At 59.2% G+C, this 113,900-nt stretch carries 108 protein-coding genes and 1 tRNA gene (2 of these 109 only partly in view); 39 read left to right on the forward strand and 70 right to left on the reverse strand.

All coding sequences use genetic code 11. From position 1 onward, the window contains the following. Positions 1 to 252, reverse strand: partial view of a homoprotocatechuate degradation operon regulator HpaR gene (gene hpaR / locus AC1965_RS10675; protein ID WP_483883852.1) — the 5' portion only. 189 nt of this gene lie to the left of the window's left edge; the window shows 252 of its 441 coding nt (coding positions 1-252); it begins with the start codon at positions 250 to 252; the stop codon falls past the left edge of the window. A 55-nt stretch (positions 253 to 307) separates the two neighbouring features. Between hpaR and AC1965_RS10680 the strand changes: the two genes are divergently transcribed. The 6 genes from AC1965_RS10680 to hpaH are packed head-to-tail and all read left to right on the forward strand — an operon-like array spanning position 308 to position 6,245. Beyond that, positions 308 to 700, forward strand: a complete 393-nt coding sequence (locus tag AC1965_RS10680) for a 5-carboxymethyl-2-hydroxymuconate Delta-isomerase (RefSeq protein WP_483883853.1) — start codon at positions 308 to 310, stop codon at positions 698 to 700. Further along, positions 697 to 2,214 (forward strand): 5-carboxymethyl-2-hydroxymuconate semialdehyde dehydrogenase, encoded by a 1,518-nt coding sequence (gene hpaE / locus AC1965_RS10685; protein WP_483883854.1) that lies wholly within the window; start codon positions 697 to 699, stop codon positions 2,212 to 2,214. Before AC1965_RS10680 ends, hpaE begins: the two co-directional genes overlap by 4 nt. Positions 2,215 to 2,216: 2 nt before the next feature. Next, positions 2,217 to 3,197, forward strand: coding sequence for a 3,4-dihydroxyphenylacetate 2,3-dioxygenase (hpaD, locus tag AC1965_RS10690; RefSeq protein WP_483883855.1), 981 nt, complete (start codon positions 2,217 to 2,219; stop codon positions 3,195 to 3,197). After that, positions 3,194 to 4,597 (forward strand): pyridoxal phosphate-dependent decarboxylase family protein, encoded by a 1,404-nt coding sequence (locus AC1965_RS10695; protein WP_483883856.1) that lies wholly within the window; start codon positions 3,194 to 3,196, stop codon positions 4,595 to 4,597. The genes hpaD and AC1965_RS10695 overlap by 4 nt, the downstream gene beginning before the upstream one ends. After that, positions 4,594 to 5,442, forward strand: a complete 849-nt coding sequence (locus AC1965_RS10700; RefSeq protein WP_483883857.1) for a fumarylacetoacetate hydrolase family protein — start codon at positions 4,594 to 4,596, stop codon at positions 5,440 to 5,442. The genes AC1965_RS10695 and AC1965_RS10700 overlap by 4 nt, the downstream gene beginning before the upstream one ends. Continuing rightward, on the forward strand, positions 5,439 to 6,245 hold the full coding sequence (hpaH, locus tag AC1965_RS10705; protein ID WP_483883858.1) for a 2-oxo-hept-4-ene-1,7-dioate hydratase: 807 nt from the start codon (positions 5,439 to 5,441) through the stop codon (positions 6,243 to 6,245). The genes AC1965_RS10700 and hpaH overlap by 4 nt, the downstream gene beginning before the upstream one ends. A gap of 15 nt (positions 6,246 to 6,260) precedes the next feature. Here the strand turns inward: hpaH and AC1965_RS10710 are convergent, their stop codons facing one another. Next, on the reverse strand, positions 6,261 to 7,136 hold the full coding sequence (locus tag AC1965_RS10710; protein ID WP_483883859.1) for a hypothetical protein: 876 nt from the start codon (positions 7,134 to 7,136) through the stop codon (positions 6,261 to 6,263). 127 nt (positions 7,137 to 7,263) lie between these two features. Here AC1965_RS10710 and AC1965_RS10715 point away from each other — a divergent pair. Continuing rightward, a tRNA-Thr gene (locus AC1965_RS10715) sits at positions 7,264 to 7,339 on the forward strand. Between the two features lie 105 nt (positions 7,340 to 7,444). On the opposite strand, the gene choV is transcribed toward AC1965_RS10715, so the two are convergent. The 3 genes from choV to AC1965_RS10730 form a co-directional block, all read right to left on the reverse strand. Next, a complete protein-coding gene (choV, locus tag AC1965_RS10720) occupies positions 7,445 to 8,482 on the reverse strand; it encodes a choline ABC transporter ATP-binding protein (RefSeq protein ID WP_483883860.1) in 1,038 nt (345 codons plus the stop codon). Further along, a complete protein-coding gene (gene choW / locus AC1965_RS10725) occupies positions 8,479 to 9,312 on the reverse strand; it encodes a choline ABC transporter permease subunit (protein WP_483883861.1) in 834 nt (277 codons plus the stop codon). The genes choV and choW overlap by 4 nt, the downstream gene beginning before the upstream one ends. Positions 9,313 to 9,397: 85 nt before the next feature. Then, the gene (locus AC1965_RS10730) at positions 9,398 to 10,318 is read right to left on the reverse strand and encodes a choline ABC transporter substrate-binding protein (RefSeq protein WP_483883862.1); all 921 of its coding nucleotides are present in this window, start codon (positions 10,316 to 10,318) and stop codon (positions 9,398 to 9,400) included. A gap of 146 nt (positions 10,319 to 10,464) precedes the next feature. Between AC1965_RS10730 and AC1965_RS10735 the strand changes: the two genes are divergently transcribed. Further along, positions 10,465 to 11,274 carry a hypothetical protein gene (locus AC1965_RS10735; RefSeq protein WP_483883863.1) on the forward strand — a complete coding sequence of 270 codons (810 nt, stop codon included), beginning with the start codon at positions 10,465 to 10,467 and terminating at the stop codon, positions 11,272 to 11,274. On the opposite strand, the gene AC1965_RS10740 is transcribed toward AC1965_RS10735, so the two are convergent. The 3 genes from AC1965_RS10740 to AC1965_RS10750 are packed head-to-tail and all read right to left on the reverse strand — an operon-like array spanning position 11,271 to position 14,699. Next, positions 11,271 to 12,323 carry a class I SAM-dependent methyltransferase gene (locus AC1965_RS10740; protein WP_483883864.1) on the reverse strand — a complete coding sequence of 351 codons (1,053 nt, stop codon included), beginning with the start codon at positions 12,321 to 12,323 and terminating at the stop codon, positions 11,271 to 11,273. The two genes, AC1965_RS10735 and AC1965_RS10740, sit on opposite strands and share 4 nt — an antisense overlap. Further along, positions 12,320 to 13,810 (reverse strand): caspase family protein, encoded by a 1,491-nt coding sequence (locus AC1965_RS10745; protein ID WP_483883865.1) that lies wholly within the window; start codon positions 13,808 to 13,810, stop codon positions 12,320 to 12,322. Before AC1965_RS10745 ends, AC1965_RS10740 begins: the two co-directional genes overlap by 4 nt. A gap of 34 nt (positions 13,811 to 13,844) precedes the next feature. Then, on the reverse strand, positions 13,845 to 14,699 hold the full coding sequence (locus AC1965_RS10750) for a M15 family metallopeptidase (protein ID WP_483883866.1): 855 nt from the start codon (positions 14,697 to 14,699) through the stop codon (positions 13,845 to 13,847). Positions 14,700 to 14,875: 176 nt separating this feature from the next. Here AC1965_RS10750 and AC1965_RS10755 point away from each other — a divergent pair, with 176 nt between their 5' ends. From AC1965_RS10755 to AC1965_RS10765, 3 genes are read left to right on the forward strand one after another with little or no spacing between them, the layout of a single operon-like run. Continuing rightward, positions 14,876 to 15,466 (forward strand): OmpA family protein, encoded by a 591-nt coding sequence (locus AC1965_RS10755; RefSeq protein WP_483883867.1) that lies wholly within the window; start codon positions 14,876 to 14,878, stop codon positions 15,464 to 15,466. A gap of 34 nt (positions 15,467 to 15,500) precedes the next feature. Next, positions 15,501 to 17,678: a serine/threonine-protein kinase gene (locus AC1965_RS10760; protein WP_483883868.1), complete on the forward strand. Its 2,178-nt coding sequence runs from the start codon at positions 15,501 to 15,503 to the stop codon at positions 17,676 to 17,678. A 48-nt stretch (positions 17,679 to 17,726) separates the two neighbouring features. Then, positions 17,727 to 18,188: a PABP-interacting PAM2 motif-containing protein gene (locus AC1965_RS10765; protein ID WP_483883869.1), complete on the forward strand. Its 462-nt coding sequence runs from the start codon at positions 17,727 to 17,729 to the stop codon at positions 18,186 to 18,188. Between the two features lie 8 nt (positions 18,189 to 18,196). Here AC1965_RS10765 and AC1965_RS10770 read toward each other — a convergent pair whose 3' ends face one another. The 18 genes from AC1965_RS10770 to tssA all read right to left on the reverse strand — a co-directional run bounded on the left by AC1965_RS10770 (position 18,197) and on the right by tssA (position 41,004). After that, positions 18,197 to 18,910: a PP2C family protein-serine/threonine phosphatase gene (locus tag AC1965_RS10770; RefSeq protein WP_483883870.1), complete on the reverse strand. Its 714-nt coding sequence runs from the start codon at positions 18,908 to 18,910 to the stop codon at positions 18,197 to 18,199. After that, positions 18,907 to 19,485, reverse strand: coding sequence for a type VI secretion system-associated protein TagF (gene tagF / locus AC1965_RS10775; RefSeq protein ID WP_483883871.1), 579 nt, complete (start codon positions 19,483 to 19,485; stop codon positions 18,907 to 18,909). The genes AC1965_RS10770 and tagF overlap by 4 nt, the downstream gene beginning before the upstream one ends. Before the next feature lie 37 nt (positions 19,486 to 19,522). Next, positions 19,523 to 23,092 carry a type VI secretion system membrane subunit TssM gene (gene tssM / locus AC1965_RS10780; protein WP_483883872.1) on the reverse strand — a complete coding sequence of 1,190 codons (3,570 nt, stop codon included), beginning with the start codon at positions 23,090 to 23,092 and terminating at the stop codon, positions 19,523 to 19,525. Continuing rightward, a complete protein-coding gene (gene icmH, locus AC1965_RS10785; protein WP_483883873.1) occupies positions 23,089 to 24,462 on the reverse strand; it encodes a type IVB secretion system protein IcmH/DotU in 1,374 nt (457 codons plus the stop codon). The genes tssM and icmH overlap by 4 nt, the downstream gene beginning before the upstream one ends. Positions 24,463 to 24,474: 12 nt before the next feature. After that, on the reverse strand, positions 24,475 to 25,815 hold the full coding sequence (tssK, locus tag AC1965_RS10790) for a type VI secretion system baseplate subunit TssK (RefSeq protein ID WP_483883874.1): 1,341 nt from the start codon (positions 25,813 to 25,815) through the stop codon (positions 24,475 to 24,477). A gap of 21 nt (positions 25,816 to 25,836) precedes the next feature. Next, a complete protein-coding gene (tagH, locus tag AC1965_RS10795; protein WP_483883875.1) occupies positions 25,837 to 27,234 on the reverse strand; it encodes a type VI secretion system-associated FHA domain protein TagH in 1,398 nt (465 codons plus the stop codon). Between the two features lie 8 nt (positions 27,235 to 27,242). Beyond that, entirely contained in the window at positions 27,243 to 27,542 is a 300-nt protein-coding gene (locus tag AC1965_RS10800; RefSeq protein WP_483883876.1) for a PAAR domain-containing protein, read from the reverse strand. Continuing rightward, the gene (locus AC1965_RS10805; RefSeq protein WP_483883877.1) at positions 27,539 to 28,153 is read right to left on the reverse strand and encodes a DUF6931 family protein; all 615 of its coding nucleotides are present in this window, start codon (positions 28,151 to 28,153) and stop codon (positions 27,539 to 27,541) included. Before AC1965_RS10805 ends, AC1965_RS10800 begins: the two co-directional genes overlap by 4 nt. A gap of 5 nt (positions 28,154 to 28,158) precedes the next feature. Then, positions 28,159 to 30,261, reverse strand: coding sequence for a type VI secretion system Vgr family protein (locus AC1965_RS10810; RefSeq protein WP_483883878.1), 2,103 nt, complete (start codon positions 30,259 to 30,261; stop codon positions 28,159 to 28,161). A 42-nt stretch (positions 30,262 to 30,303) separates the two neighbouring features. Then, positions 30,304 to 33,015, reverse strand: coding sequence for a type VI secretion system ATPase TssH (gene tssH / locus AC1965_RS10815; RefSeq protein WP_483883879.1), 2,712 nt, complete (start codon positions 33,013 to 33,015; stop codon positions 30,304 to 30,306). A 37-nt stretch (positions 33,016 to 33,052) separates the two neighbouring features. Next, positions 33,053 to 34,078 carry a type VI secretion system baseplate subunit TssG gene (gene tssG, locus AC1965_RS10820; protein ID WP_483883880.1) on the reverse strand — a complete coding sequence of 342 codons (1,026 nt, stop codon included), beginning with the start codon at positions 34,076 to 34,078 and terminating at the stop codon, positions 33,053 to 33,055. Next, positions 34,042 to 35,919 carry a type VI secretion system baseplate subunit TssF gene (gene tssF, locus AC1965_RS10825; RefSeq protein ID WP_483883881.1) on the reverse strand — a complete coding sequence of 626 codons (1,878 nt, stop codon included), beginning with the start codon at positions 35,917 to 35,919 and terminating at the stop codon, positions 34,042 to 34,044. Before tssF ends, tssG begins: the two co-directional genes overlap by 37 nt. 2 nt (positions 35,920 to 35,921) lie before the next feature. Beyond that, complete coding sequence (tssE, locus tag AC1965_RS10830; RefSeq protein ID WP_483883882.1) at positions 35,922 to 36,419, reverse strand: type VI secretion system baseplate subunit TssE; 498 nt, start codon at positions 36,417 to 36,419, stop codon at positions 35,922 to 35,924. Then, entirely contained in the window at positions 36,412 to 37,257 is an 846-nt protein-coding gene (locus tag AC1965_RS10835) for a type VI secretion system accessory protein TagJ (RefSeq protein ID WP_483883883.1), read from the reverse strand. The genes tssE and AC1965_RS10835 overlap by 8 nt, the downstream gene beginning before the upstream one ends. 68 nt (positions 37,258 to 37,325) lie before the next feature. Beyond that, positions 37,326 to 37,811, reverse strand: coding sequence for an Hcp family type VI secretion system effector (locus tag AC1965_RS10840; protein ID WP_483883884.1), 486 nt, complete (start codon positions 37,809 to 37,811; stop codon positions 37,326 to 37,328). Positions 37,812 to 37,899: 88 nt separating this feature from the next. Then, the gene (gene tssC, locus AC1965_RS10845) at positions 37,900 to 39,387 is read right to left on the reverse strand and encodes a type VI secretion system contractile sheath large subunit (RefSeq protein WP_483883885.1); all 1,488 of its coding nucleotides are present in this window, start codon (positions 39,385 to 39,387) and stop codon (positions 37,900 to 37,902) included. 3 nt (positions 39,388 to 39,390) lie between these two features. Then, positions 39,391 to 39,900, reverse strand: a complete 510-nt coding sequence (tssB, locus tag AC1965_RS10850; protein ID WP_483883886.1) for a type VI secretion system contractile sheath small subunit — start codon at positions 39,898 to 39,900, stop codon at positions 39,391 to 39,393. A gap of 96 nt (positions 39,901 to 39,996) precedes the next feature. Then, complete coding sequence (gene tssA, locus AC1965_RS10855) at positions 39,997 to 41,004, reverse strand: type VI secretion system protein TssA (RefSeq protein WP_483883887.1); 1,008 nt, start codon at positions 41,002 to 41,004, stop codon at positions 39,997 to 39,999. A 351-nt stretch (positions 41,005 to 41,355) separates the two neighbouring features. Between tssA and AC1965_RS10860 the strand changes: the two genes are divergently transcribed. Genes AC1965_RS10860 through AC1965_RS10880 form a run of 5 tightly spaced genes read left to right on the forward strand, consistent with a single transcriptional unit; the run spans position 41,356 to position 44,645 of the window. After that, the gene (locus tag AC1965_RS10860; protein ID WP_483883888.1) at positions 41,356 to 41,784 is read left to right on the forward strand and encodes a hypothetical protein; all 429 of its coding nucleotides are present in this window, start codon (positions 41,356 to 41,358) and stop codon (positions 41,782 to 41,784) included. Position 41,785: 1 nt separating this feature from the next. Next, positions 41,786 to 42,406 (forward strand): MotA/TolQ/ExbB proton channel family protein, encoded by a 621-nt coding sequence (locus tag AC1965_RS10865; protein WP_483883889.1) that lies wholly within the window; start codon positions 41,786 to 41,788, stop codon positions 42,404 to 42,406. Positions 42,407 to 42,409: 3 nt separating this feature from the next. Further along, the gene (locus tag AC1965_RS10870) at positions 42,410 to 42,811 is read left to right on the forward strand and encodes an ExbD/TolR family protein (protein ID WP_483883890.1); all 402 of its coding nucleotides are present in this window, start codon (positions 42,410 to 42,412) and stop codon (positions 42,809 to 42,811) included. After that, entirely contained in the window at positions 42,808 to 43,212 is a 405-nt protein-coding gene (locus AC1965_RS10875; RefSeq protein ID WP_483883891.1) for an ExbD/TolR family protein, read from the forward strand. The genes AC1965_RS10870 and AC1965_RS10875 overlap by 4 nt, the downstream gene beginning before the upstream one ends. Then, entirely contained in the window at positions 43,209 to 44,645 is a 1,437-nt protein-coding gene (locus AC1965_RS10880) for a hypothetical protein (protein WP_483883892.1), read from the forward strand. The genes AC1965_RS10875 and AC1965_RS10880 overlap by 4 nt, the downstream gene beginning before the upstream one ends. A gap of 10 nt (positions 44,646 to 44,655) precedes the next feature. Here AC1965_RS10880 and AC1965_RS10885 read toward each other — a convergent pair whose 3' ends face one another. The 23 genes from AC1965_RS10885 to AC1965_RS10995 form a co-directional block, all read right to left on the reverse strand. After that, on the reverse strand, positions 44,656 to 46,158 hold the full coding sequence (locus AC1965_RS10885; RefSeq protein ID WP_483883893.1) for a caspase family protein: 1,503 nt from the start codon (positions 46,156 to 46,158) through the stop codon (positions 44,656 to 44,658). Further along, positions 46,159 to 47,235, reverse strand: coding sequence for an OmpA family protein (locus AC1965_RS10890; RefSeq protein ID WP_483883894.1), 1,077 nt, complete (start codon positions 47,233 to 47,235; stop codon positions 46,159 to 46,161). 35 nt (positions 47,236 to 47,270) lie between these two features. Further along, positions 47,271 to 47,942, reverse strand: coding sequence for a hypothetical protein (locus tag AC1965_RS10895; protein WP_483883895.1), 672 nt, complete (start codon positions 47,940 to 47,942; stop codon positions 47,271 to 47,273). Between the two features lie 280 nt (positions 47,943 to 48,222). Continuing rightward, positions 48,223 to 49,401, reverse strand: a complete 1,179-nt coding sequence (locus AC1965_RS10900) for an ABC transporter permease (RefSeq protein WP_483883896.1) — start codon at positions 49,399 to 49,401, stop codon at positions 48,223 to 48,225. A 4-nt stretch (positions 49,402 to 49,405) separates the two neighbouring features. Further along, a complete protein-coding gene (locus AC1965_RS10905; RefSeq protein WP_483883897.1) occupies positions 49,406 to 51,151 on the reverse strand; it encodes an ABC transporter permease in 1,746 nt (581 codons plus the stop codon). Positions 51,152 to 51,308: 157 nt separating this feature from the next. After that, the gene (locus AC1965_RS10910; protein ID WP_483883898.1) at positions 51,309 to 52,430 is read right to left on the reverse strand and encodes an extracellular solute-binding protein; all 1,122 of its coding nucleotides are present in this window, start codon (positions 52,428 to 52,430) and stop codon (positions 51,309 to 51,311) included. A 113-nt stretch (positions 52,431 to 52,543) separates the two neighbouring features. After that, positions 52,544 to 53,602 carry an ABC transporter ATP-binding protein gene (locus AC1965_RS10915; RefSeq protein WP_483887031.1) on the reverse strand — a complete coding sequence of 353 codons (1,059 nt, stop codon included), beginning with the start codon at positions 53,600 to 53,602 and terminating at the stop codon, positions 52,544 to 52,546. A gap of 356 nt (positions 53,603 to 53,958) precedes the next feature. Beyond that, positions 53,959 to 54,813 carry an ABC transporter permease gene (locus AC1965_RS10920; RefSeq protein WP_483883899.1) on the reverse strand — a complete coding sequence of 285 codons (855 nt, stop codon included), beginning with the start codon at positions 54,811 to 54,813 and terminating at the stop codon, positions 53,959 to 53,961. Next, positions 54,810 to 55,676 carry an ABC transporter permease gene (locus tag AC1965_RS10925; RefSeq protein ID WP_483887032.1) on the reverse strand — a complete coding sequence of 289 codons (867 nt, stop codon included), beginning with the start codon at positions 55,674 to 55,676 and terminating at the stop codon, positions 54,810 to 54,812. Before AC1965_RS10925 ends, AC1965_RS10920 begins: the two co-directional genes overlap by 4 nt. Next, the gene (locus AC1965_RS10930) at positions 55,666 to 56,784 is read right to left on the reverse strand and encodes an ABC transporter ATP-binding protein (RefSeq protein WP_483883900.1); all 1,119 of its coding nucleotides are present in this window, start codon (positions 56,782 to 56,784) and stop codon (positions 55,666 to 55,668) included. Before AC1965_RS10930 ends, AC1965_RS10925 begins: the two co-directional genes overlap by 11 nt. A 68-nt stretch (positions 56,785 to 56,852) precedes the next feature. Further along, positions 56,853 to 57,914, reverse strand: a complete 1,062-nt coding sequence (locus AC1965_RS10935; protein WP_483887033.1) for an extracellular solute-binding protein — start codon at positions 57,912 to 57,914, stop codon at positions 56,853 to 56,855. A gap of 172 nt (positions 57,915 to 58,086) precedes the next feature. Further along, positions 58,087 to 58,860: an SDR family oxidoreductase gene (locus AC1965_RS10940; protein ID WP_483883901.1), complete on the reverse strand. Its 774-nt coding sequence runs from the start codon at positions 58,858 to 58,860 to the stop codon at positions 58,087 to 58,089. Next, positions 58,860 to 59,783 (reverse strand): dihydrodipicolinate synthase family protein, encoded by a 924-nt coding sequence (locus AC1965_RS10945; protein ID WP_483883902.1) that lies wholly within the window; start codon positions 59,781 to 59,783, stop codon positions 58,860 to 58,862. The genes AC1965_RS10940 and AC1965_RS10945 overlap by 1 nt, the downstream gene beginning before the upstream one ends. A gap of 8 nt (positions 59,784 to 59,791) precedes the next feature. Further along, positions 59,792 to 60,451: an aspartate/glutamate racemase family protein gene (locus tag AC1965_RS10950; protein ID WP_483883903.1), complete on the reverse strand. Its 660-nt coding sequence runs from the start codon at positions 60,449 to 60,451 to the stop codon at positions 59,792 to 59,794. Then, the gene (locus tag AC1965_RS10955; protein WP_483883904.1) at positions 60,448 to 61,893 is read right to left on the reverse strand and encodes an amidohydrolase family protein; all 1,446 of its coding nucleotides are present in this window, start codon (positions 61,891 to 61,893) and stop codon (positions 60,448 to 60,450) included. The genes AC1965_RS10950 and AC1965_RS10955 overlap by 4 nt, the downstream gene beginning before the upstream one ends. Position 61,894: 1 nt before the next feature. After that, positions 61,895 to 63,325 (reverse strand): ABC transporter substrate-binding protein, encoded by a 1,431-nt coding sequence (locus AC1965_RS10960; protein WP_483883905.1) that lies wholly within the window; start codon positions 63,323 to 63,325, stop codon positions 61,895 to 61,897. After that, on the reverse strand, positions 63,322 to 64,353 hold the full coding sequence (locus AC1965_RS10965) for an ABC transporter ATP-binding protein (protein ID WP_483883906.1): 1,032 nt from the start codon (positions 64,351 to 64,353) through the stop codon (positions 63,322 to 63,324). The genes AC1965_RS10960 and AC1965_RS10965 overlap by 4 nt, the downstream gene beginning before the upstream one ends. Beyond that, a complete protein-coding gene (locus tag AC1965_RS10970; protein ID WP_483883907.1) occupies positions 64,350 to 65,348 on the reverse strand; it encodes an ABC transporter ATP-binding protein in 999 nt (332 codons plus the stop codon). Before AC1965_RS10970 ends, AC1965_RS10965 begins: the two co-directional genes overlap by 4 nt. Beyond that, positions 65,345 to 66,217 carry an ABC transporter permease gene (locus tag AC1965_RS10975; RefSeq protein WP_483883908.1) on the reverse strand — a complete coding sequence of 291 codons (873 nt, stop codon included), beginning with the start codon at positions 66,215 to 66,217 and terminating at the stop codon, positions 65,345 to 65,347. Before AC1965_RS10975 ends, AC1965_RS10970 begins: the two co-directional genes overlap by 4 nt. Positions 66,218 to 66,224: 7 nt before the next feature. Beyond that, positions 66,225 to 67,190, reverse strand: a complete 966-nt coding sequence (locus AC1965_RS10980) for an ABC transporter permease (RefSeq protein WP_483883909.1) — start codon at positions 67,188 to 67,190, stop codon at positions 66,225 to 66,227. Between the two features lie 82 nt (positions 67,191 to 67,272). Beyond that, positions 67,273 to 68,832, reverse strand: coding sequence for an ABC transporter substrate-binding protein (locus AC1965_RS10985; protein ID WP_483883910.1), 1,560 nt, complete (start codon positions 68,830 to 68,832; stop codon positions 67,273 to 67,275). Positions 68,833 to 68,918: 86 nt separating this feature from the next. Further along, a complete protein-coding gene (locus AC1965_RS10990; protein ID WP_483883911.1) occupies positions 68,919 to 69,320 on the reverse strand; it encodes a VOC family protein in 402 nt (133 codons plus the stop codon). 102 nt (positions 69,321 to 69,422) lie between these two features. Next, a complete protein-coding gene (locus tag AC1965_RS10995; protein WP_483883912.1) occupies positions 69,423 to 70,070 on the reverse strand; it encodes a GntR family transcriptional regulator in 648 nt (215 codons plus the stop codon). A 118-nt stretch (positions 70,071 to 70,188) separates the two neighbouring features. Here AC1965_RS10995 and hydA point away from each other — a divergent pair, with 118 nt between their 5' ends. Further along, on the forward strand, positions 70,189 to 71,604 hold the full coding sequence (gene hydA / locus AC1965_RS11000; protein ID WP_483883913.1) for a dihydropyrimidinase: 1,416 nt from the start codon (positions 70,189 to 70,191) through the stop codon (positions 71,602 to 71,604). Between the two features lie 39 nt (positions 71,605 to 71,643). Here hydA and AC1965_RS11005 read toward each other — a convergent pair whose 3' ends face one another. Genes AC1965_RS11005 through AC1965_RS11025 form a run of 5 tightly spaced genes read right to left on the reverse strand, consistent with a single transcriptional unit; the run spans position 71,644 to position 75,446 of the window. Then, a complete protein-coding gene (locus tag AC1965_RS11005) occupies positions 71,644 to 72,900 on the reverse strand; it encodes an ABC transporter substrate-binding protein (protein WP_483883914.1) in 1,257 nt (418 codons plus the stop codon). Between the two features lie 44 nt (positions 72,901 to 72,944). After that, a complete protein-coding gene (locus AC1965_RS11010; RefSeq protein WP_483883915.1) occupies positions 72,945 to 73,340 on the reverse strand; it encodes a hypothetical protein in 396 nt (131 codons plus the stop codon). Next, complete coding sequence (locus AC1965_RS11015; protein WP_483883916.1) at positions 73,341 to 74,390, reverse strand: aldo/keto reductase; 1,050 nt, start codon at positions 74,388 to 74,390, stop codon at positions 73,341 to 73,343. Beyond that, on the reverse strand, positions 74,377 to 74,733 hold the full coding sequence (locus AC1965_RS11020; RefSeq protein WP_483883917.1) for a TIGR04076 family protein: 357 nt from the start codon (positions 74,731 to 74,733) through the stop codon (positions 74,377 to 74,379). Before AC1965_RS11020 ends, AC1965_RS11015 begins: the two co-directional genes overlap by 14 nt. Continuing rightward, the gene (locus tag AC1965_RS11025) at positions 74,730 to 75,446 is read right to left on the reverse strand and encodes a GntR family transcriptional regulator (protein ID WP_483883918.1); all 717 of its coding nucleotides are present in this window, start codon (positions 75,444 to 75,446) and stop codon (positions 74,730 to 74,732) included. Before AC1965_RS11025 ends, AC1965_RS11020 begins: the two co-directional genes overlap by 4 nt. Before the next feature lie 91 nt (positions 75,447 to 75,537). Here AC1965_RS11025 and AC1965_RS11030 point away from each other — a divergent pair, with 91 nt between their 5' ends. Genes AC1965_RS11030 through AC1965_RS11050 form a run of 5 tightly spaced genes read left to right on the forward strand, consistent with a single transcriptional unit; the run spans position 75,538 to position 80,349 of the window. Continuing rightward, entirely contained in the window at positions 75,538 to 76,323 is a 786-nt protein-coding gene (locus AC1965_RS11030) for an ABC transporter ATP-binding protein (protein WP_483883919.1), read from the forward strand. Further along, the gene (locus tag AC1965_RS11035) at positions 76,304 to 77,032 is read left to right on the forward strand and encodes an ABC transporter ATP-binding protein (RefSeq protein WP_483883920.1); all 729 of its coding nucleotides are present in this window, start codon (positions 76,304 to 76,306) and stop codon (positions 77,030 to 77,032) included. Before AC1965_RS11030 ends, AC1965_RS11035 begins: the two co-directional genes overlap by 20 nt. Further along, a complete protein-coding gene (locus AC1965_RS11040; RefSeq protein ID WP_483883921.1) occupies positions 77,029 to 77,943 on the forward strand; it encodes a branched-chain amino acid ABC transporter permease in 915 nt (304 codons plus the stop codon). Before AC1965_RS11035 ends, AC1965_RS11040 begins: the two co-directional genes overlap by 4 nt. Next, a complete protein-coding gene (locus AC1965_RS11045) occupies positions 77,940 to 78,878 on the forward strand; it encodes a branched-chain amino acid ABC transporter permease (protein ID WP_483883922.1) in 939 nt (312 codons plus the stop codon). Before AC1965_RS11040 ends, AC1965_RS11045 begins: the two co-directional genes overlap by 4 nt. A 4-nt stretch (positions 78,879 to 78,882) precedes the next feature. After that, entirely contained in the window at positions 78,883 to 80,349 is a 1,467-nt protein-coding gene (locus AC1965_RS11050) for an aldo/keto reductase (RefSeq protein WP_483883923.1), read from the forward strand. Between the two features lie 87 nt (positions 80,350 to 80,436). On the opposite strand, the gene AC1965_RS11055 is transcribed toward AC1965_RS11050, so the two are convergent. The 3 genes from AC1965_RS11055 to dctP (AC1965_RS11065) are packed head-to-tail and all read right to left on the reverse strand — an operon-like array spanning position 80,437 to position 83,221. Continuing rightward, positions 80,437 to 81,753 carry a TRAP transporter large permease gene (locus AC1965_RS11055; RefSeq protein ID WP_483883924.1) on the reverse strand — a complete coding sequence of 439 codons (1,317 nt, stop codon included), beginning with the start codon at positions 81,751 to 81,753 and terminating at the stop codon, positions 80,437 to 80,439. 4 nt (positions 81,754 to 81,757) lie between these two features. Beyond that, on the reverse strand, positions 81,758 to 82,252 hold the full coding sequence (locus tag AC1965_RS11060; RefSeq protein ID WP_483883925.1) for a TRAP transporter small permease: 495 nt from the start codon (positions 82,250 to 82,252) through the stop codon (positions 81,758 to 81,760). A gap of 3 nt (positions 82,253 to 82,255) precedes the next feature. Further along, the gene (gene dctP / locus AC1965_RS11065) at positions 82,256 to 83,221 is read right to left on the reverse strand and encodes a TRAP transporter substrate-binding protein DctP (protein WP_483883926.1); all 966 of its coding nucleotides are present in this window, start codon (positions 83,219 to 83,221) and stop codon (positions 82,256 to 82,258) included. Positions 83,222 to 83,455: 234 nt separating this feature from the next. Here dctP (AC1965_RS11065) and AC1965_RS11070 point away from each other — a divergent pair, with 234 nt between their 5' ends. The 8 genes from AC1965_RS11070 (at position 83,456) to AC1965_RS11105 (ending at position 89,475) form a co-directional block, all read left to right on the forward strand. After that, positions 83,456 to 84,439 (forward strand): DNA topoisomerase IB, encoded by a 984-nt coding sequence (locus tag AC1965_RS11070; protein ID WP_483883927.1) that lies wholly within the window; start codon positions 83,456 to 83,458, stop codon positions 84,437 to 84,439. Positions 84,440 to 84,607: 168 nt separating this feature from the next. Beyond that, positions 84,608 to 85,198, forward strand: coding sequence for an exopolysaccharide biosynthesis protein (locus tag AC1965_RS11075; RefSeq protein ID WP_483883928.1), 591 nt, complete (start codon positions 84,608 to 84,610; stop codon positions 85,196 to 85,198). 214 nt (positions 85,199 to 85,412) lie between these two features. Continuing rightward, positions 85,413 to 85,664, forward strand: a complete 252-nt coding sequence (locus AC1965_RS11080) for a hypothetical protein (RefSeq protein ID WP_483883929.1) — start codon at positions 85,413 to 85,415, stop codon at positions 85,662 to 85,664. A gap of 354 nt (positions 85,665 to 86,018) precedes the next feature. Next, positions 86,019 to 86,534: a hypothetical protein gene (locus tag AC1965_RS11085; RefSeq protein ID WP_483883930.1), complete on the forward strand. Its 516-nt coding sequence runs from the start codon at positions 86,019 to 86,021 to the stop codon at positions 86,532 to 86,534. Then, positions 86,531 to 86,929, forward strand: coding sequence for a phage holin family protein (locus tag AC1965_RS11090; RefSeq protein ID WP_483883931.1), 399 nt, complete (start codon positions 86,531 to 86,533; stop codon positions 86,927 to 86,929). Before AC1965_RS11085 ends, AC1965_RS11090 begins: the two co-directional genes overlap by 4 nt. Then, positions 86,916 to 88,094 carry a DUF3618 domain-containing protein gene (locus AC1965_RS11095; RefSeq protein ID WP_483883932.1) on the forward strand — a complete coding sequence of 393 codons (1,179 nt, stop codon included), beginning with the start codon at positions 86,916 to 86,918 and terminating at the stop codon, positions 88,092 to 88,094. Before AC1965_RS11090 ends, AC1965_RS11095 begins: the two co-directional genes overlap by 14 nt. Positions 88,095 to 88,162: 68 nt before the next feature. Further along, a complete protein-coding gene (locus AC1965_RS11100) occupies positions 88,163 to 89,107 on the forward strand; it encodes a YihY/virulence factor BrkB family protein (RefSeq protein WP_483883933.1) in 945 nt (314 codons plus the stop codon). Positions 89,108 to 89,268: 161 nt separating this feature from the next. Beyond that, positions 89,269 to 89,475, forward strand: coding sequence for a DUF3008 family protein (locus AC1965_RS11105; RefSeq protein ID WP_483883934.1), 207 nt, complete (start codon positions 89,269 to 89,271; stop codon positions 89,473 to 89,475). A 302-nt stretch (positions 89,476 to 89,777) separates the two neighbouring features. Here the strand turns inward: AC1965_RS11105 and AC1965_RS11110 are convergent, their stop codons facing one another. The 11 genes from AC1965_RS11110 to dctP (AC1965_RS11160) all read right to left on the reverse strand — a co-directional run bounded on the left by AC1965_RS11110 (position 89,778) and on the right by dctP (AC1965_RS11160) (position 101,755). Beyond that, complete coding sequence (locus AC1965_RS11110; protein ID WP_483883935.1) at positions 89,778 to 90,143, reverse strand: Na+/H+ antiporter subunit G; 366 nt, start codon at positions 90,141 to 90,143, stop codon at positions 89,778 to 89,780. After that, positions 90,140 to 90,427, reverse strand: coding sequence for a K+/H+ antiporter subunit F (locus AC1965_RS11115; RefSeq protein ID WP_483883936.1), 288 nt, complete (start codon positions 90,425 to 90,427; stop codon positions 90,140 to 90,142). The genes AC1965_RS11110 and AC1965_RS11115 overlap by 4 nt, the downstream gene beginning before the upstream one ends. Then, a complete protein-coding gene (locus tag AC1965_RS11120; RefSeq protein WP_483883937.1) occupies positions 90,424 to 90,924 on the reverse strand; it encodes a Na+/H+ antiporter subunit E in 501 nt (166 codons plus the stop codon). Before AC1965_RS11120 ends, AC1965_RS11115 begins: the two co-directional genes overlap by 4 nt. A 1-nt stretch (position 90,925) precedes the next feature. Further along, positions 90,926 to 92,467, reverse strand: coding sequence for a monovalent cation/H+ antiporter subunit D (locus AC1965_RS11125; protein ID WP_483883938.1), 1,542 nt, complete (start codon positions 92,465 to 92,467; stop codon positions 90,926 to 90,928). After that, entirely contained in the window at positions 92,464 to 92,820 is a 357-nt protein-coding gene (locus AC1965_RS11130; protein WP_483883939.1) for a Na+/H+ antiporter subunit C, read from the reverse strand. Before AC1965_RS11130 ends, AC1965_RS11125 begins: the two co-directional genes overlap by 4 nt. 1 nt (position 92,821) lies before the next feature. Continuing rightward, positions 92,822 to 95,701 carry a monovalent cation/H+ antiporter subunit A gene (locus AC1965_RS11135; RefSeq protein WP_483883940.1) on the reverse strand — a complete coding sequence of 960 codons (2,880 nt, stop codon included), beginning with the start codon at positions 95,699 to 95,701 and terminating at the stop codon, positions 92,822 to 92,824. Positions 95,702 to 95,983: 282 nt separating this feature from the next. Then, on the reverse strand, positions 95,984 to 97,507 hold the full coding sequence (locus AC1965_RS11140; protein WP_483883941.1) for a malonate--CoA ligase: 1,524 nt from the start codon (positions 97,505 to 97,507) through the stop codon (positions 95,984 to 95,986). 12 nt (positions 97,508 to 97,519) lie between these two features. Then, positions 97,520 to 98,785: a malonyl-CoA decarboxylase gene (locus tag AC1965_RS11145; RefSeq protein ID WP_483883942.1), complete on the reverse strand. Its 1,266-nt coding sequence runs from the start codon at positions 98,783 to 98,785 to the stop codon at positions 97,520 to 97,522. 4 nt (positions 98,786 to 98,789) lie between these two features. After that, positions 98,790 to 100,118 carry a TRAP transporter large permease gene (locus tag AC1965_RS11150; protein ID WP_483883943.1) on the reverse strand — a complete coding sequence of 443 codons (1,329 nt, stop codon included), beginning with the start codon at positions 100,116 to 100,118 and terminating at the stop codon, positions 98,790 to 98,792. After that, positions 100,118 to 100,657 carry a TRAP transporter small permease gene (locus AC1965_RS11155; protein WP_483883944.1) on the reverse strand — a complete coding sequence of 180 codons (540 nt, stop codon included), beginning with the start codon at positions 100,655 to 100,657 and terminating at the stop codon, positions 100,118 to 100,120. Before AC1965_RS11155 ends, AC1965_RS11150 begins: the two co-directional genes overlap by 1 nt. 111 nt (positions 100,658 to 100,768) lie before the next feature. Then, positions 100,769 to 101,755, reverse strand: coding sequence for a TRAP transporter substrate-binding protein DctP (dctP, locus tag AC1965_RS11160; RefSeq protein ID WP_483883945.1), 987 nt, complete (start codon positions 101,753 to 101,755; stop codon positions 100,769 to 100,771). A 166-nt stretch (positions 101,756 to 101,921) separates the two neighbouring features. Here dctP (AC1965_RS11160) and AC1965_RS11165 point away from each other — a divergent pair, with 166 nt between their 5' ends. Together AC1965_RS11165 and AC1965_RS11170 are read left to right on the forward strand one after the other, a co-directional pair. Beyond that, the gene (locus tag AC1965_RS11165; protein ID WP_483883946.1) at positions 101,922 to 102,587 is read left to right on the forward strand and encodes a GntR family transcriptional regulator; all 666 of its coding nucleotides are present in this window, start codon (positions 101,922 to 101,924) and stop codon (positions 102,585 to 102,587) included. 272 nt (positions 102,588 to 102,859) lie between these two features. Next, positions 102,860 to 103,933 carry a hypothetical protein gene (locus AC1965_RS11170; protein ID WP_483883947.1) on the forward strand — a complete coding sequence of 358 codons (1,074 nt, stop codon included), beginning with the start codon at positions 102,860 to 102,862 and terminating at the stop codon, positions 103,931 to 103,933. Between the two features lie 4 nt (positions 103,934 to 103,937). On the opposite strand, the gene AC1965_RS11175 is transcribed toward AC1965_RS11170, so the two are convergent. Together AC1965_RS11175 and AC1965_RS11180 are read right to left on the reverse strand one after the other, a co-directional pair. Continuing rightward, entirely contained in the window at positions 103,938 to 104,711 is a 774-nt protein-coding gene (locus AC1965_RS11175) for an alpha/beta hydrolase (protein WP_483883948.1), read from the reverse strand. Between the two features lie 49 nt (positions 104,712 to 104,760). Beyond that, positions 104,761 to 106,452: an FkbM family methyltransferase gene (locus tag AC1965_RS11180; protein WP_483883949.1), complete on the reverse strand. Its 1,692-nt coding sequence runs from the start codon at positions 106,450 to 106,452 to the stop codon at positions 104,761 to 104,763. Between the two features lie 578 nt (positions 106,453 to 107,030). On the opposite strand from AC1965_RS11180, the gene AC1965_RS11185 reads away from it, so the two are divergent. From AC1965_RS11185 to AC1965_RS11215, 7 genes are all read left to right on the forward strand, one after another. Continuing rightward, positions 107,031 to 108,899: a glycosyltransferase family 2 protein gene (locus tag AC1965_RS11185; protein ID WP_483883950.1), complete on the forward strand. Its 1,869-nt coding sequence runs from the start codon at positions 107,031 to 107,033 to the stop codon at positions 108,897 to 108,899. 161 nt (positions 108,900 to 109,060) lie between these two features. Further along, a complete protein-coding gene (locus AC1965_RS11190; protein ID WP_483883951.1) occupies positions 109,061 to 110,011 on the forward strand; it encodes a hypothetical protein in 951 nt (316 codons plus the stop codon). 180 nt (positions 110,012 to 110,191) lie between these two features. Then, entirely contained in the window at positions 110,192 to 110,950 is a 759-nt protein-coding gene (locus tag AC1965_RS11195; RefSeq protein WP_483883952.1) for a class I SAM-dependent methyltransferase, read from the forward strand. After that, complete coding sequence (locus tag AC1965_RS11200; RefSeq protein ID WP_483883953.1) at positions 110,937 to 111,746, forward strand: hypothetical protein; 810 nt, start codon at positions 110,937 to 110,939, stop codon at positions 111,744 to 111,746. The genes AC1965_RS11195 and AC1965_RS11200 overlap by 14 nt, the downstream gene beginning before the upstream one ends. Beyond that, complete coding sequence (locus tag AC1965_RS11205; protein WP_483883954.1) at positions 111,736 to 112,650, forward strand: NAD-dependent epimerase/dehydratase family protein; 915 nt, start codon at positions 111,736 to 111,738, stop codon at positions 112,648 to 112,650. The genes AC1965_RS11200 and AC1965_RS11205 overlap by 11 nt, the downstream gene beginning before the upstream one ends. Beyond that, positions 112,634 to 113,338, forward strand: a complete 705-nt coding sequence (locus tag AC1965_RS11210; RefSeq protein WP_483883955.1) for a glycosyltransferase — start codon at positions 112,634 to 112,636, stop codon at positions 113,336 to 113,338. The genes AC1965_RS11205 and AC1965_RS11210 overlap by 17 nt, the downstream gene beginning before the upstream one ends. Continuing rightward, positions 113,325 to 113,900, forward strand: the 5' portion of a protein-coding gene (locus AC1965_RS11215; RefSeq protein ID WP_483883956.1) for a class I SAM-dependent methyltransferase. The gene runs 177 nt beyond the window's last position; the window shows 576 of its 753 coding nt (coding positions 1-576); it begins with the start codon at positions 113,325 to 113,327; its stop codon lies beyond the right edge, outside the window. Before AC1965_RS11210 ends, AC1965_RS11215 begins: the two co-directional genes overlap by 14 nt.

Consider the following 113,900-nt stretch of genomic DNA (forward strand, 5'->3'; position numbering starts at 1 on the left):
CAGCAGGCCTTCGTCCTCCATCGCGCGCAACATGCGCGTCAGGCTGGGCAACAGCAGACACGCCGCCTGAGCAAGAGTGGTCTGCTCCATCGGGCCGCTTTCATCAAGCACCCGGATTACACGCCATTTCTGTTCTGAAATGCCGCTTTGGTTTAGCATGATACGGATCGGGGCCATCACCGTTTCGCGCGCCCGCAGCAAGGCGATGGGCAGCGATCGCGCCGTGCGACGCAGGGGTAGTTTTTGGTCCATACTTGACAGCGTCCTAGAAATTACTTAACAAAGCAAGTATACCTCGGGAGGGATCATGCCCCATTTCCATATCGACTATTCACCTAACCTTGAAGACCGTATGGATATTTTGGCGTTTTGCACGATGCTGCGCGACGCCGCGATGGAAACCGGCCTTTTTCCGCTGGCCGGACTGCGCATTCGCGCCCTCCCCGCCGCGCATGTGGTGATGGCGGACGGCAATCCGGATCACGCCTATCTGGACCTGTCCATTCGCCTGCGCGCCGGCCGCGACCCCGGCGCCAAGAAGGCCGCTTTGTCCCATATCTTTGCCGCCGCCGAGCGGTTTTGCGACAGCGTACTGACCAGTTCGTCCTTTATGTTGTCGTGCGAAATGCGTGACATTGATGCAGATCTTTCCCCAAAGGTCAGCTCGATCCGCCGCTACATGTCAGGAGATGATGAATGAACGATCTTGAAAGCCGCAAGGCCCGCCTGGCCCCGTTGCTGGCGCGTTTTGCGGATGGCGGTGTGCAGAACCTGATTGGCGGGCAGTCAGTCGCTGCGCGGTCCGGTGCGGTTTTTGCAAATTCGTCGCCTGTGGATGGCAGCCATATTGCCGATGTGGCCCGCTCTGATGCCGCCGATATCGACGCAGCGGCCAAGGCGGCCAAGGCGGCGTTTCCTGCGTGGGCTGCGATGCCGGGTGCTGCCCGCAAGGACCTGCTGCACCGGATTGCCGATCTGATCGAGGCGCGTGCCGACGATATTGCGTTGTGTGAATGTTGGGATTCCGGGCAGGCCTACCGATTTATGTCCAAGGCCGCTCTGCGCGGTGCCGAGAACTTTCGCTTTTTCGCGGACATGGCGCCGGCGGCGCGCGATGGCCAGTCGCTGCCTACGTCGACACATATAAACGTCACCTCGCGGCAGCCGATTGGACCGGTGGGGGTGATCACACCGTGGAATACGCCGTTCATGCTGACCACCTGGAAGATTGCCCCGGCGCTGGCGGCAGGCTGCACCGTGGTGCACAAACCGGCAGAGTTTTCGCCAATGACCGCCCGGTTGCTCGCCGAAATTTGCCACGAAGCGGGCCTGCCGAACGGGGTGCTGAACCTCGTCAACGGCATGGGCGAGGACGCGGGCCGAGCGCTGACCGAACACCCCGACATCAAGGCCATCGCCTTTGTCGGGGAGAGCCGGACCGGGTCGGCAATCATGAAACAAGGTGCAGATACCCTCAAGCGCGTGCATTTTGAACTGGGCGGCAAAAACCCGGTGGTGGTGTTTGACGATGCCGACCTGGACCGGGCGCTGGATGCGGCAGTTTTCATGATCTATTCGCTGAACGGGGAACGCTGCACCTCGTCATCGCGGCTGTTGGTGCAAAAATCAGTCGCAGAGGCGTTTCAGGCCAGGCTGGTGGCGCGGGTGAACCGGATCAATGTGGGCCACCCGTTGGACCCGGCGACCGAAATCGGGCCGCTGATCCACCCGACACATCTGGCCAAGGTTACATCATATTTCGACATCGCCCGGGCCGAGGGGGCAACCATAGCCGCAGGGGGTGCGGCAATTGCGGGGGATGGCTGTTACGTGCAACCTACGCTCTTTACCCATGCGCGCGCCGACATGCGGATCGCGCAAGAAGAGATTTTTGGCCCGGTCCTGACTATGATGACCTTTGAGGATGAAGCCGAGGCACTGGCGATGGCCAATGATGTGGCTTACGGGCTGGCGGGGTATGTCTGGACCAATGATATCGCGCGCGCCTTTCGGTTTTCAGACGCGTTGGAAGCAGGTATGATCTGGGTGAATTCCGAAAACGTGCGTCACCTGCCGACGCCCTTTGGCGGGACCAAGGCCAGCGGAATTGGCCGCGATGGCGGGCAGTGGAGTTTTGATTTCTATATGGAGCAGAAAAACGTGGCCATCGCACGTGGCGCGCATAAAATCACCCAACTGGGAATGGAGGCCTAAGCATGGCGATACCGGCGGCGAACCTATACGCTCCGTTCAATATCGTCCGGCTGAGCCATGTTGAGCTCAAAGTGACCGATCTGACATGGGCGCGCGGCTTTTACGTCGATACGCTGGGGTTGCAGGTCACGCACGAGGACGCAAACCACATCTACCTGCGCGCGATGGAGGAACGTGGCCATCATTGCGTGATCCTGACCAAGGCTGCGGCGCCCTCTGTGGGGCCGTTGGGGTTCAAGGTCTGGGATGAAAGTGAATTGGACAAGGCCGAGGCGTGGTTTCAATCGCGCGATCTGCCGACGTCCTGGATCGAGCGGCCCTTCATGGGGCGTGTCTTGCAAACGCGCGACCCTTGGGGCGTGCCGCTGGAATTTTACGTTTCGATGGACAGGCTGCCGACGATTCACCAGAAGTATGCCCTGTATCGCGGGGTCAAACCGCTTAGGATCGACCACTTTAACCTGTTCAGTTCGGATGTGGACGGCGCGGTGCAGTTCTATGGCGATATGGGTTTTCGCGTAACCGAATATACTGCTGACGCGGAAACGGGCCGCACCTGGGCCGCGTGGATGCAGCGCAAAGGTGGGGTGCATGATATCGCCTTTACCAATGGGCGCGGGCCACGGCTGCATCATCTGGCGTTCTGGGTGCCGACGCCGCTTAATATCATTGACCTGCTCGATCTGATGTCGACCACCGGCTATGTGACGCATATCGAACGCGGGCCGGGCCGACACGGTATTTCCAACGCGTTTTTCCTGTATGTCCGCGACCGTGACGGCCATAGGACCGAGATTTACTGTTCAGATTATCAGACCATAGACCCAGATCAGGAACCTATAAAATGGGATTTGAAAGATCCGCAGCGACAGACCCTTTGGGGCGCTGCTGCGCCGAAATCATGGTTCGAGGAAGGATCAGTGTTTGATGGAGCAGATTTGCGCGACAGCGACCTTGCCGCTCAACCGATTGTTGCGCCATGAACTGGGATGAATTCAGTCACTGGGGCGAGAAGATCACCCATTGGGCCACAGATTATCACAAGACTTTGCGCGACCGCCCTGTGCGGGCGCAGACCACCCCCGGCCAGATCGCCGCCATGTTGCCCCCTGCCCCGCCCGAAGCCGGCGAGGCGATGGAGACAATCATGGCGGATTTTGAGCGGATCGTGATGCCGGGGATCACCCACTGGCAACACCCGCGCTTCTTTGCCTACTTTCCGGCCAATGCCGCGCCGCCCTCGATGCTGGCCGAGATGCTGGTCAGCACCATCGCGGCGCAGTGCATGTTGTGGCAAACCTCGCCCGCCGCCACCGAGATGGAAGGTGTGATGGTCGATTGGCTGCGTCAGGCCCTGGGGCTGCCCGCCGGGTTTTCGGGCGTCATTCAGGACAGCGCGTCGTCCGCCACCCTGTCGGCGGTGCTAACGATGCGCGAACGCGCGTTGAACTGGCGCGGCAACAAGGAAGGCTTGTCCGGGATGGGCCGGCTGCGCATCTATTGTTCCGAGCAGGTTCACTCATCCATCGACCGCGCCTGTTGGGTGGCCGGGATCGGGCAAGATAATCTGGTTAAGATCGGCGTCGGCAGCAGCGGCCACGCCTATGAGATTGACGCTGACGCTTTGCGTGATCAGATTGCCCAAGACCGCGCCGCGGGTTTCATTCCTGCGGGGATCATCGCCATTACGGGTGGCACGGGCATCGGGGCCTGGGATTTTCTCGAACCCGTGTTGGCCGTCGCGAAGGACGAAGACCTCTATACCCATCTTGATGCGGCCTGGGCCGGCTCTGCCATGATCTGCCCCGAGTTCCGTGAAACCTATTGGCGCGGCGTGGAAGGGTTCGACAGCATCGTGTTCAACCCGCACAAGTGGTTGGGCGCACAGTTTGACTGTTCCGTACAGTTCCTGCGCGATCCGTCACAGCAGCTTAACACGCTCAAGATCGAGCCGGAGTATCTCAAGACCACCCACGGCGCGGTGACAAACTATTCCGAATGGACCATTCCGCTGGGCCGTCGGTTCCGCGCGCTGAAACTGTGGTTCCTTATGCGGTCTTATGGATTGGAAAATCTGCGCAGCCGTATTCGCAACCATGTCACCTGGGCGGGCGAACTCTGCGAGATGTTGCGTGGGATGGACCCATTTGAGATCGTGACCGAACCGATCCTGAGCATTTTCACCTTCCGCTGCCCCGGCGATGACGCGGCGCAACAGCGGCTGGTCGATGCAATTAATGACGACGGCTGCATCTACATCACCCAAGGGATGCATGATGGGCGCAAGGTCATCCGCTTTCAGGTCGGGCAATTCGACTGCACGCGCGACGATGTGATGCTAGCGGGAAATGTGATCCGCGACGTCTGGGAGCAGACACGATGAAAATTGCCACCGTCACCCATAACAACACACAGTTATGGGGCCTGATCGGCGCGGATGGATTTCATGACCTGTCCCACGCGCATCCCCAGTGGCCAACACTGCGCGAGGTGATTGAGGCCGGGCAACTGACCGCCATGTGCAACGCAGACGCCGGTGTCACCCACCCACATGGGTCATTTCGATATGACATCCCAGTGCCACGCCCGGAAAAAATCATCTGCGTCGGCGTCAATTTTCCCGACCGCAACGCCGAATACCGCGATGGCCAGGATGCACCGCCGCACATGTCACTGTTCCCGCGTTTCGCCCGCAGCTTTGTCGGGCATGACACCGCCCTCACCCGGCCGCCGGAATCGCCGCAACTGGACTACGAGGGCGAAATCGCTGTCGTCATTGGCACCGGCGGCCGCCGCATTGCACAGGACGCGGCACTGGGCCATATCGCAGCGCTGACGCTCTGCAACGAAGGTACAATTCGCGATTGGGTGCGCCACGCAAAGTTCAATGTGACTCAGGGCAAAAACTGGGATGGGTCGGGTGCCATCGGCCCCTGGCTCGTGCCATTCAGCGATCCGGCCCAGATCGAGGATGTGGCCCTGCAGACGCGCGTCAATGGCGAATTGCGTCAGGACGACCGCACCGGGCGGATGCTTTTTCCGGTGGCGCAGCAGATCGCCTATATCTCGACCTTCACCACGCTGATGCCCGGCGACATCATCGTGACCGGCACGCCCACCGGCGCCGGCGCCCGGTTCGATCCACCGCGCTTCCTGCAACCCGGCGACCAGATCGAGATAACGGCCACCGGTATCGGCACCCTGCGCAACGGGGTGGTGGACGAATGACGCCCGACCAGATCAAAGCCGCTGCCGACGGCCTGTTTCGCGCAGAAGTCACCGGCCAGCAATGCGGGCTGATCAGTCTTGCCCATCCGCAGATGACCCTCGACGACGCCTATGCGATCCAGGCGGCGTTGGTGGCCCAAAAGACCGCCCAAGGGCTGCGGCAGATCGGCTGGAAGATCGGCCTGACCAGCCGTGCGATGCAACAGGCGCTTAACATCACGACGCCGGATTCCGGTGTTTTGCTGTCCGACATGATGTTCGCGCCCGGTGACACGGTTCCCTTGGGGCGATTTATTCAGCCCCGGATCGAGGCCGAAATCGCCTTTGTCATGGGGTCAGATCTGGCGGGCGCAGATGTCACGCGCGATCAGGTTATCACCGCCACGGCCCATGTGTGCCCGGCGCTGGAAATTCTCGACACACGGGTGATGCGTGCAGACCCGGCCACGGGCACGGCCCGGATCATCTATGACACCGTGGCCGATAACGCGGCAAACGCGGGTATCGTGCTGGGCCGCCAACGACACGCCATTGCAGACGTCGATCTGCGCTGGATCGGGGCCGTGGTAAAACGCGACGGCGTGGTTGAGGAAACGGGTCTTGGTGCCGGGGTGCTCGACGATCCGGTTATGGGCGTTGTCTGGCTGGTTCAGCGATTGGCCGCATATGGCGCCGGGCTGGCGGCGGGTGACATCGTGCTGTCAGGTTCGTTTATCCGCCCGCTAGAAGCACCGCCGGGCAGCCTCTTTGACGCGGACTTTGGGGATTTCGGCAGGATTTCCCTGAATTTCGCGGCAAGCTAAGCGGTATCGCGCGCCCTAGGGCGCAATCACCTTAACGCCCGGAATGCGCTGAATCTTATAGACATCCGCGTCATAGGCTTCGGTCATCTGATCAACCAATTCTTCGGTCCAGCCGGGCATGTCGAGCTCTTCTTCGATCTCGTCTTCCAGCGCGAATTTATCAAGGAAGGCCGCGATAACCCGGCGCTTCTGCATCTCTGACATGTCGGGGTGGCTGTCGAGATAGCTGCGGAACCGCTGCATCCCCTCCTTGGACATGATCGTGCTGAGCAAGTCAAAGCCGCCAGCAATCTTTGCATCTGCCGCAACCCCCGCGATCTCGCGAATGATCTGTGACCAGATCAGGGGCGTGTCTTCGTTGCACCAAATGGTGATCGGAATTTCCGGCGCGGCCTCACGCATCAGAATCAATGTATCGGACCAGCGCACATCCAGCGGGCTCTTGTCGCCCCAGAACGCCGCCTGCGTTTTATCGGCGGCCTTGTCATAGAGGATCGGCACCAATGAGGCCGGATTGCGAATCGCAAAGAAAATTTCAAGCTGATCATCGGGAAACAACTGCGCCATGCGCATCATCCGCACGGGCGCTGCGGAATAAAGCATCCCCTCCTGCATCGCTGTGGCGGGCGTGCGAAAGAAATTCGCGTCTGACAGGATCACCCGTTCGGCGGGCGCATCATCGAGAACGGCATCCAGCAGCACTTCGCGCGCCTCGGCCGAGGGCGGCGTTTTGTGCATCGCATTCAACGTATCACGAAACAAGGACCGATAGGTGCTGGGACCCGGCATGGTTATGCCCTGCTTGGAAAACTCATCCTTATTGCGCAGCAGGCACTTGAGCAGCCGCTCGTCCTCGGTGAAATGGACGCCAGTGTGCAAAACGAGATGCATGTTACCCCAATCGATGGTCAATCTACTGCCGTTGAATACTAGGTCTTGCTGGCAGAGTAAAATGGCAAAGCAAGTGCAATTTCACCCCTTGCACGATCCGAACCAATCCCCTAAATGAACGCCCAGTGCCCCTATAGCTCAGCTGGTAGAGCAACTGATTTGTAATCAGTAGGTCCGCGGTTCGAGTCCGTGTGGGGGCACCATTTTACTCTAGCTTGACGACCAACCGTGGCTCGTAGGCGCACCGCAAGTCTGCTGCGCCCGGTGCACGGGCCACGTCGTCTGCGCCGCCCGCCCCTCAAAAGGGGTCAGGTCATCCTGTCATCCGCCACCTTAAGCCGCTCGACGATGCTTTGCGCCGTTACCGTGCCGATGCGGGCATCGCCCTCTGTGACGTCCAGCGCGACGTCAGGGCCGCTCAGCAGGTCAATCAGATCGCGCACGGCGGTTTCGGCGGTGGTGGTGCCCGAACCGGGCGTAGCACTGGACGGCCCCATGACATCGCGCGCGGTCAGGACCCCCAGCGGGTTCATATTGGCGACAAAATCGGCAACGTAGTCAGACGCTGGATTCGAAAAAATCTCACGCGGGGTGCCGATCTGCACGATGCGCCCGCCTTCCATGATGGCGATGCGCCCTCCCAATTTGAATGCCTCATCCAGATCGTGGCTGACGAAAATGATCGTGCGTTTCAGATCGCGCTGCAGATCAAGCAATTCGTCCTGAAGCCGACTGCGGATCAGCGGGTCAAGCGCCGAGAAGGGTTCATCCATCAACAGGATCGGTGCTTCTGTCGCAAAGGCACGGGCAAGTCCCACGCGCTGCTGCATGCCTCCCGACAGGTCGCCTACCTTGCGATCGGCCCAGTCGCTTAAGCCAACAAGCGCCAGTTGTCTGTCCGCCCGCTCAAGCCGTTCGGCGCGGGGCACGTCGGCCAGCTCCAGCCCCAGCGCTACGTTGTCACGCACGCTGCGCCACGGCAGCAGGCCAAATTGCTGGAACACCATGGACACACATTCGCGGCGCACGCGGCGCAGTTCCGAGGCGCTGCTGCTGTGCACATCGCAGGACCATGACCCATCGTTGACATGTACCGTGCCGCGCACCATCGGGTTCAACCCGTTGACCGCCCGCAACAACGTGGATTTGCCAGAACCCGACAACCCCATCAGCACCAGTATCTCGCCGCTTTCCACGGCCAGTGAACAATTATGGACGCCCAGGACCTGCCCTGTCGCCGCTTCGATCTCGGAACGGTTTTGGCCTTTGTCCATCAGGGGCAGCGCCTTTTCCGGCTTGTCGCCGAACACGATCGAAACGTTGTCAAACTCTACTGCTTTGGTCATTTCCGGCCCACCCGCAAAATCCGGTCGAGCATGATCGCCACGACAACAATGATCAGGCCGGATTCAAAACCCAGCCCCGTGTTCACTTGGTTCAGCGCCCGCACCACAGGTACGCCAAGGCCATCCGCCCCCACCAGTGCCGCAATGACGACCATCGACAGCGACAACATAATGGTCTGGTTCAGGCCCGTCATGATCTGCGGCAATGCGTAAGGCAACTCAATCTTCCACAGTGTCTGGCGCGGCTTGGCACCAAATGCCTGTGCCGCCTCGAGCAGCGATTTGGGCGTCGACGAAATACCCAGTTGCGTCAGCCGGATCGGTGCGGGCAGTACAAAGATCACCGTCGCGATCAGCCCCGGCACCATACCGATGCCAAAAAACACAATCGCCGGGATCAGGTAAACAAAGGTCGGCAGGGTCTGCATCAGGTCAAGCACGGGCGCCATGACGCGGTACAGCCGCGGCCGGTGCGCCGCCGCAATGCCGATGGGCACGCCCACCCCCATACAGACCACGCACGCCGAAAGCACCAGCGTCAGGCTTTCTGTCGTCTCTTCCCAATAATCCTGATTGAGGATGAACAGGAACCCAAGCACCACAAAGATCACGGTTTTCCAATTGCGTTGGATGGCCCAGGTTATGGCGGCAAAAACTGCGATGATGATCAGCGGATGCGGCGTTTGCAGCACCCACAGGATCGCGTCGATCAGCCATTCCATCGCCAGGGCCAGACCGTCAAAGAACCACGCACCGTTAATCTGCAACCAGTCGAGCGCGTTTTCCGCGACATCCGCAATCGGGATTTTGTTTTCGGTCAGCCAGTTCATGTCAGTCCTTCGGCATTGGGGCGTGGATCATAAAGAATGGCCCGCCTCAGGTGTGAGACGGGCCATTGATGTCATCGCGCGGTGGTCACTTCAGCGCCTCAACGGCGGCCATCGCATCACCACCGTCTTGGGTGGTGACACCCGCCAGCCAGCCATCCAGTACGCCTGAGTTTGCCTTGATCCAAGCGGCGGCGGCGGCTTCGGGTTTTTCACCGTCATCCAGAATCGCGCCCATGATTTCGTTTTCCATGGCCAGCGTGAATTCCATGTTATTCAACAGCTTGCCCACATTTGGGCATTCCTCGACATAACCGGCGCGGGTGTTGGTATAAACCGTCGCACCGCCCAAGTCGGGGCCAAAGAAATCATCGCCACCCTCAAGATAGGTCAGCTCAAAATTGGCGTTCATCGGGTGCGGTTCCCAACCAAGGAAGACAACAGGCTCTTGCTTGCGGGTGGCGCGCTGCACCTGCGCCAGCATGCCCTGCTCAGAGGATTCGACCACTTCAAAAGCGGCCAGCTCAAAGGCGTTGTCGTCGATCATCGACTGGATCAGCCGGTTGCCGTCGTTGCCTGCCTCAATGCCATAAATCTTACCTTCAAGCGCGTCTTTGTGGGCGGCGATATCGGCAAATGTCTTGATGCCCATGTCGGCGGCGGCCTTGTTCACGGCCAATGTGTATTTCGCACCCTCAAGGTTCGCGCGCACGGTGTCGACGGTGCCCGCTTCACGGTATGGGGCAATGTCGCCCTCCATCGTGGGCATCCAGTTGCCGAGGAAGACATCAATGTCGCCCGCCGCCATTGAGGTATAGGTCACGGGCACGGCAAGGATCTTGGTTTCCGTGTCGTATCCCAGCGCTTCAAGCACCACGCTGGCTGCGGCAGTTGTCGCCGTGATGTCGGTCCAGCCCACATCAGAGAATGTCACCTTGTCACAGCCTGCGGCCGAAACGGAGGTGGCAATGGTCAGTGCAAGTGCGGATGTCGCGAGCAGTTTCTTCATAAGATAATCTCCCCAGAGATATTTTTATTGATTGGTGAGCCAATAAAAAGCCATCAGCGGCCGCATTGCAACCAGAATAATTGGCCCGTCGTGGCGCCCGACGCAAAAATGCGCTAGGCTTGGCATAGCTAAGTCATGGTGGATCAATGACAACAGACACACCACAGGTTCCGGCCTTTCGACAGGGCAAATGCCCCTATTGTGCGGCACCGATCAGTATGCATCAGGCCATTCACCCCGGTCATTGTGGTGCACAAAACTGTTTTGAGGTTCATATCATCAAAGGGGCAGCCAAGCGGCGTGCCGAACGGGCGCAGGATTACAGCGACAAGATTGCAGCAGTGCGTCAGCAGATGTCGGGCCAGTTGGCGGAAGGTGACGTGATTGCGGTGGTGCCGCATCAGAATGGCGCGCTTGCCCCCCTGCCCGAGGATCGGCTGGCAGCCTTCTGCGCACATTTGGACCGAATAATCGCCTTGGCATTTGATACCGAACAGCAGTTGACCCCTGCCCGTGACAGCGGCAGCGCCCCGCCAGTGCCACCAGCGTTAGCGGCGGCTGGATGTTCGGCCTGTCAGGGCAGTTGCTGCCGTCAGGGCGGCGGCGAGACCCATGCGTTCCTGACGGCCAGTTCGCTACGGGCGGTCATGGAATCTGCGCCACAAATTGACGCAGTTACCCTGCGCGCAGAGTATCTTGCGGCGTTGCCTGAACGATCTGTTGACGGGTCATGCGTTTATCACGGCGTTGGCGGCTGCTCGTTGCGCCGTGATCGGCGCGCAAATAACTGCAACAGTTTCTTTTGCTACGAGTTGAACCAGATGGCGATTGTGCTGGACGACGCCGTGGCAGGGCCAGTGATCCTAGCCGGGGTAGATCAGGGCCAAGCGCAAAAGCTACTGGCTTTTACCCCCGACAGCGGCGCGGCAACCTGCATCAAAGAACCAGAACTCTAGAACGCAAATCCCCGTGCGGCCGAGGTTGCAAAGATCGGCTGCCAAATGTTCTTTGCAGGCACCCGTGTAGGTCTAAGGTTAAGCCCGGTCTGCTCGGCCAGATGCCGCAGCGCTTCGGCCTCGGCCTGACTGCTTTGGGTCAGATAGAGATGGCCCGCGATATGGGCGCATCCGATGTGTCGATGGCGCTGCTCGAAATACAAGTAAGGCGCGATCAGCAGCGTACCCGGGCGGGCGGTTTGGGTGATGATATCTTCCAGCTGGTGCAGCAGATCACCGCTGCGCAGCGGGCGAAAGAAATAGATCACGTCGTAGTCGGCATAGGTCTCAAACGTCAGGGCGTCGCCCGTTAGTATCCGGCAGGTTCCCGCGCCCGCAGAGGCCAATAGCGCATCGGCAGCATGGGCATAGTCCGATTGATACTCCAGCCCGTCGCAGCGATCGAAATACCGCGCGGCGGCCAGCACCTTGAGCCCCCCACCACAGCCGACATCCAGAAACCGGGTCGGGTGCGAAGGACGGCGCGCCAGCAGGACGCGATAGGCGGCGTGGACGTCACGGGCAAAAATACTGTGTGGCAATGCGATATCGGCATGGCATCCGTGGTCGCGCGCCGTGTCCGTTTGGGCCGCCGGATTAAGCACATGGTGCAACACATCCAACAAGGCGTCAGTGGCCGCATCCCGCGTGGATTGGTGGCCCGTCACGCTGTCAGGCCGAGGATATAGCGGGCGCGGCGCGGTTGAAATCTGGCCGAGAATCATCCGCTCGTAGGTGGCCCATTCGGCCACTTGCAGGCGCGCCGCCGACAACTCGCGCTGCAATGCTGCGCGATCTGATGAGGGTCCGGCGGCAGGTAAGGCCCCGGCGCGGATAATGAATTGGGAAAAACCTACGGTCAGACGGGTCACCTCGGCCATGGACCGCCGCAGACCTGCATCGCTGGCCTGTCTGCCACGCGCCAATTCTGTCCCCAAGGTGATCGCAAGCTGTGTCAGACCGTCCATCATCTGCGCCAGATCGGCGCGGATGCGGGCGGCCTCGCTCATTCCGTCAGGCCATATGCCGCGCGAATACCCCGCTGCGTACCTGCGCCAAAATCACCATCAATCGTGCCCTCGTAAAAGGCATATTGCGACAGCTTTTGCTGCAAGGCCTTGCGTGTCTCGACCTTGAACATCGTGGGCTCATCACGCAGCAGGTTGTAGACATCCTCAGCCCCGCTGCGCAGCGCACGGTAGAGGTACTCGGCGGCATCCGCCGGGCCGCGCCCCTCGATATTGCCGTCGTCAATCATCGCCGCAAAATTGAACATCGCCTGCGGGTGACGCATGTCTGCCGCGCGTTCGAAATACGTCAGCCCCCGCGCCGGATCACGGGTGACGTTCAGACCGCCCTGAAAGTAGATGAACCCCAGATCGTTCAGCGCATCGGCAAAATCCTGATCCGCCGATTGCTGATAAAGTGCCAGCGCGCGCACCGGGTCTTGCGGCACGCCCAGGCCCTTTTCATATAGCTGCGCCAATTCAAACTGCGCCTCGGCCGATCCAGCACTGGCGGCGCGTTGCAGGTAATCGGCGGCCTCTTGCGGGGCATAGCGGGGATCAACGGAGTTAAGTCGCATATAGGCCAGCCCAAGCATCGACCTTGTGTCGCCCTGATCGGCCAGCGCAGCAAGCTGCACCTCTTGGTCGCCCGCTAGCGATGCCCAGGCCACGCGCGGATTGGCAGCCGTGAGAACAGTCGATCCTTCCTCGGCGCTGCCTGCCACATAAAACGGCGTGCCGGAGAGTGACCCATATGTATGCGGCTCTTGTTGGTTGTTGGTCTGGGCCAGCACATCGTCGCGGACTTTGCGGAACATCAGGCTGATCTCAAGGTCCGGTTTGCGCAGATTGTCCATCAACGCCTGTGCAAACGGGCTGTGGTCGCCGCTGCCGTCCAGCGCCCGTGCGCCGTCTTTGGCGGCAAACGCAACCAACGTGCCACGGTCCGGCGATGGCGGAGCCAGCCCGGCAGAGCCGATGCTGCGGGTCTGTTCGGCCTGGGCGGCGGTTTCCTCAAGCGCGGCCAGATCGAGCGCGTCGCCAAACGGGTTGTCGCGACAGGAATCCAGGATCACGATGCGCATCTTTCGGGCGTTGTCGACCGAGGCAAGCAGTTGCTTCAGCGAGACGCCTTGCCGCTGGATGTCTTGATTTGATGTCACTTGCGCATCAATCGGAATAAGGAAATTCTCGCCCGACACCTCTACCCCGTGACCGGCGTAATAGATCAGCGCCAGATCGGCAGTTTCGGCACGAAAGGCAAACTCTTCTACGGCAGTGCGCAGCGCGTCGGCATCGCTATCCAGTAGTGTCGTTACGGAAAAACCAATGTCAGACAGCGTTTCAGAAACCCCCCGCGCGTCATTCAGCGTGTTGTCAAGTTTGACCACCGTGTCGTAATCGGCCATGCCGATGACCAACGCCACACGGGTGTCAGCCAAGGCCGAGAACGGAAGCAGCGATAGCAACAAGATCAGGATCAGGCGCATGTGACATCCTTGAATCGATACTGTGGTGATTGCATTATATCTTACCCTCTTTACGCCATGTTTCCAGCATCTGTTGCGAAACCTCAAAGTGCATCGAATCCTCGCGCCCCCAGGCCGCACCCCAGGCCCAGCCCTCTTCGTTAAAGAAATCGGCAAGTATGGTGAGGCCAAGCTGGGTCTTGCCGTCGCCCAAAGTGTCGAGCCGACCGTCGATGTTCAGATCTACCGCCAGACCAAAGGAATGGGTCGATGTGCGCCCCACTGTGCCACGTATCTGGCGCACGCAAAGTGACCCGGCGGTGTTGATGCGCGCATATAGATCAGGATCGGTCGCACGCACCTTTTCAAAAACCCGCGTCAGGCTGTCCACCGCCGGCTGCAACATCTGGACTTTGATCGGTCCGACATCAGCCACAACCAGCAGCGCCTTGAGTTTGGGATTGGTCATCGTTTCGCAGTCGTTGCTCAACACTTCGCGCGGGCGGCCCAAGAACTGCTCCAGCCAGCGCGATCCCGCGACGTTGATGCCCTTGTTGACCTTGCGGCGGTTGGCGATCAGCACCACCTGCGCATAGGCATCGAGGATGGCATTGTCACCGTCCGCCACGAACCCCTGATCCTGCGGCACTGCACCGATGGTCACCTGCGCCCCACCTCCGATGGGTCTGGCGGCGATCTCCTTAACCTGGCCTTGCAGCTGTTCGATCTGGCCCTGCAGGGCCTCGATCTGCTGGCGCAGGCTCTCGATCTCGATCCGGGCGCCGCTGTCAATGCCGCTGCCGGTTGCGTCGTATTCATAACTGTCGCCCATCATTGCTTGCACCGCGAGCCACAGCAGCGGCAGCATGAGCAGACCAATTGCGCCAAGAATGATCGGGACAACGCGCATGTTCGTACGCCCGCCTTTGATAAAATTTCACAGAATATAAGAGTAAATTGGGCCAGCGCCGCTGGTAAGTCAACGGGTCTGCACCTTGGGGGCTTGGGCAATAATCATTGGCATACGGACAGGGTTGGTATAGACTTTACGCAGGGTAACCTCGTATTTTTCAGAAAGTTTTTGACATGAAACAGCACATCATTCTGGCTGCGGCCAGTGTCATTCTTGGAATAGGCCTGATGACGACCCCGATCGTCACCGCCCCGGCGCACGCCCAATCGGCTCAGGGTCAAAGCGTGGAAGAAATGACCGAGAACTTCAAAAAGCAAAAAACCCGGGGGCTTACCATCGCCACGCCCAACGTGAATGGTAGCGCAGATACCGGCACAACTGCCGCCGTTGCCCCCACAACCCAAGAGATCGCCACCGCAGTGCCCAAGGAAGAGCAGGTCAACGTCAACGTGTCGTTCGACTTTGATTCCGCAGCCCTGCGTGAGGACCAGAAACCAAAACTGGTGGCACTGTGCACGGCGTTGAAAGCGGCGGATGTGCAGAAAATCCGCATTCTGGGCCATACAGATGCCTCCGGCTCTGCCGCCTATAACGAACGCCTGTCCAAACTGCGCGCCGAAGAGGTCAAGCGCTACCTCTCTAGCGACTGCGGCTTTCCCGAAGACCGGATGGAAGCACAGGGCGTTGGCGAACGGTTTCCCTTTGATGCCGCCGACCCACGCGCGGATGTGAACCGGCGCGTCGAATTCCAGGCCCTCAGCTAAGCGTGGTACAGGGCACTGACGCCGGACCGCCCCAATGAGCGGCGCAGGGCAGGACGGGACTGGGCATCGCGGCATTTTTCAGGTCGGCGATGTCTTGAACAACACCTACCGCATCGAAGAGGTGCTGGGTCGTGGCGGCACCTCAGAGGTCTACCGCGCGCGCAGCGAGATTTCGGGCCGGGTGATGGCGGTCAAGGCGCTGAGGTTGGAATATTCGCGTAACGAAGATTTTCTGGCCCTGATGACCCGCGAAGAGGACATGCGCGAAATTCGCCATGACGCCATTGTACGCTACTACGACAACCAGCGCACCGATGACGGGCTGGTTTATCTGGTCATGGACTACGTCAAAGGTCCCGCGCTCGACAAGAAAATCCGTGACGGGGGCATGTCGGCAGAAGATTTGATGGTCGTGGCGCGCCGTGTGGCCGAAGGGTTGGCCGCTGCGCACGGCAAGAACATCGTGCACCGCGATCTGTCGCCGGACAACATCATCCTGCGCAATGGCAACCCATCCGATGCGGTGATCATCGACTTTGGTATCGCCAAAGACACCAACCCCGGCGCCGAAACCATCGTGGGCAATGAATTTGCCGGCAAATACGCCTATGCGGCACCCGAACAACTCAGCGGGCAGACAGATGCACGCGCCGATCTTTATGCACTTGGGGCGCTGCTGCTGGCGACGTATCTGGGCCGCGCACCAAACATTGGCGCCAACCCGATGGAGGTGATCGCCCACAAGACCAAGCCGCTGGACACCAGCGAGGTGCCAGAACCGCTTAAATCCTTGATCGACAAGCTGACAAAGCCGGACCGCGAGGCGCGCCTGCAGACCGCGCAGGCTGTGCTGGCCGAGATCGACAGCCCCGGCACCGGGGCCGTCAACGCCGCCGAGATTGATCATGGCGACGACAGCGACCGCACGGTCATCGTGCCACGCAAGACGGTGCCGCCGACGACGCCCGCTGGCCCCTCTCCGGCCAAAGCACCTGACGCGCGGGCGCGCGGGCGTGGTGGCCTCATGGCCGTGGCCGCTGTAGTTCTGATCGCAGCACTAGCCGCAGGTGGCTATTTCGCCGGACTGTTGGACGGAATTTTGGGGCCGAAGCTCCCCATTGCAGACCCTTATACCCTGATCGCGCAGCGACAGCCGGATCAGCCGGTGCAGGTCGTGGGCCATGTCCCCTCCAAGGCGATGCAGGCCGAGATTGAAAACCTGATTGAAGAGCTGGGAGGCAGCGCGCAGCTGACCTTGGCAAGTGGTGACATCGCACCCGATTGGGGCACCGGCATCGCCCAGTTGATCGGGATGGTCTCCGTCCTCCCCGAGTGGCGCGTATTGGCAGAAGGCAACGCGGTGGCGGTGACCGGCACGACCGAGGACGCCACCCAACAGGCGCAACTGACCTCGGCTTTTGACCAGGGCGGAATGCCTGCCGGGCTGAGCGGCAGGGCCGAGATCGTCTTTCGTCCCGCGATCCTCCAGGCGGAAACCCTCGCGCCGATCCTCGCCACGCACGCCGATTGCGGCCCGCTGCAATTGGTCGACCCGCCCAGCGTGGGATATGCCACGGGCGCGCAAGTGCTGGTGCTAGGTAAGGTTGCCAGCATTGAAACGCGTGTCGCCCTGTCAGATGATCTGGTAGAAACCATCGGCGACCGTGATCTGCTGCTGAATGTCGATGTGTTGAATCCGACACTATGCTTGGTTGACGAAGTCCTGCCCAATGCACCCGAAGGCGGCTTTGGCATCACCTTCTCCATGGGGGCAGATGGGTCGGAAAACGTGGCGGGGCGGTATTTCGTCGGTGAAAACCCGGTGATCGACGTGGTGATCCCGGCAGAGGCAACGGATGGGTTCCTGTTCGTTTCGGCGCTGGATGTATCGGGCAATGTCTTTCACCTGATGCCCAACCTGCTGACCGAAGAAAACGACATCGCCGCGCTGCGGGCGGGGCAACCCGGCCCGGTCAGCATCCGGGTCGCCTTTCCGCTGAACGAAGCGGCGGATGGCAGCAAACTGGCCTTTACCGTGGACGACACGTCACTCGGCAAGACCAAGATCGTGGTGATCAGCGCCGAGGATCAGATGTTTGATGGGTTGCGCCCCACTACCGAAAGTGCCGGAGGCTATGCCGACGCGCTGGAAAATTACACCGGCGTCGTGCGCACGCTGGATAGCCGGATATTAACGACCGCAAAGCCCTGAAATTTTGATTATCGGGGCCGACTTTCACCACCTGACGGGAGGCGTCAAATGAAGATCAAGGATGCAAGTGAGATCGTCGTCGGACTTGTGCTGTTTTTTGAAACCAGTCAGGCCAAACCGCCAAAAGGCAATTTCGATGCCTTTGCCCTGGCCAAGAAACATCCTTATGTCTGCACCGCACGCAATGCGGCGGGGGGCAACAGCACCTGGTTGTTCATGACGTCGGATCAGCATCGCGCCGATGCAGGTTGTGTATTTGTCAGCAACGACAAGGATGGACATGAAAGCTGGACCAGCAAGAACAGCCATTATGAAAAGGACAATACCGTGACGCTGACCGATGAACAGGTCATCAATCTGGCCAAGGGTGATACTTCCAGCGGTGAGAACAAGGTCAAACTGACCTCGCTCAGCCGCAGTCCGGCCAACAGCGCCGTCAAGAAAGCGCAGATCGTCCCGGCGCACCAACTAAACCCAAACGCAAAGGTGTTTGTCCCCAGCGGGATGTGACGGACCGCCTAAATCACATCCACCACGATGATCGAAATGTTGTCACCCCCGCCGCCCTCAAGCGCGATGGCCAGTAGTTTTTCGGTCACGATTTCGATCGGTGTTCCCTTCATCGCGTCCCGCAACCTGTCGAAACCCGCATATTTGTTCAGCCCGTCCGAGCATAGCAAGAACCGGTCACCGCGCTCAATGCGCCCGCGCACCTTGTCGAGGTCCAACTCATCGCCCACCCCCACCGCGCGGGTGATGGCGTTGGATTGCGGGTGCTTTTCCGCCTCATCCCAGGTCATCTGCCCGGCTTTGACAAACTCGCCCACGATGGAATGATCGGCGGTCAGCATCTCGATCTGGCCGCCGCGCAGCCGATAGAGGCGGCTGTCACCCGCCCAAAAACAGACAAAATGTTCGCCCGAAATCATCAGCGCCACCACAGTCGCGCCAATTGTCACGCCGCCGCGCGCTGCTATCTCGGCAAGAACGCTGCGGTGCGCCTGCTGGATCGCTTCGCGCAGGGCCTGCATCTGATCAGCGGGCGCAATATCAAGCGGCAGCGTCGCCACGGCATCCACCACCATCTGCGAGGCCATATCGCCCGCTGCATGCCCCCCCATGCCATCGGCCACGACCCAAATCTTCTGGTCCGGCAAAGCCAGAATGGAATCCTCGTTAATCTTGCGCACCAGTCCCACATGGGTCACCGCGTTATGGCGCAGGCGCGTCATTGCGCGCAACGTGGCGCGGCGGCAGCCGCGTCCACGCTCGGGATCGGATCAAAGAAGTCACTGGCATGCGCGGCGGGTGGCATACCGTCAAAAACGCGGAGATACGGCGCTGCATCGCCGTTAAGGGCGGACCAAACACTGATCCGTTTCACAGATCGCGTCGCATCACGAGCAACCTCGGCCGTGGTTACGGGATGCACCTCTGCCATAGCCTCGGCCAGTTTGGCACGGGTCACCGTTTCGTCCAACGCCGCAAGGGCAATCTCCTCCAACGCGTCAAAGGTGGCTGCATGACATTGGTGTGCCGCCATCACATCGCGCCCTGCCCCGCGCATCACAAGTGTCAATGGAAACGCCCGGCCCACCCGGTCAACTGAGGGCATCATCACCCCGACCATCAACCCCGGCCCCGCCAACCCCGGTGCCAGCGAAAACCGCCAGATCGGCGCGGACATATAGCAACCCTCCCAACGTGGCCCAAGCGCCGCGCGGGCGCTGTGCAGTGTCGACTGCAGCCAACGGTCCCACGCCGCGACAAAGGCAGGCTCCGCCCCGATGCGGAAAAAATCACCCAACGCGGGAATTTTTCCATATGCTGCGACGGCGCTCAAATCAGAACGATTTGGGGCAGCTGAATGCGCCCAATGCCTTGAGGGTGAAGGGGTTGAGCGAGGTGCCCGACTGCATCTGAAAAATCGCAATGCGCCCGCCGATGTTAAAGATCACCCGCTTGCGGTCCAGCGCGTTGGTGTTGCGCACCTCGGCAGCGTCCAGCATCCGAAACCACGCCCATGACCCATTGTGCGTGATCGCGCTTTCAGAATTGCGCTGTTCGGGGGTAAAAGTGACCCGCGCCATCCCCGCCGCACCGGGCCAGCGGATTGCAAAGGGGCGCGGCACGCCCTGCCGATGTTCAAAGCTGACACCCTGTCCGTCGATCTCCAATAGGATCCCTTCGGCTTTGGGGTCCAGCGCCTCTGGCGTGATCTGAAAACCCACATTCAGCGCGGCCGAGCCTGCGAAAAATGCATCACGGATCAGCGCGGCATTTTCAAACTGAACCAATACCGCAGGCGATATGCCCAGATCGGTGTTGTTCACCTTCTTGAAACTCCATGGGCGTTTGGCCGTGTCGACAAATTTGTCCAGGTTCTGCTTAAAGAACGTGTCCATCTGACCGCCGGGGCGGAACAGTTCGGAAAATTCGGTCAGCGGCGCGTCCGACGTGGCGCGGCGTTTGAACGGATAGGTGTTTGTCGTTACCCGTTCGCAAAGCGGCAGCACACTTTCCTGCCAGCGCGCATTGATACCCGCCCGGGTGCCTTCGGTCGCGACCCCGCTGGACCCCACGGTGATCTGGCTGGCCCAGCGTTTAAGCGGCCCATCCTCGATCCGTCCGGCAGCAGCCTGAAACCGGGGCAGCGCGGTACTGCTTTCCTGCGGGTTTCCGACACCCCCGGCAAAGTTGAGATTGCTCAAATCCTGATAGACTTCCTTGAGCAGGTCGATCAGCCCATCAAGCTGCGAGGGCTGGCCTTCTTTCTTGTCTGTCAGCTGGTGCAACCAGGCGAAATGGCTTTCGACAAAGGCACCGGGTGGCGCGGGTGGCTGGCCGGTCTGGGCGGCCTGTGCCTCTTTCATTGCTTCGAGCATGAGGCGGCTGGTGGGTGACAGACGGCGCGTTAACAACGACCCTGCCACCGACCCCGCCCCTTCGCCTGCAACGGCGGCGCCTGGGTTACGGTCTTCGGTCAGCTTGGTTTCCTGTGCCACGGCGTCAAGCACGTTCAGGATGGGCGACGTGGCCCCCGACAGCACATTTGTCACTTCTACCGCGTTGGGCAGATCGCTCAGTGGGATCACGTCGATATCCCCTAGCAGCGTGTCGTATTGCAGGACAAAATCATCGTAATAAAGCGCCAGCACATCGCGGCTGAGGGTGATCAGCGCGCCTTCGGTCTGCTCTGCCCTGCCCGCCTCGCCCAGTATCCAGCTTTCGCGTTGAATGCGCGCGGCGACGGTCAGCGCCTCTTCGAGAAAGACGTCGTTAAAGCCGGAGTAGGTGTAGATGCCGGGAATGCCGTCGTTCAACTGCTTGCCCGACGATCGGCTGAAGGCACGGGCAATCGCCGGGCCGCCGACATCCGTCAGCCGCCAGTCCGGCAGCGATGTGGCGACGCTGGAGTTGATGATCCCGTTATAGACCCGCTGTGATTGCGGCATCTGCGTCAGCACGCGCTGCACGGCTTCGACCAGATCGTTGTTCAGCGCGATCGGCTGCATCGGTGCAGACATCAACGCCTCAAGATGACCTGTCAGATCGGCGCGCAATGCCTCGCGGCTGATGTCAGGAAAGGCCGCCTCCCAATCGTCCTGCATCCAGCCCAGCACCAGATCACGGTTCAACGGTCCCACCTGCCCGATGGTCAGATAGACCTTAAGCGTTTCATACAGCAGATCGGGGTTGTTGATGTTGCCCTGCATCTGGTTTTCCAACCGCAACAACAGGCGCGGCAGCAGATGGGTATTCAACGCTGACCGGTAGGTCAGGCTTTCCTGATTGCCCAGCAGCTTGCCCTGATACAGCCCCCAGCCCAGCCCCTCGGGGCGCGGCACGCTGCCTTCTACCGGGTTGCCCGGCATGTCGCGCAGGGTGTTCAGTGCAGGCACGATGGAAATCAGATCGGTGTCGCCCACCGGGCTGGGCGGGATCAGCGCCGCCTGCTCGCGGTACTGCGCGATGCCCGCCTGAGTCTGCGCCAGCAGTTCAGCATTGCCCAGATAGCTGCGGCCCCAAACGCTGCCCATCCCGATGGCCACCAGCAGCACTGCGGCAAAGGCGGCGCGTTTGGTCCAGCGATAGCGCCGCTCTACCCGGTCGTCGGCAGAGACCAGACCTGCCTCTTTGAAAATCACGGAATCAAATAGCCGCGTCAGGAAATAGGATTTCCCCGTACCCCGTCCCGATCCAATCGCCTGCCGCCCGATGCCGAATGTCCGCGCCATGCCCATCATCAGCCGGTCGATCGGCGTGCCTTCCTGTGTGCCAGAGGTGAAATAGACCCCGCGCAACATTTGGCGGTGTTCATATTTGTTGTCCTGAAACAGCGCCTCAAGGAAATCATGCGCAACCCCACGGACCGAGGCGACCTGCGCCGGGAATCCCGCGATCATGCTGCGCCGCTGAGGGTCCTGTTCATGCTGGACCTTCTCCAGCAGTTGCGCATTCAACCTTTCGACCAGCAGATCGAACTCAGCATTAAAGGCCTCGACCACCCGCGCCTTTGTCCCCTTCTTGGTGAACGGCAGGGTAAAGCCCCATACCTGCGCCCGGTCGTCTTTCCCCAGCCCATCGTAAAATTCGCTGAAACCGGCGATCAGATCGGCCTTTGTGAACAGGATATAGACCGGGAAATGCACGCCCAGTTTCTCACGCAGCTCGTGCAGGCGACGGCGCACCGCGGTGGCATGACCCTGCTGGGTCACTTCATCCTGCATAGACAGGTCGCTCAGGCTGATGGCGACGATGGCGCCGTTGATCGGCTGGCGCTTGCGGTGTTTCTTGAGCATGGCAAGAAACCCCAGCCAGGCGGCGTTATCCGCCTCGGCATCGCTTTCTTGTGTGGTGTAACGCCCGGCGGTGTCGACCAGCACCGCATCATCGGTAAACCACCAGTCACAGTTGCGCGTGCCGCCAACGCCGCCAATCGCCGCCGCCTCGCCGTCTTCGGCCAGCGGAAATTGCAGACCGGAATTGACGATGGCCGTCGTCTTGCCCGCACCCGGTGGACCGATGATGATGTACCATGGCAATTGATACAGATGGGTGCGCCCAGTTTTGGATCGCCGCAGCTTAGTCATTGCTGATTTCAGCTTGCCGCGCATCTCGTCCAATTCGGCGGTGACGATCTCATCCTCGACGTCCACCACTTCGGCCATGGTGACCACGTCGTCGGTCAGCGCCTCATCCTTCTTTTTTGCGGTCAAGAGCAGCACAAGAATGATCAGCAGCACACATATCCACAGGATCGCGAGGCCCACCAGCCGCCCCATCGCGCTGTCAAACGGATGCCATTCGCCCAAGGCGAGGTAGCCGCCCAGAAACCACACACAGGCAGACAGGATCAACCCCAGCATCACGGTGATGCCCACACCAGAGAATATCGCGCGAAGCACCCTCATGTCTGTTCCTCCCGCACCAATACGATCTCAATGCGGCGGTTGATGGCGCGGCCCTCGGATGTCTTGTTGCTGGCGATGGGTTCCTTGTCTGACCGCCCCTCGGCCCGCAGGCGCTTGGCATCAGGAAACACCGGGGCGATCGTCTTGAATACCGTTTCGGCGCGCGCCAGCGACAGCGCCATATTTGAACTGAAGCGTTTGCTGGAGATCGGCGAGGCATCGGAGTGGCCCGCGATGATGATCGGCCCCTTGGTTTCCAATAGTGCAGTGGCGACCCGGTCCAGCGGCTTTTTAAAGTCGGGCACCAGCGCATCAGAGGCAGAGCGGAACATGCCGTTGCCCGCGATGCGGATGGTAATGGCATTGGCGTCGTGCAGCACTGTTACCAGCCCTTCGTCGATCTCGGGTTGCAGGAATTCGGTCACCCGTTTCAGTTGGGCGTCATCAGCGGGGATCACCGGCACGTCCACGGGGGGCGCGCGCCGTTCCAGCGTGGCCAGCCCGCCCGGGTCAAGCACGGAAAGCTGCCCAACGACGTTCTGCGTCTGTGCGTTCAACAGGTAGGACAGCGTCATAAAACCCACTGCCAGCATTGCCGCCACGGCGCCCACCGATATCCAGAACGGCTTCCAGGCCGACAGCGCCCGGTGCGGCACGTTCAGCCCCTCCCAATGGGGCGACAGCGCGCGGTCGACCTCTCCGCGCTGGGTGCGGATGATACGGGCCAGCCCCATGCGGATTTCGTTGTGTTTGTCCGCCCCGCCCTGTTCGACGCGCAACCGTCCCTCAAATCCAAGTGACAGGCACATGTAGAGAAATTCCAGCATGTCGATGTTGTTGGCCGGATCTTGTTCCAACCGTGCCAGCAGGTCGTAAAACCGATCTCCACCCACGGTTTCGCGATGAAAGGTGGCGACCATGCTTTGCTGGCCCCATTGCGATGTCCCGCCCCACGGCGTGTTCAGCACCACATCGTCCAGCGTGGCGCAGATGGCATAGCGCGCCACTTTGATCGCTGCCGGGTCAATCTTTTCGTGCAGCGCACGGGCTTCGAATGCGCGCACCTCGGCCACGACAGACCGGCGCAGCGCATCCGGATCGGGGTGTTGCGCGCGGTTGCGGATGCGGCTGACCAGCGAAAACAATGTAGACGCGGTGGCGTTCAGCGGGTTTTGCCCGGTCAGCGACGCGGCCACGGTGCTGTCGCTCGCAGCAGACTTCGATGTCTCTGCGCCGGGGGATGCGGGCGGCGGTGCAACGGGGGCCGCCGGGCTGGCGGCAACAGGTCTGCGGCCACCCGGATTGGGGCGGATCACCGTGCGGTCGGTGTCGTTTGGTTCTGCAAAAGGATCGTCGTCATCGCCGATCATATGTTTGCGTCCCTATCCATGGCGAATCGCCCAAAGTTCCATTTGCAGGCCCGGATATTCCCCGGCGACATGCACCGCGACCCCGCCCGAAGTGGTCATTTTGCCCCAAATCGGGCTGTCACTATCCAGCTCAAAATAGACGACATTGGCGCTGTAGGGGATTTGGCGCGGTGCCACCGGCAGCGGGCGCATCGGAATACCAGGCAACGCAGAATTGACCAGCTGGCGAATTTCCTCGACCGAACCGACTTTGGCCTGTCCGGCAAAATGGCGGCGGATGTTTTCGGCGGGCACATCGGCGCTGACGGCCAACACAAAACCGGCGGTGCTGATCAGCTTGCGGTCTGCGATCACACCCACCGAAATGCCGTATTTGCGCGGATCAAGCGGGATCGCCACGGCGGTCTGTTCCAGCACCGATGACAGATACTGCCGCAGCAGCCGGATCACGGTGGCAAAGCTGGTTGTGAGGTCGTGGTGTTGGTAGTCGGGAAACTCTGGCGGATGTTTCTGAGGCGCCATGAAGGTCGACAATTCGCCCGCCAGCCCAACGCAATCGCGGTAGAACTGCACCGGGTGCAGGTTTTCGATGGTCAGAAAGTGCCGCACGACGGGCAACAGGCGGTTGATGGACTGCAACAGCAGAAAATCCTGTATTTCCGCCGCGCCTTTCGTGGTGCCGCTTTGCGCAATGCGGCCCGACAGCGCGGTCATGCGGTGGGCCAGCAACCCTTCAAGCTCTTGCGCGAACCCGATCAGCGGGGCTGCTGCGCGAATATCAAGGCAGGACGGGATAAAGGCGCCGTCGAGTATGACCTCCTGGTCCGGGCGCACTTCGATGATGCGCGCGATGGGGATCACCAACCGGTCGGCCAGATCGTCCACCTCAAGCGCGAATTGCAGGCGCAGCTTTCCCACCGTGAGCACCGTCGCCTTCTTGCCGCTGCCTGCTGTGTCGGTCACTTCCAACTCGGCCATGCGGAACCGCGTGTTGGACAGTTCCGCCCCGGTGCTTTCGGCCTCGGCCGCGCCCTGACGGCGCTGCGGGACGGATAGATACACCACACAATCCTTGGTCCCCGCCGGCACATCCAACGCGGGCGGATGATCTTCTGATCCCGGCACCCGAAACACGGTGCCATCCTGCGTCAGCCCAGCGCAGGATTTGATAGCAAACTGACCGACCTTCAACACCTCCTGGTCGATCTCCAGCGCGGACACCCCCCAGACATAGGGTGCCACACGGCGCGCGAGCCCCGCGACCAGCGCCTCGGTATAGCGGTCGGCCTGTTGAAAGTGATGCGGTTGCAGAAACAAACCTTCGGTCCACAACACCTTGCTATCCCACGACATAATCTGCCCTCAATTCCATCATCATTGTTTTTTTAGCCTTTCCAGTTGCGCCTGATACGCGCGGGCGAATTCCTTGCTGAAAAGGTCGTGAAAATCATTCTCGGCCTGATCCGATATCTTGTCGTACTGCGCCTCGAAGATGTCCCAATAGCGGGCTTTCTTATTGCTCAACACCGACCGCAGGCTGCTGTCTGCGGCGATACGCTCTGACAATTTGGCGGGGTCAAGTTCGGCCAGTACACCGCGCAGTGCCGCCTGCATTCCGGTCATCATCGCGACCTCATGGGCCTTGATATCATCCAGCGCCTGCTGTGCGGCCTCGGCAGCGGGCAAATACCCCTTGGTCGCCGGGCGCACCATCGCCTCGATGGCCTGGTCGACACTGACCGAAAATTTCAGCGGATTGTTGGCCCCGGCGGAAATGACAGTCTGGTTGATGCGAAACTCTGACTTAATAGATTGGCGGGTCATCAGAATTTCGCGCACGCCCGCGATCATCGTATGCAAAACCTCGCCCAACCGCTGCATCGCCGGTTCCAGATCATCGTCTGACAGGTCAATATCCCCTGCCCCAAGTGCAGCAAGAAACGTCCGTGCCGCCGCGGTGTCCCCGATCTGAGGCGTGGCGCGCGCAGGCGCCGTTGGCGCAAGGGTCACCGCTTCGGGCAGCGGTGGCGTAGGCGCGGGTTCCGCAGCGGGTTCGGCTGCGGGCGCGGCGAAAGGATCATCGTCGGCGTGATCCTCCGGGCTGGGCAGTTCAAGGTCAATGTCCCAATCGTCCGGGATCGCGCTCGTGGCTGGTGCGGGTGTCTGGATCATGTCTGACAGCGCGGCAGAATGCGCACTATGGGCGGGGCCGCTGTGATCGACGCGCTTGTTCAGAAAATCATCGTCTTCGCCCAGGGGCGGCATTAACCCATCGTCGCCCAATTGATCACGTTTTACGCTGGAGGGGCCGGATGTTGCCCCGCCCAACAACCCGTCGATGAAATCATCCTTGCCACTGCTGTCGCCCAGAGGGTCGGATAGATCGGACATGTCACGCGCCGTGCCGGGACTGACCTGTTCATCTGCCAGTGGGTCGGCGATCGGCGCCGTCTGGGGCTGGGAAATTTCGATCATCAGCTCATAGGCACCAATCGACAGGATATCGCCGTTGTTCAGCGGTGTGGGGGTCTGGCCCAGCGCGATCTTGCCGTAGTTCAGAAAAGTGCCGTTGGTGGACAGGTCGATGACGACAATATTGCCGCCTTGGTCCTCAATGGCGCAGTGGCGGCCCGAAATCATCTTTTCGGGATCGGGCAGAACCAAATCGTTCACGTCCGACCGCCCGACGGTCATGGACGTGCCAAGCATCCGAACCGGCTGTGCGTTGCCCGGTACGCTGCCCGTCGTTTGAAAATGCAGTGTTACGCTCATGCTTTCCCTTATCCGCCAACCAAAACCGTGGGACAGCCCGGTGCCATGACAATGCCGCCATGGGCGGTCGGATCAATGAACAGCCGCACGCAGGGTCGGCTGCCGACCAGCACCGTCGCGGACCCTTTGACCAATGTATCGGGTGGCCCCACGCAGGTCGCCATGTTGCCCATCGGCGCTGCGGGCAGCGATCCAACCAGCACCGTCGGGACGCCGGGCGGTAATATCGGCCCACCAACATGTGGCACCAATCCGGTGAACAGGGCGCAGATGTGTATATCGGTGATGCGCGCGCAGGGGGCCGTCATGCGTCTGCTTCCTCTCGCACTGCTCCGGGCAAGGGCATTTGTCCGTTCCCCCCGCGCGAGATGTCTACCGCGCGGTCGATCAAGACTTGCGCAGCGGCGGCAACATCAGAAACATCTGCCAATGCTTTGATATTCATCGCAAAGGCTGCCGTTTGTGCCGCCCCCGGAGGGGCAGGGTATTGTGCCAGATCACCGGTGCCCATGGTGTCATCGCAAAAGATCACGCAGGTGCAGCACAACACCGTATCGTCATCCACATCAGCGTGATCAATGGCCTCGCGCGCTTTGTCGCGCGTGGCGTCACCGGGCTTGCGAACCCAAGATTCCGCCAGCGCCAGCGGAAGTGGCAAGGTATCAACCGGGCCGATGACATCGCGCGCAGCCAGACAGGCCCACCAAGTACGCTCACGCGCAGGCAGGGCGACAGACAACAGCCGCAACATGTCGGCAAAGCGACCCTGCGCGTCCAACTCTGTCATCACCTCGGACACCGATGCGCTGGCCGCCGCTTTGATAGGTGCTTGCAACTTGGCATTGGCCAGGGACAGCAGGCGCATCGCGGGCTGCTTGGGTATCTTTCTCAGATCGTCGAACCGTTTGGTCACCATCATACCCCCTAGTTGATCATCGTCACGCCGCCGCGCAGCGTCAACATTGCACTGCCTTTGACCTCGGTGGTCAGCCCGCTGACTGCGACCATAATTGTACCGTTCACCTTCACATTCATTCCTTTGATGGTGACGCCCATTTGATCAATCACAACCGAACTGCCCCCCACCGTCAGCGAAATTTCCTGCATTGCGGTTATGGCAACTTTGCCCAAGGCCGCATCGACCGATATGTTGCCCGTGTTGACCGTGGTGCTTAGGTTCCCGAGGCTGACAGTTTGGGTGACATTGCCCTGCTTTACTGTCTCAGCAACATCGTCGGTGACCGTCAGCGTCGATTTGCCCTCGATCACTTCGGTTTTGTCTTTCTTGATGTCGATCTTCTGTTCTCCGGCCTTCACGGAAAAGGAATGGTCCCCCTTCTCGACTATCTCATCGAGATGGTTCTCCACCTCCAGTTTCATGCTGCGAACGTCCTGCGCCTCGGCCTTTTTCTTGTCCTTGTCATGCGTGTACCCGACCCTGATATGCGCCGCGTTCTGAACTGTCTGGGTATAGTCCTTTTCCGCCTCGAACCGGACCAGTTCCTCACCCTTCTTGTCCTCGAACATCAACTCATTATAGCCGCCACCCCCCTTGGAGCTGTTGGTCTTGATCCCCGTGCGCGTGGCGTTGCCGGGCAGCTCGTAGGGTGGCATCGTATCCGCATTATACAGCATCCCGGTACAAAGTGGGCGATCCGGGTCACCTTCTAGAAACTGGATCACCACCTCCTGCCCCACACGCGGCAGCGCCACCATGCCCCAGTTCTTGCCGGTCCACGGCATCATTGTACGCACCCAGCAGGTGGTCTTATCGTCGTTCTTGCCATCGCGGTCCCAGTGGAACTGCACTTTGATACGCCCATATTTGTCGACTGTAATCTCGTCGCCCGAGGCCCCGGTCACAATCGCGGTCTGAAGCCCGGTCATCTCCGGGCGCGGCGTCAGCATCGGCATTCGAAAGGCCTTGGATTTCAAGACGGCTTCGAACACCGTCTGAAAGTGCTGATGCCCCGCGATGCCCGCCGCATGGGCCGCCTGCAACACCGATGCCACGCTTTCATTGCTTGCCGTGCGCGTGCGAAAGAACTGTTTGACCTTGGTCGCCATGAATCCGTTTAGCGCAGGCGTACTGTGGCGGGGGTGGTCAATCAGTTCAAACAATTTGCCGACGTTGAGATTGGCAATCGTGCCCTCACCGTGCCAACGCTGATGCCCGGCCGCTTCGGCCTCGACCAGTGCCGCGGCCCGCTTTTCGCCCTCAGAGACGTCCGTATACCCCCCCGGATAGCGATAAGCCTCATAGGATTTATGGCTGTGACTACCACTTTCCAGCAGCGACGCGGCGGTCAGGTCGGAACTGGGCTTGGTAAAATCATAGTCGCGCAGCGTCACCTTGCCGGTAACCGCCTTTTCGACGGCATTCCATTTGATAACCCGTTCGCGCGCACCCTCGGCACGTTCGTCCAAAAACAGGTATTTGTCTTCGTCCGTCACTGCGCCATGGGTGCTGGGCTGATCAGCAAGCACCATTTTGACAGCGCCATCCTCATGTTCGAAATAGAAGTAAAACCCATCCTCCTCCAGCAGCCGCTTGATGAAATCCAGATCGGTTTCGCGGTACTGAACACAGTATTCCCGCTCTGGGTCGGTGCCGGAATGGTTGACCTTCAGATCACCGCTGAAACCATAATCGCCCAGAATATCCTGCACGATGGCCGTGGTTTTCATGTTCTGATAAATCCGGTTGTTGCGCGACCGGGTCAGAAACCACAGCGCAGGGCGGATTTCCGCAACATAAAGCCCGTCACCATGATGCGCGCCCTTGGCTTCGGCGGCGATGCAAATGCCCCAGAACGGTTGCCGCTTGCTGTTTTCGTCCTCAAACCAAAACCCCATCTCAGAGCCAACCAGCTCTGACAGATCCAGCGCCTTGTTGCGGGCGGTGAATTCCATATAGGCCACGGGCAGCGCGTTGATGCCGCCCTCGATCACCCCTGCAATCAAGCGGTGACCGGGCGGGTTGGCTTTGCCCTTCAACGTCATGGCATATTTGATTTCCTCGGCCATGGTATCCTCAATTCACGGAACGAACGGACATCCGTTCTCAGGTTAATCGAAAGCGTAGGTAAAGTCGTGGTCCTTGACGTCGATCGCCACCTTGGTGACGGCCTTGCCCTGCATCATTCGGTTCAGGAATTCGGCAGAAATGTCGGGCAGCATGGTATTGGTCACGATCGCGTCGATCATGCGCCCACCTGATTCCAGTTCCTGACAGCGGTTCACGATCTCGGTCACGACGGCATCCGTGTATTCGAACGGCACGCCATGGCTCTGGGTGACCCGCTTCTTTATCCGGTTAAGCTGTAGCACCGTGATCTTGCCGATCATATCGGGGCTCAGCGGATAATAGGGAATTGTAACCATCCGCCCCAGCAAGGCTGCCGGGAACACCTTGAGCAAGGGATCGCGCAACGCCTTGGTCAGCCCGTCAATCTCGGGCAGCAGATCGGGGTCGCTGCACATATCCATGATCATGTCAGACCCAGCGTTCGAGGTCAGCAGGATCAACGTGTTCTTAAAGTCGATAACCCGGCCTTCGCCGTCCTCCATAACCCCCTTGTCGAAGACCTGAAAAAATACCTCGTGCACATCCGGGTGCGCCTTTTCGACTTCATCGAGCAGCACCACAGAGTAGGGTTTGCGCCGCACCGCTTCGGTCAGCACCCCGCCCTCGCCGTAGCCGACATATCCCGGGGGCGCACCTTTCAGGCTGCTGACGGTATGGGCCTCCTGATACTCGGACATGTTGATGGTGATGACGTTCTGTTCTCCACCATAAAGCACCTCTGCCAAGGCCAGCGCGGTTTCGGTCTTGCCCACGCCGCTGGTCCCCGCCAGCAAGAATACCCCGATGGGCTTGTTAGGGTTATCAAGGCCCGCACGGCTGGTCTGGATGCGTTTGGCGATCATCTGCATCGCGTGGTCCTGTCCGATCACGCGTTTGGCCAGATGGCTTTCGAGATTGAGCACGGTTTCCAATTCATCGCGCACCATGCGGCCCACCGGGATGCCTGTCCAATCGCCGATCACTGATGCCACCGCCTGCTGATCGACGATGGGCAGGATCAACGCGTTTTCCCCCTGCAAGGCATGAAGCTCGGCGTTCTTGGCCTTGAGCTGCTGCATCAGTGCGGCGCGGTCGTCATCGCCTGCCGCCTCTTGCGGCGGTGCGGTGTCGGCGTCCTGCGCAGGACCGTCCACCTTAGCGCCACCCTCGCGCAGCTTGGCCCGCAGATCGAGGATATCCTTAACGACCGCCTTTTCCGCCTCCCAACGTACATCCAACTCGCTTAACCGCTGCTTTTCCGCGTCCAGCATCAGTTGAACGCCAGCGCGGCGGGTGGTCACGTCAAAGCCTGCGGTCTCGTCGCGGCCAATGATCTCCATCTCAGTGTTCAGCGCGTCGATGCGTTTGCGCGCGTCGTCAACCTCGGCCGGAACAGCGTGCTGGCTGACGGCCACGCGGGCGCAGGTTGTATCGAGTACGCTCACGGATTTATCTGGCAGTTGCCGGGCCGGGATGTAGCGCGCAGATAACGACACCGCCGCCTCAATCGCTTCATCCAGCACCTGCACCTTGTGGTGTTTCTCCAACATGCTGGCGATGCCGCGCATCATCATCACGGCGCGGGCGATGTCGGGCTCTTCCACCGCGACCACCTGAAAGCGTCGGGTCAGCGCCGGGTCCTTTTCGATGTGTTTCTTGTATTCGGCCCATGTGGTCGCGCCAATGGTACGCAACGTGCCACGCGCCAGCGCCGGTTTCAGCAGGTTGGCCGCATCGCCCGTGCCAGCAGCCCCACCTGCCCCCACGAGCGTATGGGTTTCGTCGATAAACATGATGATCGGCGTGGTCGACGCCTGCACCTCTTCAATGACCGACTTCAGACGGTTTTCGAATTCGCCCTTCATGCTGGCGCCCGCCTGCAACAGCCCCACGTCAAGCGCCAACAGCCGCGCGCCCTGCAACGCGGGCGGCACATCGCCACGCGCAATGCGAAGGGCAAAGCCTTCAACCACGGCTGTCTTGCCGACGCCCGCCTCGCCCGTCAGGATCGGATTGTTCTGGCGTCGGCGCATCAACACATCGACGATCTGGCGGATTTCCTCGTCGCGCCCGACAATGGGGTCAATTTTGCCATCCTTCGCCTGCTGGGTCATGTCGGTGCAAAACTGCTTTAGCGCCTCCTCCTTGCCCATCGACGCGGGCGACATCGCACCCGATGCCTCGCCCGGAACGGCACCGCCACCGGTGGTCGATCCATCCTTCGCGGTCAGGCTGTCTTCAGGGGAACCATCAGTGATCTCATGGAAATGCTCGGCCAGATCGTCGGGCAGGATGCGCGCGAATTCCTTGGAAATGCCAAGGAAGCTGTTGCGCAGATTTTTGGTCTTCATCATCCCCAGCACCAGATGACCTGTGCGCACCTGACTAGAGGAATACAACAGCGACCCATAGACCCAGGCTCGTTCCATCGCATCCTCAAGGTGGTCGGACAGATCGCTGATGCTGCTGGCGCCGCGCGGCAGGGCATCAAGTGCCGCCGTCATGTCAGAGGCCAGCCGCGCCGGATCAACCTTGAAATGATCGCAGATGCGTTTGAAATCGCTGTCCGGCAGTTGGACGATCTGGGCCAGCCAATGCACGATCTCGACGTAAGGATTGCCACGCATCTTGCAAAAGACGGTGGCCCCTTCGACCGCCTTGTAACCTAGCGAATTGAGTTTGCCAAAAAGGGCGACGCGGCTGATTTCTGTCATGGGGTGCATCCTTGTGTTTGGGCAGAGGTTATCGGCATCACGCCACCCGTCGGGAATGATGATGCGGCTGTAGATACAGATCGTCTGCGTCTGCACTGCCCTTGCGGGTGCCGATCCAACTGGTTTGGCCCAACTTCGTAGATTGGCCCAACACGGCACGCGGCACCTCGTCGCCGCGCAATACCAGATTGACGTCATAGTCCAGCGCATCGCCGGCATAGTTGCGCACCACAGCGGCCAGCCTGTCCATCGACGGCTGACCGGGCAGCAGGCGTTCGTAATCGGCAAGACTGACCGGGCCAATGATCAGGCGAAACTTGGCGTTGCGCGACCAAACGCTGGACCCGATGCTGGTGGTCTGCCCCAAAGCGCCGTTGCCCAATTGCCAGCGGTCATCCGGCTCCAGCTCTAGCCATGAACCAACAAATTCCTGCATCCTGACAGGCGCACGAAAGAACGCCTGCAGCATTGCCACCAGCCCTTCGGCATTGCGCGCGCCCGCGGCAAGCAGCCCCGCGAAATGCCGTTTGGCCATATCGGGCATCGCGTCGCGGTCGCGCAGCGCATCACCGTAATGGCCGCTAAGTGCTGCGATATGGCCCTCAAAACGGGTCTTGGCCCCTCGGTCAAAGTCGACGGCAGGCTGGCCCGTGACCCAGGCACGGTACAGCAAACTCATGAACCGGTGCGTCAGCATATTGGCAAAGGCAACAAAACTGCCGTCGCGGTTATTGATCTGACGTTCGCGGGCGTATTCGGTCAGGTGAATGGGCAGCGGCCCATGTGGCCCGAAAAAGCCAAAGAAGCGGTTGATCAGGCTCCCCGGTCCCTTGCCCGGCGGGGTAAAGGCGCGGATCGTATTCGGCGGGAACGCCATGCGCGCCTCCTGGCCCAGCCGCACCGCGTCTTCGCGTGGGCGGCGTGACGCGCCCAATGCCGGGCGGTCGGGGTACTGCGCTTCGATGATGCGCAGGGCAAGGAATATGTGGTGGCTCTCGGGGGTGTCACACAGGCGCTGGAAATGCGTCAGATGATCCGACCGAGACCTGTCTCCGGTCGCCATCTCGCGAGTTCTCCGTTCTGTTGGGTCCGAAGGACCGTTTCGGTAAAGCTGTTGATCGTTGCTTGTTTGCGGAAAAAGCGCTGCAAGACCGCGCCCAGCAGGTAGACCCCGGTCCCCTCAAAGAAGCTGTCATCAAGCGTCACTGTGATCTCCAGCCCGCGCACGGCGGTGGAGAGCACGCCATCGCTCATCCGGCGCACGATGGGACGACTGGAAACGCCGACAATCCCCTCAAGCTGCATGTTGACGGCCCGGTCACCCTTGGGCGCGTATAGCCCGACCAGTTCACGCAGCGCCGCCGCGCCGTCGCCGCCATCTGACTGGGCAATCGACAGGTAATTCAGGCTCAGGTGGCTGATCAACCGCCACGCGGCGTCACCCTGCGCCAGTGTCGGACGTGGACGTGTGGGGCTAACGGGGGTCGTGATCTTGGCCACCGGGCCGCCGTCGGGCAGATAGAACAGATCGGCTTGCCCGGTGGGCAGCAGCATCGGCAAGTCGCGGTTGGTGACCAGCGCGCGCACCGCCAGTTGGCTCATCTCCGCCCGGTAAGGCGCCTGATTACGGTCCACCAGCGTGACGTAACATTCAGACCCGAGATAGCTGGTGCGGGCACCCTTGAGCCGTTCCTTTTCCGTGCGTTGGCGCATCTTGCGGGTGATGGTGTAATACATCTCGTGGCCGTCCCCAGCAGGGGAGAAATCATCCGCCGAATAGAACGGCCTGAAATCCAGATCATCCTCGCCTTCGCCGCTGATGCCTTTGACGGACTTGATGGCATGGATCTCGAAATCTTGGGCGCTGGTGCGGTCGGCAATGACATGGTGCGACACCTCGCGGGAGGTGATATGCACCCGGTCGCAGCGTTTCTCAAAAAGGTTAATCGCGGCCACGCAATGCAACGAAAACGCATCGGGCGTGATCCCGGCGGCAATGCTCGGCTGGCCATCGCGCAGCAAGATATAGACGTCGACCGCATCCCCCACCGCGCGGGCGATCCCCGCGCTTAGCCCCGTCAGGTCCACAAAGTGAAACCGCTCGGGCATGGCAAAATATTCCTGCAACAGCCTGTAGCCATCAAAACTCTGCTGCGGGGTTGGCAATAATGCCTCATCGCGGCCATAGCCGCGCGGCACCACGGCGCCACCACGCAGCGGCAGCGCCCAGTCGGCGCGCCGGTCTATGGACCGCGCCACCAACCCTGTCGTCTGGGTGCAGAGCAATTGATGCAACTGCCAACCCTGCGCGCCCTGCCCGCCCAGAAACAACGACAGGCGGTCCATCGAAAGCTCGCCAATGGGCGCGCCGCCGTGACGACGCAGGCGCAGACGGATCGCGGCGCGCGCATCGGTGTCTCCCGCCACCCCTGCGGCAACCAACTCGCCGCGCCCGTCAATATATTCAGCCTCGGCAATTTCGATCGGCCATAGTGTCATGTCGGCGGCGGTACGGTAGATGCAGGCCGTCTGCGCGCCCTCACCCAGCCGCGCGCGCAGCATCGTCTCACGCGGCATGACATAGCCATCGGCCAGCGCTGCATTGGCCATGTCCGGCGTCATCTGCGTGACCATCATCGACGGCGTAGGTGCCAGATAGTGCGGATAGACAATTTCCAAAAGATGTGAGGTAAAGGCCGGGTATTGCAGCTCTAGCTCCAATTGTACCCGAGCCGACAGAAACGCACTACCCTCAAGCAAGCGTTCAACGTAAGGGTCCAGCACCTCGACCCCGTCCATGCCCAGCCGCGCGGCGATCTTGGGATAGGAATTGGCAAATTCCGCGCCCATCTCACGCAGGTAGGCCAGCTCGGCCTCATAGTGTTTGAGAAGCCGGGTATCCATGGCTAACCCTTGCTTTCCAGTGACAGATGTCCGGTGGTCAGATCGACTTGGCTGCGCAGATACAACTCCATCGGCAGCGGCTGCGCCCACATGTCGGCGCGGATGTCGAAATCTATCACCGATTGGGTACTATCCTCGTCTTCACGCAGCAATACCTCTAGCGTGCCTTCGCGGATGCGCGGCTCGAACAGGGTGATGGCGCGGGCGATGGCGCGGCGGATATCCTCGACACGGTTATCGGTCGAAAAATCGCCAGCCACGTCGCGCACCCCGTAGTTCAGCACCGATGTAGCGACGTTGGGATATGTTTCCGCGTCGATCAACGTGTCCTGATTGCCGCTGTTCAACAGCCAGGCCAGATCACGGCGGATGATGTCACGCAGACGTCGGATGTCGATCACACGGGTCTCGCGTGCTTCGCTTTTCTTGTCCGGTTCAAGGTCGGTAAGCCGGTCCAAAAGCGAGGGTTGCAGCCGTTCGGTGATCGTTTTGTCAGCCATCGGCAGACCCTGCCCCGATGTCCGCCCCGATACCTGCCCCGTCTGGCGCGTCCATCTTGAGTTCGCGCAGGTCCATGATGGCCACATCCGCATCACCGGTGGTCAGCAGCCGCTGGCCTGTGCCAACAAAAGTTCCATCACCAGCATCGGCCCAGGTGGTCGCACGCGCAAGCATTGCGGCATGATCACCGGATTTTTCGGTGCCGACATAGCGCGTCGGGATGAGGGCAACAAATTCGCCGCCGTTGCGCAATTTCATCTGAGCAGCGGTCCAGACCGCATCGCGCAGGTCTTCGGGAGCCTCGACGCGCAGGGTGTCAATGCTGCTGAAGGGCATCCAGTAATATTTGCCGTTAATGATGATCTCAAGCAGCGGTCCTAGCCGCATGTCAGCATCCGCAACCCAGTCAAACGGCGTGCCATTCAGCGTGCCGCCGCAATCGGGTACCTGTTCAAACGCCTTGGCGCGCAGATCGGCGGCCTGACTGGTCTGGCCCTGCCCCATGGCGCGATTGGCCTCGATCATCAGCGCCACCCACTCCAACGGCTCACCAAAGATCAACGGGTCCTTCTCTGCGGCAAAAACCTTTTCGCGGAACACCTCACAGATGATCCCCTCACGGTACGCCTGCGCCATCGGGATCGCGGATGCATCAAGTTCGGCACAAAGCTTTAGCTGGGTGATGGCGCGTTTCCAGTCGCCCATCACGCACAGCAGTTGAAACAGGAAGATACGCAGCTTTGCATCGCCGGGGTTGGCGCGCACCTGCGCCTGAAGCGCCTCTAACGCTTGGGTCAACTCGCCCGCTTTCAGGGCTTCTGTGGCTGTCAGGGACAAAGGGCAACTCCGCTAAACAAAAGGAAACCCCCGACCGCCAACCGGCGGGCGGGGCGATAGGCCAAAGATCAAACCTTGGTCTTGTTTGCCGCGATGTCCCAGCCTGCCTTCTTGGGCGCTTCGCCCGAACCATCGGTTTTCTGCGGCACATAATCCAACGTCCAGACCGAGAAGTTCAGAACGACGTTTTCCGTCAGACGGTCTTCACCACCCGACCCCCCAGTCTGGTAGGAGGTCACGATGATGTCCTCCATCTTGAGTTTGATATACTCGAGCGGCGAGCCACCGGCCTTGCGCACAAACAGGGTGCCTTCGTTGATGTGTTTGCCATCCGCGACGTGCTGCAACAGCAGTGCAGAGGCGGAATCGACATATTTGGTAACGCTCAGGTCCATAAAGCTGGCTTTGCCGCCACCACCGCCACCGCCCATATGGGTCGTGCCGGACTGACTGGCGCCCCAACTCCAGGCGAGAACGTCGATTTCCTTCTTGTGCTTGTCGTCTTGGGCTTCGCCTTCGATGCCTTCAAGTTTGAGAAACATGTCAACTGCCATGGTATCATCTCCTTTTGAGGGTGCGGATCAATTTCCGCCAGGTTTCAAATAATGCGGCGGGCCGAAACGGGGCCCGCCTGTCGTCTTGTCAGGCTTTTTCAGTGGGTAACTTGGACGTCAGCCGCAGCGACACTGACAGACCTTCCAACTGATAATGAGGTTTAAGAAAGAACTTAGAGGCATAATAACCGGGGTTGCCTTCGACCTCTTCGACAACCACTTCGGCGGCGGCAAGGGGCCGCTGGGCCTTGGTGATCTCGCCCGAGGTTTCGGGCGATCCGTCGATGTACTGGGTGATCCAATCCTGAAGCCACCGCTGCATGTCTTCGCGGCTTTTGTAGGACCCGACCTTATCGCGCACCATGCATTTGAGATAATGCGCAAAGCGGCAAGTAGCGAAAAGATAGGGCAGACGCGCCGCCAAGTTGGCGTTGGATGTCGCATCCGGGTCGTCGTATTCTGCGGGTCGGTGCAGCGATTGCGCGCCGATAAACGCCGCCATATCGGTGTTCTTGCGATGGATCAGGGGCATCAGCCCGCCCTTGGCCAGCTCGGCCTCGCGGCGATCGGAAATGCCAATTTCAGTGGGGCATTTCATATCTACGCCGCCGTCGTCGGTCGGAAAGGTATGTGTTGGCAGATTGTCCACCGTACCGCCGGATTCCACCCCTCGAATGCGGCTACACCAGCCATATTCCTTGAACGACCGGTTGATATTGGTCGCCATGCCATAGGCGGCGTTCACCCAAGAAAAGTTCTCGGACTCTGCGTTGCCGACATTTTCCTCAAAGGCAAATTCCTCAACCGGGTTCGAATTGGCCCCATAAGGCTGGCGGCCCAGAAAACGCGGCATCGTCAGACCCAGATACTTGGAATCCTCCGAGTTGCGCAGCGAATTCCATGCCGCATATTCCGGGGTGCCGGTGATCTTGGTAAGGTCACGCGGGTTACTCAACTCCTGCCAGCTTTCGAACTGCATCAAGGATGGGTCCGCACCGGTGATAAAGGGCGCGTGGGCTGCGGCAGCAATCTTTGCCATTTCGCCCAGCAACTCCACATCGGGGGCCGAGTGGTTGAAATGATAGTCCCCCACCAGACAGCCATAAGGCTCGCCGCCAAACTGACCGAATTCTTCCTCGTACAGTTTCTTGAAAATTGGGGACTGGTCCCAAGCCGCGCCCTTGAACTTGCGCAGGGTCTTGGACAGATCCTTTTTCGAGATGTTCATCACGCGGATTTTCAGCATCTCATCGGTTTCGGTATTGTTGACGAGGTGATGCAGCCCGCGCCATGCGCTTTCCAACTGCTGGTATTCCGCATTGTGAATGATCGCATTCACCTGATCGCTGAGCTTCTTGTCGATTTCGGCAATCATCGATTCAATCGAATGCAAGACGTCGTCGGATATCAGGCCCGTATTCTCCAACGCTTGCTGCGCCAGTGTCTTGACTGCGGATTCCACAGCCGACTTTGCCGTGTCGGTGCGCGGCTTAAATTCCTTGTTCAGAAGGGCCGAGAAATCGACCTCTTCCGTTTGGGCGGCACCGCCTTCGGCAGATGTTGCTTCTTTTGCCATGTCTTATTCCTCCGCGTCGTCTTTGGCGGCGGGGGTCGCTGCCAGGGATTTCAGCAATTCGGGGTTGTTCATGGCATCCGCCAGCAGTTCTTCGGCTCCGGGCTTGCCATCCATATATGTCATCAGATTGCTCAACTCGTTGCGCGCATCGAGCAGCTTTTTCAGCGGTTCCACCTTCTGCGCAATGGCGCCGGGCGAAAACTCGTCCATGCTTTCAAAGGTCAGATCGACCGACATGTTGCCTTCGCCGGTCAGCATGTTGGGCACCGAAAACGCCGCGCGCGGTTTCATCGCCTTCATGCGGCTGTCGAAATTATCCACGTCGATCTCAAGGAACTTGCGGTCTGCGATACCGGGCTGTGCCACTTCCGACTTGCCCGCAAGATCGGACATGACCCCCATCACAAACGGCAGTTGCACTTTCTTTTCCGCGCCATACAACTCGACATCATATTCGATCTGCACCCGAGGGGCGCGGTTTCTTGCGATGAACTTCTGTGAACTCGACATCAAAATCTCCGTTTGGTTTATGGGTTTTATGTATGGGTTCCGGTCCGCGTCAGACCGCAGTAAAAAGGCCCGCGCGGATCATCCGGCGCGGGCCCTTGTTCATTCGTCTGGCAGCCCCCCCACCAGCTTGACGTTGTCGACACCTCCGGGTGCCATATCCTTCATGATGGTCATAAAATCTGCGCCCACCAGCCGCTTGGCACGCTGCAACATCAATGGCAGCGGGCTAGAGGGTTCATAGGCGGCGTAATAGGCGATGATGCGGTCCAGCGCGACTTCGACGTCACGGGGGCTGGTGATGGCCCCGCTGGGTGCCGCTGCGGCGGCTTTTGGGGCGTCTCCCGGCGCGGGATCGGTCTCGGCCGGGGCTTCGCCCGCTTCGCTGCCGGTTTCCTCAGCCAACCGTGCCACGGCGCGTTTCAGCATCTTCATCACGGGGCCAAGGTCGGGGCCCTGGCCCGGCAGCTTGTCGTTAAAGACCGCGTCGATGGCCTTGATGTCCTCAAGTGCGGCGTTGGCACCGTCAAAGATACCCTGCAGAACACCGCTGTCCGTATCTTTAAAGGCGGCCTTGATCCCTGCCTGATCCAGTACATTTTCGTCGCCCGGTCGCGGCGCCGTCTCGCCGTTGGCGACTTCGATGTCGCGCAGGCTGACACTGCCAAATGCATTGCTCTGGGTCAGTGGCGCCAGGCGGATCGGGCGCAGGACAGTTGCGTCATCCGCCAATCCCAACACGGCGTTGACACGCATGGTCGGGTCATTGTCGTCCTCCTCGTCCAGTTGCGGATGGCAACTGTCCCAGAAGTTTTCGAGACAGCCGCGCACATAGGCCGTAACCTTGGCGAACCCCGGAAACCCGTTGACCTGCAACTCGGCCACGGCCAGATGCACCGCCACCCGCAGATCATGGCTTTGCTGCAGGACCTCGAGCGCTTTTTTAATCACATCGTCATAATCAGGGGGTTCGGCAGCCACAATTTCCTCGCCGACCTGCTTTTCCTCACCCGGCTGCGCGGCAAGCTGAAGCGCCGCGAAAACGGCTTCATATTCCAGGTTCGCACCGCTAGGCGCACCCTCGCTACGGCTTGTTAATAGCGCATCCAAAACGGATTGCCCCCCAAGTACTGTATAAACCTAATGGCGCTTATCCAAAGCTGGCGCTTGCCCGGATACCCTCGCACCCTCGCCTATCGGCGGATGGTTTTTGTCAAATTTTTATGCGTCGTCAAAAAGTAGGGTCGGTCTTCGAAAAGTAGATTTAGTGGCCGAACGAAAATTGTTACCAAATGGTGTCGTGACTAAAAAATATCTGCCACCTGTGGGGGTTACTTTACGTCAGGTACGATTTTCGTCAATCCTCTCATTCCGCATTTTTATGAATGAAACCTATTCTTCTTGACCAAAGTGACACGCAGCGCCCATCGTTGGGGCATTCTGCATCAAGGGGATTTTATTATGACACGCGCATTCTGCCGCCTGTTGACGCTCACGGGCATTTTGGCGGCCTTGGCCGCCCCAAGTTGGGCAGAGCCGGGGCGGCTCGGGGTTGAACTGAATAAATTTGAACCGGGAGAGGCAGGCGGATGCCGCGCCTTCTTTTTGTTTCGCAACCAGACCGAAAACAGCTTTGAAGGGTTCGAGATGTCGCTGGCAATTCTGGATCAGTCCGGCATCATCGACCGCCTGCTGACCATCGACGCCGCCCCCCTGCCCGCCGCGCGCACAACGCTCAAACTGTTTGAAATACCCGAAATCGGCTGCGCCGATATTTCCGAGGTGCTGCTACACGAACTGCCCAGTTGCAGACCGCAGAACGCCGATGAGATGGATTGCTTTGCCATTCTGGATTTGCGCAGCAAGACATCCGCCGGGCTGGTGAAATAGCGTGGCCGGTTTTACCGACACGCTGATCAGCGGCGGGCCGATTGTGCTGGTGTTGCTCGTGATGTCGCTGTGTTCACTCGCATTGATCGTCGTCAAGATCGTGCAATTGCGGGGGGTCACTACTGGTGCTGCGGCGCGCGCTGCAGCGGTTGATCTATGGGCCAAAGGCGATCATCACGCGGCCCAACAGGCGTTACAAGACCGCACCGCCCCGGCGGACCGGTTGATGCTGGTGGCGATGCAGGGGCTGGCATCCGGCCGGGCGCGCGCGGTGCTGACGGCCGATCTGGAGTGGCGCGGCAATGCCGAGGTGGCCGTGATGCAGCGCCACATTCGCCTGCTGGAACTCATCGCCATGATCAGCCCCCTGCTGGGTCTGCTGGGCACGGTGCTGGGCATGATCCAGTCGTTTCAGGAATTGGCACTGGCCGAAGGGGCCGCCAATGCGGCGCTCTTGGCGGGCGGTATCTGGCAGGCGCTGCTGACCACGGCGGCAGGGCTGCTGGTGGCGATCCCGGCGGCAATTGCGGCGAGCCTGCTGTCGGAACGGGTCGACCGTGCGACCGGCGCGATTGAGACCAGCATCGGCCATCTTCTGACCAGCCATGATGCGGGGGGATAGGCCATGATGCTGCGCCGGGTCACCGCGCCACAACGGCTGATCTCTCTGGTGTCGATGATCGACGTGCTGCTGATCATGTTGGTGTTTTTCATGGTCACCTCGACCTACCTTCATCTGGACATGATTCCGATCGCCAAAAGCGCGGACCGCACGATCGAGACAACCAGTACAACCGCCGACGGCGGCACGCTGCTGGTGCGTCTAGGGGCGGATGGCGCGGCATATGTGCGTGGGCGGCAGGTGTCAGAGACTGATCTGGCGGCCTTAGTGCGCGCGACACCGGGCATCGCGGTAACGATCTTGCCTGCGCTGCGCGCGGACACCCAGGCGCTGGTGCGGTTGATGGACATTTTGACCGCCGCCGGTGTCGACAGCCTGCGCATCCTGCAAGTGGCCGCGCCATGAAACTACAGCGCATTCCACCGCGTCCGGCGCAGGAATCCATCATTCCGCTCATCGACGTGGTGTTCTTTCTGCTGGTGTTCTTTATGCTGATCGGCCGGATGGATGCCACCGCCCCGTTTGACGTGACCCCGGCCAGTGCCGTCACCGGATCGGACATGCCGGGCGGCGGTGTTACCCTGTCCATCAGCGCCGAGGGCGATCTGGCGTTTGAGGGTCAAACGATTGATCCCGCTGCCCTGGAGTTCGCCGCACAGGCCGCGATAGCGCAAAACGCTGACGTGTTGGTGCGGGTCAATGCGCACCGTGACGCGCTTTTGGGCGATGTGTTGCCCCACGTCAGCGTGTTGGAGGCGCTTGGGGCGCGCGATGTGGTGTTGGTCGTGACACCGTCAAGCCCATGACCGCGCGGGTCTGGTCCCTCGCACTGGCCACATCTGCGCTGGTGCATGCCGGCGGCTTTGCCGTGCTGGCCCTCACGATCAAGCCCGACCCTACCGAGGACCAGCCGCGTCCACAGTCAAAGTTCACCGTCGAAGCCGCCGAGGTGAAACGCAGCCGCGCCGAACCGCAACAACCGCCAAGCGACCCCGCCGCCGAAGGCATTGGCCAAGCAACCCGCGCCGAACAATCGGCCGTGCGCCAATCGCGCGCAACGGCCAGCCCCACCGACAGCGCGCAAATCGGTGCTAGCCCGCCACCGTCCACCCCATTGCGCGCCAAGCGTGACGCCCAGCGGGTGCAGGCTGTTACGGCGGCGGGGGCAAAGGTTGCGCAGGTATCAAGCCAGGCGGGAGGGGAAACGGTTCACGCCGCCAGCCTGACGGGCCAAGTCCTGTCCTTGGCGACGGTCACGCCCGCCACGACAACGGCTGCCGCCCCCAAAGCCGCACAAACACTGCCCCTTTCATCGCCGCAAGCGCCCGCTGCGGCCAGCGTCACGCCCACGGCCCCCGCAGCGCCCAGTGCCACGCCCAATGTTCACGACGCGGCCACTTTGCCGCTCCCCGCCACGAAAGGCACCGCAGCACTGGCATGGTCGGGCAGCGATAATACCGCCGTCAGCGCCACGTCCCTCGCGGCCATCGCGGCCTTTACACACGCCGGCGATGTGTCGGGGGGCGCGGCGCAGGTGCGTGATGGCATCGCAGGAATTTTGGCCGCGGTGCCCTGCGCGCGGTTGCAGACCACCTTTCTGCCCGACAGCGGCACCCTGGAACTGCGCGGCCACCTGCCCGAAGATGCCCTGCGCGCGCCAGTGTTGGCCGCGTTACGCGAACAGGTCGGTGACGCCATACCAATCTCGGATGCGCTGCTGATCCTGCCGCGCCCGCAGTGCGGCGCGCTGGCCGGGATCGCCGCCGTGGGCTTGCCGCAATCGACCGAACAACTGACCAATCCGGCGGTCATCGGCGAAGACGGCTTTGCCCGCAACTACAGCTATGCTGACGGTCAGCGCCTGACGCTTGACCTGACCGCGCCAGACTACGACGCCTTTGTCTATGTCGACTATTTTGCCGCAGATGGCAGCGTGATCCACCTGCAACCCAATGACATCGTCCCGCTACCAGAAGCAGCCGCCAAATCCGCCCTTGCCGTGGGTCGGTCTATCGCCGGGGAACCGGCACTGGACATGACCATCAGCGCCCCCTTTGGTCAGGAAATTGCAGCCGCTTTTGCCACCTCCGTACCGCTCTATGACGGATTGCGCCCCTTGCAGGAACCCGCAGGCCCGTATCTAGAGTTTCTCGCCGCGCGCGTCACGGCCAAGCGGGCAGAGCATGTCGATTTCAAAGGCGAATGGGTGTATTTCTTTATCTCGACCACGCCAAATTGACCGTCGGACGCTAGGGGCAATCCGCCGAAGCCCAGGCCCGCAGCCCCTGTTTAAACGTACCGCCAAAGGGATGGGTCTTGCTGATGGCACGCTCACTATTGGCACTGACATAGGTCTTGCCTTGGGTGCAGAGCGCCTCGCGGGTCCATTCGTGGCAATTCGAACAGGTCTGATCCTTCCACAGTTCCTCGGGCAAGCCTTCGATAGGCGGGAATAGCGGCGAAAGCTCAACCACTTCCTCGATACTGCGGCCCTGAATCGCGGGGTTCCCTGTGGGGAACGGACTGGAAAATGTCATGGATGACAAGTCGGTAGGCTTGGCTGGCGCCACTGTAGGGGCGGTTTCAACGGGTTCTTCAACGGGCGCCTTGGCACTGGCGCGGTCGGCGTTTTCCTGAATGACCTTCAACTCATACGCTGCCAATTCGGCGTAAGTGCCCGTCGGAAAAGCATCAAGATACGCCTGATAATCTGCGGCAGTGCCACTGGCTTGTGCGGCAGCGATCAAGCTTTGCTCGCTTGGTTCGGGTGTCGCCGCGCGGGACGGTTCAGGCTGCAACGCTGCGACCTCAGGCGCGTTTGCTGGCGGTGGCGGCTGCAGTTCGGCGGCCATGGTAGCGCTGAGCAACGTGCGTGCCTCGGTCTGGAAAAGGCCATTTGGATAGCTGCGCAAGAACAGCATGATCTGCACCGGATCGCCGCTGCCCTTTACGGACTTCCAAAGCTGTTGTTCCTGAAGTTGCTCGGCGCTGAGTTGTTCCTTCGCCTGAAAAAAGAAGTCGCCAGTCAGCGACGATGTGTCCCAAGGCGTTTGCTGGCCCTTTGTCTCGGCGATGACCGTCACCCGCACCTTCTTGAACGCCTGTTCAATCGGCACGCCCGGCACCGGGATTTCTGCGGCCAGCGCCTTGGTGAAGGGGCTGTTGCCATCCAGACCGTCCAGCGCCACTGCGCCCGGCGCCGTGGAGTAGGACAGGAAGGTGCCGGTGGGTGCTTTCATTTCGGCCAGGCCATTGTCATTCAGGTCTGGAATGGCCTCAAATGGATTGTTGCGGCAGGCATCCAGGATCACGATATTGGTCTTGTTGCGGGCCGATCGCATCTGCCGCAGGATCGCATCGGCAGGGACACCCACAAGACTGAGGTCGGCGGCATCGGTCAGGCTGGCGTCCACTGGCAACAGGTAATTTTCGCCAAAGGACTGCACGGCGTGGCCTGCGTAATAGAACAGCCCCGTCGCGTCTTTGCCTGCCCCGCGCAGGTCACGGCCAAACTGCGAAATCGCCCGGTTGAGTGCAATCTGGCCACCATCCGTCAGCACCGTAACCTCAAACCCATTCTCGCGCAGGGTCGCGGCCATCAGTTCGGCGTCAGGCACCGGATTGTCCAGTTGCGTCACGCTGGCATAGCCGCCATTGCCTATGATCAGCGCGATGCGTGGCTCGGCCCAAGCCCCACCTGCCCCGGCAATCAGGGCAAGGATAGCTGCAAAGATACGCAATGCTTTGGGCATCTAGTTTTCCAGTACCTTGAATTCGATGCGGCGGTTCTTCCGGCGGCCTTCGTCGGTGTCGTTTGTCGCGATCGGGGTCGTTTCGCCGTACCCCTTGGACACCATCGTTTCGGTGCCCATGCCCTTGGCGCGCAAATAATCGGTAACAGAGGCCGCGCGGGCCTGCGACAGTTGCAGGTTCAGCGCGTCACTGCCCACGCTGTCGGTATGCCCGCCCACCTCGATCACCATGCCGGGGCAGCGTGAGACGATATTTGCAAGACTATCGAGCAAAGGCGCGCTTTTGTCGTCGAGCCGGGCAGAGCCGGATTTGAAATAGATGTTGCCGGTGCGTGACAGGATTTCGAACCGACCCTTGCAGGCCTCGGCGTCAAAGTCGCCTTGGGTTTCTAGGGCGACGGACTGCGGTGCGGCGGCAGGCGCCGCTGTGGCGGGTTCGGGCGTGGCCGCCTCTGCCGTGCTGACGTTGCGGGCAAAGACCCAGTCAAAGGACACCGTAGCCGATGGGATGATGTCCACGCTGGCGGCCTCTTCCAGCTTTTTTAGCCCATCAGTCAGGTTGAAGTCTGCCACCGAAATGGAGATCGGCGTGCCGGATGCAACCGACACCATATCTTCGCTCAGCAGCGTGGCGGTGACGGTGGCGTCATAGGACTTGGTCACGCCGTGCAGCTCAATCTGATAGCTGACGGGTATCTGTTTGCGCCGCACGGTGGGCAGATCGGCCAGCAGTGCGGGGTCGATCTGAGTGGTGATAACGCCTTCGGGGAATTTAAAGGTCTCGAAGAATAGGAACCGCATACGCACGTTGCGCAGATCAATTTTGGTATCCACGGAATCCAGCAGGACCGCCACCCTGACTGCCCCGGTCGGGTCGATCCCGCCCTGAAGTGTGGCAAAGCTGGAGGACTCCACGACCGTCTTCTTTTTAACGGACTGGAACGTGAGGTTGGACATCTCAGGCTTTAGCGTCCAGCCGCCGTCGAAGGGCGATTGCGCCGCGACGGGGAATGCCAGCGCGCATAAGAGCGCCAACAGTGCGGCCTTAAGCGTCCTTAGGTGTACCGGTTTCTGCATCGTCGCCCCCCTGTTGATGTCCGTCTGTGTGAACATCACGCAGACCGCAGCAATGTCTTGTTCGATCCGACCGCCTTGGCCATCTGGGCATAGGCGATCAACCGGCGGTCCGAACTTCCCGCAGAGCGCAGGAGCTTGGTTTCCGCCTCTGCCAGAATGTCGGCAGCCTGAGCATTGACCTGTTTGACGGCCTCTTTGCGCACTGGCGTCAGAGGCTTGGTTGCCACAGCTTTGTTGTTGATTTTGCTTTTCACGCGCACTCTTGGCAGATTGGGTGCTGCGTTGGCCGCTGCGAGTTTGCGCAGCTTGTTGGAGGTATCCTCAAGGATCTTGCGCGCCTCGCCATAATCGCCTGTGTTGGACATCGACTGCGTGATCACCTTGAGCTGTTCACCAAGGCAATCGACCAGATACTCTGCCGCAACCGCCCTTACGCAGAACGCGTAGGACCCCGCGATTGCGGTGGTGACAGAACTGGTCGCTTCGGGTGTGGCACGGGGCGTCTTGTCGATGTCGTAGGGATTGCGGGATGCGCCCGGGGCAACATCGTCGTTTGGATTGTCGCCATAGTCGTCCTCACCGGAAGTGTATTCGCCCTCGTCCTGGGCCATGGCCGAGGTGGCGGTCATCACGGTCAGACTTGCCAGCGCCAGGCACAGCGCCATGCCCCGCAAGATCAATAGATGAATAGTAACATAGGGCCGCATTTCGAAACTCCCCTGTTCAATGATCGGTATTCAATAAATTCGTCTTTGGCCGCATCCGACAAAATTTCGACGCGGGTCTTACTGCCTGTGATAATGCCGCTTTGGCGCGCTTCTGTCACCCCCCGACGGTACAGGTGCCAAATGATCGCATCCGCCGGCGGTCGAGGTGCAGGTGCGCCATAGCGTCGAATGGTGCCGCGTCGCGCGTGCGAGATAGGTAATAGGGGCTTGGTAATTCGAAAATGGCGCGCCTGCGCGGCGCGCCATTCTTGGATATGCCTTAGCTGGGGCTAAGCCCGCGCATCCGTTCGGACCGGCGGCGTAGCATTTCAACGGTCGCCAGCAACATGATGGAAATCGCAACAAGGATCGTTGCCGCGGCGAGGATTGTTGGCGAAATCTGTTCGCGCAGCCCGGTGAACATCTGCCACGGCAGCGTTTGCCATTCGGCGGAGCCGAGGAAGATAACCACGACCACTTCGTCAAACGAGGTGATAAAGGCGAACAACCCGCCCGAGATCACACCGGGCAGGATCAGCGGCATCTGCACCCGGAAAAATGTCGTGATCGGGTTGGCCCCCATGTTGGCCGCTGCGCGGGTCAGGGAGTTGTCAAAGCTGACCAATGTGGCAGTGACGGTGATGATCACAAAGGGAATACCCAAAACCGCATGGGCCAGCACGATGCCCCAATAGGTGCCCTGGATGCCGATGGAAGAGTAAAAGAAGTACATCCCCGTTGCCGAGATGATCAGCGGCACGATCATCGGCGAGATCAGGATCGCCATGATCCCGCGTTTGAACGGCACATGGCTTTGTGACAGGCCGATGGCCGCCAAAGTGCCAAGGCTGACCGAGATCAGCGTGGCCACCGGGGCGATCTTGACCGAGTTCCAGACCGCACCTGTCCATTCCGAATTGGTCAGGAAGTCGCGGTAGTGCTTGAGTGAATAGCCGTCGGGATCAAAGCGCAGCATTTCGGGCGTGAAGGTAAAGAAGTTTTCAGCGTTAAAGCTGAGGGGGATTACCACGATGATCGGCGTGATCAGAAACACAAAGATCGACCCACAGATCACGCGGAACGTATAGTGCCACAGCACCTGGCCTGCGGTCAGGTATGGCGGCAGATGGCCGCGATAGCGCCCCTCGGACAGCCAGAAGATGAACCAGCCGATAAACCAGCCAAACAACAGTCCGACAATCGCCGCCGAAACTCCGCCAACGGCAAATCCCGACGCGCCAAAGCCCGCAATGGCCAGCCAGCGCGCCGGTTTTTCCTGACGCCAGACCTCGGCAAAGAGATAGGCCAGCGCGGTGCAGACCAAGGCCCCCAGCAGAACCCCGATCAGCGAAGCGTCCTTTGCGGTGCCCACGAACAGTCCCATCACGGCCCCGGCCGCGGCAACGACCGGGCCGAAAAATGTAAAGGGCTGCTTTTTCAGCGGTGTAAATGTGCCCATTTTCTTATCCCAACTTCACGTTATCAATGCCGACGATCTTGTCGTAGGCCCAGTACAATAGAAGGACGACCGCAAAGAGGATCGTGCCAAGCGCCGCCGCGAGACCCCAGTTAAGAGAGCTGGAGATGTGGTAGGCGATCCGGTTCGATATGAACGTCCCGGTGGTGCCGCCGACGATTTCGGGCGTGATGTAATAGCCGATCGACAGAATGAAGACGAGGATACTGCCCGCCCCGATGCCCGGCACCGATTGCGGAAAGTAGACCCGCCAGAAAGCTGTCCAATTTGTCGCGCCCAGCGATTTGGCGGCGCGCAGGTAGGTCGGATTGATCGTCTGCATCACCGAATACATCGGCAAGATCATGAACGGCAGCAGGATATGTGTCATCGCGACGATCGTGCCGAACTGGTTGTTGATCATCACCAGACGGTCGTTGTCCGACACCATACCAAGCCAGACAAGCACATCGTTGATCACCCCCTGATTTTGCAGCATGACCTTCCAGGCGCTTGTGCGCACCAGCAGGGATGTCCAAAACGGCAACAGCACAAGGATCATCAGCAGGTTGGCTGTGCGGGCCGGCAGATTGGCCAGTATCCACGCCACCGGATAGGCCAGCAGGACACAAGAGGCCGTGATCATCAGCGACATGAAGATCGTCCGCTTGAACAGCAGGATATAGATTTGCTGGTTCTCCGGGCGTGCGGCAAAACCGTCGGGTGTTTTCTGCATGTCGACAGCATTCAGAAAATAGCCGTTTGTATAATTCGGGCTGTAGGTCTGGAAGGTACGCCATGTCCGAAGATCACCCCAGTCCTCGTCAAAACCGACAAACGCGGCTTTGAAGTCGGGCTGTGGGAAGATGTCGGCATTTTCCGCTGCCTGTTGCAGCAACGCAGCCTGAGGACCGCTGTAGCTGGCGATTGCTTCGGCGGCGCCATCGGCGGTCAGATCCAGCCCGAGGGCAGCATAGACCGCCTCCCATGGGTCTTCCTTGGCGACCACGTCGCCATCCGCCTCGACGGTGAAAACGGCAAAGGCGGTATAGGCCCGCGCGGTTTTCGGCAGGATACGGGTGATGTCAGCGCCCGGTACAAACCCGATATCCGCGCTCGAGGATGAGGTGGTCAGCGCATCGTACCGGGAGCGGGTCGCTTCCAGCAAATCAACGGCGCCCTCGCCTGTCCCGGTCATAAGTTCAAACCAGACAGCGCTATCTTTCCAGGCCTTGTTCAGGTCTTCCAGTGGGTCTTGATAAGATTCTCCGATGTCGTCCAACTTGCGGCCCGATTGGCGGAACAGGGACGAGACGCCGGTCTGTTCATAGTTCAAACGGGTGCCAAGGCGCGTATGCTGTTTGGCTTCGGCGGCAAAGAAGAGGTCAAAGAACAGGTTTTCAAACACCTGTTCATCAGGGAGTTCGTTGCTGGTGCCATCCCATTGGGCAAGCTCGGTCGTGGTCATCGGTAGAGTGTTCGACACGATCTGGTTTTCAACAGAGCGGAACAGCATCGAGCCGATGGGGGCAATGAATGTGACCAGCACGAAAATCAAGAGTGGCGCGATCAGTGCAAGGGCGCGCAGTTTTTGCGCGCGCAAGGCCCGCCTGAGCGATTTTTTCAGTGGCGTGCCATCCGCAGAGAGTACCGGACCCGATTTGTCGCCATCTGGCGACTGCGCCGCGTGGAGCGCGTCCTCGGGCGTGGGTGCAGATGCTGTCTGGGGACCGGTCGCTTTGAGATCACTCATATGTCTGCCCTTCGTCGCGTTCTGGCCCCGTTGGCCAATCGCGGTATGGTTGCCTGCAATCCATGTGATTGCGGTTGGTGGTCATCCGGGCGGACCAGTGGCCCGCCCGGCGCATTAAAGGAAGCCGCGCGGACCAAATGGTCCGCACGCTACCCGTTTACTTGGCCAGCCAAGCCTGGAACTTTGCGTCGATATCGTCGCGGTAGTCGGCCCAGAACTCGTAGTTATAAAGGAACGTGTTGGTGGCGTTGGCCGGGTCTGTCGGCATGTGCTCAGCCATATCAATCCCGAGGTCGGCATGTTTACCAACCAGAGGTGCCGAAGACAGGCGTGCCGGACCATAGGAGATATACTTGGCCTGATCGGCAAGACGCTGAGTGTCTGTCGCGAACATCAAGAAATCCTTGACGCGAGCCAGACGATCTTCTGGCAGGCCTGCGGGCACGATCCAGCCATCAAGGTCGAATACCTGGGCGTCCCACATCATCGCAACAGGCTGATCCTGCTCTTCGATCACCGAGAACAAGCGCCCGTTATAGGTCGAGCCCATGAACACTTCACCATCGGCCAGCAACTGTGGCGTATCGGCACCGGCAGACCACCAAATCACGCTGTCCTTGATCGTGTCGAGCTTGGCAAGTGCCTGCTCCTGACCTTCTGGCGTTTCCAGAACGTCATAGACCTCGTCCTTGGCAACGCCATCACACAGCAGCGCCCATTCCATGTTGTTGATCGGACGTTTTTCCAGCGAACGCTTGCCCGGATATGTCTCAAGATCAAAAACGTCGCAGATCTTGCTTGGAGGTTCGACACCTTCTGGCACCATGTCAGTGCGGTAACCAAATGTCGTCGAATACACGATCTGAGGGATGAAGCAGTCAGAGACCAGCAGGTCGCCAAAGTCATCTTCCGCAGATGTGCCGTCGGGTGCCGCTGCCAGATCTTTGTCGGCGTCGATTTCCATTGCGAGACCTTCGTCACACAGACGGATGGCATCGGAGGCCACGACGTCGACCAGATCCCATGTGACGTTACCGGCCTCGTTCATGGCGCGCAGCTTGGCCACGGCCTCGTTCGAGCTTTCATCCCACGAAACCGAAACACCCGCGTTGTTCGCGATATAAGGTTCGGAGTATGCCTTTTGCTGCGATGACTGGTATGCCCCGCCCCAGCTGACGATTGTCATGCTGTCAGACATTGCTGCATGGCTGTCAGCCCACGTCGTGCCTGCCGCGAGGGTCAGTGCCGACGTCGTCAGAAGAATATTCGTTAGTTTCATTGTTAACTCCCTATTGTGCCCGTTGCGTGAAACCCGCGGCCAGACGGTACGGGCAAAACCCTACCGACCGCGTATTCATCGCCCGCCGCGAAAGGCAGACGAAAGATGTGCCCCTAGGCCGCGTCGAGCGCGCGGCAATCTTCGGGCAGCCAACCGATGTCGATCTGCTGACCGGGTACAAGACGCACCTGATCGGGGGCATTGCGGGTCTTGATGACAAAATCATCCTTGCCGCCAACCCGAAGGCGCGTGCGGAAGATGTCGCCCATATAAATGAACTCGAGCACTTCCGCCTTGAGGGTATGCGCGCCTTCCTGAAGGCGTTCTTTGTTGATCTCCACCCGTTCCGGACGGATCGACACCCGTGTCCGCTCGCCGGGTTTTGATACGTTGATTGGTTTGGCGTCGATCAGCCCACCATCGTCGAGCTGCACCAGCGCGACACCATTCTTGATCTCTTTGATGGTGCCTTCGAGCGTGTTGTTTTCGCCGATGAACTGCGCCACGAAACTGTTTTCCGGCTCTTCATAAAGCTTGTCGGGTGGTGCCAACTGCTGAATGCGGCCATTTTCAAAGACGGCAACCCGGTCTGACATGGTCAGTGCTTCGGTCTGGTCATGGGTCACATAGACGACGGTGATACCCAGACGGTGGGCCAGATCGGTTATTTCAAACTGCATCTTTTCACGCAGTTGTTTGTCGAGGGCGCCCAGTGGTTCATCCATCAGCACCAGTTCAGGTTCAAACACCAGCGCACGCGACAAGGCGACACGCTGTTGTTGCCCGCCCGAAAGCTGCGCGGGACGGCGGCCACCAAAGGCACCCATTTCAACCATGTCCAACGCGCGTTTGACTTTTTCTTCCCGCTCGGATTTGCCGATGCGGCGCACCTCCAGAGGAAAGCTGAGGTTCTCCGCGATCGTCATATGCGGGAACAGCGCGTAGTTCTGAAACACCATGCCGATGCCGCGCTTGTGCGGCGAGATGTTATTGATCGACGTGCCGCCAAGGCGAATGTCGCCGTGGGTCGCGGTTTCGAACCCGGCCAGCATCATCAAGCACGTTGTCTTGCCCGAACCCGATGGCCCGAGCATCGTGAGAAACTCGCCTTTAGGCATCGAAAGGTTGAGGTCTTTGACAACGAGGTTTTCGCCGTCATAGCTTTTCTGCACGCGTTCAAACTCGACGAACGCGTCGCTTCCTGAACTTTGTCCCAAGTTCCGCTCCCTGTTATTAGGCCCAGATTAATTCTGGTTATTGAGACAAGTAAAACGCGCCAGCCGCCAAACTGCAACCTTAATGCGGCAATTTATCGACGTTTCGCGGCATCGCAGGTCATTTGTGCTGAATTGCAAAGCACATCGGTCGATTTGCCCAGCCCCCATGCGTGCGCCGGGCAAATGTCCGGCGGCGACCGCACAGGTTGTGGGATTTAAGGCGCGGCCTAGTGCCACGGTTGTGCAAATTTACGACCAAAAAACCAAATGCGGCCGAACAACGGCCCGCCACAGATTGAGCGGATCCGCCCTCAGTCCTCGCGCTTTTGCAGCAGAAGAGAGGCCAGCCCCAGCAGGGCCGACACCACGATCAGCAACAGCGACACCGCGTTCAACACCGGGGTCGACCCCAGCTTGAGCCGGTCAAACATGGTGATGGTCAGCGGCGCATCGGACCCGACGAGCATCAGTGTGGTGTTAAAATTCTCAAAGCTCATCAGCACGGCGACCACCCCCGCGGCGCCCATCGCCGGATAGAGAAATGGCAAGGTCACAGCACGCACGGCGCCCATTTTTGTCGCGCCGAGGTTCAGCGCGGCCTCTTCGAGGCTGGTGTCAAACTTTTGCAGGCGCGCGGAAATGACCAGCGTTGCAAAGGTTGTGATGAATGAAAACTGCCCCAGAACCACCAGTATCAACCCCGGCCGCAGCCCATCGAACCACAGGCCAGTCGCGTCTTCGAGGGTATTGGCAACCGAGGACGAAAACACAAGGATCGAGATGCCCAGGATGATACCGGGGATGATCAACGGCAACAGCATCAGAATATACAGCAGCCCCTTGCCGCGGAAGTCGTGGCGCACGAAAAGAAAGGCGTTGCAGGTGCCTACCAGCACGGCCAGCAGTGAAACCCAGAAGGCGACAACGCCAGAGGTTATGATCGACCGCAAGATGGGCCGTTCGTGAAACACGCCGATATAGGGCGCGTCACTGCCAAAGAACCAGGCCCAGGTGAATCCCTCCCACGGGAGGGATGGAAACACACTGTCGTTGAAGGCAAAGACGCAGACCGTTGCCAGCGGCAGCGCCAGATATATGAAAAACAGCGTGACGTAGGCCCGGTAGGTCCATTTGAACGCGCCGCTTTGTGGGATGCCAGTAATCATGTCTGGGCCATCGTCTTGCCCAGCGATTGCCGCGACAGTTTAAGGCCAACAAAGACGATCAAGGACGACAAGCCCAGCAACAAGAACCCAAACGCCGACCCCAGTTCCCAGTTAAACCGCGTGATGAACTGGCTATAGATCAGCCCGGTGAACCACAGGCTGTCCTTGCCTCCCAGCAGGATCGGGGTGAGGTAATTGCCAAGGCTAAGCATGAAGACCACGATGCACCCCGACACGATGCCGGGCATGGCGTGGGGGATCACGATTTCGCGCAGGATGGTAAATCCACTGGCGCCCAAATCATAGCCCGCCTCGATCAGACTGTCGTCGAGACTGTCGAGCGTTGTCACGAGCGGCACCACCATGAACAGCATCGAGGTATAGACCAGCCCCGTCATGATCGCGGCATCATTATACAGCATTTCGACCGGCCCCGCGACCAGGCCGAGGTATTGCAGCAGGTTTGAAAACACACCGGTTTCGCGCAGCAGGATCATCCAGCCAAAAGTGCGCACCAGCTCGCTGACCCAGAACGGGATCAGGCACATCAAGAACAGCGTCGTCTTGGTGCGGCCCCGTGTGAGTTTGGCGATGTAATAGGCAATCGGAAACCCGATCAGCAGGGTCAGTGCCGTCGCGGCAATCGACATATAGGCGGTGCGCGCAAAGGTGTTCCAGTAAAGCGGTTCGTTGAAAAACACCGCATAGTTGGCAAAGCTCGTCTCGTATTCGCGCACGCCGACCTTTTCGCGCAGGGATACCAAGAACATGCCGACATGCGGCAGGATGATCAGCGTCATTAGCCAGATGAGCAGCGGTGCCATCAGCAGCCAGAACGTCAATTTTGAGCGATCAGAGGCCATCATCGCCCCCTGCCCTGCGGTACACGCGTGTCTGCTGCGGCTCCCAGCCAAAGGAAATGACATCGCCCTGCGCCAGATCGCGAAACTCTCCTGTCTGGGGCAAGGCCATGCTCATCTCGGTCCCGGTCGCCTGATCGCGCAGCAGCAACTGGCTGTTGGCACCGTTGAACAGGATGGTTTCGACCTTGCCGTCACCCGTGTTGCCCAGATGCGCGACATCTGCGGCGCTGCGCGACAGGCGCACCGCCTCGGGCCGCACGAAGACATCAACGCTGTCGCCGCGCGCCAACCCGCGCCCGGCATCCACACCACGCAGCGCGCGGCCCTCGCTGGTGACCATCTGGACCACGTCGCCGGTCACGCCGTCGACGGTGGCGGCAAAGCGGTTTGCCTCGCCGACAAATCCGGCGACAAAGGCCGTTGAGGGTTCGTAGTAAAGCTCCTTGGCGGTGCCCAACTGTTCAAACACGCCGTGGTTCATCACCGCGATCTGGTCGCTCATCACCAAGGCCTCGGATTGGTCGTGGGTGATGTAGACAAAGGTCGTGTTAAACTCGGCCTGCAACTGTTTCAGTTCGATTTTCATATGTTCGCGCAGCTTTAGGTCCAGCGCGCCAAGCGGTTCGTCCAGCAGCAGCACATCCGGTTCAAGCACCATGCAGCGTGCAATCGCCACCCGCTGTTTCTGCCCCCCCGATAGCGAGGCCACGGGCCGATCCGCCACCCCGCCGAGACCCACGCGTTCGAGCACCCGTTCAACCTGTTTCTTGATATCCGTCTTGTTTACACCGCGCTGACGCAGGCCAAATCCGACGTTGGCGCCGATGTTCATCATCGGGAACAGCGCCAGATGCTGAAACACCATCGACACAGGGCGTTTGTTGGGGGGCACGTCGAGCACCGATTTGCCCTTGATCAACAGGTCGCCGCTTGAGGGCTTTTGAAAACCTGCGATCATGCGCAGCAGCGTCGTCTTGCCACAGCCTGACGGCCCAAGGATGGAAAAGAACGTCCCCTGCGGCACGCTGAAACTGACGTCTTTCACCGCTTGGAAATCGTCAAAATTCTTCGAAATCGCGCGGCATTCGAGGTCGGGGGTTTGCGACATCAGATTGGGCCTTCATAAAAAATGGGAAGCGCGAGAGCCGCGCTTCCCTGTCATCGATTTCGCGGCACTTATTTGGCCGCGTTGATCCGGTCCAATGCGGCACCTTCCAGCGCCTCCAGCCCTGCGGGAACAGACGGATACCACTTGATATTGTCGATCGCTTCTTGTGGGAAGCTGGCCTGGTACTTGGCCTTGAGCGCGTCATCCACGCCCGCGTCGCCGCCTTGGGAGGCCGTGAAATTGCCAGCGGAGGTGGTGATCATCGCCGCGATCTCGGGCTGCATGACAAAGTTGATCCAAGCATAGGCCGCTTCATCGGCACGGCCGCGTGCGGGCAATGCAAATGTGTCGATCCAGCCCAGCGCACCAGAGGCAGGGGCGACAAAGGTGATATCGGCGTTGTCATCGTTCAGCTGCCATCCGCCGGTGTCCCAGGCCATCGAGGCCACAACTTCACCCGAGCGCATCAGGTTCTTCAACTCGTCGCCGCCGTCCCAGTAGGTTTTGACGTTGGCTTTGCACTCGGCCAGCTTGGCTTCAACTTGATCAAGGATGTCCTTGTAAGCTGCTTCGTCGCCATAGGCGGCAAAGGGGTCAAGACCCATGGAATAGGCAAAACCGATCAGCGTCGGGCGTTTCAGACGGTACGATACCTTGCCCGCAACATCAGGACCGCACAGATCAAGGTAATCTTTGACGCCAGGTGCTTGGGCAGTGTTCACGACCAGACCGGAGGTGCCCCAGATGTGCGGCACGGCATAGACTTCGCCTTCGACAGTGGTGTTGCCCTTGGTCGCTTCAAGCATCGAGGGGATAAACAGCCCGGTTTCGATCTTGGACATGTCCAGCGGCTTGTAGATACCAAATTCAGCCTGGGGGCCGGCGATCCGGTCCTGGCTGGGCTGGGCAAGGTCGAAACCGCCGCCATTGGTCGCGCGCAGCTTGGCGATCATTTCTTCATTGTTGGATTTGGTCACTTCAACAGTGTGGCCGGTCTGTTCTTCGAACTTGGCGATCACCTCGTCCGGGGCGTAGCCACCCCATGTCAGCAGGCGCAGCGTCTCTGCCTGTGCGGCCACCGATGACAGCAACAGCGCGGCAGCAGTGGAAAGGATCAGTGTCGATTTCATCATTTTATTCCTTATTTCTCCAGCCAAGAAGGGCAAACCTTGCCGCAACTTCTGGACTCCCCGTCTTTAGGTGCCCGGTATGACACTTACATGACAACATGCAGTTTCCAAGCTTACCCCAAGCGATTAGTACATCTATTTTACATTCAAACAATGCCCTTGCGCGCGCGGGTCAGACGGATTTGATCGACCCGCCGTCGATACGGATACGCGACCCTGTCACATAGGCCGCGCGGGCCGATGCAAGAAACGTCACGACATCAGCAAACTCCTCCGGCTTGCCATAGCGGCCGGCGGGAATGGCCGCACGGGATTGGCGGGCGACCTCGTCGACCTCTGTCTGTGTGCGTTTGGCCGCCGCGGCGTCCAACTCATCGACACGCTGGGTGTGAATGCGGCCGGGCATGACGACGTTCACGGTAATCCCGTCACCCGCGACTTCGCCTGCAAGGGTTTTGGACCAGCCGACGACTGCCGAACGGATGCCGTTTGACAGGGCAAGGTTCGGGATCGGCTGCTCTACCCCCGATGACGTGACAGAGATCACGCGGCCCCATTGGCGTTCCTTCATCGCGGGCAACAGGCGTGTGGTGAGGTGGAACAGATTTGCGGCCATTGCCTCAAAATGGGTAATCCATGCTGTGCGTTCTGCACCCTGCGCGGTGCCGGGCGGTGGCCCCCCGCCATTGTTCACAACAATATCGACACCGCCCTCTTTGAGTAAGCTGTCAACCACGGCGTTCACGGTGTCGATATCTGCCAGATCCAGTTGCACCGGGCGGATGTCACCCGATGTCCCTTTGACCCAAGCCTCAATCTTGTCAACGCTGCGCGCGGCGGCAAAGACAATCGCCCCTTCGTTGGCCAGAGACTGTGCTATCGCCATCCCAAGGCCGCGGCTGGCGCCGAGCACAAGCGCGCGTTTGCCGGTTAGTTCGAGATCCATCAGTTCAGCTCCTTCAATCGTTTTTCCTGGCGCGCGATCAGCAGATTGACCTCCTGCACGCTCGCTGGGGACAGTGTGTTACCGGGTTTGCGCAGGGCGGCATGGGCAATGACGCCGCGTTTGGCCAACGTATATTTGCGGATGGCCAGCCCCATGCCCGGCTGCTGTTCGAACCGCGCCAGCGGCAGGTAGGCATCAAAGATGTCGCGCGCCCGGTCCATATCACCGCCCGCGTGGTGTTCGACCACGCGGGCCATCATTTCGGGATAGGCGAAGCCCGTCATCGCCCCATCGGCGCCGCGCTGCATTTCCTCTGGCAGGAACAGCCCGCCATTGCCACACAGGATCGAGATGCGCCGGTCAAGCACGCCGGCGCGGCGCAGGGTCGTGATCTTTTCAAGGCCAGGCCAGTCTTCGTGTTTCAGGCAGACACAGGTCGGCAGGGCATTGACGATCCGGGCGATGACAGACGTCGACATCTGCACCCCCGTTGCCAGTGGGAAATCCTGTAGGACAAAAGGTACATCGCCGATCAGTTCGGCCACTTGGGTATAATAGGTCACGATCTGATCGTCGGTGCGCAAGCTGCCCGGTGGCGCCACCATGACGCCCGCCGCGCCCAGATCCATCACCATCTGTGTAAGCGTTTCGATCTGGGCAAACCCGGGGGCCGACACGCCGACCACCACTGGCACCCGATCCGCGACACGGGCAAGGATACGCGCAACCACGCCGCGCGATTCCTCGACAGTCAGCTTGGGCGCCTCCCCCATCATCCCCAGCACGGTCAGCCCGGTTGCCCCGGCCTCAAGATAGAAATCAACCATGCGGTCGCAGCTTTGCATGTCGATCTGGCCGTCAGGATAAAAAGGCGTGACGGCAATCACGAAGACGCCGCGCGCGGCAGTGGTGAGTTGGGTCATGGTCTGTCCTATCGTGTCATTTGTAGCGCGACGCGGCCGATTGCCATGGCGACGGCTGCCTGGCAGGGTTCGACCACGGCAACGCCGAGGTGGTTTTCTAAATCGGTGCGAAAGGCGGTCATGCCCGCGCAGCCCAGGATCACGACATCCGCCATCGCCGTGTCGCGCAGGCGGGTGCCAACGTCCTTGAGCCGCTCAAAGGTGCGGGTTTCATCGGCAAGTTCCAGCACCCCGAGTTCCAGAGGCATATCGGCGGCCAGCCGGTCCATCACCCCCATCGCGCCGACATAGCGCATGTGCCGGGGGATGCTTTTGGACAGGATCGAGATGATGCCAAAGCGTTGCCCCATCGTCATCGCAGTGAGGATGGACGCCTCGGCGATGCCCAAGACCGGATGCGCAGATTGTTCGCGCAGGGCAGCAAGCCCGGGATCAGAATAACAGGCCACGACAAAGGCACTGGCGTCGGCCTCTAATCCCGCGCAATGGGCCAGCAAGGGTGCCACGACACCGTCGACATGAGCCTGGCTTTCGATGCCCGGGGGGCCTTTGGCCAGCGTATGGGCCGCGATCGGTACAGGACTGGCGGCGCGCATCGGGTCAACGGCGCGGTCGATGCCGTCGGTCACATGCTGGCTGCTGTTGGGGTTCACCACGTAGATTGTCATCTTTGAATTCCTTTCGGTCCCCAAAAATCCGGCGGCAGGTCGAGGTCCGCCTGCGCGCCGATCCGAGCGATCATCTGGGCCGCCTGAGTGGCCGCATCGTTAAGGATGTCGTCTTCGTTCACCCGTGTGGCCCGCCCGTCGCGCAGCACGATTTCACCGCCAACCATCACCATCGCCACATCGTTGCCATTGGCAAAGCACACAAGCCGGTGCAGTGCCATGTTGGGCGGGTAGAGATGCGCGCGGCGCAGGTCGACCATTGTCAGGTCCGCCGCCTTGCCCACCTCGATCGACCCCGTACGATCCGCCAGCCCCAAGGCACGTGCCGCCCCGATGGTACACATCTCAAGCGCCTGGCCGATAGGCAGGACCGAGGCATCACGGAAATGGGTGCGGTGATAATGCATCGCGTGCTGCATGTGGCGGAACATATCGCCCGACCGGTCAGGTGCTGTGGCATCCGATCCCAGTGCCACACAGGCCCCCGCCGCCATCAGCTCGATCGCCGGGCAGCGCCCCATGATCGACGCATTGGCCGAGGGGTTATGGGCAATCTTGGTATTACTGGCAGCGATCAGATCAATTTCATCCGCGTGCAGGTCAATGCAGTGCGACAACAGCGTCTCCGGCCCCAGCAGACCCAGTTTCTCGGCCCGCCGAATGGACCCGCGCCAATGCCCGTCCTGCGTGAACACCAGCCCCCTGTCGCGGGCATAGGCGCGCACGGTCTTCGCCTGCGTGCACGCGGTGGCATAATCGTCTGGCGTCATATCGCGTTCGTGTTCGTCGCGCAGGACGGGGTAGAGCATGGCGATGGTGATGCGCCCCGCATGGGTATCGTGCCAAGTATCAACAACGTCACGGCAGGTCTGCATTTGTTGATCAAAGCTGACGTCATAGGGCCTGCGCTGGCCGCCCTGCCAATCGGCATAGATTTGCGGGTGTGGCGCGCGTGTCGGGCCGACGGCGACCATGCTGCGGGTGCCAACTTCGACAACCGCGCGGCAATGGGCCGCCGCGTAGTCGGGAAAATCCGTGCGCATGATCGTATCACCACCGCCCAGCAGCGACACCCCCGTTGTCACGCCAAAGCGCAGCCTTTCCAGCGCCGCCAGACGGGCCTCGGCGTACCAGTATTCGGGCGGCGAAGCTTGGGTATAGACCTCGCCGCAAATCTCTTCCCAACGGTTCCCGGAATGCATCCCCATCGACTTGATCAGCCCATGGCCCGCGTGGGCGTGTACGTCGATCAGACCGGGAATAATGATCTGTCCGGTGCCGTCGACCACCTCTGCGGCGTCTATCTTGGCGCGCAGCTCGGGCGCTGGCCCAACAGCGACGATGGCTCCCTCGTGTACCGCTACGGCACCGTCATTGATGACGCGCCGATCTGCGTCCATGGTCACGACTGTCGCGCCCACCAAAAGAGTATCTACGCGCATGTTAACCCCCGCTCAGATTTGGAAGGCGCGGCACGTCGATGACACCGTCCGCAGGCATCGCAAAGCCCGGATGTGATCCGGCCAAGCCGATGACCTTCAAAGGGTTGTAAAGCGTAAGCCATGCCGGATCTTGCTGCAAAAGCGCATAGGCGTCGCGCCAGAGTGCTGCCCGCGCATCGCGGTCGGCCGTCACGCGCCCCTTGTCGATCAGCGCCTCGATCTGGGCATTGGCGTAGCCCTGCCACCACGCCCCCGACACGCGCTGATCAATTTTTTCATAAAGCACACGGTAGGTGCTCATCGGGCTGGAATCAAAGACGCAAAGATCGCGGATTTCCTTACGGCGGACCATATGTGCATAATCCTCGCGCTCTGGATGCACAAAGACGTTGAGCGTGATGCCCACTTCAGCCAGTTGTTCGCCCAAGGCCGCCGTCAGGCGATCGGCTTCGTCCGGCAGGCGCGTGGGGCAATCTACGTCCAGGGTCAGGCCATCGCCGTAACCCGCCGCTGCGAGCAGTTGCCGCGCGCTGTCGCGGTCCAGCACTGTCCCACCGCCCTGCCCGGCCCCGTAATGATTTGGGCTGACAAAGCCGCGCAGGGGCCGTGCTGCCCCCGCCATCACAGTCTGAACGATGGCATCGCGATCCACTGCCAGGCTGAGGGCCTTGCGCACCCGCCCGTCGGACAGCGGACCACGTGCCGCATTCAGCAGATAAATGATTGCTACAGGTGATAGAAATTCGTGCCGCGCGTCGCCCAAGCTGCGCGACGCTTGGAAATCCAATGCGTTGGCGACCTGCACAGTGCCTTGTTGCAGCAGCTTCAGCCGGTCGGCCGCGTCCGGCACCAGTTGCCATGTCACCGTCGGATTGGCCGGCACTCCGCCAAAGTGATCATCCAACCGCTCTGCCGTGATGCGGTCAGACGCAACCGAGGTCAGCCGATAGGGCCCTGATCCGACTTGTGCGCTGTAATCCTTGGCGTCCAGCGCGCCAAATGCGGAGGGGGCGACGATGAAACCCTGCTCCAAGACATCCAGCAGATCGGCCATCGGTGCCGCAAGTGTGACGATCAAGGTGATGTCGTCCACCACGTCAAACCGTGCCCCGCCCAGATACTGCCGCCAGACCGCCGGCGCGCCAAGGGTATAGCCTTTGTCCTCGCGCGCCATTCGGGCAAGGCAGGCCGCGACCGCCTGCGCATTGCACGGTGTGCCGTCATGAAATTGCACGTGGGGTTCCAAATGAAATGTCCATTCGGTTGCGTCGCCAGACACAGACCAGCCCATTGCCAGATGCGGTACATAATCTTGTCCCACCCGGCGCACCAACGTGTCATAGATCGCGTGATAGATCGTCAGTTCGTCATTGGCGTCTGTGCAGTCATGCGGGTCGTGGAGCCCCAGCCGGGCCTGTGCAATCACTGTCATAGCTTGTCCCTCTGCGGTTCGTCGACCAAATGGCAGGCAACGGTCTGATCGTCTCCGACGTCCTTAAGCGCTGGCCGTTCGCGTGCGCAGCGGTCCCAGGCAAAAGGACAGCGGGTGCGAAAACAACAACCCGTCGGCAGGTGCAACGCCGATGGGACTTCGCCCGACAGCGGGATTTCTTCGTTGTCGCGTTTCGCTTTGATGCTGGGCGCCGCCGAGAGCAGCGCGCGCGTGTAGGGGTGGCGTGGGTTGGAAAACAACACGTCACGCGGCGCGTTTTCGACCATAAAGCCGAGGTACATCACACCCACCCGATCCGCGATGTGATGTACCACGGACAGATCGTGACTGATGAAAAGGTAAGCCAGTCCAAACTCATCGCGCAAATCCATCATCAGGTTCAGAATTTGCGCCTGGATAGATACGTCTAGCGCCGAAACGGGTTCATCCGCGATGATCAGGCCCGGTGTCACCGACAGAGCGCGCGCGATGCCGATCCGCTGGCGTTGTCCACCGGAAAACTGGTGCGGGTAGCGGCCCGCGTGTTCGGCATTCAACCCGACCTTCGCCAAAAGCGCCTCGGTCTTTGCCGCGACGCCCTTGCGATCCGTCGCAGACTTGGTCTGCTCTAGCAGTGGTTCGGCCACGATGTCGCGCACCCGTTGGCGCGGATTAAGCGAAGCGTAGGGATCTTGAAAGATCATCTGCATGCGCGACCGCACCGGCAGCATCTGGGCAAAACCATAGTTTGCAATATCTTCGCCATCGACGCGCACTTGGCCATGCGTCGGCTTGTAAATCCGGGCAATTGTCTTGGCGACCGTGGATTTGCCGCAGCCGCTTTCGCCCACCAGCGCCATGATTTCTCCGCGATTGATGCGAAAGCTGACCCTGTTCACCGCCCGCACAACGGGGCGGTCAAGGCGGATGCCCTTGCGGCTGAGCCGCAGGCGATCAAGCACCCCGCCCCCGATGTCAAAATGCATCTCAAGGTCGCGCACATCAAGCATTGGCACCGTGTCGTTCATGCGCTTTCTCCCGGGGATAATGGATAATGGCATGCCGCCCAGAGCGCGTTGTGCTGCATCGTGAGTTCCGGTTCTTTTTCAGAGCAACGTGCCTGGGCGCGGGGGCACCGATCACGAAAGTTGCAGCCCTTGGGCAGGTTGCGAATGTCGGGCACCGCACCGGGGATCTGCTTGAGCCTGTCGTGACGGTTGGTCGGATCGGGGATGCTGTCAATCAACCCGCGCGTATAGGGATGCGCCGGTGCCTCGATCAGATCGCGGGTTCGGCCGCGTTCCACCACCTTGCCACAGTAAAGCACGGTAATATGGTCTGCCATTTCCGACACCACGGCAAGGTCGTGGGTGATCAGGATCATCGACGCGCCCTTGTCCGCGATCTGCGCGCGCATCAGCTTTAGGATCTGGCTTTGAATGGTCACGTCCAGCGCCGTTGTCGGTTCATCCGCGATGATCAGACGGGGACGTGCCAGCATGGCAATCGCAATGACAACCCGCTGACGCATCCCGCCGGAAAATTGGTGCGGATAGGCCCCCAGACGTTCAGCGGCGCGGCTGATACCGACGCTTTCCAGCATGTCGATGCAGGCCTGCTTGCGCGCGGCGGCGTCCAGATCGGTGTGCAGGCTCAGTACTTCGTCCATCTGCCTGCCCACTGTGTGCAACGGGTTGAGCGATGTCATCGGGTCTTGAAACACCATCGAAATATCGCGCCCGCGCACGTCGCGCAGCCGGGTTTCACCGGCCTGCACCAGATCCTCGCCATCAAACAGGATTTGCCCGCCTTCGATCTTACCAGGGCTGTCAATCAGACCAAGGATCGAAAACCCCACCACGGATTTGCCTCCGCCGCTTTCGCCGACGAGGCCCATGATCTCGCCCTTGCCGATGTCAAAGCTGACGCCATTTACAGCCCGTACCGTACCGGAGAACGTGTGAAAGTATGTCCGCAAATCCTGCACTGACAGCAGCGTTTTGTCCGCAGCTATATCCATCATTTCAACCTCGGGTTCAGTTCATCGCGCAGGAAATCGCCAAACAGGTTGATCCCGAAGACCAGCATCATAATCGCCACCCCCGGAAAAACAGATGTCCACCACAATCCGCTGAACAACACGTCAAAGCCGTTTTTGATCAGCAGTCCCAGCGAGGGTTGGGTGATCGGCACGCCCACGCCGAGAAAGCTCAGCGAGGCTTCGATCAGGACAAATGTGCCGACCTGAATGGTGGCAATCACGATCAGCGGGGTGAGGACGTTGGGCAGCACATGTTTGCGGATGATCTTGCGGTTGGGCAGGCCCGCGACCTTGGCCGCTTGCACATATTCCTTTTCGATCTCTGACAGGGTGGAGCCGCGCACCGTGCGGGCATAGACAACCCAACCCACCGCCGTCAGCGCGATCAGCACCTTATCGACACCGGTGCCTACCGCCGACATCAGGAACAGGGCAATCAAGATGGAGGGGAAAGACAATTGGATATCGGCAATCCGCATGATCACGGAATCGATGATCCCGCCGTAGAACCCTGCGATCAGCCCAAGAACGGTGCCAATGGTGCAGGACGCGATCATTGCGACCAACCCGATAAACACCGAGATGCGCGCGCCGTAGAGGATGGAGGCCCAGACATCGCGCCCCTGCCCGTCCGTGCCGAGCACAAATTGCGGGTCGCCGCCCTGCAACCAGACGGGCGGTTTGTAGCTGTCCATCAAGTTGAGCGATGCGATGTCGTAGGGGTTCTTATCCACCAGAAACGGCCCTACGATCACGGCAAAAGCAAAGAAGGCCATCAGCCCGCTGCCAATGATTGCAGAACTGCTGCGGGTATAATTATGGAAGAATTCCGAGCGGAGAAAACGGGTCATGCGCCCCTCATTTCAGTGTGATGCGCGGGTCGATCAACGTGTAGACGATATCGACCAGAAAATTGATGACGACAAAGATCAGCGCCACCAACATCAGGTAGACAACGATCACAGGCCTGTCGGCGCGATAAATGGAATCGATCAGCAGCTTGCCCATGCCAGGCCAGGAAAAGATCGTTTCGGTGATGGTGGCAAAGGCAATCAGGTCGCCCAGTTGCAGCCCGAAGATCGTGACCACGGGGATCAGTGCGTTCTTCAGCCCATGCTTATACAGCACATCGCGCCGGGTCGCCCCTTTGGCGCGAGCGAATTTCATATAGTCCTGCCGCCCGACCTCCATCATGCCGGCGCGCGTCATGCGCAGCAATATGGCCATCGTGCCCAGCGACAGCGTCACGGCGGGCAGGATGATGTGATGCCATCCGTCCCACGTGGCCAGACTGACGCGCAGGCCAAAAACCTCAGCCGTGTCACCGCGCCCTGACGACGGAAAGACGCCCCAGTTCACCGCGAACATGTAGATCAGCACCATGCCCACCCAGAACCCCGGCAGCGATATCCCCAAGAGCGACCCCGCCATGATCGTCCGGCTGATGCGCCCATCGGGATTGGCCCCGGCATAGACCCCCAGCGGAATGGCAACCACGATCGCCATCACCATAGCGACCAGCACCATTTCAACGGTCGCAGGCATGCGTTCAAGGATCAGCGTCATTGCAGGTTGGCGAAAAACGTAAGAATGACCAAAATCGCCGTGCAGCAGGCTGATCAAGAACTTCCAGTATTGCACCAGAAGCGACTGATCGAGCCCAAGGATACGCCGCGCCTGCGCAATCTCGGCGTCGGTGGCATCAATTGGCACGACCATGAACACCGGATCACCGGTAAAGCTCATCATCAGGAAGACGACAACAGAGACGACCCAAAGCACGAGCAGCATCTGGATCAGGCGTTTGAGCAGATATCCAAACATGGGGGCAAAGCCGTCTTTCGTTGAAGTGGAAATAAAACGACCCCGGCAACCACAGTGCTGCCGGGGTCAAAGATTAGGACGACTATTCGACGTCCATCTCAAAGGCGGAGAGAAACTTGTCCACGCGCGGCGTCAGGGTGACACCCTTGCGGGCGGCATAGATATCCTGTTCGTAATGCACCGGGATCATTGGAATATCCGCCATCAGGATCTTGGTCGCTTCCTGAAGGTACTCATCCCGCTTGGCGATATCGGGCGTTGAATCTGCCTTGTCGACCAGCGCATCGACTTCCGCGTTGGAATACGAGCCCCGGTTTACCTGCCCGTAGCCTTCCTTTTTGTCGCGGGTATAGAACAGCGCGCCATACATTGAACCTGCATCCCCCGACGGGACGTCCCAGCCGCTCATGATGAAGCTGGAGTTGTCGGTCGGCACGCGGATATAGCCCCAAAAGTTGGATTTTGGCATGATGTTCAGTTCGAGCGTGATGTTGATCTTGGCCAACATTGAGGCCAGCGCCTGCGCAATCTGTGCATCGTTGACATAGCGGTTGTTGGTTGCGTCCAGCGTCATGGTAAAGCCATCGGGATAGCCTGCATCAGCAAGCAGCGCCTTGGCCTTTTCGATATCCACCGGGTACATCTGGCGGAAGTCCATGCCATCCACAAAGCCCAGATGCGCGGCAGGGACGAACTGCGCGCTGGGGCTGGCAAGGCCGTTCATCACGATCTTATTGATGGCATCGACGTCAACCGCGCGGGCAATCGCCTCGCGGACGCGCTGATCGGTCATCGGATTCTTGCCTTCGATCGTTGGCGACTTTTCGCGTGTGTCCATTGCCAAGACCACGTTCAACAGGCTGGGCCGGGTGATGACCTGAAAACCATCTTCGCTTTTCACGCGGTCGACATCGCGCACGGCAAGATCCTGGATCACATCAACTTCGCCCGTCAGCAGGGCCGCGGTACGTGTGGCAGGGTTTGTGATGGGTCGGAACGTCACCGAACCGATCTTGGGCGCCCCACCCCAGTAGGCGTCATTGGCGTTCAGAACCAGTTTCTCTTCTTTGATCCATTCGCCCAGTTGGTAGGGCCCGGTGCCCATGGGCTTGAGGTCCATCTGCTCATCGCCGGTTTCGGTCGTGTATTCCTCGTCAAGGATCAACAGTTCGGCCAGATCGTTGGGCAGCACCGCATAGGGTTTCGGCGTTGTGATCTCGACCGTCAGGTCGTCGACTGCAGTGACCGAGGCAATATTTGCCACCAAGTCAGGCCGGATCGACGCGCGGGCCTTTTCAACAGTGAAGACCACATCAGCGGCGGTGAAAGCATTACCGTTATGAAACGTCACACCCTCGCGGAGCTTAAAGCGCCACGTGGTATCATCCACGTTTTCCCAGCTTGTTGCGAGGCCCGGCCCGAACTCCAACTCGGGGCTGCGCGCGACCAGCGGGTCGTAGAGGTGGTAATACATGATGTTTGAGGACAACTCCTCGCCCGCCAACGGGTAAAGGTGGCTGGGGTCGGAAGTCAGCCCAATGGTCAGGGATTTTTCTTGTGCGAGTGTCACGCCCGCGCTGGCCACGACAAGTGTCGCGCCCAATGCGCCGATGCGCAACATATTGTGGGATAGATGTCTCATGGGATCTCCTTTGTTGGTCGCTTTCGCGATTGGTCGTCGGAGGCGGTGTGCCGCCCCTCGTGTTTATTCGTCGTATGTTTGGGGGGTCAGTGACCGGGTTTGGCTGTCTGCACCTCGATCTGATACCCTTCGGGGTCGTTCATCACGAAGGCGCGAATGCCCAATTCGGCACTGTCGCGGGGCGCCGTCAGGCCCGGCACGTTTTGTGACGCGGCCCAAGCGTGCCAGGCGTCAACGTCCGGCACGCGCAGGCAAATCTGTACCGTCTTCTGCTCGGCCCATTTCTGCATACCGCGCTTTTCGTCGACCAACCCGACATGGGCCTGGCCGTCGATGCGGTAGATTTTCGACCAGCCCTGATCAATGGCCAGCGTGAAGCCCAGGACGTTTTCATAAAACGCCATCGCTGTCGGCAGATCGCGGTAATACTGAAACGTGATAGCGAGAACGATCCCGCCCTCGGGTCGTTGCGGTGTCGTCGAAGTCATGCGGCCATCCCGTGTACTTACGTGGTATTCGGATGGTATACACGCGGCACACCGAGTCAACATCCTTAACGCAAATTACTGCCCCACCGGAGACTGCGGCGATCAGAATGGATGATTAATGTGGGATATGATCAATTCGCGGACTTTTTTGAGATGCAGCTTCATAGCGTCTGACGCCTGATCAGGCTCCTGCGCGACAATCGCATCTATGATCGCGATATGTTCATGGCACCCCGGCTCGAATCGTTCGGGAATCGACCCCTGACCGTACATCCGCGTCTTGACCTTCATCGCCTCAATCAACTCTTTCAACAGTCGTGAGCCAGCGATATGTGCGATGGCAAGATGAAGCTGCGAATCTAATGCGTAGTGTCGTTCGGGGCTGGGGCGCGGACCGGTCAAAAATTCCTCTATCTCGGCGCGCAAATCCATCAGGACTGTCATATTAGCGCTGGAACTAGCTGCTTTTCGTGCTGCCTCGCATTCAAGCAGGCTGCGAATATGTAGGATTTCCATGATGTCCGACAGCGATATACTGTTGACAATTGGCGTTCCCGCGGGCGTGCGGGTGGCAAAGCCTTCGCTGATCAATTGGCCGATTGCCTCGCGCACTGGGGTGCGTGAAACGCCCAGTTGGTCCGCAAAGCTCTTCTCGCGCAGCGGCGTTCCGGCGTCCAGTGTGCCGTCCAGGATCATCGCCTTAATTCGCTCGAACGTAGAATTGCCCAACGTCTTTACTGTCTCGTTCATCATATATCCTTTTAATCAGTCGACTGCCTGCGACGTCCTGCATACAGCATCTTTAAAGATATTCCTTTTGGTATACACTCGGTATTTCATTGTGCAAAATATCAGCGATAGGCCTGACATGACAGATATGGATTTCGACACGATCATTCGCGGCGGTACCGTCGTCCACGCAGCCGGCACCGAACGCGCGGACATCGGTATCCGCGCGGAAAAGATCACCGCCATCGCAAACCACATCGAGGGCACGGCGCAGGCGGAGATTGATGCGCGAGGGTTGGTGGTATTGCCCGGAGGGGTCGACACACATTGCCATATCGAACAGGTGTCCGGTGCGGGCCTCATGAACGCCGATACATTTGAAACGGCGACCCGGTCTGCCGCGATGGGCGGCACGACGTCTGTGGTGTCCTTTGCCGCCCAGCATCCGGGAAACAGGATGGCCAAGGTCGTGCAGGACTATGCCGCGCTGGCGCGCAAGGGTGCGCTGATTGATTACGCCTTTCATATGATCGTGGCCGAGACGGCGCATGGGAACCTTGAAGAAGATATTCCCGCTCTGATCGCTGAGGGCCACCGGTCCATCAAGATTTTCACCACATATGACAAGGTACGCCAGGACGACAAATCAATCCTGGATATTTTGGCTGTGGCGAAACGCGACGGGGCGCTGGTGTGTTTTCATGCCGAAAATGACGGGCTGATCCGGCATATGACCGAACAACTGTTGGCAGAAGGCAAGACAGCGCCAAAGTACCATGCCGCATCCCACCCGCGCGAGGCCGAGATCGAGGCCATCGACCGCATGTGCCGGTTTGCAGAGTTTACTGGCGCGCGGATCATGATTTTTCACGTCTCGACGCGCGAAGGTGCCGACATCATACGTCGCGCCCGCGCACGGGGCGTGAACGTCGCGGCAGAAACCTGTCCTCACTACCTGTTCATGACTGTCGACATCCTAGAGCAAGACAACCCTGCCCGCTTTATGTGTTCGCCGCCACAGCGGACTGTCGACGATCAAGATGCGCTATGGGAGGCCATCGCCGATGGCACAATTGGGCTGATCACATCGGACCATGCACCCTACCGGTTGGACGCCAGCGGCAAGTTCGCACATGGCGCTGACGCCCCCTTTAATCGGATTGCCAATGGAATGCCGGGGCTAGAGACGCGCCTGCCGCTGATGTTCAACGCAATGGTCAGCCAAGGGCGCATGACGCTGGAGGATTTCGCCAATCTAACCGCCACCGCGCCCGCGCGGGCATTTGGGTTGGCGGGTAAGGGACGCATCGCGGTTGGATATGACGCAGATATTGCCCTGTGGAATCCGAATGCGACGCATACCTACGCCGCGAATGATCTGCACGACAACGTTGGGTACAACCCGTTTGAAGGCACTCAGGTTGTGGGGATGCCGGTCAGCATGTTGTCGCGCGGGCGGATGGTGGTGTGCGATGGCAAGTTGCAGGCGCGCGCAGGCGACGGCAAGTGGCAGCCGATGCGCCGCTTCCAACCGGAGGGCTTATCGAACAAATAAGGAAGCGCAGACAGCCGTCCGCGCCTCCTTGCGCCAAAATTACTTCAACGAGGCTTTGACCGCGGCGACGTCTTCGGCCGTCATCTGGCCTGCGGTTTCGACCTCGCCATTGGTGATTTGCCACAGACGGAACGGGCCGGAGATATCGCCATATTCATCAAATGACACGTTGCCGATGACACCCTGATAGTTGATCGGCTTGCCTTCTTCGATCAGCGCGAGGGCCTTTTTGAATTCCTCAGGGCCCGCATAAATCACCTCGCCCGCCGGATCGACAACGCCGCGAATGGCGTCGCGGATCGCATCGGATTCAGGCTTGCCCGCCTTGGCAACAGCAAGCGCAACAATCGCTCCGGCATCATAGGAACGATCTGCCGCAGGGGCGGATGGTTCGATTCCGCCAGAAAACGCCTTGTAGTGCTCATAGAAATATTTGGTCGACGCGGTTTCAGATGTGCCCGACGACGTGCCAAAGGCCCCTTCGAGATATTCCGCGCCCACCGCTTCGATGAAATCGGTGGAGTTCATGCCATCGTTCAACAGGAATTTCTGCGGCCCGCCCTGGCTGATCCAAGCGCGCGCAATCGTCGCCCCGTCAACGGGATAGGAAATCAGATAAAGCGCTTCGGGGTTACCCGACATAGCCGCCGTGACTTCTGACCCATAGTTGGGCTGGTTTTCATTGTACGACGTTGTCGAGGTGATGGTGCCGCCCAAGGCGGCATAAGCGGCTGAAAACTCACGCGAGAGGTTCAGGCCAAAGTCGTTGTTGACGTGCACCAGCGCCAAATTGGTCAGCCCGGAATCCATCGCGTATTTGGCCGCGGCGATCCCTTGCAATGCGTCAGAAGTGATGGTGCGGAAGAAATAACCGCCGGTTTTTCCGTCGCGCGCCATCTGGGTCAGCGTCGGGGTCGAGGACGCTGGCGAGACCTGCACCACGCCAGCAGGGGCCGTGACCGAGGTCAAGATCGGGACAGACACCGATGAGATGATACCGCCGATGACGACAGGCACTTGTTTAATGTTAACCAGCTGCGTGGCCTGATCGACGGCCACGTTGCCTTGGCTTTGGCTGTCGCGCGTGTCTGTCACCAGATCGCAGCCCAAGACCCCGCCTGCGGCGTTGATGTCACGAAATGCCATGTCGACGGACTTTGCCCCAGCTTGACCATAGGCACCCGCCGGGCCGGTCAGTTCCATCACCATACCGATGGTGATTTCACAAGCCTGCGCACCCAAAGTCGTGGCGCAGAGCAAGGCCGCCGTGAGGCCCGTTGTTTTAAGTGTATTCATGTTCTCTCTCTCCTTGTTGACCGCCAATTTTCTGGCTGTGTTGTTTACGTCCAAGTTTCTTGTAAGTGATGCCAAACCACGCCTGTTGGGGCTGTGGCATCAGCAGAGAACAGCGCGGTCGACCTGCGCTGGCTTGTCGTGCTGTCGGTTGATTGATGTTCGTCGTAGACGACCAGCGCCCAATCCCCGATTTTCCGGGACGAGATAAACTCAATCCGTATCGCAAAATCATCCCCGCGACTGTTGCGCGCGGATCGCAGCATGGCAATCACCTGTGGGGCGGTGGCCAGTTTGCCGTCAGGGGGGATCATCTGCATGTCGGGGGCAAAGGCCCGTGCGGTCGCATCCATTGCGGTGTCATCGCTGCGCCCGGTGAACCACGCGACAAAGAAGTCATGGCGTGCGACGACTTCAGCCCGGGCCAGAGCAACGATATCCATTTAATGCCCCTCTTTGTTGAGGTTGTATTTCATCACCGCACCATGTGCCCCGCTTCGGTCACGTTCCAGCGTATAGACGTCCCCCGGCACACCGTTTGACCGGTCCAAGACTGCGGCGATCTGTTGCAAATCCGAAGCGCTCAGGGGAATGTCGGGCACGGCCAGATTACGGTCAAGATGGCTGCGGTTGCGCGCGCCCACGATAACGGCGGCAACCGCGTCACGGTCTAGAATGGCGCGGCTCGCGATGCTGGCAATATCCACGCCGTGGCGTTTGCCGATGTCGGACAGAGTCTGCAACAACTCCTGAAACAGATCCCATCCGCCAAATTCGTCAATGATCAGCTTGTATTTCGTCAACGATCGGTTTTCCCAAGGCGCGCCGGGTTCGGCGGCGCCCAGCCAGCGTTCCGAAAAGAAGCCGCCGGAAACCGATCCGTAGCACAGCAGATGAAATCCATTGGCCTTGGCCAAGTCCGTCATCGCGCGCGATGGACGGTTGTCGATCAGCGAATACTGTACCTGCATCGACACCAGCGGGACCCCAGCGTCCAGAATGCGTTTGACCTGCGTCGTGTCAAAATTGGTGCCGCCCAGATTGGCGATCTTGCCCGCCTCACGCAGCTCGTTCAGCCATCCTGCGACCACAACCTGACGGTCAACCTCGTAATCCCACCAATGGAATTGCACGAGGTCAAGCCGATCCGTCTGCAACCGCTGTAGCGCGCGGTCGATAGCCGCCTCGACATCGGCCTTTGTTATGGTCGCAAGATTGCCCAGATCGGGGACAAATTTCGTGTGCACCTTGATCTTCGAAAGTGCCTTGGCGCCATTTTTCCGGCCATAGGCGGCACGGAATTCCCCAATCAGCGCTTCGACCCCGGTATAGATATCCGCGCAGTCGAAAGTGGTGATCCCCGCGTCGGCAAAGGCAAACATGTCTGCAATGCTTTGACTGTGGTCGATGTCGCCATGGCCGCCCGCCAACTGCCACCCGCCTTTGATAACCCGAGATATGTGGTAGTCGGGCGAAAGTTTAAATGTCTGCATTGCTGGCTCCGTCGATGCGCACCGCTGTTGTATCGGCATGGTTAAATCCCCGTTTACCAATGCGCGTAATGCGCAACCGTGACGGGCAGTTTGGATCGGGGCAGGCAATCTCGGCGTCGGTTGACATCCAGTCGTTCGGGTCGGTCGCCCGCTGTTTGGCGGCCAGCAGCGGCAGCACCGATGCCAGCGAATAGATCGACATGCCCTGCCCCTCGGGCAGATACATCATCTCGCCACGCAATTCGAAATAGTCGCCCACGTTGGCGTTGCACCACAGTTTCGCCCCCTCAGGCGCCACCACCTCGACCCGCAGGTCCCAAAGTTCAAAGTGACCTGCGCTCATGCTGCGGCCTCCTGCTCGGCCCAGAATTCATCGCCTGCGGCCTCCAGTATGGCAAAGGCGGTGCGAATATCCGCTTCGAGCGCGGCGGTCAGCGCGACGCTATCGCCCTTGCGCAAGGCACTCAGGATGCCGTGATGGTGCCGCGTCGCCGACGCGATGCTGTCGACACTTTGCTGCCGTGCGGCGGCCCGCACATAGGGACCGGCCTGCATCCACAGGCTTTCGACAAAGGGCAGCAGGACCGACGACCCGGATTTGTTATAGATTGCAAAATGAAACGCATGATTGAGATGTGACACCTCGCGAGGGTCGTCGGCGGCATCATAGGCCTGCGTCAAATCCTCCAGTTCGTTGATATCCGTCTGGCTGAGGTGTGTCATTGCGCGACGGGCAAGGTCACATTCAATCATGCAGCGCGCCGCCGCGATATCACGCCCCCGCTCAAGCGTCAGCAACGGCACGCGCACCCGTCGGTTCGGCATCGCCTCCAACGCACATTCACTGACCAGCCGCGCCAATGCCTCGCGCACCGGCATCGAAGACACCGACATGCGGCTGGCAACCTCCCCGGCAAGAAAGGTCTCCCCCGCGACAAAGCCGCCGCGGATCAATGCGCTGCGCAACTGGCGATAGGTGCGATCCTGAACGGTTTCGCGCCCAATCGGTGAAAGCTGATCCAGCCCGCCGTCCGCCCAACCGCTACCATCTTGCATGTCCGCCTCCTCAATGGATTGAACTTTACATTAATTTGGCAGCGTGCTTTTGTAAATGATGAATGATAGTTGATCAACTTTTGGGCGGGATATGACAGGACCACTACTCGAGGCGCAAAACCTGTGCAAAAGCTTTGGTGGACACCATGTCGTGCGCGACATGAGCCTTGATCTGCGTGCGGGTGAGATCCTTGGTGTCATCGGTCCAAACGGCGCGGGCAAGTCCACGCTTTTCAATCTTTTGTCGGGGTCGTTACCCGTCAGCACGGGGCGGATCATTCTGGATGGCAACGATCTGACCCAGGCCCCTGCGGAGGCGCGGTTGCGCGCAGGGCTCGCGCGCACCTTTCAAATCCCACGCCCCTTTCCTCGTATGACGCTGCTGGACAACGTCCTGACTGCGGCGCAGAACCAACCGGGCGAAAGTCTGGTGACGGCGCTGTTCGGCATGGGCACGGTCCGGCACATCGAGGCTGAGAATACGGCGCGTGCGCATGACATCTTGCGTTTCTTGTCACTGGACCATCTGACGGACCAGCCCGCGGCCGTGCTATCGGGCGGGCAGCGCAAGCTGTTGGAGCTGGCCCGCGTGATGATGGCAGAGCCACGCGCGATCTTGCTGGATGAACCCGCCGCTGGCGTGAACCCTGCCCTGCTGGACCTGATCATCGACCGCATTCAGGCCATCAACGCGCAGGGTGTTGCAGTGCTTTTGATCGAACACAACATGGATATGATTTCCCGGCTCTGCCCAGAGGTCATCGTGATGGCAGCGGGCAGCAAGCTTGCCCAAGGGTCACCGGCAGAAGTATCGGCGCGCGCGGATGTCATCGACGTTTATCTAGAAGGGATGCCGCATGACAGCGCTATCGGTTAAGGATCTTCGCGCAGGTTATGATCCTGACCTGTCAATCGTCAAAGGCATCAGCTTTGACGTGGCACAAGGCGAGACAATTTCAGTTCTGGGGCCAAACGGAGCTGGCAAGTCAACGCTGATTAAAGCGCTGGCAGGTCAGGTTCCGGTCCACGGTGGCCATGTCACGCTGGGCCATGTGGACGTGACCGGCCTGCCCTCGCACCGCTTGGTCAAACAGGGCCTCGGATTTGTGCCGCAGACCGAAAATATTTTTGCCAGCCTTAGCATTCGCGAGAACCTTCAGATCGCGGCCGAGCTGCTGGCCAAACCCTATCGCGCTGCACGGATCGACGCGATGTTCACCATGTTTCCCGATCTGGGACGTCGCCCCAATGCACAGGCGGGCGCACTTTCGGGCGGACAGCGGCAGATGCTGGCCGCCGCGCGGGCGCTGCTGACCGAACCCGAGGTTCTGATGCTTGACGAACCGTCGGCGGGACTGTCACCGAAACTGGTGGCGCAGGTATTTGACACGTTGGAACGCATCTCGGCCGGTGGCGTGACGCTGATATTGGTGGAACAGAACGTGCGCGCCGCGCTGGCAATCACCCGCCGCGCGCTGGTGCTCGTCGACGGGCAACTGGCGCACGACGGACCGACTGACGCCTTGGCGGACAATGACCTGCTTGGGCGACTTTTCCTGGGCCAACGAGAGGGACACCCCGCATGAACCCACAAGCCATCATCGAAGGATTGATCGCCGGGTCGACCATTGGCCTTGGCGCAATTGGTCTGACGTTGGCATATTCGATCTTGCGTTTTGCCAACTTCACCCATGGCGATTTTCTGGCTTGGGGGGCTTACTTTACGCTCTCGCTCACAGGTTTTCTGGGCGGGATGCTGACCGCGCTGGGGGCACCGCTGAAGCCATTTAGTTTCGGACTGGGCCTGCCAATCGCGCTTCTGGGCGGGATGGCAATGACCGTGCTCTTGGCGCTTGTCCTCGACAAACTGTTGTTCGGGCGGTTGCGGGCACGCGGGGCGGATACGATCATCATCGTCATGGCCAGTTTCGGCGCGTCGATGGCGCTGCGGTCCTTACTTGAGTTCATTTATACGGCCAAGCCCGAATACTACACCAAGGCGCTGCAGATCGCGCAGCCCATTGGATTTGGCCTGCGGGCGACGCCCGATCAGCTGCTGGTAATCGGAACTGCGGCCTGCCTCGTCATCGCGCTGCACCTGATCGTGACCTATAGCGCCACCGGCCGCGCCATGCGCGCCGTCGCAGAGAACCCGGCCCTTGCAGGGGTTTACGGCATCGACACCGCACAGGTCCTGCGGATCACATGGATCATCGGCGCGGGCCTGGCCTGTGTGGCGGGTGTAATGGCGGGGCTGCTGGTGCAGATCCGCCCCTATATGGGGTTCGATCTGTTACTGCCGCTGTTTGCCGCAGCCATCCTAGGCGGGATCGGCTCTATCCCCGGTGCGATGATCGGCGGTCTGATTATCGGGCTGTCCGAGGCCTTTGCCGTGCAGATCATCGGGGCCGAATGGCGTGCGGGCGTATCATTTGTCATCCTCGTGCTCGTACTGATGCTGCGTCCCCAAGGCATCTTCGGCAGGGAGCGTGCATGATGGAACTGCTTGCTTACTCCGCTTTTTTTCTGACCATCGCATTAACCTATGCCGTCATCTGCCTGGGCTTGAATGTACAATGGGGCCAAACCGGGCTGTTCAATGTGGGCATCGCGGGTTTTGTGGGACTGGGTGCCTATACCTCGGCGGTGCTGACCGCGCCTGCGGTGGCGGAACGCATCGGCGGCTTTGGTATGCCGATCGTGGTCGGCTGGTTTGGCGCAATGTTGATCGCTGCACTGGCATCCTTTGCCGTGGGGTTCCTGACACTGCGGATGCGAGCCGATTATCTTGCCATCACGACATTCGGCGTCGCCGTGACCCTGCAACTGGTGTTCCAGAACTGGGAATCCCTGACCGGCGGGGCGTTCGGCTATGCCTATATCCCGCGCCCGTTTGCCGGGCTTCAAGCACGGCCATTTGCCTTTAACTTTGCCAATCTGGCCGTGACCGCCGCCGTTGTCATGGCCGTCTATCTGCTGTTGCAACATCTGCTGCGCAGCCCTTGGGGCCGTACGCTCCGCGCTGTCAGAGAGGACGATATCGCCGCACGCGCCCTTGGCAAGAATCCCACCCGCATCCGCTTGCAGGCCTTTGCGCTTGGCGGGGCGATCATGGGGTTGGCGGGGGCCTTGCAGGCGCATTTCATCGGCTTTATCGCGCCGGGAAATTTCCTGCCTATGGTCACATTTCAGGTCTGGGCGATGCTGATCGTCGGCGGATCGGGCAACAACCGGGGTGCTATATTGGGGGCAGTACTGGTCTGGGCCATCTGGGCGCTATCAGGCGCCGCCATCGCCGAGATTTTTCCAGCCGACCAACAGGCCCGCGCGGCCTCTCTGCAAATTGTCATCATCGGGGTGATGCTTTGCCTGATCTTGCTGTGGCGTCCCCAAGGATCCTGCCAGAGCGCCAATACCGCCAGAAGGATATGACAGAATGACACCAGAACGCACGCACCTGGCCCCAGGGTTGGAGATTTCACGTGTTGTGACCGGGCTGTGGCAGGTTGCAGATCAGGAAAAGGACGGTCAATTGCTGGACCGGACCGAGGCGGCCAAGGCGCTGGCGGATTATGCACAGGCCGGGTTCGACAGTTTCGACATGGCCGACCACTACGGCAGTTCCGAGTTGATCACCGGTGAGATGCTGCGCAGATGGTCGGCGTCGCCCCGGCCCCGCGCCTTTACCAAATGGTGCCCGGCGCCTGGCCCGATGACCGCCGACGTCGTACGCGCGGGCGTTGAGGAACGCATGACACGGCTGGGGGTCGATTGCATCGACCTGCTGCAATTCCACTGGTGGAGTTTTGAGCATCCCGCATGGCTTGACGCGCTGCACCAAATGGCGCGGCTGAAAGACGAAGGGCTGATTGGCCAGATCGGCGTTACCAACTTTGACGCGGCGCATCTGCATCTTGCCCGCGCCGAGGGTATCCCCGTCGTATCCAATCAAGTTTCTTTTTCCCTGATCGACCGACGCGCCGCCGGGGCCTTGGCGACAACATGCGCGCAACACGATATCAAGCTGCTGGCCTATGGCACGCTCTGCGGGGGGTTCCTGTCGGAAAAATGGCTAGGCCAGCCCGAACCGGATGCGGTCGCAGATTGGAGTGGTGCAAAATACCTGCGGTTCATTCAGGCGTCAGGGGGCTGGGACGGGTATCAGGCGATCCTGCGCGCGGCGGATGGCATCGCCCGCAAACACGGTGTGTCCATCTCGAACGTGGCGACGCGCTGGGTTCTTGAACATGCGCATGTCGCGGCCACCATCGTAGGAGCCAGGCTGGGCGGCAACGTGCACCGCGACGACAATTTGCGCCCCTTCCAATTTGCACTGGACGCCGACGACCACGCGGCGCTGAACGATGCCTTTGCCCAGACCTCGCCCATCCCCGGAGATTGCGGCGATGAATACCGCCAACCGCCATTCCTGACCGCCTCGGGTGATCTCAGCCATCATCTTGACGCGATGCCGCTGGCGCATCAGGCCACCGCTGACCCAGAGGTTGGAGACCGGGCGCGGGTCTTTACCGGATCGAAATGGGAGCCCATCGCGGGCTATTGTCGGGCCATCCGTGACGGTGATCGCATTCTGGTGTCCGGCACCACCGCCACCCATGGCGAGGACCACACCGTTGCGCCGGGGGATGCGGGTGCGCAGACGACTTATATCCTCGATAAGATCGCCGCGTCCGTGCGCGCCTTGGGCGGCAGACCGGGCGACATTCTGCGCACACGGATGTATCTGCAAGGGGATGCTGACGTCGAACCGGCGTCCTTGGCGCATGGGCGGTTCTTTGCAGCTTTTCCTCCGGCGAACACCACGTTTCTGGTGGGCTCGCTCATCGGGAATTTTCGCATCGAGATCGAGGCCGAAGCCCGAATTCGGAGCAACAACAGCTAAGGGCATCCCTAGCCGTCAGTAAAGCGACATCGGCGCGAGGTATGACCCCGCGCCGATGCTTTTGGTTTTATGACAAAACAGGTGCCGTTATTTCCCCATCAGGCCCGGCAGCCATGTACCCAATTCAGGTATCCAGACAATAAGGCCCAGCACAAATAGCTTGATCAATACAAAGGGGCTTACCGCCGCGTAGATGTCGCCCATGCTGATCTGCGGAGGTGCCACACCGCGCATGACAAACAGCAACAGCCCAAAGGGCGGTGTTAGCAGCCCGATCTCCATCGTCAACAGATACACCACACCCAGCACCAGTTCGTTGATGCCCATGGCCTGCGCCAGCGGCACGAACACTGGCACGGTGACCATCAGCATTGAGACCTGATCAATGAAGCAGCCCAGAAACAGCAGTATCGCAATCATCCCCAGCAGCACCATCAGCGGGGTCGGATCAAAGCTGTTGATGGCATTGATCAGCCCGTTGGTCGCACCGGAAAAGGACAGGACCTGCGCAAAGGTCTGGCTGGCTGCGATGATAAAGAGGATCATCACCGACAGTTTCAGCGTCTCCATCAGTGCCTTGCCCAGCTTGGCCCAGCTGAGCGAGCGGTATGCCGCGCCAATGGCCACGGCTGTCAGACTGCCCAGGGCGGCACTCTCTGTCGGGGTTGCGATGCCCAGCAAGAGCGAACCGATCACCACCGCAAAGAGCACAGACAGCGGTAGAACGTAGATCACAAAGGGTGTCCAGCGTTCCCAGAGGCCCATTTGAGGCAGGTCGTCGGGTGGGGCAACCGACGGGTCAAGGATACTGCGCCCGACCACATAGATCACAAACAGCACGGCCAGCAGCAGCGCGGGGATCACCCCGGCGACCAGCAGCCCTGCGATGGAAATGCCCGCCAGTGACCCCACCAGCACGGCAAGCGCCGACGGCGGTATCAGCATGGCAATTGCCCCGGAGGCCATGATTGGCCCCATCGCCATGGACGGGTGATACCCGCGTTTCAGCATCCCCGGCAGCAAGGTGCTGCCCAGCATCGCCGTATTAGCGATGGTAGAGCCAGAGAGTGCCGCAAAGATCGTGCCGCCAAATATCGTCACCACCGACATGCGCCCCGGTATCCGCGTGACCACCCGTTCAATGGCATCAATGGCGCGGTGGGCGACCCCAGTTTGGAATAATATCTCGCCCATCAGGATGAATAGCGGTATCGGTGCAAGTTGAAAATTCGCCACCGACTGCGCCGAGTTGCGCGCCAGTTGCAAGATACCGCGCTCGCCCCCCAGCACGAAATACGCGCCCACGGTTGTCACCGCTATAAAGGCAAATGCCACCGGCAGGCCGATCAGCAAAAGCACTGCCAAACCACCCAACATCAGTGTCAGCGTCAGACCCCAATCCATATACCTACAACCCGCTTAGCGCGGTGTCAGGCACATCAGGCCAGATCACTTTGCGCAGAAAAACAATGACACAAAGCGCCAGAGACGCGGGCACAAAGGCCAGCATCCACCACTCTGGTATGACAAAAGACGTGCGGATCATCGAGCCGCGGGCGGCAGACGCGAGTGCCGCCTGCACCCCGTACCACCCCAAGACCCCCGCCGTGATCGCGCCGATTGAATGGGTGACGCGGCCCAACGCCGCTTCGGCCTGCGGGGTCAGCGCGCCGGTGATCAGATCGACTTTCACATGCCCATTACGGGCCAAGACCCAAGGCGCCCCCAAGAACGTCGCGATCATCAGGGCATATTGTATCGCATCCAGCGCGCCGTAGATCACCGGCAAGCCAAAGTTTCGCAGCGCGACATTGATCGCGATGAGGACCGCGATGACCCCAAGGATGCCTGCCGACAACGCGGCAAGCATCCACAGCATCCGGTCGAAATAGTGTCCGAGCATCAGTTACTTAACCAGACAAGCCCGAAGTTCTTGGGCCAGCGGCGCGTCAATGGCCTCGACCGCGGCCCAACCAGCATCGCGTGCGGTGTTCAGCCACTTTTCTGCACCTGCTTCGTCAAAGGTAATTGTCTCGATACCCGCTTCGGCCTGTTTGGCATATTCCGCCTTGTTCAGTTCGGCATTATTGGCGTTCAGCGCTTCCATCCAATTCGCGCCTTCCTCAAGCTTGGCGCGCTGTTCGTCGGTCAGGCCATTCCAGGTGTCAAGGTTGACCAACAGGTTAACGTCGACGTTGTAAAAGCTTGGATCGACACGATATTCTGTTTGCTCGTCCCAACCCAGATCAAGCACGCCCTGCGCGGGCCAGCCATAACCATCAATCGCGCCTCGTTCCAAGGCGCTATAGACTTCGCCCGGTGCGGTGCGCACCAGATTGGCCCCTAGTGCCGAGAACATCGCCTGGTAAACTGGCGTGGTGCGAATTGTCAGGCCGGAAAGGTCTGGCCCGTCGACAGGTTTGGTCAAGTAGAGGTGAAAGCCCATGCCATCGCCCGAACGGCCAAGATATTTCGCATTCATCTGCTCTTGGTGGATGCGGTCGATCACGTCGAAACAGCCGTTCGCGCGCTGGTCCTGCACAGTGTTTTCCGCGAGGTGAATCGCATCGCCCGCAGGCACGAGATTGGGGTAAAAGGCCGATGTATTGTTGGCGATATCTACAACACCCGATTGCACCGCATTGCCCAATTCAAACGGTGGCACCGCTTCGGGGCCGCCAACAACTTGGATCTGAACCACGCCTTTGCCATTCTCGTTGATCCATTCAACAAAGGATTCAAACTCGCGACTGAAGGTCGTACCGAGGTTAAAAGCAGACACCGCGCGCAAGGTGACTTCCTCGGCGGCAAGCGGTGCGGTGAAGGTCGCGGTCGCCAGTATCGTGGCGCTCAGTAGGGTTTTGATCGTCATGGTTTTCCTCCCAGGGGTAAAAATGGTCCCGGAATCTGTCGCTCCGGTTTCCATTTATATGTATCTGCATATAATGCGTAGCGACATCGAACTGCTTAGTCAATTTTGCATGCGCATCATTCCCAAAGATTTTGACCGTCCGCAAATGCGGAACCTTCCGAGGGGGACGACGTTGGCTTGAAACACTTGCGTTCCTGCACATCTGCGCGCACGCCAATCAGCCAAAAGGTCACCATGACTGCGCTTCGCTATTACCCAGACAGCAAACCCGGCATCACGCGCCGCCGCGCCGGGCGAGGATTTTCCTATTATGACCGGCACGGCGACCTAATCAGCGATCATGCCGAACGTGCCCGGCTTGCTGCCCTCGCCGTGCCCCCGGCCTATGACAACGTGTGGATCAGCCCGTTTGACAACGGCCACCTTTTGGCTACCGGTTATGATACGCGCGAGCGCAAACAATACCGATATCATCCGCAGTGGTCTCAGGTGCAGGCCGAAACCAAATTCGCGTCGCTTGTCGATTTTGGGGCCGCCCTACCCCGCTTGCGCGCCCGCGCACAGCGCGATCTGCGCGATGACCTGGGCGAACAGAGCTTTGCGCTCGCCGCGGCGGTGACGATGATTGACCAACTGTCACTGAGGGTCGGAGGTGCGGTTTATGCCAAGACCAACGGCACCTACGGCACATTAACCTTGAAGCGCCAGCATGTGCGGCTGCGGAACGGTAAGCTGCAGGTGTCTTTTCTGGCCAAGGGCGGCAAACGCGTGCGGCGACAGATCGCGGACAAAACACTGTTGCGCGCGCTTCAGAAGATCAGGGACCTTCCGGGTGCGGAACTGTTGGCATGGCTTGACGATCAGGGCCAACCGCACACCCTCACATCGGCCGCACTCAACAGCTACATCGGCGAGGCAAGCGGCGCTGTCGGGTTCTCGGCCAAGACGTTTCGCACCTGGGCCGGTACGCTTGCCGCGTTCGAAATCGCCTGCGCGCAGGACAAGCCCAAGATTACGGAAATGGCCGACGCCGCCGCGCAGCGTCTGCACAACACCCCGGCAATTGCGCGCAGCAGCTACATCCACCCCGCAGTCATAGACCTTTGCGAAACGCCGCAGCAACTGCCCCGCGCGGGGCGACAAAAGGGGCTGTCGCTGATTGAAAGGCGCTTGATGTCGTTTCTGCGCGCAGTGGCAGAGGCTGAAGGCACCGGGTGACGGGATAAAAGCCTTTCGCGCTCTGGTCTAAATTTTGAACCTTTATGTCATTGGGTCGTTCAATACTTACAGCAGGCCCTTGGATGATCAGCGGGACTTGCAAACGTATCAACGACATCAATGGGCCAAAGTCACTGGTCCGCATTCATGCAACACGAGGAACTTTGAATGACCACGTCCGCGACACCGGCCCTGAGCAAGGTACTGGATCAGATTGACGGTCTGGCGGAGGCAAAGTCTGACGTTGCCGTGCAAGATATTATCGACTGCCTTGGACAACATTCATTTGCGTCGACGATGCTGTCGTTTTCGCTGATTTCGGCCTCCCCGGCCAGTGGCGTGCCGGGGGTGACAGCGTTCATGGCGCTGATTATTTTCATTCTGGCGATGCAGATGGTGATCGGGCGAAAGCATCTATGGCTTCCAGGATTTGTGGTCCACCGACGGATATCTGCTGACAAACTTGGCAAGGGCGTGCAGTGGCTTCGCAAGCCGACGCGTTTTGTCGAGCGATGCTTGAAGGAACGCGCCACTTTCATGGTGCATCGACCCTGGCTGTTCTTGCCGCTGTTTCTGGTCATCGCATTAACGATGGTCATGCCCTTCTTGGAGTTTGTCCCCATGTCCGGGTCAATTGCCTCGGCGATTATCGCTCTTTTTGCCGCAGGGCTGCTGACCCGCGATGGTGCGCTGGTTTCGGTGACGCTTGTCTTGATGTCATTGGTCCCCTTTGCCCTGTGGTGGTTCGGCCTGCGATGAAAAAATAAGGCTTGGGCGCGGGCTATGCGCCAGATCGGCTTCGGCTACCCGACCCGCCGATATCGACCGTCATTTAAAGAAACTGCGGCCCACGGCGGGAACCCAACCCGCTGCCGACGGTTAACTCTGTAAGCGGTTCGACCAAGTGAGCCAACCGACGCTGCACAAAACAGCAGGTGCAGTGACCATAGCGTTTAAATGAAAAGGAAGCCCGATGTCCTCTCCCGATACCAATCTCGACAAACAAAAACGCCGCCACGCTGGACCGCTTATTGGTATGGCCGTCGTGACCGTTCTCGCCATTGCCATAATCGTATACTGGGTTGGCGAAGAAGTGGCGACAGCGCCAGAAAATGGCGCGGAAACCGTCCAAGAGGGTTTGACCGCTGACGAGCTGAACAACGGCAAGGTTGATGCGCCAGCAAATGCGACGGTCGAAGAAGTCGCCCCTGCGTCAAAGAACTAAGTCTAAAGACATCGTTAACGAGCACGATCCGGGGCGACTAAAGGCTCATTCGTGCATAGCTGCCAAAAGCTACCGTACCCGATGTGAGGGTACCGCCAGACGGCCTTTGAGAGCAAAGGTCGTCTGATGGCGCATCGCCTGTAAAAACCGCATAAGCCCTTAAGATTGCAATATTTTTTTGCCGTGTTTTGCGAACCTGCGGAACCATGCGCGGGGTCGCGCAGTTACTCCAGCACAGACATGTAACCTAACCCCAAAGGGAGAAAACCACATGCATGGTATTTTCTATCTCATCGGCCTGATTGTGGTCGTTCTCGCTGTTCTGAATCTTGTCTTTTAGGAAAGGAGTTACCCATGGTAACCAATAGCAATGCCCCGAAAGGTCAAGGGGAAGAGTTGAAGCAGATGGCGCGAGATGTGGCCACTGAAACAATGAACACCGGCGCCCGCGTCGCAGACACCGTGGCATCAGAGGCGTCCAATTACGCCAACCAAGCCAAGGATACCGCAGCGGATGAGGTCAAAGACGTAGCATCCGCCCTGCGCGCCGCTGCCAATGATCTGCGCCGTGGCTCGCCGCAGGAACGGACCTTTAGCCAGATCGCTGATGGCCTTGCAGATGCGTCCGAAGCCGTGCGCGGCAAAGATTTATCGGAAATTGTGGGCGACCTGAACGGTTTTGCGAAACGTAATCCGCTGGTTTTCCTGGGCAGTGCCGCCTTGATCGGCTTCGCCGCGACACGCTTTGTCAAGGCGTCGGGAGATGCAACGTCGTCTCGTGACGGGTCACCATCCGAATATGCGATGGACCGCCCTGCCCCCGCGGATCGGCCGGCAGCACCCCATGTTGTAACGGGAGAACGCTCATGACCACTGACCCCAACAAAACCGCAGGTGGACTGCTAAGTGATGCGCTGGCGCACGTCAGCGCACTGGTCCGCAAAGAGGTCGATCTGGCCCGCGCAGAGGTAAACGAGAACCTCAAGTCCGCCGGTATCGCACTCGGGCTGATCGTTGGTGCTGTTGTCGTCGCGTTGACCGCCCTCAACGTTTTGACTGCCGCCCTAGTCGCGGCCCTGACCGAAGCGGGCATCCCCGCTGGGTGGTCCGCACTGATCGTTGGCATCGCACTGGCAGTCGTCGCTTATGTGATGATCAACAAAGGTACAAATGATCTGAAACTTAGCAGCCTTGCACCGACCCGCACGGCAAAGAACGTCAAGCGCGATGCGCAGACTGTAAAGGAGGTTTATGATGACAAGTAATACCAAGAACCCCGATGAAATTGAACGCGAAATCGAACAAGAGCGTGCCGGTCTGTCAAGAACCCTTGATGATCTGCAAGAGCGGTTTTCCGTAGAAGGTGTGGCCCGCCAATTTACCGATCAGTTCCGCGAACATGGTGGCGACATCGGTCGTTCGGTGTCTGACGCAGTAAAGCGCAACCCGGTTGCGCTGGCTGTTACCGGTGTGGGGCTCGCTTGGCTGATGTTTGGTGGCAACACCCAGACGCGGCCGCGCGATGATCACGGCTATTCCTCGGATCGTCGTTTCGGCGCCGTAGATCGTGACAGCGCCATTAGCCAAGACCGTAACGCCGAGCGCTTCCGCCACACGACGCAGGCGCAAAGCACTGGCTACTCGCACGGCAGACCGACGCAAGGCACCGTGCCAAGCTGGGCCCGCACCATGGACGATACGCACGACAACGCCGGTTCGATGACCGACAGCGCCCGTTCTGCGGCCTCTCGGGTCTCTGACGGCGTTTCTGGGGCCGCCTCGTCGGTCGCAGGCACGGCCAAGAGCGCCGGGTCGTCGATTGCGAGCGGCGCCCGGTCAGCGGGTGATGCGGTATCGTCCACAGGACGTGCCGTTGCAGACGGCGTAAAGGGTACGGCGCACAGCGCGGCGGACCGTGCCAGCGCCATGCGCGCCCGTCTGGCCGAAGGGACCGATACGCTGAGCGAAGACGCTCGTGAGCGCGTCATCGCGGCACGGGCGCGTGCCATGGACGCTTGGGAGGCTACAGGTCGCTACACGCAGCAAGGGCGCGAGCGCGCAGTCGACCTGTTCGACGAGCATCCCTTGATTGCAGGTGCGCTGGCAGTGGCCGTTGGTGCCGCGTTTGGTGCGGCATTGCCACGTAGCCGGACAGAAGACACCTATTTGGGTGAACACCGCGACGCCCTCTTCCACGAGGCCGAGCGTATCTATGCAGAAGAGAAGGAAAAGCTTGGCAACGTTGCGCAAGCTGCCAAGGACGAAGCGAGCAAAATTGCACGCGAGGCCAAAGCAGACGCGGATGCAAAGGCGCCGGGCGAGACTGCCGTCGACGCAATGGTGAACAAGGCCAAAGAGTCTGGCAAGCGTGTCGCTGACAAGGCGAAAAGTGAAGCTGACAAGCAAAAGCTGGGTGATATCACCAACTAAGGCGCGCGATCGCCAGGCCTGCCCCTGATCGCCGGGGGCAGGCCAATCAATTTGAAAGCGGGATTATTATGACACGTGGACGCGGGGCCGAGACACCAGCTGAGATACCACCCAAGGGGTGGTTTGATATTCTCGTGCGGGTTAAGAAGGAAATCACCGACGACCACCTGTCATTGATCGCCGCTGGCGTTGCGTTTTACGCGCTGCTGGCTCTTTTCCCTGCCATAACCGCATTGATGGCGCTGGCTGGTCTGCTGGTCGAACCAGCGCAGGTCGCAGAGCAAATCCAAACCCTCGCCGCGCTGATGCCGGAAGAAGCGGCAACAATCATTCTTGATCAGGCCATCGAAGTCACGGGGTCCGAAGAAACCGGGCTGGGGTGGGCGTTTATCATCGGTCTGGGCCTTGCGCTTTATTCGGCGTCCAAGGGAATGGCGAGCCTGATGGAAGGGCTGAACGTCGCCTATGATGAAGCGGAGAGCCGAGGGTTTATCAAACGCACGCTCTGGACGCTTGCGCTGACCGTGCTGCTGGTGGTCGGATTGGTGATGGGGCTGACCGCTACATTGGCCGTGCCTGCGGTAGTTGGCTTTTTCACGCTCCCCGGTTGGCTTGAAACGCTACTGTCCTACGGCAGTTGGGCGGTGCTTGCCCTGCTGTCGATCACCGGGCTGGGCGCGCTGTATCGCTATGGCCCTGCGCGTGACAATGCGGAATGGAAATGGCTGGCACCCGGTACCGTGATCGCCTGCGCGGTCTGGCTCATCGCGTCGCTTGGGTTTTCGATCTACGTTGGTAACTTCGGCAGCTATAACGAGACGTTCGGCAGCATGGCAGGGGCGATTATCCTTCTGATGTGGCTGTGGATTTCTGCCTTCATCGTGCTGATTGGCGCAGAATTCAACGCAGAGATGGAGGCCCAGACTCGCGCCGACACCACTGTCGGTGAGGACGAGCCGATGGGCCAACGCGGCGCCGAGAAAGCCGATCGTCTGGGAAAAGCGCAGAAATAATTGACCGGCTAAACAGACTGATTTGTTTGAACAATATATGCCCTGCACGTCATCACAAATCGGCAGGAACAAATTTTATTTGGAACCACCACCGGCGTCGGGTGTTAACCCGCCATAAACGCCGCCCGCCTACGGTTTGGTGGTTACAAAGGAGGTTCGAGATGCCCGCAACATTTAGAGACCAACAAAAAGCCGCATGTGCAGCACTTGCCGCCAAACGTGGCGAAACGAACGAAAGTGCACTCAAGGGGGCATCAAAAGACATGTTCGAATGGATGACTGAGAGCGAGTTGGAAGAATTAGCACATAGTTTTCCGCTTACCTCTCACGCACAATCCGGCACAGATCACAGGCAATCGGCCGAATAGCAGCGTGCCTTTACGGCCAAGCGGGTTAGCTGGGTTGCCGAGTTTTCGTGGCGTTATGCCTGCTACTGCGTGAAATTCATCTTTGTACACGATCGCCCCTTCTATCAGAGGGCGTCTTTGCCGGGCAGGCTGATCAAATATTCAGACATTTGCCAAATCTCGTCTCAACGTCCGTCAGCGGACCGATGCGGTATGCTCATCAAGTTGCCAGCATCCTCACAGTTCCTTGAAGGGCGCATCAATTCGATGGCAACGCTGTCTGAGCGTCCCGCCAACCGCTTGGAATGAAGCGTTAGCAGGGCTTATTGATCGGCATCGGGGGCGTTCAATGTCGACCACGTTTCGTCGCGCGGTGGCGAGGGCGGCGCGTCGCAGGTCCGACGGTGGATCGCGACCTTTGCAATGAAATTCGCAGAGATCGGCGCCGTGACGAACAGAAACGCCATGATCAGCATCTCATGTGTCGACGTATCGCCCAGCAAAAATGAATGGACCATAGACGCCAAAAGCAACATCCCGATCCCAACTGTACCGACCTTTGTCGGTGCGTGCAGGCGTGTCATGGGGTCGTTGAACTTGACCAGACCAATCACGCCGACCACAACAAACACCGACCCGATCAGCAGGCAAAGTGCGACGAAGTAGGTTCCAATAATCTCGACGGTCATTCGATGATGTCCCCGCGCAACAAAAACCGCGCCAAAGCGACGGTAGAAACGAACCCTAACATCGCAATCAGCAGCGCTACCTCAAAGTAAATCTGAACGCCCAGATGAATGCCGAGCACCACAACGATGCCCAAGGCGTTGATGACCATGGTGTCAAGCGCAAGGATACGATCCCCGGGTGTCGGCCCCATGATCAGACGTGCCATGGAGAATATCTGACCCAGTGCAAGCGCTGCGAAGGCAATCATCAGCGTGACGTCTAAAATTCCAGTTGCCATGGTCATAGAAAAATCTCCAGCAGTCTGCGCTCGTATCGGGATTTGATGTCATCGCGGACGGCGTCAGGATCGTCTGTGTGCAACACATGCACCAAGAGGCTGTGTCCCTGATCCGATAGATCGGCGGACACTGTGCCGGGTGTCAGCGTGATGGTCCCGGCCAGCAAGGTAATAGCCTCAGGTTGGCGCAGTTCCAGCGGCACCACAATCCAGGTCGGCTTTAGCTTTGCGTTTGGAACAGTCAGTACGATCCATGCCACCTGTATGTTGGCGACCAGAATATCCCACATCACGATCAGCGTGTAGGTCATCATCTTGCCAAGCCGGAACCCCTTAGGCGTTTCGGGCCACCACACAGAGGTCGCCCACGGAATGATGACTCCAAGCAAGATGCCGAAAACAACCATGCCGGCAGACAGTTCGTTCTGAAGCAATGTCCAGACCACCGCTAATATTAACGTCAGAAACGGGTGTGGCAGCAGCCAGTGAAATGCGCGCGCCATGTCAGTGATCCCCTTTCGATGTGCTCAGCTTGCCGGGGGTATCCATCACCTTGGCGATATAAGGCCCGGGTGCAAACAACTGCTTGGCAATGGACGTCGCGTAGCCATGCACCTGCCCCGCAAATACCGTATGCAGCGCCAGCAGCGCAATCAGACCACCGACAGCGACATAGGACAAAGCAGATGGTGGCTCGTGCACCGGCGCCTCATCGTTGGGCGTGACGCCATGTGCCTTCCAGAACAAAATGCTGCCCGCACGCGAGAAGCCTATGATCGCAATCAGGCTGGACCCCAGCACGACGGCCCAAATCCAAACAACCAGATCGCTGTCAAAGGCGGCGTCGAGCACCAACAGCTTGCCCAGAAAACCTGATAGCGGCGGCAACCCGGCCATGGCGATTGCGCCGGCAAAGAACAGCGCCGCCGTGAGCGCGGATCCTGCGACGGGCGGTTGCGGCGTCAGGTCAAGGTCGGCGCGCCCCTTGCGCACCAGATCCGAGATCAGAAACAGCGCCGCCCCTGCCAGTGTCGAATGCACGATATAGTAAAGTGCTGCCGCAATGCCCTCGGGGCTGAACAATGAGATGGAAATCATCACCATCCCCATTGAGCCAATGACCGAGTAGGCTACCAGACGATCAAGCCTCTTGGCGGCCAGCACCCCCACCATGCCGATCGCCAAGGATACCAAGGCCGCGGGCAGCAACCAAAGGTCGAACAGGCCGGCGGTCGTCTGTAACTCGGGCGGGAAGATCATCGTATAGACGCGGATGATGGCGTAGGCGCCCACTTTGGTCATAATGGCAAACAGCGCCGCCACCGGTGCGGGCGCCTCGGCATAGCTGGATGGCAACCAGAAATGCAGCGGCACAACGGCAGCCTTGATTGCAAAGACCAGCAGCAACAGCACCGCCGCCACGCGAATGCCAACCGTGTCTTCTGGACCGATCATCGCCACCCGGTTTGCCAGGTCGGCCATGTTCAGAGTGCCTGTCTCGGCGTAGATGGAACCAAGCGCGAAGAGAAATAACGTCGAGCCGATCAGGTTGAACAGCACGTATTGCACACCCGCACGCAGCCGCGCAGTGCCGCCGGCGTGGATCATCAACCCGTAAGAGGCGATCAGCAGCACTTCGAAAAAGACAAACAGGTTGAACAAGTCGCCGGTGAGGAATGCACCAAGGATGCCCATCAACTGGAACTGAAAAAGGGCATGAAAATGTCGCCCGCGATTGTCCCAGCCTGAACCGATAGCATAGAGCAGAACGAACAGCGCCAACACAACTGTTAGCAGCACCATGAAGGTCGACAGACGGTCACCGACCAGCACAATGCCAAAAGGCGCGGCCCAATCGCTGAGCTGGTATAGAATGACTGTGCCATCGGCGGTCTGCACGGCCAGCCCGATCGCAATGGCAATCAGCGTCAGAACCCCTGCCACCGAAAACGTCCGCTGAATGCCGATATGATAACGCGCCGCCAACACGATGAAGGGTGCCAGCATAGCGGGCAGAACGATGGGCGCGATGATCCAGTGGTTCATGACTGGCCCTCCACCTTGGGCTCGGCCCCATCGGTCGGATCATCCACATGGTCATCGTCAGACCCCAGAAATGCCCCGAGGCCAATCATCACGACCACAGCCGTCATGCCAAATGAGATCACGATGGCCGTCAGCACCAAGGCCTGCGGCAGCGGGTCGGTATAGGCTGTGGCACCATCACTCAGGATCGGTGGGGCCCCGATGGTCAAGCGACCCGACGCAAACAGAAATACGTTGACCGCATAGGTCAGCAACGACATCCCCAGGATCACTGGAAAGGTCCGCAGGCGCAGCATGAGGTAAATCCCACCGGCGGTCAGGATGCCAATGGCAGAAGCGACAAGAAATTCCATATCACACCCCCTCCTGAAGCGCAGCAGACGTCTCAGGCGGTGGATCAACACGCGAGGGGTCGATATCCATCGCGTGCTCGTTGTCCGACGTATGCGCGCGCCGTGCAAGGCGCGAGAAACTTTCGAGCGACAGCATCACAGCGCCGACAACGGCCAGGAAAACCCCAAGGTCAAACAACGCAGCCGTAGCCAGTTCGAACTTTTCAAACGGCGGGATGCGCACATAGGTAAAATCAGAGGTCAGGAATGGTTTGCCGAAAAACCACGATCCGATCCCGGTTAAACCCGCGATCAGCACCCCTGCCCCGATGACCCCGTGATACGGGTATTTCAACCGCGCAGACGTCCAGGCAAAGCCGCTGGCCATGTACTGCATCACAACGGCAATGGACACGATAAGCCCGGCGATGAACCCGCCACCAGGCTCGTTATGGCCCCGCAGGAAGATGTAAAAGCCCACCATCAGCACCACGGGCATGATCACCCGCGTCAACACGACCATCATCATCGGATGGGTGTCACCCGCGCGCGGCTGATCCGGTTTGCGGTTCAACAGTCGGGCGCGCACAGGCCCGCTTAGCAAGGTTTCGGTCAGTGCGTAAATCAACAGCGCCGCGATGCCGAGAACGATGATCTCGCCGTAGGTGTCAAACCCCCGGAAATCGACAAGGATGACGTTGACCACATTGGTACCGCCGCCGCCTTTATAGGCATTTGCCAGATGAAATTCGGAAATCGGCGTGCCGACCGCCGACCGCAGCATATAGTAATAGGCCAGTGCAAAGGTCGCCAGACCGCCCACTGCCGCAATAGTGATGTCACGCATCCGGCGCAGTGTGCTGCTTTCTATCGGGGTGTGATTGGGCAGAAAGTTTAGCGCAAGCAACAGCAGGATGATCGTCACCACTTCGACGGTAAACTGCGTCATCGCCAGATCCGGCGCGCTGAAAAAGACAAATCCGACAGACACCATAAGGCCCACGATACCCAGCAGGATCAGCGACAACAGCCGATTGTGGTGCAGTAGAATCAGCGCGAGGGTTGCTGCCACCAGCATGCCCCACCCAGCGACAGACACAGGGCCAACGGGCTGCATTGTGCGCGTCGCCGCTGTGACTGTTCCGGTGACCCAGGCGTGTAGCCCTGCCGCGATGATCACCACGGTTCCGATGGCGGCGTAGCGGGTGAAAGCACCGTTGTGCAGCGGTAGGATCAACGCCCGTGCCAGCCGCGCCGCTGTTTCAACGATGGCGTCGAATATCACCTTGGCCTCGGGCCGCGGGGTCGCGTCCCACAGACGCAGCGCTGGTTTGAAGAGCGCAAGCAGCACAAGCCCGCCCACAACCGCAATGGCGGACAAATAAAGCGCAGGCACCAGCCCGTGCCAAATCTTGAAATGCTCCTCGGGGACTTGCGCGGCGTCTCCCAGAACGGAGGCGGTAACCAGCTTGACGAATGGTTCTGCCAGGAAAGGTGCGACCCCGATCACCACAACCGGCACAATAAGCAGTGCTGGGGGCAGCCACATGCCTGCACCTGGGTCGTGCGGAGCGGACGGATAGTCATCACGAACAGTGCCGAAAAAGACGTGCCCAATCAGGCGGAAGCAATAGGCCGCCGAAAATAGCGCACCAACCGTGGCCAGCGTCGGCACCAGCCAGGGCACGTCGAACAGTACGGTGTGGTTCGCTTCTTCGAGCATCATTTCCTTGCTGAGAAAGCCGTTGAGCAAGGGTATGCCCGCCATAGAAAGCGCCGCCAGCGACGCGATGACAAAGGTGACGGGCATCAGCTTGCGCAGACCGCCCAAACGCCGGATATCGCGGGTATGCGCCTCGTGGTCAATGATCCCGGCAGACATGAACAAGGCCGCCTTGAAGGTCGCATGGTTGAGAATGTGGAACACGGCAGCCATCGCGCCAAAGGCTGTTCCTGTCCCCAAAAGCATCGTGATCAACCCCAGATGGCTGACCGTTGAAAACGCCAGCAGGGCTTTCAGATCATGTTTAAAAAGCGCGATCACTGCGCCCAACACCATTGTCACCAACCCGGCGGTGGTGACGATCATAAACCACTCAGGCGTGCCCGACAGCACGGGCCACATGCGCGCCATCAGGAAAATGCCCGCTTTGACCATTGTGGCCGAATGTAGATAGGCCGAAACCGGTGTCGGCGCGGCCATGGCGTGTGGCAACCAAAAGTGGAATGGGAACTGCGCAGACTTTGTAAAACATCCCAGCAGAATCAGGATCAATGCCGGCAGATACAAGGGATCGGCCTGAATGAGATCCCGGTTTTGCAGGATGACGCTAAGGTCGTAGCTGCCGACGATCTGACCCAGAATCAACATCCCCCCGATCATCGCCAAACCACCTGTGCCGGTCACGGCCAAGGCCATCCGCGCACCCTGCCGCCCTTCGGGCAAATGCTTCCAATAGCCGATCAACAGGAACGAAGAGAGCGACGTAAGTTCCCAGAAAACCAGCAAAAGCAGGATGTTGTCGCTCAGAACGATGCCGACCATAGCGCCCTGAAACAGCAAAAGATAAGTGAAAAACTCACCCATGTTGTCATCGCGGCTGAGATAACGGCGCGCATAGGCGATAATCAAAAGCCCGATCCCAAGGATCAACAGAGCGAAGAAAAAGCCAAGCCCGTCTAGCATCAAAGTGAAGTTCAGCCCAAGCGACGGCAGCCATTCAACACGCGCGGTCACCACGCCACCGGCGAGGACCGTCGGCGCGTTGGTCAACAGGCCGATAAAAGCGGTCAGCGAAACCGTAAAGGTCACACCGGCACAGGCCGACCGGCCGGCGGAATTCATAAGACCGGGCAGAAGCGCACCGAGGAAAGGAAGAAGGACGACAAAGATTAGTGACACAGGCGTTCCCGATGTAATTCGAGGGGTATGTGCGCAAAATATCGCCCGACGTGCAATGGCGAAGTCAGAGATTTTGCATCGTTCTACGCCCGTTTTTCTGAGGCAAAGGATAGGGGCGCACCGGAGATTTGCTGCAAAACCCCGCCGTCAGCCGCTAAGTATCCCTGTACGTTCCAGGCGGGGGCGGCTGGCCTGGCGGAAGGGCTAAGCATTGGCGCTGGTTATACCTTTGTCGTCGGGCGGCGGATGGGTTGGAATCTGCCACTTCTCAGCGAATTGCAATCAACCCGACAGCGACGTGTAGTCGCTTCGCAGAATGTTTTTCTGTACCTTCCCCATCGTGTTGCGCGGCAAGGCGTCAAGAAAGAAAATCTTTCGCGGCAGCTTGAAGCGTGCAAGTTCAGTAGAGATGGCGTTCATGATATCGTCTTCAGTCACCGACCCGCCGGGTTCTCGCACGACGGCGACTGCAACACTTTCACCAAAATCCGCATGATCAATGCCAAAGGCCGCGCTCTCCACAACGCCCGTTACCTGATCAATGGCGGTTTCGATTTCCTTGGGGTAGATGTTGTACCCCCCCGAGATGATCAAATCCTTTGACCGCCCCACAATGGTGACATAGCCATCTTCGTCAATCTGCCCCAGGTCGCCGGTGATGAACCAACCGTCAGGCCTGATTTCCTCGGCGGTTTTTTCGGGCATGTTCCAATAGCCTTTGAACAGGTTTGGCCCGCGCACCTCGATCCCGCCAATCTGACCTTGGGGCAGAATATCCCCTTCTGCAGTCGCTATGCGCAGCTCGACATCGGCAAGGGGCACGCCGACAGTGCCCGGTTTGCGCATTCCCTCAAAGGGATTGGAGGTGTTCATACCTGTTTCGGTCATACCGTAGCGTTCCAGTACGGTATGACCGGTACAGGATTGCCACTCGCGGTGGGTCTCTGTGAGCATCGGCGCCGAACCCGACACAAAGAGGCGCATCTTCGACGCTACATCCTGAGACAAATCAGGGTGTTGCAATAGGCGGGTGTAAAAGGTCGGAACGCCCATCAACGTGGTGGCCCGCGCGAAATCGCCGATAATAGCACCAGCGTCAAACGCGCGGTGAAACACGAGCGCGCCGCCCGCGGCCAAAGTGATGTTAATTGCAACAAATAGCCCATGAGTGTGAAACAACGGCAACGCATGGATCAGAACGTCACTGCCTGTGAACTGCCAAAGGTCGCGCAGCGTTTCAGCGTTGGAGGCCAGATTGCCGTGGGTCAGCATCGCGCCCTTGGAACGGCCCGTGGTGCCGGAGGTGTAGAGAAACGCCGCCAGATCGTCGCGTCCGCGCGCCACAGCCTCGGATATGGGATCTGCGGCGTTGGCACGCTCTTTCAGGGTTCCATTTCCCTCGGCGTCAAGTGTCAGCACGGTCTCGATCTTGGCCGCGCGTGTTACTTCGGCCAGGGCTTCTTGTCGGGACGGGTCGCAGACAAACACCTTGGGGCTGGCGTCGCCCAGAAAATAACCAACTTCTGCGGCCGTATAGGCTGTGTTTAGCGGCAGATGGATCGCCCCGGCCAATATCGTACCGAGATACAACTCAAGGACTTCAAGCGATTTTTCCGCCTGAACCGCAACCCGCTCTCCCGGCTTGACCCCAAGATCGACAAGCGCCGATGCCACGCGCGCGGCATTCTTCCACAACTCGCCAAGGCTGGTGACCTGCCCTGTTGCAGGATCGGTCGAGAACGGCGCGCTCTCGCGTCCGACAGAGGCGGCGCGCAGGGTCCGCGCGAGGTGGTTGCCATCGTACATGTCTTGTCCTTCTCAGCGTGTCTTGACCAGACGCCGCACAGGTGGCGCGGCAATGATTTCATCAGCCGTCGAATAGGCCTCGTGATTGCGTTCGATCGTGGCGAGATCGTAGAGATAGTTTACCATCACTCCCCAAGACGCCTTTTGACCACGTTCGCTCTTGTCGGCGCCGGGGTGTATCTGTTCCAGCCGCGCCCCATTGCCGAGGTGAAAACGGGCCACCGGGTCGGTCGCGCCACCGCGTGGGGCGCGTGCCACCAGCATGTAATGCGCGGTCAGTTCAGCCAGCCCGTCTGGCGTCTCGCCACTTTCGGCGCGCGCGACGATGTCCACCAAGCGCGCAGGTAGCGCGTCTTGAGCGATCTGCGCAAGAGCCCATCGGCGCAACCCTGGAACCGGGGATAGGGTCACAAAGGTCGTCAGCTTTGCGAAATCGCGCCTCAACTCCTCGACCACCTGTTTGATCAGAAAGTTACCAAACGAGATGCCGCGCAGCCCGTCCTGACAGTTTGAGATAGAGTAAAACACAGCCGTAAGGGCCTGATCCGGGGCCAGCATTTCACGCTCGGACGCCAGAATTGCATCAATGTTGCCCGGAATAGAATGCGTCAAAGCGACTTCGACAAAAATCAGCGGATCATCCAGCAGCGCGGGATGAAAAAACGCATATAGACGGCGATCAGGGGCGGCGACACGGCGGCGCAGATCACTCCAGCCCGAAATTTCATGCACGGCTTCGTATTGAATGATCTTTTCTAGAACGGCAGCGGAGGTGTTCCAATCTATGCTACGCAGTTCGAGAAAGCCCCGGTTGAACCACGAGCTGAACAAATGTCGAAAATCGTCATCCAACGGTTTCAGCTCGGCGTCCTTCTCCATGAACGCCAGTAAATCGCGCCGCATGGACACAAGCTTCAGCGTCCCACCCGGCACCCTGTTGAGGCGGCGGATCAGCTCTTGCGAGCGCGGCTCGGACGCGGCATGAAGTCGGCGCAATGACGATTGATCACTGGTATAGGCCGCCTCAACCTTGGCCTGATCAACGCCGAACCGGTCGCGCAATGTGCTGAAAAACAGGTGCTTTTTCTCGACAGACAACTTAGCGTAGCGGTCAAAAATCACACGCGCCTGTGCCAGCCCCGTGGCCTCGCCCTTTCCGCTTAGCAATGCTTCGCAGATGTCAAAGATGTCATCTTGGGGGGCCGATTTCATCAACCCCCGGCCGCTATCAGCGACGCGCCCGATCAGATCGTTGAGAATACTGGTGGCCCGGTTCATCGCATCATCCATTCGACAGTTCTGGCCCCATGACAACGTCCGGCAGCCATGTCACGATTCCAGGAAAGGCCGACAGGATCACAATCGCCAGGATCATGCAGCCCACGAAGGGCAAGGAGCCTACGAGGATTTTCTTGAGTGAAATATCCGGCGCGATGCCGTTGATCACATAAAGGTTGAGCCCGACCGGGGGCGTGATCAGCCCGATTTCCATGTTGATCGTGACGATGACGGCAAACCAATATGGGTCGAATCCGGCGGTGATGATAATCGGCAATAGGATCGGCGCCGACATCAGGATCACTGCAACCGGCGGCAGAAAGAAACCCGCAACCAGAAGAAACAAGTTGATGATCCCCATCAGCACCCAGCGGTTCACATCGAGATTTGCAATCCACTCGGCCACCGATTGCGTGACAAAGAGCGACGATAGCATGAATGAAAACACCCCTGCCGCACCGATGATGAACAAGATCATCACCGATTCACGTGTGGAATCTCGCAACACCGCCCAAAGCGCAGTGGGCTGGTACATTCGGTAGACGACGACGGCCACGACAATACAAAGCAGCGCACCAACCGCAGCCGTTTCCGATGGCGTGGCAACCCCGCCGTACAGCGCATAAAGCACGCCCGCGATGATCACGATGAACGGAATGACACGTGGCAGGATTTCGAACCGCTGTGCCCAGGTATAGCTGATCCCTGACAGGGCAACGCCCGCCGCACCGCGCCGCCATGTGTCGTAGATCGCCCAGGCGATGAACAGCATGACAAGCAGAACACCGGGCAGAACGCCCGCCAAAAACAATCGGCCAATGCTCGTTTCCGTGGCGATACCGTAGACGATCATCGTGACCGACGGCGGGATCAGAATGCCCAGTGTGCCGCCCGCCGCGATAGAGCCTGCCGCGACTTCATCCGGGTAGCCGCGCTTGCGCATCTCGGGGATGCCCATCTTGCCGATGGCCGCGCATGTCGCCGGCGAAGAACCCGACATCGCCGCGAACAGCGCGCAAGCGCCGAGGTTTGACACCACCAGCCCGCCGGGCACGCGTGTCAACCAGCGTTCCAATGCTTCGTAAAGGTCAGGCCCCGCGCGGGTCGACGAGATTGCCGCCCCCATGATGATGAACATCGGAATAGACAGCAGCGCAAAAGAGTTCAAATCGCCGTAAAACAGCTCCGGCAGCGCCTGTAGGCTGCGTGGCCCATCAAACACATAGAGAAAGAAGGTCGCAACGATCAGCAGCCCTGCCCCCACTGGCACGCCGGAAAACAAAACGACGACGGTGGCGACGGCAACAAGGCCGCCCAGTACCAACGGATCCATCAGATGTCCTCGCGCAATGTAGTGGGGGAGGCATCGGTCATACCCTTGGCGTCTATCGGCGCACCAGACAGTACCATCCAGAGGTCACCCATCAGTTGTAACAGAAACAATGCAAAGCCCAGCGGGATCGCGAGATATGGGATCGCGAGCGGTATCGCCATCACAGTCTCAGACTTCCACCCGCGCGCCCAAGCCAGATGCCACATTTCCCAGCCGTAAAAGAGCATGATCGCGATCATCACGCCCGTGACGGCCAATGTCGCCGCAGAAAGACCGCGGCGCATTTTGGCAGGAAGCAAGGTGGGCAGCAGATCAACACCGACATGCCCGCGCAGCTTTTGTACGTAGGGCAGTCCAATCAGCGTGGCACCGATCATCAGATAGATCACAACTTCGGTTTGCCAGATCGTCGATTTGTTCAGCACGGCGCGGATGAAAATCATCTGGCAGGTGATCAGAACGGCGGCGAGGATCATGAATGAAGCGATAACGCCGCAAACTGTCGAGATAAAACCGATCAAGCGAACCGTGATCGGCATATGCCCCTTAGGGCGCGCAAATTGGGTCACGGGGGCAACTCTCCATTCAGCTATCAGGCGTAGGTAGATTGGGGAGGGGCAGGAAGACCCTGCCACCCCGGTTTTCAAAGGTCACTCGACCGAGAGCGCCAGATCGAGCAGCTTCTGACCGTCGGCCAGTTCCTCGACAAACGCCGGGTAGGACGTTGTCTTGGCCAGTTCGCGCCAGGCGTTAAAGTCGTCTTCCGTCATCTCGGCCAGCTCTACACCCGCGTCAGAGAAGGCTTTCGCAGCAACCTCATCGCCCTTTTTGGCTTCTTCCAGATAAAAGGCTTCTGCCTTTTCACTCGCCGCCATCAGCGCGGCCTGCTGCGCCTCGGTCAGACCTTCAAAGGTGGTCTTGTTCATGATCATCGGCTGATACATGAACCACAGCGCGTAATCGCCCGCAGGCGTGTAGCACTTTAACTGCTCATAAAGCCGGTAGCTGACAAAGCTTTCGGACGAGGTGTTGGCCGCATCCAGAACGCCGGTTTGCAGGGCTGTGTAAATCTCGGACGACGCCATCGAAGAGATCGAGGCCCCGGCACCTGCCAGCATTTGCTCAAACGATTTGCCCGCCGCACGAATGCTGACGCCCGACACATCATCCGGCCCGGTGATACATTCCTTGTTCGAACCGAAACCGCCCGCCAGATAACCGTGCACCAACGTGATCACGTCGTCCCCAGCCATAACGGTTTCGATTTCCTGCATGAAGGCCGACGCCGACAGGCGCGCGCCGTGGTCATGGTTCTTTACCAGCCCCGGCATCAGCGTGAGGTTATACGCCGGCTGCTGCCCGCCTGCGTAGCTGAGTGGCAGTACGGTCATATCCAACTGGCCGCGTGACAGCGGCGTGTACTGCTCGCGGGCTTTGAACAACGTTTGGTTTGGGAAAATCTGTATCTTCAGGTCGACGTCAGCTGCGGCGACTTCATCGGCCACTATTTGGGCAACTTGATGACGCACGTCGCCTTCGGACCATTGATGGCTAAGTTTTAGGGTTTCGGCGAGCGCCGGTGACGCAAGAGCGCCCACCATTGCAGCGACAGCAACGCTGGATTTGAAAAATGACATGTTTGTTCCTCCACGAACGATGTGGCGGCTGCCGATTCTCCCCCCGGCTGGCCGCATCGGTAATCCTTAACAGCAATGTTTTTTATTACAACATTATTGTATACAAGAGAGGCGCTGTATAATACTTCGATGATGAAGCGGCGGGTCACGTGGGAGAAAACGGTCTATGAAAGAACTGAAGTTTTCCGTGCATGACGCACTTGAAGACCGGATTTTGACAGGCCAGCTCTTGCCTGGTTCACGCGTTGATGAGGTCACCCTTGCCGAGGAATTCGGCGTTTCCAGAACTCCAGTCAGGCAGGCAATTTTTCAGCTTGCGGCCACCGGGCTGCTGGAACACCGCCCGCGCCGGGGGGCCTTTGTCGCGGATATTGGTCCACAGCTTTTGAGCGAGATGTTTCAAGTCATGGCTGAATTGGAGGCGCTATGCGCTGCCAACGCAGCGCGGCGGGCCACGACGAGCGACATCGACGCGCTTCAGACCTGTCACGAAGAATGCGGGCAAGCCGCCAAGAGTGGCGACAGCGACCGATACTACTACGAAAATGAGACTTTCCATGAACTGATCCGCACCATAAGCGGCAATTCTTTTCTCAGAGAGGAGATCGCCCGCCTGCAAAAGCGCCTGAAGGCCTATCGCCGCCTGCAACTGCGCGCCCGCAACCGGATGGAAATATCTTTGACTGAACACGCGTCGATCGTCGACGCCATAAGAAAAGGCGATGCGTCAGCGGCAAATGCAGCCATGCGAGATCACATCAAAATTCAAGGGGACCGGTTTGCGGATTTGTTGGCTACGCTGTCGCGCAATCGCAACGCAGCGGCGGAATAACGTAAAACGCTAGTCCATGCGGCGGCAGCATACCTGCGTACGCACCGCATCGCATCGGGACGGTCCGGTTTCGCAATATCCCCTACCCGTGTCAGCCCGACAGCGTTGCAGGGGGTCTTCCGTGGTGACCAATGGATACAAAAACGCCATAGTGGCAGAGTTATTCAAACGGTTTCAAATTCCCTCAAAGACCCGGCAGTATAGACGCGCTAGGTTCGGATCTAACCGGTAATCCAATGTGCTAACTGCCGGAAATAAGGGAAATCTATTCAATGCGTAAATGTCTGATCGTGCAGTTTGAGCCTCGTCATGAAGAGGTGATCCCGTCGGTCATTGCCGCATGTAATGCTGCTGGGTATCGGCCCGTCGTGCTGCTGAACCGCCGCATCCGGCGCATTCGTGGGGATATTTTTGATCAGGTTCAGGGCGGGGATGCAGACATTCGGTATCAACCCCTCTCACCTGACAAGGATGATGAGGCAACAGACTGGGATAGCTTGCTGTCAGATGACGTCGACTTTGTCCTGCTGAACACGATGAACCGGCCCAAGGTGGCGCGTTGGGCCAAACGATGTGGCAAGCCTGTGATCGCGCTCGTGCACAACGTCGATCAGTTCATGAGCGGTACGGAATATACCGCCCTGCTGGACCGGGCTAATTTTGCCGTCATGACGCTGGGCCTGCATGTGATGACGGCGTTGAACGCCAGCACCGATGGAAAATATGCCGACAAGATCGGTCTGCTTGCACCCTATGTCCTGACAGACACGCCACCAGATTACAGCGTTTCGTCCCCCCGCAAGGTGGTCGTGCCCGGCAATCTGACCTTGCGGTCGCGCAACTATCTTGGCCTGATCGCGGCGCTGTCGTCGCATCCAACGCGATGGGAAAACCTGGTGTTTGAATTTCCTTCCAGCGGTGCCGACCGCGACCGCGTGGCCGCAGCAATCACGGAAAACAAACTCGACCATAAGATGACGATCCTGCCCGCCGGACAATTAAACGAAGTGCCACATAAAGATGTCTTTGACAGTTTCGGCTCGGCCACGTTCCTGCACTCGCTCATTGCAGAAGGTTTTGCGCAGTATCAGCGGATCAAGATTACCTCGACGACCTCAATGTCGGTTGGCTTTGGTGTTCCGGTGATCATGGATCGTTATTCGGAATCCTGCTACCGTTTCCCGATGCTCGTGTCCGACAACACTGTCGAGGCGACGTTGGACCGCCTTTCCGAAGTAACGGAGCGCGAATTGCTGGATATCAACGCCGGGCTTGCGACATTCCGCCAGCAGATGAACGAACGATCTGGCCGGGATCTGAGGCGGCTGATCTCTCTCGTTGTATAGGCATCTACTTGTGCGCCGAGGCACGCTTCTGGCTTTCAGCGGCGTCCGCTGATGGCTGCGCAGGCTCGTAATCCGCAAGGAACACACCGCCAATCTGGTTTATCAGGCGTCTGAACTTGTACGGTCTGTCATCGAGTGCGGCACTGATGAGCCCGGAAAGCCGACGTTGGCGCTTGAGCTTCTTACACAGGTCATGACCCTCGCCTGGAATGATAAAGTGCCGAACGCCGCGAATTTTGGGGAATTTCTGCGCGTGCATCATCTCTTTGGGGGTGTCGCCATGCAGGATGAAAACGGTCTGCTCAGGGTTGCTTTTCAAGCTGACGCTTAGAAACTTGTAATCCTTGATGTGCTTTCGATATTTGCGCCAGCGGTCCTCATTGGGCACCACCTTGGGTGATACTGAAAATTGTGGCACGAAGGCCAGAACGGTCTTGGCCCGAACCTGGTCTTTGAGAAAAAGCGCCATCGTGCCGCCCATTGAGTTGCCCATCAAATGAATGTCGGGTGACCCTATGCGCTTGGCGACTTCATTAATTTTATCAACTATTTGTGCGCTCATGCCGTCGCCGTTCATCCAGCTGCGACTTCTGTCGCTGATAAACAGCGCATGATTTTTCTGATCTTCGGTCGCGGAGCCAAAAAATTCAAACGGCGGATATTCGTCCGGGTCTTGGCCAACGCCGCTTAGCACGACGACCAACTTGTCCGACGTGCCACGCCAGTAGCCCATCTTTAGAGGCGCGTTTGCCGGGATTTCTTCTAACTCGTGCTTCATGATATCCGTCTTGTTCGCCAATACCCGTGCGACGTCCTTACCTGCCTCCCTACGCCTGCGCATCCCTTCGTGCCGCCCAAACAAACTCCGAGGATTTCTTGGGTACAGGGCTGAACCCCGCCTGCCGCAACAGATCTTTGCAGCGGTTCATACCCTCAACGCCGTAAATGCTCGGATGAAACTCCATCACAACCAAGTTGATCCCTGACAGGTCTGCGCCCTCAAGAAAGTCCAACTCGCCGCCCTCAATGTCCATCATGAGAGCCGTCGGAACAAAGTCATTCTTTACGGTCGCAAAGTCGTGGACAGGAACGGTGACCTGCGCGAAATCTTCACTGTTTGCAGCGTGAAGCGAAGAATAGGCAAAGCGCTTTGAAATATTGAATGTCGTGCTGTCGGGAAGGTCGGCACCGCTCATCAACGCGCCGTGGGTGACCGAAATAATGTGATCCACCTTGTTATGTTGGTATGTCGCTTCGATCACCGGGATCAGATTCGGGTTGGCTTCGAAGGAAAGCATCTTTTGAGGTTTGCAGTTATGGGCGATTGTCGTGCCCACAATCCCGATCCCTGCCCCACACTCCAACACCCGGTCGGTTGGGGACACAAGCGTCAGCGCCCCCGCGATTTCCTTGTTCTCATACCTACCGTTGTTGATTTTGCGCACCAGCCACTTTGACGCGACCGCAAAGGATTTCGGCACCTGAATACCATGACAGCTTGCGACAATCCCCTCTGGCAGTTCCTCTTTCACCGTTGGGCGCGGTTCGGTGTTTCGTCTCCGCTGAGGTCTGAAACTGTATTGGCTCTCCTTTTCCAGATCAGCCAAGATCGCGGCACAAGCAGGCGCCCCGAGGTCGTTCCAACCCGCCTCAGTAGCCATCCCAGCGGCGGCCAGCGTCTTGCCCATCGCGGGCAGATCAAGTTCCGCCAGCGAGAAACGATCGACCCGCTTGCGGTCCGAGCGTATCCAGTTTTGCTTGATCGCGTCGATGACCACGGGCCGTGTGCCGGCGAACGACGCAACATGCGCTTCGATCCCTCTGGCGGCCGAGGACCGACGCCGCTTGATCATCGCAATTTTCTGATCTGGCTTGGCGACCATCGCAAGAAGATGCAGCGCAGACCCGTCGGCGGCGACTATTTCACGCGCCGCTTTGTACCGTGCTATCTGCGTTTGAAGGTCAACCTTTTGAGGATGAAACACCGTATATCCGTCCTTTTTCAGACGGTCTTCGATAATATCCTCGCCGATAATCCCGCCACGCCGCGCGCCAAAGGCCGAGCGCGAAATATAAAGCCGTTCCGGCCCCTCGGGCGCAATCCCGTGGCCAAAGCGGCCCTGAACGAAGGATTTGAACTTGGGCGTGCCAACCGTCATTTGCATCATGCCAAAGCCCTGCCCCGGCACATGTAGCGTCTCCACCTTCGTCGGAGCGCAGACCACGCCGATGGGCACCTTGATCCCAAACTGGGCAAACACCTGTTCCTGAAACTGCAACAAAAATGGTGTTTCAGCCGTATGCCAACGGACCGTTTCGTCGCCCGTTGCCCCCTTGGGCCGTTTTTCCAAGAAGAGTATACCGTCAATCTTGCCCTCAACCTCGCCGTATCCCCAAATGCGGCTAAGGGTTTCCACCAGGAAGTGACCAAAATGGTCGTGTATGACACCGCCCCAGAGGTACCCCCCCTTCATCGCCTTCTGTGGCGTCGCAATAAGCCCCTCTTCAATTGGCGTCATCAAAGGTTGCCCGCGCCACAAAACTGCGTCGTGGCAATAATCCATGTTTCGGTCGTAGACGCCACATTGCTGGACAAGCCCGCGCGCACGGGACGGGACGATATGCGCAGATTTCAGGGTCCGCATCTGATGTGCCCAGTTCTGCACATCCCTGGGGTTTGGCGGTTGCAAACCTACTTCAACATCTTTCATTGATGACGATACCTGCACAGTTGAGCCCCTCTTTTGGGGGCCATTCTTTGAGGCATATATAAGCGATAGAAGGCCGCAATGACAGTCTTTTTCCCGAACCGCCGCCGGGCGTCGCCACGTTCACCAAAGAGATCAAGCGCCCTTTGGGCCCCCAAGAACCGTGCGATCATGTCGACGTCGACCCGCGATCAGCCTGCACGCCCGCGCAGCGTTCCGAGGTCCGAAGAGGACCACGGTAGGCTGGGGAAAACCTGAAAGCCATTGAGTGACCTTTTAAAAGCAGGTCAATTTGCAACATCTCAAAACCGCCGAACATCAAATATTGTGCGACCGGATACGACATCGCATACTGCCGGAAAATCGAGCACAAAATAAGGGTTCCGAAAATGCGCCTTGAGGTAGGTGGGCCTGGGTTTGACGCAATCAAGCCCAGAATTTTCCAAATCGGATTTAATAAATGCGGCACCCGATCATTCTATGATTTCTTTGAAAAGAACGGGATCAAGTCGGTCCACTTCAAACGGGGCGACCTTGCACGCGGTATCAGCGACAATCTTTCCACCGGCAAGCCGCCGCTTGAGGGTTGGGACAAGTGGACAGCCTATACAGACATGCAATGGGTCAAAAAGACCGGCGTGGTGGAAGCCTGTGCATTTTACCGATCATTTGCGGCCTATTATCCGCGTTCCTATTTCATCCTGAACACCCGCAGCAAAGACCGATGGATTCAAAGCCGGTTGAACCACGGAACAGCTCAAAACTACGGCGAAAGGTATCGCCAAGGGCTCGGCCTTTCGTCGATGGACGAAACAGTCGAAGCATGGTCGGCCATGTGGGACAAACATCATGCCGAGGTGCCTGCATTCTTCAAGGAGACAGGCCAGAATTTCATTCTGTACAACATCGAACAGGATACACCGGACAAATTGTCCGATTTTCTATCACGCGACTTTGCCACCGATCCAAGCTTGTTTGGCCACGAAGGCAAGACAGACGCCGCCCCTCAAACAGCCAAGCAAGAGCGATTGATCGTAGGCTATGATCAGATCCTGAATGTCACGACGCCTTCGAAAAAATCCACCCCATCAAAGCAGCCTGAACCATCGGCTGACGCGGCCGTTTCGGACAAGCTGAGCAAACGTTTTCAACCGCGCAACGATCTGGTTGGATTTGACGAAAGCGCGGTTCAGCCGCCTTTTGATCACGTGCCGCCCAAAGAACCAATCGACGGTTCGACCGGAAATCTAATCATCGCCACTGTCAAGAACGACGCCCCGCGCTTGCTGGAGTGGTTTGCCTATCACCGGGCCATTGGATTTGATCACTTTCTGATTTTTTCCAGCGATTGCTCTGATGGCACGCAAGAGATGCTTCAGCATCTGCAAAAGCGCGGTTTTGCCACCCATTTAAATTACGACGAACAGACCGGTGAGACCGCACCAGCATCGCCGTTGGACAGGGTAATGACAAACCCGAAGGTTTTCGAAGCAGACTGGATCGTGCATATCGACACGGATGAATTCGTGAACATTCGGACCGGAAACGGGACGTTTGAGTGCCTCGTCAAAGCGCTTCCTGAGAACGTGACAAACATCGCTATGACGCGGCGCAACTTTGGGTCGGCGGGACTGCTGGAGTATCAGGACGCGCCGATTTTATCACAGTTCGACACATGTGCCCCCTCTTATCTGCCCAAACCACACACAGCTTGGGGTTTCAAAACAGCGACGCGCAATATTGGTGCCTATCAATCGTTAACAACGCACCGCCCCACCAACCTGTCGAAAGAGTATGTAAAAGAGGTCATTTGGGTCAACGGATCGGGCGAGGACATAACAACAGCACGCGCTAAAAGCGGCTGGCGGTCGGATGTGAAAACGGTGGGATACGATCTGGTCCAACTTAACCGCTACCCCTTGCGATCCTTGAGCGACTTTTTGGTCACGCGCGAAGCCATGGACCCCGAGGAAAAGGAAAAAGCCGAAGAGCACTGGGTTCGGATGGATTGGAATTCCTGCAAGGACGTCACGATCCAACGCAACCTGCCACGCGTCATGCAGGCGCTTGAGCAGTTAAAAAGTGATCCCGACCTGTCGCGGCTACATGACACCGCAGTGCAACGACAAAATGAAAAGATCACCGAGATCGAGGCGCGTGCAGATACGGCGGCATTGATCAGCCGGTTGAAGGCCAAGGCGTTAGATGATGTATCGCGGGTGGTGGAAATACTCGACGCCGACAGTACGGCTGACTGAGCCGCCTGCCTGCTTACAGGGGCATTTAAGGCGCAATTCGGGTGGCGACAGTCTGCTATCGCACAGGTGACAGAACCGGGCGGGGTATGTTTATTGACAACCCGGTACAAGGCCACCAAAGCTGTGCCTCCTAAATCTCGCATCAAGAGAATTTTACACTTGTGGATTTCTTCCTTCATATCGGCATGCAGAAGGCTGGGTCAAAAGCGATCCAGCGCTTTCTTGGACAGAATTCCGACTTCCTAAAAGGCCGGGGCTTGGACTGTGCATTAGATCTACGCTCAGGTATTTGGCACGAGCACATATTCACCAGTTATGACGGTGCGACCGACGAAAAGCTCAACGCGATGACATATCGTAGCCCGGCAGCGGTACTGAGCTTCGAGCGAGCCTATGCTGCGCCGAACCAAACAATCGAAGCATTGCTGTCGCATTGCCGCACAGCCAAGGTCATTTTCTTTTGCCGCGAACCTGTCGCTTGGGCAAATTCCATGAAAAACCAAGTGTTGAAAGCGCATCGGACGCGCCTCAGCGAATGGCAAGCACTGACATTTAAATCCGGGCGGTATACCGTTGGGCTGAGGTCTGTGGCGCATCTGGAACGATGGGAGCAGATCTTGGGCCGCAGTGCAATCCGATCGGTTGCTTTCAAACCCCAAATCAATGTTGTTCCAGTTTTTGCTGATTGGCTGGGGGTTCCTGCTGAAAACCTGGTTTCGGACAGTGCACCGATGGAAAATTCAAACAGGGCGTTAGATGCCTATGGAATCCGAGTGATGCTCGACGTCAAGAGACGCATTATCGACACGGATGATGCGACGCATGTCGAGGCAGTCAAATTGTGCCACGCCGTACTGAGCGACCGCATGGTTGATACGCGTACTCAAGCCGCACCTCTTCTTCTCACCCCAGAAGAAATCGAAGAATGCCACACAAGGTTCGGCCACGGCATGAATAGCGTTCTCAAAAGGTATGGTGGCGGAAGTGGTTTCACGTTGGAGGAGCAAGCCCCAGCAATGACATGTTTCACACCCACGTCAGAAGAGCGGGACTTGGCGCGCGAGATTGTTGCACGCGCACGTGCAAATAACCCTAGCAATTCCGCCACGTGAGGTAGGATATGTGCCGTCTGAATTGCAGGGCTTACGTGGGCCCCCGGGGCCGCGCGCACCATCGCTTCGTCAGTCAATACGGCGCATGAAAGGCTGCGGCCTTTCTGCGTGTGATCTGCCTTGGCAAGGTTATGTGCAGCTTCTATAGCTGAATTTTTAACGTCGCATCTGAGACCTTTTATGCAAGATTTCACCGCCGAACGTTTCCATGTGTTGCAGCAGATCGCTCCCGATCACTTCTGGTTCGAAGGGCGGCGCAGATTGATTGACGTCATCCTTTCACAAGACTTGAAGCAAACGGCAGAGATTGCAGTCGATCTTGGCTGCGGTGCAGGCGATGGCCTGATTGCCTGGAAAAAACATGCCCGACACATCATCGGTATTGACGCACATGCTGAATTGATCGCAAACGACTTTGACGACCCCTCAGTATCGGTCGTGACTGCTGATGTTTCTGATCTGCCGCTGCCGGATGCCTCGGTCGACCTCGTTCTGGCGCTTGACGTGCTGGAACACGTTCCCGACGAACTCGCTTTGCGGGAAGCCTACAGAATACTCAGACCCGGAGGCACCATGCTGGTGGCGGTTCCGGCCTATCAGTGGCTGTGGAGCTATCGGGACGTCGACGCCGGGCACCGGCGAAGGTATTCCAAGCGCAGTGTCCGCGCATTGATTGAAGGAGGCGGGCTGACGATAAAACGCATCCGGTGGTATCAGTGCCTGCTTTTTCCGATAGTTGTAATGGCACGGCTGTTGGGAAAGCGCGGCTCGCGCATCAGGAATCTCGAAGACAACCCGCCCGGTCCGATCAGCCGTTTGCTACTGAGTGTCAATCTGTTCGAAGTGAAACTGGCCCGCATGGGTTTGGTCATGCCGTACGGCTCTTCCATCCTCGTAACCGCCAGAAAGCCGTATGATGCCGCCCATGTCCCCAGTTGACGACACCTTCGACCTCCTGCTGTTTCACCGCGATCTCGACGTATCCGCCGCATATCTCGAGGCTGGCGCGGCAGGGGTCATCGTGAATCTGGAAATTTGGGAAAAACGGCAACGCCAGTCTGGCTATGATACCGAGATCAACAATCATGGCATTGCTGACCTGATTGCCTTGCGAGGCAGAACCGACCAGAAAGTCTTGTGCCGGGTCAGCCGATCTGACCCTGACGATCATGAACTCTCTGCTGTGATCGGAGAAGGCGCGGACGAGATTATCGTGCCCATGCTGACCAGTGCAGCGCAGGCCGAACGGTTCCTGCGGAGGGTTGATGGTGCCTGCAAAGTGACCTTAATGGTCGAAACACGCGGAGCGGTTGCTGATATCAGAGATATCGCCACCCTGCCCGCCGACCGGATCTATGTCGGGTTGAACGATCTGCGTATCGACCGCGGCAGCCGTACCATATTCGCACCGCTGGCAGATGGTCTGCTTGAGGATATGCGTGACTGTTGTAGCGATATCGCCTTTGGCTTTGGTGGGTTGACCTTGCCCGGGCTCGGCGACCCTCTGCCCGGACATCACCTATATGCCGCGATGGCTCGGCTTGACTGCCGCTTTACCTTTTTACGGCGTTCCTTCTACCGAGATTCAGTCACCCTCGATCCTGCCGAAGCGCTTCGCGCAATTCAGGCGGATTTGCAACGATATCGCCGTCGTTCCGAGGTAGAGCAACAGCACGACGCCGCTGATGCAGTAAACACAGTACTGAAACTGGAAGGGCTTGAGCGTGTGGTCTGATGCTACTATCCGCTCTGTCCTGATAACCGGTGCGGGCGGGTTCGTCGGCTGCCATCTGATCGCCAACTTTCTAAAACGCGGCGTTACGGTTCATGCCATTCTGCGGCCCGGCTCCGCAACGCCAAGATTCAGTACACTGGGCCTGCGCCCCGTCATTCATCATGCCGATGTAACCGACGACGGCCGCGTTCCAGACCTTGTACGCTCCCTTCGGCCCGATGCCGTGTTCAACCTGGCAGTCTGCCGCGACAATACGTCCCCCACCACGCTTCAACAAACGAACGTCACTGCCGCGCTCTCGTTGTTAGAGGCTTGCCAATATCCAGGCTTTTGTAAATTCGTGACCATCGGCAGCTCGCTTGAAAAACAGGCAACAGGCGCTGACGCGACGCCCTATGCGCTTAGTAGGGTCCATGCTGCGACAAAGATGCGCGAGTGCGCCTGCGCGTTGGGCGTTCCTTTGACCCATCTGCGGACAAACTACGTCTACGGGCCGCTGCAAGACTCGGACAAATTGATCCCCACGGCACTCCGGATCGCAGGGAGCGGACGTTCCCTTCCGCTGGCCCCGGACAATTTGACCAAGGATTTCGTCCATGTGCGCGATGTGGCCCGTGCCTGTGTTGCGGCTGTGCAATCTGTCCGCCCGGGATATGCTGTTGCAGACATCGTAACCGGTCAGGAATGGTCGGCACGCGCCGTCGTGTCCTTGCTCGAGCAACTGACAGGCAAGACGATCCGGACGCACCTCGATTCCACAATGGAGCGCGCTTGGGACAGGGAGGGCTGGCAAACCGATCCTGATCCGGCCCGCGCCTTGCTTGGCTGGGCGCCAAGCATTTCCCTGCGCGAGGGGCTGCGCGAGCTTGTTGCCGAAGGAGCGCATCATGAACCCGTGTCCTAAACAGGTGACGATCCTCGTTCCCGTCTACCGCAATGCCGCGACGTTGCGCAGCCTTTACGATCAGGTTTGCGCTGCCGTGGCGGAGGTAAATGCCTCGGCGCGCTTTGTGTTTGTCGATGATGCCGGAGGTGACGGATCGCTTGATATCATCCGGGGGCTGGCACAGTCTGATCCAGATCTCGTTCTCGTCATCAACCGTTCCAATTGCGGCCAGCAGCGGGCGATCCGCAAAGGTCTGGCCCATGCCGCGGGCCAAGACGTGGTTGTAATGGATGCCGACCTCCAGGATCCACCGTCTGCAATACCGCTGATGCTGGCAACGCTCTGGGACAGCGGGGCCGATGCCGTGTTCGCTACAAGGGTTGGAGCCTACCAGTCGCGGTTCCGCATGGCGTCGTCGCATCTGTATCGCGCGCTTGTCTGCCGGATGGCCGCGCTGCCCCGGGGTGCGGGCGGCTTCGTCGCCCTGCGCGGAGAACTTGCAGCCCGTCTCGTGGCGTCAGGCAATTCCCGTTTCCATCTCGCTGGCATGATTGGCTGTCACGCCACGACGATCGAATCCATCTCGGTTCGGCGGAACCATCGCACGGCGGGGCAGTCCGCCTATACCGGGCGCATGCGGCTGACCACCGCGCTATCCAATTTCGCCTGTATTCTCGAAGAAAGGCTTCGCTATGGATCACTCTGATACGGCCCGCGAGACGCATAACGACCTGCAACGCCGGTATTATGAAACCCGCGAGCCAGAGGCCAACCACCGGATCATGGTCCGGTCGACACCCTACATCACCAATCAACTCAACAGGGTGCTTGACGTCAGTGGCATAAACCGGGGCGACCGGATTCTCGACGTGGGCTGTGGCATGGGCAAATACACCATCCCACTCGCTGAACGCGGCTATGTTGTCGAAGGGCTGGAGCTGTCGGGCAAGCTTTTGGAACAAATGCAGGTGCAGGCGAACGGTCGGGCGGTCGTAAAAACGCACCAGGCCGACCTACTGACACCGCCGTCAGAAATGATTGGCCAATATGACCATGTGATCGGGTTCTTTGTTCTGCATCACCTTTTCGATCTGGATAAGGCTTTCGCAAGCTGTGCTCAGCTGCTTAAGCCGAAGGGACGGATCATCTTCCTTGAACCAAACCCCTTCTGCCCCCTTTTCTATCTTCAGATCACGCTTTCCCCAACCATGTCATGGAAGGCAGAGCGAGGGATTCTCGATCTGACACCGGGTCAAACAGCGCGCCGA

The organism is Sulfitobacter sp. KMM 9851, from assembly GCF_057178245.1.

What these genes read in the sequence shown, in the direction of transcription:
- AC1965_RS10680 (WP_483883853.1), top strand. Translation starts at nt 308, where the DNA reads ATGCCCCATTTCCATATCGACTATTCACCTAACCTTGAAGACCGTATG.
- hpaE (WP_483883854.1), top strand. Translation starts at nt 697, where the DNA reads ATGAACGATCTTGAAAGCCGCAAGGCCCGCCTGGCCCCGTTGCTGGCG.
- hpaD (WP_483883855.1), top strand. Translation starts at nt 2,217, where the DNA reads ATGGCGATACCGGCGGCGAACCTATACGCTCCGTTCAATATCGTCCGG.
- AC1965_RS10695 (WP_483883856.1), top strand. Translation starts at nt 3,194, where the DNA reads ATGAACTGGGATGAATTCAGTCACTGGGGCGAGAAGATCACCCATTGG.
- AC1965_RS10700 (WP_483883857.1), top strand. Translation starts at nt 4,594, where the DNA reads ATGAAAATTGCCACCGTCACCCATAACAACACACAGTTATGGGGCCTG.
- hpaH (WP_483883858.1), top strand. Translation starts at nt 5,439, where the DNA reads ATGACGCCCGACCAGATCAAAGCCGCTGCCGACGGCCTGTTTCGCGCA.
- AC1965_RS10710 (WP_483883859.1), bottom strand. Translation starts at nt 7,136, where the DNA reads ATGCATCTCGTTTTGCACACTGGCGTCCATTTCACCGAGGACGAGCGG.
- choV (WP_483883860.1), bottom strand. Translation starts at nt 8,482, where the DNA reads ATGACCAAAGCAGTAGAGTTTGACAACGTTTCGATCGTGTTCGGCGAC.
- choW (WP_483883861.1), bottom strand. Translation starts at nt 9,312, where the DNA reads ATGAACTGGCTGACCGAAAACAAAATCCCGATTGCGGATGTCGCGGAA.
- AC1965_RS10730 (WP_483883862.1), bottom strand. Translation starts at nt 10,318, where the DNA reads ATGAAGAAACTGCTCGCGACATCCGCACTTGCACTGACCATTGCCACC.
- AC1965_RS10735 (WP_483883863.1), top strand. Translation starts at nt 10,465, where the DNA reads ATGACAACAGACACACCACAGGTTCCGGCCTTTCGACAGGGCAAATGC.
- AC1965_RS10740 (WP_483883864.1), bottom strand. Translation starts at nt 12,323, where the DNA reads ATGAGCGAGGCCGCCCGCATCCGCGCCGATCTGGCGCAGATGATGGAC.
- AC1965_RS10745 (WP_483883865.1), bottom strand. Translation starts at nt 13,810, where the DNA reads ATGCGCCTGATCCTGATCTTGTTGCTATCGCTGCTTCCGTTCTCGGCC.
- AC1965_RS10750 (WP_483883866.1), bottom strand. Translation starts at nt 14,699, where the DNA reads ATGCGCGTTGTCCCGATCATTCTTGGCGCAATTGGTCTGCTCATGCTG.
- AC1965_RS10755 (WP_483883867.1), top strand. Translation starts at nt 14,876, where the DNA reads ATGAAACAGCACATCATTCTGGCTGCGGCCAGTGTCATTCTTGGAATA.
- AC1965_RS10760 (WP_483883868.1), top strand. Translation starts at nt 15,501, where the DNA reads ATGAGCGGCGCAGGGCAGGACGGGACTGGGCATCGCGGCATTTTTCAG.
- AC1965_RS10765 (WP_483883869.1), top strand. Translation starts at nt 17,727, where the DNA reads ATGAAGATCAAGGATGCAAGTGAGATCGTCGTCGGACTTGTGCTGTTT.
- AC1965_RS10770 (WP_483883870.1), bottom strand. Translation starts at nt 18,910, where the DNA reads ATGACGCGCCTGCGCCATAACGCGGTGACCCATGTGGGACTGGTGCGC.
- tssM (WP_483883872.1), bottom strand. Translation starts at nt 23,092, where the DNA reads ATGAGGGTGCTTCGCGCGATATTCTCTGGTGTGGGCATCACCGTGATG.
- icmH (WP_483883873.1), bottom strand. Translation starts at nt 24,462, where the DNA reads ATGATCGGCGATGACGACGATCCTTTTGCAGAACCAAACGACACCGAC.
- tssK (WP_483883874.1), bottom strand. Translation starts at nt 25,815, where the DNA reads ATGTCGTGGGATAGCAAGGTGTTGTGGACCGAAGGTTTGTTTCTGCAA.
- tagH (WP_483883875.1), bottom strand. Translation starts at nt 27,234, where the DNA reads ATGAGCGTAACACTGCATTTTCAAACGACGGGCAGCGTACCGGGCAAC.
- AC1965_RS10800 (WP_483883876.1), bottom strand. Translation starts at nt 27,542, where the DNA reads ATGACGGCCCCCTGCGCGCGCATCACCGATATACACATCTGCGCCCTG.
- AC1965_RS10805 (WP_483883877.1), bottom strand. Translation starts at nt 28,153, where the DNA reads ATGATGGTGACCAAACGGTTCGACGATCTGAGAAAGATACCCAAGCAG.
- AC1965_RS10810 (WP_483883878.1), bottom strand. Translation starts at nt 30,261, where the DNA reads ATGGCCGAGGAAATCAAATATGCCATGACGTTGAAGGGCAAAGCCAAC.
- tssH (WP_483883879.1), bottom strand. Translation starts at nt 33,015, where the DNA reads ATGACAGAAATCAGCCGCGTCGCCCTTTTTGGCAAACTCAATTCGCTA.
- tssG (WP_483883880.1), bottom strand. Translation starts at nt 34,078, where the DNA reads ATGGCGACCGGAGACAGGTCTCGGTCGGATCATCTGACGCATTTCCAG.
- tssF (WP_483883881.1), bottom strand. Translation starts at nt 35,919, where the DNA reads ATGGATACCCGGCTTCTCAAACACTATGAGGCCGAGCTGGCCTACCTG.
- tssE (WP_483883882.1), bottom strand. Translation starts at nt 36,419, where the DNA reads ATGGCTGACAAAACGATCACCGAACGGCTGCAACCCTCGCTTTTGGAC.
- AC1965_RS10840 (WP_483883884.1), bottom strand. Translation starts at nt 37,811, where the DNA reads ATGGCAGTTGACATGTTTCTCAAACTTGAAGGCATCGAAGGCGAAGCC.
- tssC (WP_483883885.1), bottom strand. Translation starts at nt 39,387, where the DNA reads ATGGCAAAAGAAGCAACATCTGCCGAAGGCGGTGCCGCCCAAACGGAA.
- AC1965_RS10860 (WP_483883888.1), top strand. Translation starts at nt 41,356, where the DNA reads ATGACACGCGCATTCTGCCGCCTGTTGACGCTCACGGGCATTTTGGCG.
- AC1965_RS10870 (WP_483883890.1), top strand. Translation starts at nt 42,410, where the DNA reads ATGATGCTGCGCCGGGTCACCGCGCCACAACGGCTGATCTCTCTGGTG.
- AC1965_RS10875 (WP_483883891.1), top strand. Translation starts at nt 42,808, where the DNA reads ATGAAACTACAGCGCATTCCACCGCGTCCGGCGCAGGAATCCATCATT.
- AC1965_RS10880 (WP_483883892.1), top strand. Translation starts at nt 43,209, where the DNA reads ATGACCGCGCGGGTCTGGTCCCTCGCACTGGCCACATCTGCGCTGGTG.
- AC1965_RS10885 (WP_483883893.1), bottom strand. Translation starts at nt 46,158, where the DNA reads ATGCCCAAAGCATTGCGTATCTTTGCAGCTATCCTTGCCCTGATTGCC.
- AC1965_RS10890 (WP_483883894.1), bottom strand. Translation starts at nt 47,235, where the DNA reads ATGCAGAAACCGGTACACCTAAGGACGCTTAAGGCCGCACTGTTGGCG.
- AC1965_RS10895 (WP_483883895.1), bottom strand. Translation starts at nt 47,942, where the DNA reads ATGCGGCCCTATGTTACTATTCATCTATTGATCTTGCGGGGCATGGCG.
- AC1965_RS10900 (WP_483883896.1), bottom strand. Translation starts at nt 49,401, where the DNA reads ATGGGCACATTTACACCGCTGAAAAAGCAGCCCTTTACATTTTTCGGC.
- AC1965_RS10905 (WP_483883897.1), bottom strand. Translation starts at nt 51,151, where the DNA reads ATGAGTGATCTCAAAGCGACCGGTCCCCAGACAGCATCTGCACCCACG.
- AC1965_RS10910 (WP_483883898.1), bottom strand. Translation starts at nt 52,430, where the DNA reads ATGAAACTAACGAATATTCTTCTGACGACGTCGGCACTGACCCTCGCG.
- AC1965_RS10920 (WP_483883899.1), bottom strand. Translation starts at nt 54,813, where the DNA reads ATGATTACTGGCATCCCACAAAGCGGCGCGTTCAAATGGACCTACCGG.
- AC1965_RS10925 (WP_483887032.1), bottom strand. Translation starts at nt 55,676, where the DNA reads ATGGCCTCTGATCGCTCAAAATTGACGTTCTGGCTGCTGATGGCACCG.
- AC1965_RS10930 (WP_483883900.1), bottom strand. Translation starts at nt 56,784, where the DNA reads ATGTCGCAAACCCCCGACCTCGAATGCCGCGCGATTTCGAAGAATTTT.
- AC1965_RS10935 (WP_483887033.1), bottom strand. Translation starts at nt 57,914, where the DNA reads ATGAAATCGACACTGATCCTTTCCACTGCTGCCGCGCTGTTGCTGTCA.
- AC1965_RS10940 (WP_483883901.1), bottom strand. Translation starts at nt 58,860, where the DNA reads ATGGATCTCGAACTAACCGGCAAACGCGCGCTTGTGCTCGGCGCCAGC.
- AC1965_RS10945 (WP_483883902.1), bottom strand. Translation starts at nt 59,783, where the DNA reads ATGACCCAACTCACCACTGCCGCGCGCGGCGTCTTCGTGATTGCCGTC.
- AC1965_RS10950 (WP_483883903.1), bottom strand. Translation starts at nt 60,451, where the DNA reads ATGACAATCTACGTGGTGAACCCCAACAGCAGCCAGCATGTGACCGAC.
- AC1965_RS10955 (WP_483883904.1), bottom strand. Translation starts at nt 61,893, where the DNA reads ATGCGCGTAGATACTCTTTTGGTGGGCGCGACAGTCGTGACCATGGAC.
- AC1965_RS10960 (WP_483883905.1), bottom strand. Translation starts at nt 63,325, where the DNA reads ATGACAGTGATTGCACAGGCCCGGCTGGGGCTCCACGACCCGCATGAC.
- AC1965_RS10965 (WP_483883906.1), bottom strand. Translation starts at nt 64,353, where the DNA reads ATGAACGACACGGTGCCAATGCTTGATGTGCGCGACCTTGAGATGCAT.
- AC1965_RS10970 (WP_483883907.1), bottom strand. Translation starts at nt 65,348, where the DNA reads ATGATGGATATAGCTGCGGACAAAACGCTGCTGTCAGTGCAGGATTTG.
- AC1965_RS10975 (WP_483883908.1), bottom strand. Translation starts at nt 66,217, where the DNA reads ATGACCCGTTTTCTCCGCTCGGAATTCTTCCATAATTATACCCGCAGC.
- AC1965_RS10980 (WP_483883909.1), bottom strand. Translation starts at nt 67,190, where the DNA reads ATGTTTGGATATCTGCTCAAACGCCTGATCCAGATGCTGCTCGTGCTT.
- AC1965_RS10985 (WP_483883910.1), bottom strand. Translation starts at nt 68,832, where the DNA reads ATGAGACATCTATCCCACAATATGTTGCGCATCGGCGCATTGGGCGCG.
- AC1965_RS10990 (WP_483883911.1), bottom strand. Translation starts at nt 69,320, where the DNA reads ATGACTTCGACGACACCGCAACGACCCGAGGGCGGGATCGTTCTCGCT.
- AC1965_RS10995 (WP_483883912.1), bottom strand. Translation starts at nt 70,070, where the DNA reads ATGAACGAGACAGTAAAGACGTTGGGCAATTCTACGTTCGAGCGAATT.
- hydA (WP_483883913.1), top strand. Translation starts at nt 70,189, where the DNA reads ATGACAGATATGGATTTCGACACGATCATTCGCGGCGGTACCGTCGTC.
- AC1965_RS11005 (WP_483883914.1), bottom strand. Translation starts at nt 72,900, where the DNA reads ATGAATACACTTAAAACAACGGGCCTCACGGCGGCCTTGCTCTGCGCC.
- AC1965_RS11010 (WP_483883915.1), bottom strand. Translation starts at nt 73,340, where the DNA reads ATGGATATCGTTGCTCTGGCCCGGGCTGAAGTCGTCGCACGCCATGAC.
- AC1965_RS11015 (WP_483883916.1), bottom strand. Translation starts at nt 74,390, where the DNA reads ATGCAGACATTTAAACTTTCGCCCGACTACCACATATCTCGGGTTATC.
- AC1965_RS11020 (WP_483883917.1), bottom strand. Translation starts at nt 74,733, where the DNA reads ATGAGCGCAGGTCACTTTGAACTTTGGGACCTGCGGGTCGAGGTGGTG.
- AC1965_RS11025 (WP_483883918.1), bottom strand. Translation starts at nt 75,446, where the DNA reads ATGCAAGATGGTAGCGGTTGGGCGGACGGCGGGCTGGATCAGCTTTCA.
- AC1965_RS11030 (WP_483883919.1), top strand. Translation starts at nt 75,538, where the DNA reads ATGACAGGACCACTACTCGAGGCGCAAAACCTGTGCAAAAGCTTTGGT.
- AC1965_RS11035 (WP_483883920.1), top strand. Translation starts at nt 76,304, where the DNA reads ATGACAGCGCTATCGGTTAAGGATCTTCGCGCAGGTTATGATCCTGAC.
- AC1965_RS11040 (WP_483883921.1), top strand. Translation starts at nt 77,029, where the DNA reads ATGAACCCACAAGCCATCATCGAAGGATTGATCGCCGGGTCGACCATT.
- AC1965_RS11045 (WP_483883922.1), top strand. Translation starts at nt 77,940, where the DNA reads ATGATGGAACTGCTTGCTTACTCCGCTTTTTTTCTGACCATCGCATTA.
- AC1965_RS11050 (WP_483883923.1), top strand. Translation starts at nt 78,883, where the DNA reads ATGACACCAGAACGCACGCACCTGGCCCCAGGGTTGGAGATTTCACGT.
- AC1965_RS11055 (WP_483883924.1), bottom strand. Translation starts at nt 81,753, where the DNA reads ATGGATTGGGGTCTGACGCTGACACTGATGTTGGGTGGTTTGGCAGTG.
- AC1965_RS11060 (WP_483883925.1), bottom strand. Translation starts at nt 82,252, where the DNA reads ATGCTCGGACACTATTTCGACCGGATGCTGTGGATGCTTGCCGCGTTG.
- dctP (WP_483883926.1), bottom strand. Translation starts at nt 83,221, where the DNA reads ATGACGATCAAAACCCTACTGAGCGCCACGATACTGGCGACCGCGACC.
- AC1965_RS11070 (WP_483883927.1), top strand. Translation starts at nt 83,456, where the DNA reads ATGACTGCGCTTCGCTATTACCCAGACAGCAAACCCGGCATCACGCGC.
- AC1965_RS11075 (WP_483883928.1), top strand. Translation starts at nt 84,608, where the DNA reads ATGACCACGTCCGCGACACCGGCCCTGAGCAAGGTACTGGATCAGATT.
- AC1965_RS11080 (WP_483883929.1), top strand. Translation starts at nt 85,413, where the DNA reads ATGTCCTCTCCCGATACCAATCTCGACAAACAAAAACGCCGCCACGCT.
- AC1965_RS11085 (WP_483883930.1), top strand. Translation starts at nt 86,019, where the DNA reads ATGGTAACCAATAGCAATGCCCCGAAAGGTCAAGGGGAAGAGTTGAAG.
- AC1965_RS11090 (WP_483883931.1), top strand. Translation starts at nt 86,531, where the DNA reads ATGACCACTGACCCCAACAAAACCGCAGGTGGACTGCTAAGTGATGCG.
- AC1965_RS11095 (WP_483883932.1), top strand. Translation starts at nt 86,916, where the DNA reads ATGATGACAAGTAATACCAAGAACCCCGATGAAATTGAACGCGAAATC.
- AC1965_RS11100 (WP_483883933.1), top strand. Translation starts at nt 88,163, where the DNA reads ATGACACGTGGACGCGGGGCCGAGACACCAGCTGAGATACCACCCAAG.
- AC1965_RS11105 (WP_483883934.1), top strand. Translation starts at nt 89,269, where the DNA reads ATGCCCGCAACATTTAGAGACCAACAAAAAGCCGCATGTGCAGCACTT.
- AC1965_RS11110 (WP_483883935.1), bottom strand. Translation starts at nt 90,143, where the DNA reads ATGACCGTCGAGATTATTGGAACCTACTTCGTCGCACTTTGCCTGCTG.
- AC1965_RS11115 (WP_483883936.1), bottom strand. Translation starts at nt 90,427, where the DNA reads ATGACCATGGCAACTGGAATTTTAGACGTCACGCTGATGATTGCCTTC.
- AC1965_RS11120 (WP_483883937.1), bottom strand. Translation starts at nt 90,924, where the DNA reads ATGGCGCGCGCATTTCACTGGCTGCTGCCACACCCGTTTCTGACGTTA.
- AC1965_RS11125 (WP_483883938.1), bottom strand. Translation starts at nt 92,467, where the DNA reads ATGAACCACTGGATCATCGCGCCCATCGTTCTGCCCGCTATGCTGGCA.
- AC1965_RS11130 (WP_483883939.1), bottom strand. Translation starts at nt 92,820, where the DNA reads ATGGAATTTCTTGTCGCTTCTGCCATTGGCATCCTGACCGCCGGTGGG.
- AC1965_RS11140 (WP_483883941.1), bottom strand. Translation starts at nt 97,507, where the DNA reads ATGTACGATGGCAACCACCTCGCGCGGACCCTGCGCGCCGCCTCTGTC.
- AC1965_RS11145 (WP_483883942.1), bottom strand. Translation starts at nt 98,785, where the DNA reads ATGAACCGGGCCACCAGTATTCTCAACGATCTGATCGGGCGCGTCGCT.
- AC1965_RS11150 (WP_483883943.1), bottom strand. Translation starts at nt 100,118, where the DNA reads ATGGATCCGTTGGTACTGGGCGGCCTTGTTGCCGTCGCCACCGTCGTC.
- AC1965_RS11155 (WP_483883944.1), bottom strand. Translation starts at nt 100,657, where the DNA reads ATGCCGATCACGGTTCGCTTGATCGGTTTTATCTCGACAGTTTGCGGC.
- dctP (WP_483883945.1), bottom strand. Translation starts at nt 101,755, where the DNA reads ATGTCATTTTTCAAATCCAGCGTTGCTGTCGCTGCAATGGTGGGCGCT.
- AC1965_RS11165 (WP_483883946.1), top strand. Translation starts at nt 101,922, where the DNA reads ATGAAAGAACTGAAGTTTTCCGTGCATGACGCACTTGAAGACCGGATT.
- AC1965_RS11170 (WP_483883947.1), top strand. Translation starts at nt 102,860, where the DNA reads ATGCGTAAATGTCTGATCGTGCAGTTTGAGCCTCGTCATGAAGAGGTG.
- AC1965_RS11175 (WP_483883948.1), bottom strand. Translation starts at nt 104,711, where the DNA reads ATGAAGCACGAGTTAGAAGAAATCCCGGCAAACGCGCCTCTAAAGATG.
- AC1965_RS11180 (WP_483883949.1), bottom strand. Translation starts at nt 106,452, where the DNA reads ATGACGCCAATTGAAGAGGGGCTTATTGCGACGCCACAGAAGGCGATG.
- AC1965_RS11185 (WP_483883950.1), top strand. Translation starts at nt 107,031, where the DNA reads ATGCGCCTTGAGGTAGGTGGGCCTGGGTTTGACGCAATCAAGCCCAGA.
- AC1965_RS11195 (WP_483883952.1), top strand. Translation starts at nt 110,192, where the DNA reads ATGCAAGATTTCACCGCCGAACGTTTCCATGTGTTGCAGCAGATCGCT.
- AC1965_RS11200 (WP_483883953.1), top strand. Translation starts at nt 110,937, where the DNA reads ATGTCCCCAGTTGACGACACCTTCGACCTCCTGCTGTTTCACCGCGAT.
- AC1965_RS11210 (WP_483883955.1), top strand. Translation starts at nt 112,634, where the DNA reads ATGAACCCGTGTCCTAAACAGGTGACGATCCTCGTTCCCGTCTACCGC.